Below are 100,358 nucleotides of genomic sequence, written 5' to 3'. Positions count from 1 at the left end.
GCCCAAGTTTTAAATGCCTTACAAGAGAGCCGCCTCAGCAAACCTCTAACCTATTAGGGAGATAAAAAATAACATCCCCTTTTTGTTATTACTGTTTGCGCTAAATTTGGTAGAGTTACTATTTACTAAATGAATATAAAATTAAATATAAAGGTTTCTATCTGTCAAAGGACCAATCAAGCCTCACTTTATGCGGCCCTTTCACCTTCAATATTGTTTTCTATTTTGATAGGTTTCAAGAAACCAACTATGAGCGCAGTTACAATTGATCCAATTAAAATGGCCAATGCATAAAGAAATGGATTTCCTATGACGATTGGAATGACAAACACCCCACCGTGCGGTGCTGGCAAGCCAATTTTAAACAACATGGATAAGGCACCTGCTATTGCTGAGCCGATTACACATGCTGGAATGACACGGGCTGGGTCTGCTGCTGCAAATGGAATCGCACCTTCAGTAATAAAGGATAATCCCATGAAATAGCTTGTTTTACCTGTTTCACGTTCTTGTTCTGTAAATTTGTTACGGAAAAATGTGGTTGCGAGCGCAAGTCCTAACGGTGAAACCATCCCACCTGCCATAATCGCTGCATGGGGCGCATAGTTGCCTGCATCTATCATCGCAATCCCGAATGTGAGTGCTGCTTTATTAATTGGTCCTCCCATATCGACCGCCATCATCCCACCAAGAATTAAACCTAAAAACAGCAAATTTGTTGTCCCTAATCCAAGTAACCATGTTGTTAATCCATCATTAACCGCTTTTACAGGATTAATAATGATGTACATCATGATAAGACTTGTTAGTAATACACCAAATAACGGATATAATAAAACTGGCTTAATTCCATCTAATGATTGTGGGAGACGATCAAACGCTTTCTTTAAACCAACGACAATATAACCTCCAAGAAAACCAGCAATTAAACCGCCTAAAAACCCTGCCCCGCCTAATGATGCCATTAAACCGCCTACCATACCTGCAACAAAACCAGGGCGATCGGCAATACTCATTGCAATAAAACCAGCTAATACAGGAATCATTAACGAAAATACATATTTACTTCCAATAGTCTTTAAGGTCGCGGCAATTGGATTATAAGATGGGGAGTTTGGATCTGACGCATGGACCCCAAAAATAAATGAAATGGCAATTAAAATCCCACCAGCAACAACGAATGGCAACATGTTGGATACACCGTTCATTAAATGTTTATAAAAGCCGCGGCGTTCTGTTGAGTCTGTTTTTACTTCCTCTCTCGATGCGGAACCACCGCCAACTTTATAAACAGGTGCATCTTGTTTCAATGCCTGTTCAATTAGTTCTTGAGGGCGGCGAATCCCATGTGCTACCGGTACTTGAATGACATGTTTACCCTTGAAACGGTCTATTTCTACTTGTTTATCTGCTGCAACGATAATCGCAACTGCGCTTTCAATTTCTTCTGCTGTTAACTTTCCCTTTATTCCGCTGGAACCATTTGTTTCAACCTTCAAGTTGACATTCATTTCTTTTGCTTTTGCTTTTAAACTATCAGCTGCCATGTATGTATGGGCGATTCCTGTAGGACAAGCAGTAACAGCAAGGATGAGATTCTCGTTGCTATCTTCCACAACTTCATCCTCTTCTTCCCCTTCACGCTCCTTTGCATCAATTGCCTTAAGGACAAAATCAATGGAATCTGCTTTAAGCAACACTTGACGGAAATCTGCATCCATCAATAACATTGATAAACGAGAAAGTGTCTCTAAGTGTGTATTATTTGCCCCGTCACTAGCAGCAATCATAAAGAATAAACGTGCTGGCTGACCGTCAAGTGATTCATAATCAATTCCGTTAACTGCACGCCCAAATGCAATTGCTGGTGTTTTGACTGCACTTGTTTTCGCATGTGGTATTGCAATTCCTTCACCAATTCCAGTTGTACTTTGAGATTCCCGTTTTAAAATCGCTTCCTTATAATTTTCACGGCTTTCTAAACGACCTGCGGCTTCTAGCTTTCCTACAAGTTCTTCAATTACATCAACTTTTGAGGTACTCTGCAAATCAAGGATAATCGTATCTTTTTTTAATAAGTCTGTAATTTTCATGCTAGAACTACTCCCAATCTAATTTTTTTGATTTCAACCTTCGGAATAAGACGCTCCACATCTTCCTGCGTACATAGCTCTAATGAGAACGCAGTCGCACTTCCAGTAGCAACACCCGTTCGAAACGCTTCCACAACATCCCCTTTTTGTAAATAATCCGCTAGATAACCAGCCACAAGAGAGTCCCCCGCACCAACTGAATTTTTTACGGTTCCTTTTGGAACAGATGCTTGATAGATCGCTTCCTTCGTAATCAGGAGCGCCCCTTTTCCAGCCATCGAAATGGCCACATTTTCAGCACCTAATTCAAGCAATCTTTGACCGTAAGGAATCGCCTCTTCTGGTGTCTTAATCGTAACGTCAAACAACTCACCGAGTTCATGATGATTCGGTTTAATGAAAAAAGGCCCTTGTTCAACGATATCAAGAAGTACTTTGCCGCTCGCATCTACCACCACTTTTGCCCCTTGCTTTTTTGCGATTTTTGTAAGCTTTGAATAAAAATCACTAGGCAGCGAGCTTGGAATGCTTCCAGCCAGTACAAGAACATCGTCATTTTGTAAGCTTTCTACTTGTTTGATAAGCTGCCTGACTTGGTCATTGCTAACCTCAGGGCCTTGCCCGTTAATCTCTGATTCTGTTTCATCTGTTTTCAATTTGATATTAATACGGGAATCACCATTTACATGAATAAAATTTGTGGAAATGCCCTCTTCATTTAAAAATTCTTCGACATATGAACCTGTAAATCCACCAATAAACCCAAGGGCTTTACTTTCAACTCCCGCACGTTTTAAAACCCGGGAAACGTTAATGCCTTTCCCACCTGGATATTTTACATCAAATGACATTCGATTTAATTCACCTAATTGAAAATCTTGTACATGTACGACGTAATCGACAGATGGATTTAATGTGCACGTATAAATCATCATTTCACAACCTTCATTTTTGTTTTTCTTATTGTCTCATTTTAGAAAATTTCAGTAGCTAAGAAATGACCTTAAAAGTGACGATTTTTGAAATCAATCTCATACCTTTAAAATTTGTTATATATAGGTATTGACCTTTTTCGTTGAATGTTTTTGATTGTTTTTAAAGTATTTTTCTAGATATTAACTATCCTAATTTCACATATGTATTCATAAACAAATGTCTTCAACGCCTAAATCTTGATAACAATATGATCCATCAAGTATCTGTTTTTTTAAAAATTCCCTATGTTTGCACAGTTTTTAGATCCTAAAAACAGCATCTCCCTTTTAAAGCTATCCATTAAACTTATTCTTCCAGAGAAATCAATTAAATTTCTATAATTAAATTCTATCTAAGAGATTAACAAAAATCAATCACTTTCATTCAAAATCTTTCAAAAACATCCAAAACCTTTCAAAGTCCTATACTTTAAAAAGTTAAACTATTTATTCTTCAGTTTTTTACATTTAGTGACATTCTAGTTGTTTTGATTCAACATATCTTTGAAATTGGACATACAAAACTCATGTTCATTATTTAACATATCTAAAGTTGTGCCAGCTCTCCAACATGCTTTTTACTGCTGCAGAATAATAAGGATTTCCATATCCTCCTGTCCTAACTTATAGAAATTAAGAATATCGGAAAATAATAGGATCGCTGCCAACCCAAGATAATGTCAGTTGAACTTGATTATTACTTGGTTCATAGAATCTCTCAATACCTATCTTTTATTGACTCACCCTTAACCATACTAAAGGAATATGAAATAAATATTACTGTACCAAAAAGTTCTGTTGATGTTTACAGAGCAAATTCATATCAAGGCCGTGCTTGGCTGGTCGCGGTACACGGGATTGTCGCTGCTCTCTATGATCAGAGAACATACAATTATTATTTAAAGCCATTCGCCTCTATTAAAGAAACGAATGGCTTTTTTCTTTGGTTTTTTAATAATTTTGAACAAAACTTGGTGAGTTGGCCTCCAAATAAAACCCAAGATATGTCTTTATAGCTAATCAGTATATGAAAGATAAACATGTTTAAGAAAAAAAATAATGTTAACTTTTTCCAACAGTAAATATCTATAAAAGTATATTTTAATAATAATGATGGAATAGTCAACAGAGTTAAAGATAATTTATATATTAACATATAATATATAATGACATATATGTTGATATATGTTTTGAAAATATTATTAAAATATTGGTAGAGAAAAGAAATTCGGAGGTGTACACAAAAGCCGTATCCTAAGAATACTTGTAGTGAACAACTTCCATTCGATATAACCAGAACAACGTCCTGAGATCTGGAGCCGCCTGTAGTTCCATTACGTTTTTACCGTTTAACCAGGAAGCAGGAAGGAAAAATTCCACTCGACGGGGGTTAAAGCCAGCTCCAGCTATAGTCACCAATTGTTTGTTTATTCTCAGACTGATGGGAGGGTATCCTTCCTGATTTCCGTTTCGTGATACAAGACCAGTGAATGCAGCGATAGTATGGCCGTTTCTCATCTGGTCATCGTTCAAAGGAAAGCGGAAGGCAACTGAACGTCCGTTGCTCACGATGACATGATCAGATCTGAAAGAACTCTCATTTTTAGTCGGATGTAGTCCGGGAGACGTTTCCGGCGGATTCAACTCAACGGATGAATACAGCTTGGAGATCGCTTCGTTGATACCGTCTTCCGGCAAATTTGCGGCTTTCAACGCAGGACGCATGAACTAATGTTGGGAAGACCGTAGGGGAATAGAGTACTTCCGCTACGTCCAAAGCTGTTCTCATTTTTGGAAAGACACCGGAAACGTAAAGTGCCTGGGCTACTTGCTCTGGCTGCGTGTATCCCACGTCGGCGGATAAATATGTTACAGCCAATTGCTCAGGGGATAACTCCGTAAACACAGGGGTCGGATCGCTGTGTTTTAGGACTTGCCCCAATTGCGCAGGGGATAAACCGGAGTAAAATCTCAAAATTTCATGCGCCAAGGAAGCGGGTAATGCTTGTGGAAACGCAAGGCGTAGCAACCACGCCTGATAGGCAGCGTCCTCCACTACATAGCTTGATAGATTCATAGCTCTCCTCTTTTCTCTTTTCTGCTTTAGTTTCCGTACGTCTCCTGAATGGCTGCCATACGGTCGTCAGCGCTGGATCCAGGGAAAACTGTTGCTAACGCGGAAAGTACCTCTTCCTTGTCCGAATATCCCCCAATTTGCAGTGTTTGGACCATCTTCAAAGGAGTATCTGTGGTATCGCTAAAATACAGCCGCACAAGTATCGCCATCTGCAATGGTTACGCTGCGTACGGCGGATTGTCGTCCTTAATTTTCCAGGGCCGCTTCAGATGCGATTTTTCCTTGCTCCTGCAGAGCGAAGATGGATTGCTCTACGCTAAAAACGGGAAAAGCGCCCAAAGTTAGAACCATAAAATCATGCATGTTAATTTTTCCTTGGTAATATGTGCCCAGCGCTTTACTCGCCTGGACAGCAGAGATACCTGCTATACTGAGCGACCAGGCCATTTGTGCCGGAACACTAGTGGAACCTGTAAATTCATTTCCCAGCAAGGTTACTAGCAGCAACGGGTTGTTACGAATTTCCGGATACAGACCGGCCAACACATTGTTTCTCCATACTCATGAATTGATTCGTAACCAAATATGTAGATAAAAGTATGTTTCATTTTGTTTCTCTCTCAAATTACCAATTTTAAATGTTTGAATAGTCAGAAAATTATTAGTATAATAGAAAAAAGATCAAGGAGTTGATTTCTTATGGAAAAGAATTTGCTTAATTCACCACAACCTGAAGTTAATGTCATGGATTCTCTATTTGCTGAAATGGTGTTAGACAAAGCCCTGCGTGATTTCCGAAAAGAGAAAATTCAAAAGAAAATCGACCTGTCCTTAAGAGATAAAAATAAAGCAGAATTCATACGATTAACAGAGGAATTAAGGAAAGTTTCTTAAAATGGTTTATGTAAATAGGTCTTATATAGTATAAAGGTTCTTCCAGTCGAAGATCCTTTATACTGCTTGTTGAACTAATCGTATCCGTTAGCCACCCATGCATCGCACGCTACACCACAGAAAATGAAATTGGGTACCCTCGGACTATTCTTTTATAAAGATTGGCAAACCAGGTCGTTACATTTTGGTGCCTTAGAGCTCATGTAGATGATAATTAAATATCATTTCTCGATACATTCTAACCTTTTCATTTTTTGTTTTTGAAATCAAAAACCTCCTACATTTTTTAATAATAGAAGGCTACAGACTAACTATATTCACACGGTCTTGTTAAAAGGTCTCAACGGACTCGTCAAAAAAGTATAAATAAATCGTTGTGAAACTTATCCGACCAATATGTAAGAAACATTGAGTTGGCGGGACCGTCTGGGAATCGAGCTCAGCTAACCTGGCACTTAGGTCACAAGCGGTAATATTAACTGATGTTGTATAGAGTATGTAGAATGAGAAGCGGATAAAAAACGGTCGTAATCGAAAAATTCGAATATATATTTTTCTTTAAATATTCATAATTTTCGTATAAAATAACTTTTATGGCAAAAACTCTGACAAAACCCTTGCCAAATTTAGTTTGAAAGCCAGAGGAAAAAAGTTTGGAGAAAAGTTGGAGTAATCAACTAATTATAGGTTTAACAGCATATTTAAAGAAAATGAAGGGCGAAGTTACAAAAGAAGACAGAATTGATTATATTGATTCTCTTATTTCAGCTACAGGTGGACTCATTGCTATAATCATCATTGGTTTAGTAGCGGTTAATTTAGGATATCCCATGGCCTTGGGTCCTCTTGGTGCAAGTTGTCTGCTTGTATTTTGTGCTCATAAAGGTCAACTGTCTCAACCTCGCCACGTTTTTGGAGGACATTTATTTTCTACCACTATAGCACTTATCACTTGGAGTATATTAGGTAAGAGTCTATTCACTATTGGCCTAGTATTAGCTATCGTACTAATTTTAATGATCCTTACCAAAACGCTTCACCCTCCTGCAGCTGCTAGTGCTTTTGTTGCTGTTAACTCCCAAGCAGGATGGGGATTCCTTATTTCCGTTGTAATGGGTCCTTTCCTATTAAAGATTATATCAATCATCTATAATAACTTGTTTCAAACAAGACAATACCCACAGCGCTGGTTGTAAAACTAAGAAACTATAGAAGCTAACAAAACTAATCAAACGCCCTATATCGCTTATAAGGCGTTTTTATATGTTCATAAACCCAACCCTTATCCTCGTGTGAAAATACTTAAATTCAGGAATCTAAGAGGGGCATTCGACCCGATCCAGAGACAAATCCAGCTATTGTGCAGCGATATAAATCTGAAAGCCCGATTGAACAGCGTTTATTGGATACCCTGAGATTTCAGGGTATCCGGATACTAGCAAGTGCCTTGTGGTAAATATCGGATTGATATTGCATTTGTAGGGCCGCGGATTGCTATTGAGTGCGACGGAAAGGATTTTCATTCTTCTCCAAAACAGAAAGCTCATGATTATAAAAAGAACGCTCATTTAAGGAAGAACGGCTGACGGTGCTACGGTTTACTGGCCGGCTAATATGAATGCCAGGTTTCAAAAAACCTCATTTTAGCTTATCAGATTTCTGCCACCATCACCTGAACTATTCAAAAATTGAATCTATAATAATAGAAAAAGCCTTGATAACTTAACGTTACCAGGGCTTTGTTTGATGACCTGTGAGGGATTCGAACCCACGACCCCTTCCCTGTCAAGGAAGTAAAACGAATCTGATTATAACAGTTTTGTTATGAAATGCCTGATTTAATAGGCTACAGTTTCCGTTTAATTAGGTTAAGGCAGATTAAATTGGTGGCAGGATGTTGGATTTTGCCACCACCATGCCACCAACTTACCACTAGAATGTTCCTGCATTCGATATGTCTGGTGTGTTGAATGTAGAAAACGAATTTATAGATGGATGTAGCCTTGTTCACCTATTATGTAAAAAACTCCGTCCATGCCGCCAGGTTTGACGCTTCTTGGGGGATGATATTACATCATGCCGCCCATTCATTTTCATATATAATAGAAACGAATAGTGTTTAAAAAAAGGCTTTAAATCAACATTTTAAATAGTTTGGCTTAAATGTTTTAAATGCGATATAAAACATTGGAGGACAAATTGGAGGACAAGTAACAATACTATTAAACCATATTGTAAATTCATACTAACTATCTGACAGCCAATAAGAAAGAAACGCTTCTCCGCAGTTTAACAAACCGCTGAGAGACCTTCTCGTTCATATTAATTTTGTTTTTGGCTTTACAGTATCTAACCAGCCAATTTCATTAAATATGTTCAACATCTTTTCTTACGTCTTTTATGTTTCCATGTTCCCTGGTGCTAGTGCATAGTCGATGATAGAAAACAAAACACCAGCGCCTAGTTTGTCACTAGGCGCTGGCGCTGGGATCAATCTAGCCGAGCTAATGATCGTTTGATTCTTTGTACATCAAGCAATGCCCGTAAGCGTATACAATCCAATGACGAAGAACACCGCAAGAGTTTTAATAACCGTTACAGCAAAAATATCACGGTAAGATTGTTTATGAGTCAATCCGCATACTGCAAGAAGTGTGATGACCGCACCGTTATGCGGCAGAGAATCCATCCCACCGGAAGCCATTGCCGTAATCCTGTGCATAACTTCAAGTGGAATCCCATGAGCCTGAGCAGCTTGAACATACTTTTCACCCATAGCACTTAGTGCAATACCCATACCACCGGATGCGGAACCGGTAACACCGGCTAAAACATTCGTTGTCACGGCACTGTTAACGAGCGGGTTTGTAAATGTGTGGGAAATACCATCACGAACGACACCAAATCCAGGAAGTGAGGAAATAACTCCCCCGAAACCATATTCAGAACCGGTGTTCATGGCTGCCAGCAATGCACCGCCAATACTGGCGTTGAGACCCGTCTTCATATCAACCTTAACAGCTTTCCAGTTATATGCCAATGTAGCAACAATTCCAATAACAAGTGCGAGTTCTACAGACCAAATCCCAAGGACAGCCGCTATATCAACTTTCCCAAAGGCTTCAAGTCCAATTTTTGAAAAATCAAACCCATTCGGATACCATTTTGGAATCGTGACCGTAAAAAACTTATTCATTACACCAACCAAGATAAGTGGGACAAATGCAAGAACTTGGCGAAGAATGCTTGTTTTTTCGGAAGATACAATGGAGGCTGGCACCGCTTGAAGAGCTTCAGCCGCAGCTGCCATTTCTGCCTGTGCGCCGTCAAAACCAAAATAGCCTTCCCCAGCTTTTGCGGCTTTTCTACGGCGTGATTCTAAATAAAGCATTCCGAGAGCAAAAACAAAAATACCTCCAATAATCCCCAATACAGGAGCAGCATAAATATCGGTTTTAAAGAAGGTTGTTGGAATAACGTTTTGGATTTGCGGTGTTCCAGGAATGGCATCCATTGTAAAGGAAAGCGCCCCCAATGCCATCGTACCCGGGATTAATCGTTTTGGAATATTGGACTCCTGGAACAATTTTGCAGCAAATGGATAAGCAGCAAACGCTACTACAAATAGGCTGACACCACTATACGTTAAAATGGCGCATAAAAGCACGATAGCCAGCATGGAACGTTTTGGTCCGACCAATCGTACGATGGTCTTTGCGATCGAAGAGGCTAATCCTGACATCTCCACCACTTTTCCAAAAATTGCACCTAATAAAAAGACAGGAAAGTAGTTTTTAATGAAGCCAACCATTTTTTCCATGAAAATATTGGAAAAGAACGGCAATACATGCCCTGGATCCGTCAACAGGACGGCAAACAGCGCACAAATAGGAGCAAACAAAATGACTGAAAACCCACGATAAGCGATAAACATTAGAAATCCTAATGCCAGTAAAATAACAATAAGTTCCATAAAAAGCCTCCCCTTTATTCGTATTAGCTGGGCAGCGGCAGAACCGCTGCCCCTTAAAATCTTGAAAACTTTCAGTTATTTCCCCACATCTAAACAACTAATTTGCTAGATTGATTAATTCTAATTCCCCTGATTATCTCTATTAAAATTAGAATTAATAGCGAGCGGTCAGCATTTTTTTACGTGTGTAGAACTCAACGCCATCTTTGCCGTTTGCGTGTAAATCACCGTAGAACGATTTTTTGTACCCTGAGAATGGGAAGAACGCCATTGGAGCAGGAACCCCCATGTTTACCCCCAGCATACCGGCATCAATCGTATCGCGGAACTGACGGACTGCTTTTGCACTGTCGGTAAATAAGCATGCGCCGTTGGCAAATTCAGATTGGTTTGCAATCTCAATCGCTTCTGTTAAATTATCAGCACGAATAACGGAAAGAACAGGTGCGAAAATTTCTTCCTTCCAGATTTTCATGTCCGTTGTTACCCCATCAAAAATCGTTGGGCCTACAAAGTACCCCTGGCCGGAAGCAGCATCGTCTTTACGTCCGTCACGGATGAGAAGAGCTCCCTCTTTTTCTCCGATTTCAATATATTTTAATGTCCGTTCTTTATGGGAATCACGAATAACCGGTCCAAGGAATACCCCTTTGTCCAAGCCATTCCCAATTTGTAATTCTTCTGCAGCATTTCCAAGACGAGAAATAAGCTCGTCAGCCACATCCCCAACTGCAACAACCACCGCACAGGCCATGCAGCGCTCGCCGGCTGAACCAAATGCAGCACCAATAATGTTCGTAACAGTAAGGTCAAGATTGGCATCCGGAAGAACAATAGTATGATTTTTTGCCCCCGCCAATGCCTGAACTCGTTTCCCGTTCGCAGCAGCCGTTTTGTAAATATATTCTGCAACCGGCTGTGAGCCGACAAATGAAACAGCTTTAACATCTTTGTTTTCAAGGATGCCATTTACAACATCATGTGCGCCATGGACAATATTCAACACCCCATCAGGAAGACCCGCTTCTTTAAACAGTTCAGCCAGGCGGTTAGCCAACAGCGGAGTCCGTTCAGAAGGTTTTAAAACAAATGTATTACCGCAGGCAATCGCAAGCGGGAACATCCAGCACGGCACCATCATTGGGAAGTTAAAAGGCGTAATTCCTCCTACAACCCCGATTGGGTAGCGGTACATTCCGGATTCAATTCCTGTCGCAATATCAGGAAGCTGGCTGCCCATCATGAGGGTTGGGGCACCTGCAGCAAATTCTACACATTCAATACCACGCAGGACTTCTCCATATGCTTCATCATAATTTTTACCATTTTCTAATACAACGAGACGTGCAAGCTCATCCCAATGCTCAACAAGAAGCTGCTGGTATCGGAATAAGATGCGGGAACGTTTTGGAACGGCTACATCCTTCCACGTTTGAAATGCTTTATTCGCAACCTCTACAGCCTTGTCCAAGTCTTCTCTGTTAGAAAGAGGTACATATGCCAAAACTTCCTCTGTTGCCGGGTTAGGAACAGCTTCTGTTTTTTCAGACACAGCGTCAACCCATTGTCCACCAATAAAGTTTTTTAATGTTTTCACTTCAGTTGTAGTTGTCATTTTTCTTCTCGTCCCTTTCTTATGCATGAATAGTTGTTTTATTTACAGTAAAGTCATAGTTATAGCAAGTATGATAAAGTTCCACAATCTCTTCCTGACTTGGAACCCTTGGATTGTTGCTAGGGCTGCCGCTCGCGACGGCATCTGCAGCCATTTTCGAAACAACCTGATTGAACATTTCCTCATCCATCCCGTAGGCTTTCATGTTCGGAATATTTAAGTCGTTGCATAGCTTCTTCACTTCATTGACGGTAACATCGGCAAGCTGGTGATCCGTAAACGCTTCCAAGTCAGGACGAAGAATTCGACCAATGACTGCAAGGCGCTCGACGGCACTCTCTTTTGTGAATTCCAGAACGGCCGGAAGGAGCATGGCATTTGAGATCCCGTGTGGTACATGGAACAAAGCACCGATTGGTCGGGACATTCCGTGTACAAGCGTCACCGACGCATTGGAAAAAGCAATACCAGCCTGCATGGAAGCAAGCGCCATCTTTTCTCTGGCTTTAACATCATTTCCGTTTTGGTAAGCCGCACGTAAATTGTTTACAATCATTTCGATTGACGATAGTGCAAGCTGATCCGTAATAGGCTGAGATACACGTGAGATGTAGGCTTCCATTGCATGACATAATGCATCAATTCCAGTTGCAGCCGTGACTTGAGGCGGTGTGGAATACGTCAACACTGGATCAACAATGGCAACCTCCGGAATGAACGCAGGATCTTTAATCATCATCTTGACGTCATCTTTTGTATTGTTGATAACTGTAACAGCCGTAACTTCTGAACCTGTTCCGGAAGTTGTTGGGATCGCAATCAGTGGAAGCGGCTTATTCTCAATTTTCTTCTTACCGCCCATGTAATCACCAATGTAACCTCCATTTGCAGCAACGACCGCAACCGCCTTCGCAGCATCGATACAGCTGCCGCCTCCGACTGCTACGACCACATCACATTGTTGCTCTTTACAAATTGTTAATGCTTCTGAAACATATATATCGGTTGGTTCAGAATTCACTTCCAAATAACATGCATAAGCAATGCCTGCATCTTCAAGGTATTTCTGGCACTTTGCCACCACACCTATTTGAGTCATGATTTTGTCGCTGACAATCAAGACTTTTTTCCCTAAAAGAGCAGCCTGCTCTCCAAGTTTTGTCAATGAATCATTTCCATAAAAAACGGTTTTGGGTATCCGAAACTCTGCAAACCCTTTCAAAACTTTTTCCCTCCTTTGTCTTATACACTCTTTTTATATGCAAGAAGCGTGCCAACTTTAAAAAGAGGAAATAACAACGTTTTTCTACACCGTGTGTCCGATATTACCTACACATATGTAGGATAAGTGTAGGGTCATTTGTTCATTTTGCCGGACAATTCATACTTTTTCAATTTTTCGTATAAAGTAGAACGTTGAATCCCTAATTTTCTTGCTGCTTGCGCCTTATTCCCATTGGTTTCGATAAGCGTTTGCACAATTAACTCTTTTTCCCGCTCAAAGGCTATTTCTTTTACGCTGGTTATGAGATTATTTGGATCACGTGATGCCACTGAATCAGACATGGTTAGCAGGCAATCATTTTTTTCAAAAAACTTTGGCGCCAGCTCATGAACCTGGATACAATTTGATTCCGACAAACTAACGAGCATTTCGACCGTGTTAACCAGCTCGCGGATATTGCCAGGCCATGAATATTCAAGCAAAGGTGCGATTACTTCCTTTGAGAAAGTCTTTTGTTCCAGGCCAAAGCGCTTACATAAATGGTGAAGATGGTGGATGAGCAGGCTTGGTATATCTTCCCGGCGTTCCCTGAGCGGCGGAATCTCAAGCCTGATAATATTCAAGCGGTAGTAAAGATCTTCCCTAAAAGTCCCGTCCTTGACCATCTGTTCGAGATGACAATTGGTTGCAGCAATGATTCGAACATCCACATGATGCTTTACAACACCGCCCACCCGTTCGACTTCCCGTTCCTGAAGAACACGAAGAATTTTCGATTGCATTAACGGCGGCATATCGCCGATTTCATCAAGAAACAATGTCCCTTTATGTGCAAGTTCAAACTTGCCGGGCTTTCCGCCTTTTTTCGCTCCAGTAAATGCACCGTCCTCAAAACCAAATAATTCTGCTTCAAGCAGATGCTCCGGTATCGCTGCACAATTGACACTGATAAACGGTCCTTCTGCAAACGGACTGGAGACATGGATTGCTTTTGCAAAAATTTCCTTTCCCGTCCCGCTTTCTCCTGTTATTAACACCGTTGAAGGAGTATTCGCGGCTTTACGGGCTGTTTTTTTAACGGATTGAATTTTTGAACAATGCCCGATTATATCATCAAACGGACTGTTCATTTTAAAGTTGGGTTTAGCATGAACAGGGGTTTCGGTTATTTGTCTTGACATCTCCTGCATTCGCTCAAGAATATTGTAAAGCTCCGTTACACCATGAAAAATAATCATTCCAATCGCTCCAATGACTTTGCCATCCTTCCAAATTGGAATCCGGTGAACGACCATATCCTGGCCTTGAATCCGTTGGATATAGCCCCTTTCTTCTGATCCTGTTTGTATTACAACAGGGAGACGGGTATTCTCAATGATCTCAACTACGGATTTGCCAATGACCTCCTCTCGTTTTCTCCCAAGAAAGCGGCTGTATGCCTCATTAAATTCACGAATGATTCCGCCTTCATCCACCACGACAACCCCTTCGTAGGCACTTTCTAAAATTGTACTTAATGTTTCGTTTACGTGAAGGGTTTCTTGAAGTTTTCCAAGGTAAGAGGCATAAGAATGCAAGATATCTTTACCGGTCAGGATTCCAACAAGCCTCCCAGCATCATCGACAACCGAAAGACGGCCAACCTGATGAAACTCATAAGCCTTTTTAATCGTTTCATTCTTATGGATTGTCACAACCTCACTGGTCATTACTTGTGAAACGGGGCAATCAGGTGAAAACCCTTCCAAAAAACAATTCAAGATCTCCGATTTGTTAATTAACCCTATGACCCTTAATTGGTTATCAACCACCGGCAGGCCATTAATTCGATGGGCCTGAAGGATCAATACAGCTTCTCTTAAGGTTTGCTGTGGACTTACGGTAAGCGGATTAGGTGTCATCCATTCCCATACAAGCTCATTCGTTTTTATTGCTTTTAATCGTTTACTTTTATTCTCATAATCTATTAGCATTTCTTTCAACCACCTATGTAAAATAATCGTACAATAATTGTACAATAATTATTCACAAAATGGTAGAATTTCCGACACTTTCCAGACACTTATCAGACACTGTACGATCGCATTTTTAATTTCAGCCTATACAATTCCTGGAATCTACAACTTTTCAACTTTCAATCGTGTTTCCTCTGTTTACCAAGATGCTGGAGCAATCATCTAGATGGTGGATTTCATGCCATACAATAAAAAAGGCACAATTGGTAGTGTACCTTTTTCATTGTTTTACTTTGTTGCAAGTAAATCCGGACTAACGTTAAAAACAGCTTCCGTTTTTTCCTTTACTTCTTCAACAGAAACGCCCTCTTGTGTCTCAACCAGGACCATGCCTTGTGAAGTAAAATCAAAGACTGCCAGATCCGTGATTAAACGGTGAACGACCCGCTGCCCTGTTAATGGCAGCGAACATTCCTTTTTCACTTTGGATTCCCCATGTTTATTTACATGTTCCATAATAACGATAACACGTTTAGCACCATGAACAAGGTCCATTGCCCCGCCCATTCCTTTTACCATTTTCCCCGGAATCATCCAGTTAGCTAAGTCACCTGTTTCCGAAACTTCCATACCGCCAAGAATTGCGAGGTCGATATGCCCGCCCCGAATCATGGCAAAGGATTCTGCACTATCAAAAAAGGAAGCGCCTGGCACGATTGTGACCGTTTCTTTCCCTGCATTAATGAGATCTGGATCTTCCTCTCCGGCAACCGGATAGGGTCCAATTCCTAATAATCCGTTTTCCGATTGAAGTAAGACATTAAAATCTTCCGGTATTTCATTTGCCAAAAGCGTTGGCATTCCAATCCCGAGGTTGACGTTCATCCCATCTTGTATCTCTTGTGCTGCCCGTTTTACAATTCTTAGTCGACTATCACTCATATCAATTCTCCTCACAAATAGTTTCTATAATCTCTAAACATGAATTACAGTTCGTTTTTCGATTCTTTTCTCATAGTTTGTTCCAAGTAAGACCCTTTGCACAAAAACACTAGGTGTATGGATTTGGTCAGCATCTAATTGACCAAGAGGAACGATTCCCTCTACTTCTGCAATCGTAACCTTTCCGGCCATGGCTGCCAGCGGGTTAAAATTGCGGGCTGTTTTTCGGTAGATTAAATTTCCAAGCGGGTCTGCCTTCCATGCTTTCACTAAAGCAAAATCCGCTACAATTCCTCGTTCTAGAATATAGGCCCGACCGTCAAAAACCTTATGTTCTTTTCCTTCTGCAATCGCTGTACCTACGCCAGTGGCTGTATAGAATCCAGGAATTCCAGCACCGCCGGCACGAATTCTCTCAGCCAGCGTTCCTTGAGGCACTAATTCTACTTCAATCTCCCCACTCAAAAATTGGCGTTCAAAAAGCTTGTTTTCACCAACATATGATGAGATCATTTTTTTAATTTGTCGATTTTCTAATAAAAGACCAAGGCCCCAATCGTCTACTCCACAGTTATTGCTGACAATTGTCAAATCCTTCGTTCCTTTATCGCGTAATGCAAGAATCGCCTTTTCTGGAATACCACTCAATCCGAATCCGCCAACAATAATCGTTGCACCATCTTGAATATCCTCAATTGCCTTTTCAAATGAATCTACGATTTTATCCTTTTTCATAGAATTCCTCACCCTTTTGATATAATGTTTTCCTTACAAAATTCCTTTTTATGCAAAACCCCACTCCACTAGCCTTAAATTCAACCTTTAGCCAGTTGTGGTTTTACCCCTGCTTTGATTTTGCCTAGTTTTATAAAATTACGATCCCGTTCATCAAGCTTTTGAGAAATGATTTTATCGTCATATTCATAAATGCCTTCACCGGACTTTGTTCCAAGCTTGCCCTGTTCAGCCAGCTGTCGAATAATCGCAGGAGCTTCCGTACTTTGATCCAAATCAGGAGCTACATTATCAAATACGCGCTGCCATGTATCAAGTCCGCCAAAATCAGCAATTTCAATTGGTCCCGTAAACGCCCACCGGAATCCCGGTCCTGCCGTTATCGCTGTATCGATATCCCGCGCACTGGCTACACCTTCATTTAGTAAATAAAATGCTTCACGCATTAAGGCTGTTTGCAAACGGTTTGCAATAAAACCGGATATTTCTTTCTTAAGGAGAATCGGTGATTTTCCAATCCGGCGGATAAGGTCAATTGTCTCCTCAACGACCACTGCTTTTGTTTGTTCATGCTTCACGAGTTCAACTAAAGGGACCAAATGACCTGGATTAAAGAAATGGGTTATCATCATCCGGTCTGCAAAAGACGCTTTTTCCATCAAACGCGAGATAGGAAAAGTCGATGTATTGGAGGCGACAATGGCATCTGCCTTCATCATTCGTTCTAAGTTTTGATAAAGCTCCCATTTCCACTCAATGACTTCCGGAATAGCCTCAATAATGAAATCAGCCTCGCGGACAGCTTCTTCTAAATCAGCCTTATAGTTAATATTTGTTTGAGCCACTTGCTTTTGTTGCTCATCAAGTCCTGCTTCCTCGACAATTAGGGATAAATTTTCTAAAATCCGCTTTTTTGCTTTTTGCAGCAATTCTTCATTTACATCATTCAAGGTAACAGCATAACCGCTAACTGCAAAAGATTGGGCAATGCTGCTCCCCATTACACCTGAACCAATAATTGCAATATTTTTTATCATTTAATGACTTCCCTCTTTAATCTTTTAATCTTATATGGGTCATAAGTGCCCCTATACATTTGCATGAGACAAATCGGCCGCTCTTACGCGGGATGAGTGACCCAAAATCGGCCTATAGAAATATTTCCACACATCAGTAGACCACTTTGTCCGGTTTGCTTAGTTATTTGATATCGTATAACTTGCACTTCTCATAAAAACTAGTTCTACCAATTTCAAGAAGTTTTGCTGCTTCTAATTTATTACCTTTCGTAAGAGCCAGCGCATTTTGGATAGCTTGTTTTTCAGAAAGGGCTATCGTCTCTTTTAATGGTTTAACCGATAATGGAGTAGGTATTGAAGTTGAGCTTGCTACATCGTTGTCATTTGGATTTGCCTGGTTTTGCTTAATCGGCTGCAGGCTGCTAACTCTTTTCCCCTGTTTTTGCAACCATGTGCATTCGTGAGTTTTCACACATGACAGCCCAGAGCTTTTTCGACCGTTGTTCCGATAAAATCACAATAGGCCTCGTTGATATATAGAATAATGCCATCCCGGTCGAAGATGACGACTCGTTCGGCTTGTAAATTAATTATTTGCTCATGCCAACGATAGGGTACTCTTTCAAATCCTCGATTCACTGCCCTTCCCACCCTTGATACTTTTTTTACTGTTATTATAGCCAAAAAGCAATCTTGGTTTGGACCGTTTTCAAGGAAGCCGATTTTCTGATTACTGGGCTGTGTATCCTCCATCTAAAATCACAGCTTGCCCTGTTACTCCTCTTCCTTTATCACTTGCCAAAAAGACGGCATAGTCAGCAATTTCCGCTACGGATAATAGTCTTTTTTGCGGAACTAGCGGCAAGAGTACTTCTCCAATGACACTTTCCAAGCTCACATTTCTTGTTTTTGCTAAATCAGCTAATTGGTTTCTGACAAGTGGCGTATCTACATAGCCTGGGCATAAGGCATTAACCGTAATTCCATGCTCTGCACCTTCCAATGCGGCTACCTTTGTCAAACCAATAACCCCATGCTTGGCGCTATTGTAGGCAGCTTTACCGGCAAAGCCAACGACTCCATTAATGGACGCCATATTGATGATTCGGCCAAACTTTTGCTCCTTCATAAGAGGGAATACATTTTTAATTCCAATAAACGGAGCAGTCAGCATCACTTTTATTAGCAGCTCAAACTTTTCCGTTGGAAACTCTTCAATCGGTGCGACATACTGGAGGCCGGCATTATTAACCAGAATATCAATCTTCCCAAACACATCTCGTGCTAAATGAATACTGCTCTTAAAGGCTTCCTCATCTGTCACATCACAAGGGGCAGCCAATGCTGCAAATCCCTGTTCTTTTAATTCCAAAGCAGCTTGTTCGCTTTTTTCCGCATTTAAGTCGGAGATCACGACATTCGCTCCCTCTTTTGCAAATGTTTTCGCAATTTCCAGACCGATTCCGCTGGCTGATCCCGTAATAAATGCTGTTTTTCCTTCTAATGCCTTTGCCATGCTTAACTCCTCCTTTTTGGTATTTTCATGATCTCTAAAAATGAACCTTTGTCTATCTTCAAAATAAGGTATAAAAAAGTCTGTTTTCGTATGAAAAAGTTCATTTAAGACTAAAATGATCTTTTTCATATGCCTTAAGCCGCGCCAATAATTTCTAAGCTCCTTCCCAATATGTTATTTAATTTTTCTCCCCTTTTGTTTAGTATGCAAACATCGTGCCAACATGAAAAACTGATTTTAAAGGACTTTACCTATTGTTATCATTCCGTAAATACGGAATGTTTATCTAAACAATGGGGGTGTTCTTACACTAAAAAATTGTTGTAAAAGTCTCCCTTAGGCCAGGAAGATAAGTTAAATTACTAGCTTTATAGTAGATTAAAAGAGGATCGCAATGTGCGTTTCCTCTTTTAATCTGTTCTTTCAATTTAAGTGGTCTCGTCAGTTTCTTTTGACTTCCCCTTACTTTGCTTCTACTTTCCCATAACGGCGAACACGCAACTTTGCCTGCTCTGCATGAGCAGCAAAGTTCTCAAGTTCACAAAGGCGTGCACAGTATTCGCCAATCATGGCTGTTGCTTCAGGTGATACTTTTTGGTAAGTACAAGTTTTGATGAACTTTCCTACCCAAAGTCCGCCAGTATAACGCGCTGCACCTTTCGTTGGAAGTGTATGGTTGGTACCGATTACTTTATCCCCATATGCTACGTTTGTTTCTTTTCCAAGGAACAATGCACCGAAGTTGGTCATGTTCTGACGGAAATATTCTGGATCTTCCGTTAAGATTTGAACATGCTCATATGCCAGTTTGTCGCCTTCTACTACAGCTTCTTCCAAGCTATCAACTAAAATAATAATACCGTTGTCTTCCCATGCGATGCGTGCGATTTCTCCGGTAGGTAGAAGCTTCAATTGACGCTCAATTTCCACTAATGTTTCTTGAGCTAATTTTTCAGATGTTGTAATTAACGCACATGGAGATGTAGGGCCGTGTTCAGCTTGTCCAAGTAAATCAGTTGCCACCATTTCTGCATCTGCAGTTTCATCTGCAATCACAAGTGTTTCAGTTGGGCCGGCTAAAAGGTCAATACCCACTTTACCGAACAATTGGCGTTTTGCTTCTGCAACAAAGGCATTTCCTGGTCCTACCAACATGTCAACAGGTTCAATGGTCTCCGTTCCAAGTGCCATTGCAGCCATGGCTTGGACGCCGCCTAGAAGATAAATTTCATCCGCACCTGCCAATGCCATTGCAGTGATCGTATGGGCTGGAATTTCTCCGTTGATTGGCGGTGTGCATGCGATAACGCGTTTGACGCCAGCTACTTTTGCAGTCAACACACTCATATGTGCGGAAGCAAGCATTGGATAACGTCCCCCTGGGATATAGCAGCCAACGCTGTTTACTGGAATGTTGCGATGTCCTAAAATAACTCCAGGCAATGTTTCAACTTCAAGATCCTGCAACGCTGATTTTTGTGCTTCAGCAAAACGGCGAATGTTGGCTTGTGCAAATTTAATATCTTCAATGTCCTGTTCAGGAATACTCTTGATAATTTCGTCAATTTGTTCTTGTGTCAGGCGGAAACTTTCCGGAGACCATTTATCAAATTTCGCGGATAGTTCACGTACAGCCTCATCCCCGCGTTTTTCCACATCTTCTAAAATCTTTTGTACAGTTTCTCTGACTTGTGCGTCTGCTTGTGCAATATCTGCTTTGCTTTTACCAGTTTTTAAAAATTTAGCCATGATGGCGCCTCCTTATATATGTTGAATACGAATGCAAATACCTAAATAATAATATATAACTCATTTGATAATATGATTTTGCATACGTATTCATAACAATCACATGTTTAGATTAAAACTCTTATTCTATTTTGTCAAGCGCTTTCATATAAAAATTTTCAAATTAATTTAATAGGTTTGTACTTAAACAACGGACAGTAAAAAACCAGCTCTCTTTCAGAGAACTGGTTTAACGTTGTGCGACTGAATTCCTTTCCACAAGGTGCCCTTTAATCGACTTGTTAACGGACAAGCTTTCCGATTCACTTTTTTCACCTAACAGTATCTCAATTGTTGCTTCAATCATTTCATTTACAGGCTGTTTCCACGTTGTTAACGAATAGGCGGACCATGCCGCCATGCTAATATCATCAAAGCCGACAATGGATACATCCTCAGGAATGCGGACTCCCATTTCTTTTGCAGCATCTATCGCTCCGAGTGCCATAATGTCATTGGCACAAAAAATAGCATCCGGAGGATTTTTACTGTTGAAAAGACGGAGGGCAGCCTGATAGGCTTCCTCATAAGTGTACTCGCCATTGTCTGTGATCAAATTATATCCACTTTCCACGAGGGCATTCCGAAATCCTTTTTCCCGATCATGACTGGTTGATGTATTATGAGTTCCAGATATAAAAGCAAAATTGTGATGCCCATTTTCAATTAAATACTTTCCAATCTGATAGCCGCCATCCACGTTATCACAGGCGACCGCATGAAAAAGGGGATCCTGGCTGTATCTATTAAACAAAACAATCGGGATATTATTATCTTTAAAATAGTTGGCCACAGATGAGGTAAAAAGGGCATCTGTGACGACAACCCCTTCCACGTTATATTCTAAAAATTGATTCACTTCATCGCCGCTAAGTTGGTCATTTTCTGCATTAACAAATAAAACGTGATAGCCCCTTCTGCCCAGCTCTCTCGAAAATTTGCTTAGAACTTCAGGATAAAAGGGATTTTTAATATCACCCATGACGATACCGATCATATTGCTTTTTTTGGTGATTAAACTTCTGGCCATTGCATTTGGACGATAGCCCAATTCCCTTGCCGCTTCAAGTACTTTTTTTCGCGTTTCTTCCGATACACTTGCCCCAGGTGTGAACACGCGGGACACAGTGGACTGGGACATCCCTAAATATTTAGCCACGTCAGAGGCCGTAACATTTCTTTGCACAGCCTTTTTCCTCCACGCATATTTTTCCATGATTATATCACAGGTGAGTTCTTATGGTCCAGAAGGTCCTGTTTTAACCATCTGATCAATTCTTTTTCACGCTGTTTGTTCATTTTATTTGAGAATTCAGGAGTCCACTCATAAAAACCTCTCCCATTTTTCTGCCCGTACTTCCCTTCATCGACTAACATTCGCATCGAACCAAGGGAGGCCGGTGCAACGGACAAATCTTGAAAAAGGTAGCTTGATATATTATCAAATACATCCAGTCCGCCCATATCGGCAGTCATAAACGGACCTGTAACCGGGAGGCGCCGGCCGATGCTGTAGCGGACTGCTGCATCAATATCCTCAACCGTTGCGGCACCCATTTCCAATATATTTTGCGCTTCTCTAAACAGAGCATATTGCAATCGATTCACAATTGAACCGAGAATATCTTTTTTTACCTCAATTGGTTTTTTCCCCATTGCCGTTAACAATGCCAATGCCCGCTTGACCGTTGTGTCGGATGTCTTCTCACCGCGAACCACTTCAACCAACGGAATCAAATGGCCAGGATTCCAGAAATGCGTCACGACCATTCGTTCCGGATGAACCATAGATGCTGCAATCGCCGTTGGGCTGAGTCCAGACGTATTGCTTGCCAAAATGACACCTGTTCCACATTGTTCATCAAGTTGCTTATACAAGTCTTGTTTAAGTTCCAAATTCTCAGGAACGGCTTCAATGATAAAGGTGGCATTGCTGATACACTCCTTCATCGAGGCCATGAATACGATCCTGTCTTGAATTTCCTTTTTCCCCGATTCAGTTATTACTTTTTCTGCTGCTAAAACTTCAAGCTTTCCTTGAAGATCCTGTTGTCCACGTTTGATATCCTCTTCACTGATTCCCCAAACCTTAACGAAAAATCCAGCCATAGAGGCGGAAAGCGCAATTGAATGGCCCATTGTCCCTGAACCTAAAATTGATAGTTTTTCCATTACCCAGCTCATTCTCCCTTTTTTGCTAGTTTCATAATTTACCGTTCTAAATAGCGGTCCAGCCCCCATCAACACGGATCGTCTCGCCTGTTATAAAATTAGCCAAATCCGATGCTAAGAATAACACGGCCCCAGTTACATCTGATGGTTGAGCCAATTTTCCAAGCGGAATCCTCGATAACACATCCTGATAAAAAGCTTGGTCGGTAAACATCTTTTGAGTAAACTCTGTTTCGATAAATGTAGGGGCAACGGCATTTACTTTGACATTAAAAGGAGCCCACTCAACCGCCAGTGCTTTTGTTAATTGCACGGCCCCGCCTTTACTGGAACAGTAGGCTGCACGCTTGATATAACCGACAAACGCCATTTGTGATACAATATTGATAATTTTCCCTTTCCCTTGCGGAATCATATATTTTCCTGCCTGCTGCGCACAGAAAAACGTCCCCTTAAGATTGGTATCAATAACGCAGTCCCAATCTTCTTCGGTTACTTCCATCGCAGGCTTCGGAATATTGATGCCAGCATTGTTTACGACCACATCCAGCCCACCAAGATGCTCATTCGCAAAATCTACCATGCTGCGAATACTTTTTACCTGCTGCATATCCGCCTTTACAAAAGAAGATTTTGGATTATAGGTTTGCAGAAGTCCAGCAGTGGAAATAAGGGTCGTTTCATCCCTGCCCGCAATCACTACATCAGCTCCAAGTTTAGCAAAAGCGATGGCTATATCTTTGCCAATTCCTTTGTTTCCACCCGTCACCAGTACCTTTTGACCAACTAACTCACTAAAATATGACATTTTTGACTCTCCTCTTTCGGATGAAAATTAATGCTCCCCTAAAAACTAATTTTCCAAGCTTCCAAACTATGATCCTTTCTATCTTGCAAGAAAAACACCGGAAAAATTCCGGTGTTTTATTTGGCTGAATAATTTATAAAGATGCTTACTTGCTTGCTTCTACTTTCCCGTAACGGCGAACACGCAATTTTGTTTGTTCCGCGTGGGCAGTGAAGTTCTCAAGCTCGCAAAGGCGTGCACAGTATTCACCAATCATGGCTGTTGCTTCCGTATACTTTTTGATAGGTACAAATTTTGTGCATCTGCTTTTGCAATATCTGCTTTACTTTTACCGGTTTTTAAAAATTTTGCCATGATGCCCCCTCCTTTTTTGCATACGTATGCAACCTTTGTTAAAAAAATATTTTATATAACCATCAAACACTGAATAAATTAATGTTTTTCAATATTGTGAGCGTATTCATAACTATATAATCCATGAACCTTTTTAAATTGTCAAGCATTTATTTTTATCTGCTTTTTGCTTAATCTGCATGAACAACCTTTTGGCCAACATTCGTTTCGTTGCACTTTTAGCAACAGCTGCCGCAACCTGCGCTGCTACCCTTGGATCTGGCATTAAGCTCCTCGGTTGTAACCAAATCCGCAATAGCATGAACGGCTGCAATCTTCATTTCCTCGTTAATTTCTTTGGTCCTAACATCTAGTCACCGCGAAAAATTCCGGGAAATACCAGTACATTATTAATTTGATTAGGCAGGTTAGAACGCCCGGTCCCCACTACAAGGGCCCCCGCTTGTTTCGCCTCTTCCGGCATAATTTCCGGTACAGGGTTTGCTAAAGCAAAAATAATCGGATCATGACTCATTAAACATTTCACAATATTACTTGTGGAAAAAGAAAAAAGGCGACCTTCTTCTTGATACAGATAGGTAAGGCTTTGAATTTATCGCCACCTTTTCCCCCTATCCACACCGTACGTGCGACATTCACCGCATACGGCGTTCCAACGTGGGCATTCTTCTTGGCAGGAGTTTTCTGTTTATTAGCAAGATTATTTGTCATTATTATTAAAAAACAACATTCAAGTCAATTAACTAAAAAAGAAATAATGACTATATAGCAATGCACAGAGAGCTAAAACAACTTTACTCTTATCGCATAGGATAAATTATATACCTGGCAAAGTTTTCATAGATTCTAGCGAGCACCTTGTATTCAAGAGAATCTATTTTTTAATTACTAAAGACCTTTTTAATTTTTCTGGTTATCGAACTCATATACAATCTATCCTTTCATAAATAACATCCAGTGTTTTTATTCTTTGCGGGAAGCGCATTACTGATTCTTCTCATTCTATTTACTATGATTGAACCAAAGGCTGAGGAAGCATAATGAAAGGGATTTAATTAAATGGAAGCGTTTCTACAATAGTAGAGGCGCTTTCTTTATGCTAATGGGATCAGGTTGAAGAAAGATTACTTCCATATGACCAAGGGTATCATTAATAAGCATTTAAGCTAAGTCAAAAATACATTTTGGTTGAATAATATAACACGTCGTGTCATATAGAAGAAAAGGCCTCCCAACAGTTTAGAAAACTGATGGAAGGCCTTCTTTTATAGTTGGGTATTCTTTTGTCACCGTTCATCGTGTTTTGTGAAACGAGGACAAGCGAACTATTATATCGGTGCGAACGTTGATATAACAGGGTTATCCCCTTATTACATCATGCCGCCCATTCATTTTGAGATATAATAGAAAGAAATAGTGTATAAAAAAAGGCTCTAAATCAACATTTATAAAAAGTTCGACTTAAATGAATTAAATGAAATATAAAACATCGGAGGACAAACCGGAGGACAAATTCAGGAGTAAAATGTATAAACAACCAACGGTATTTCAAACATAACCCCTTGGCATTAATCCCAAGGGGTATATCAATTATTTCAAACTAATATCGATGTGTTTTTTTAAATGCTTAACAATGTATTTTGCATCTGCTCCGACACCCCGAATGGTTGCTGAGGAAAGAGTTCGTTGTCCTGAAAGACCCACGTAATATAGCCCATCAATCTTATTGCTAATCCCTTTATGTTGCATTGGGTTACCTGAATGATGTATCGCATCTTTTAGTGATGTTAAATGATTAATATTTGGCTTATAACCAGTAGCATAAATAACCGAATCTACTTTTTCCTCTCCGCCATCACTCCACATTACACCTTCTTCTGTATAGTTAGTGAACATCGGCTTACTATCGGGGATTATTTAATATAGCTTCTTTATAGACCCCTGTATCCATAACTGACGTATTCATGGAGAATTTTCTACCATAAGGTAGCGTATCAACACCAGTTACTTTCAACCAGAAATGAATGTCTTTTCCTAAAATTCGCTGTGGTGTATAAGAAATCGGGTTTCTGGTTGCAAGGGACACTCTTGAAACCTGGGCTAATTCATAGGCAATTTGAATCGCAGGATGGGAGTGATGAATATCTTGCTGGAGAAAATAAGGTTAAGCCATCATAATACTTTTGCCAGGAGCCTGCTACCTGTTCGGTTGCCTCAAGAATCAAATACTTTAGTCCCCACTTTTTCAGGTAATACGATGATGCTAATCCTGCTTGACCTCCTCCAATAACTATACAATCGAATGTATTTTCCATATCATCTTCTCCTTACATATCGTTATTTAACGATATGTTTTATTAAAAATAATGAACATATAGTTTTTTCTACACGTCCATTTAGCAACAGGCAATCAATAACTTATTTAGATCTTGCAGTAATTCCATGATTTTGTTTTTGTTTGTGGAATAAAAAACTCCCTTGCCTTCCTTACGGGAAAATAATAATCCTGCTTTTTTTAATATTGTTAATTGCTCAGAAGCTGTTGATTGGCTAATTCCAACCAACTCTGCAACTGGTTTACAGTTACCTCTTTTCTATCCAAAAATAGAAACATTATTTCCTGTCTCTTTTCACTAGCCAAAGCTTTCAAAAAGCTTTGTATTTCATCATTAATCAACGTCAGTTCACCTAAATTCATATCTATTAATTTTGAATTTGTTATGCGGAATAAAAAGGGAAGGAGAGCATGATGCTATCCAATCTTATGAGCAACAAGATGAAGAGTTTTTGATTTCTACTTTTATTGGTTGAGTTGCGCAACATGTTGATTCAGTTTTCATAGTCTCTACATCACCTTTTGTATAAAAGAACTCCCACTCGTTTCCGTCTGGGTCTGTTACCCAAAATTTATCTTGAGTAGCATAGCAACAGGTAACATCCATTTCCTCACGTGCAAAAAAACCTAATTTTTCTAAACGGTCTATATGCTGAAGAACTTCTTCTTGATTTTCCACTTGAAAGCCAAAATGCCCTACCTGGTTTCCTGAAACAGCGTCTTTTAAGTTTAAAGTGAAGTTGAGTCCAGGATCATCAAGTAAAAACTTGGCATAGTCTGGTTTAACCTTTACAGGCTCCGTATTAAATACTTTAGTATAAAACTCAATTGACTATTCTAAATCCGTTACATTGACTCCAATATGCATTTTCATTATTAACAACTCCCTCATGATTTTTTATAAATCAAATATTTTTGATTTATAATCAATAAATCAACTTTTCTTGATTTACAGTTTCAGTATATTAGCACTTTTTTCTAATTACTACCCCTTTATCAAAAAAAATTGATTTTTTATTTGTATCATTTTAGCTTCTCTGAAATATAATAAAATATAAGTTTAAATCAACTTTTTTTGATTTAATCAATTGACACATGAAAATTTTGGATATATCATGAACGTATCAAGTTTATTTGATTAATGAAGTGGGTGATAAAGGTGAAAGAAGAAATTCAATTACAAGATATATCCTTAGATAAAGTGTTTGAAAAATATGAATTAAAATTTAAAGCTATTGCTGATAAAAAAAGACTTCAAATAATGAATATCCTAACTCAGAATGGTTCTATGTGCGTGTGCGATCTCGCTCCCATGATGGATATGGCTCAATCGAAATTGTCTTATCATTTAAAGATATTATTAGATGCCAACCTTATCAAGAAAGAAACAAAGGGCACCTGGAGTTATTATGAATTGAATCAAGAGGAACTTAATCATTTATTGTCCCATGAACTTTGCTGTATCTTTAAACCAACCTGTTGCTAATTTTTTTAGAAATTAAATCAATTTTTTTTGATTAATACATCAATATAATTTGATTAATAGGGGGGAATTAACATGTTTAATGAGTATGAGGTATATCAAATGATGAAATTACGCCAAGAGGAAGTTGAAAGAAAAGCACAAAATGCCTGGAAAATGGAAGATTTTCAAAAGGACACGTTATTTCAAAACCTAGTTAAGAAATTTAAATCGAAACAACAATTAACTATCTTAAAAACAAATTGCGATTGCGTATGCTGTTGTTAGGCACTCGTCCTATAGGAGGTTGCTATTTTGACTGTTAATCATGCCAGTACATTAAAAAAAGAGTATTTTCTTTCCTATATAAACTTAGTTATGATTTCACGAAATTGTTCATTGCAACAAGCAAAGGAATTAACCATTGAATTGTTCTTCAATAACAACATCGAGCAATATGGTAAACAAACTTATGAGAGATTTTTAGATGCTTTTAAACATTTAAGTAAGGGTGAAAATTAACTATTTCATGGGCCTTGTATTTGGCAATAAAATTGCTGTTTATTGCAGTATGTTATTTGAATGTAAAGGCTGAAAATATCCAAGAAATGAATAAAAACTTGCATATTTTCGGCTTTTTTATAATTTGTATACTGAAAAAAGCACTCTTTAGTTTAATTACAATTCTTCACAATCTTTATTTATTCCTTAAATAAGACTATAGTTCCTCTAATTTCTCCAATAATAAATTGGAATTGACATCTAATAATCCCGAAAAAAAAATAAAAGTGCCGCTGTAATAACTCAAAGCGTCACTTTAACAGATTATATCAGTCCCCAAGCAAATAAATAGTAGATATCGAAAATTAGGAAGATAAGCAACAATACAAGTGATAAAAAGATAACTAAAATCACTCGCATGTTGAAGTTTACTGTACACTCCAGCACTTTCTAAAAGGGATTTAGTAGGCATACAACCTTCACATAAACATGTGCCTCCAAGCAGCCCTTAGTCAATAATTGTCACATTATGTCCCTGCTGGGCTGCAGTATAGGCTCCGAGATATCATTCCGATTCCTTTTCTTAATAGGCTGAAAGCGAATTCTAGAGATTCGCTTTTTTGTTATTAACATTTATACAGGTTTCCTGCCTAATTATAGATCTGTTTTATCACAGTAAGAATTAATTGAAAACTATGCCACCATCAGTTAAAATATTTTGCCCCGTAATGTAATTAGAATCGGATGATGCCAAGAAGGAAACTAGATTCGCCACATCTTCAGGAGTTTGAGTACGCCCAAGTGCAATTCCCTCTGCGAATTTTTGGAATGCCTCTCCTTTTTTTGTACCCATATGCTCCATCATTTTCTCATCGAGACGTTCCCACATAGATGTCCCTACAATTCCAGGACAATAAGAATTAACTGTGATTTTATCTTTTGCGAGTTCCTTAGCAGCAACCTGTGTTAAGCCTTTAACAGCAAATTTCGATGCAGAGTATACACCTAACATTTCGAATCCTTCCTGACCAGCTATGCTACAAGCATTAATAATTTTGCCACCAGTTTCTTGCTTTTTCATTTGATTCGCGGCTGCTTGAATGCCGTATATTACACCTTTAACATTTATATCAAAAACACGGTCTACAGCATTTGGGTCTGCTTGAGAAAGTGGGGCTACTTGTCCTTCAATACCAGCATTATTAATAAACACATCAACACTACCAAATGTATCAACTGCTTTTTGAACTAGCGCTACTTGGTCTTCTAATTTAGAAACGTTTCCTATAAATGAAGTTACATTAACAGCTTTTTCTTCAAATTCTTTAACTGCTTCACTTAATGTTGCTTCATTAATATCACTAAGTACAATTGAAAAACCATCTTTTGCTAGACGTTCTGCTAATCCTTTACCAATTCCTTGACCTGAACCAGTGATTACTGCAACTTTTTGTTTAGTCATTATGATTTCCTCCAAAAATGTATTTATTGAATAAAAATTTTACACTCATATTGAAACCCTCTAAATCTTAGGGTTGGGGCCCCGTCCCGAAAGTGCGGATTTACTACGCTAAGCAGCTTGTGACGTTAAAAACGGAATATTTAACAACGATAAGATTTTTGAGACAAGTCATACGAGACATCTAAATGCCTGATTTCATAAAAAAATCTATTAAATCTCAATAGATTAAACCCTATTGATATAAGGTTTTTCTCATACCATTGTAATTTGTCAAAATCCTGACGCTCCCCCCCTGTTTAGTTCAAAATAATCCTATGCAAAAAGAGATTAACAATAGATGGCTATTCATTAACTGTTAATCTCTTTTAATACTTTTATTAGAGAACTAGTAAATAAGGTGTCTCAATATATTTGACTAAGACATTTAGGAATTCTGCTGCTTGAGCACCATCTGCTATTTGATGATCGAAGGTGAGACTAAATGGAATTTTCTTAACGGATTTAACTTTGCCCTCTTCATCTAAGATTAATTCATCCTGGAACGCCCCTACTCCTAAAATACCTGTTTCTGGTGTATTCAAAATAGGTGTAAAGTATTCAATACCACTGGCTCCAAGGTTTGTAATGGTGAATGTTGAGCCAGTTAGTAAATCTCCGCCTGCCTGACCGTTTCTTGCTTTCGTTGATATTTCTTTTATTTCTTTTGCCAGAGTACCGATTGTTTTTTGATGGGCATTCTTAACGACAGGGACTAACAAGCCATCGTCCAAAGAAGTTGCAATGCCTAGATGAACCTCATCAAACTCTGTCAATTTGCCATCCTGGTAGTGAGAATTCATTTTCTTCAAATCTTGTAATGCTAAAACCGTTGCTCTAGCAACCAATACAGTCAAAGTAAGTTTGACATCTAAATCAGCAGACTCAATTTCTTTCCTTAGCACTTGTTGGAAATCAATTAAACGATCAGCATTTGCCTTTCGATGTAACGTTAATTGAGCGGTTTGTCCCAAACTTCTACGCATATTGCGAGCAATCGCTTTTCGCATCGGACGTAGACCTTCACCTACGGATTCATAATTGGCGGCAGGTGTAGCTAGGGCTGCTGCAACTTGTGACTCTGCTTGATAATCGTAACCACCCGCTAAAACACGTTGGATATCTCGTTTTGTAATTCTAGCGTTTCCACCGGTACCCTTAATTAAATCAATATCCAGATTATTTTCGTTAACCATTTTTCTCGCTAATGGAGTAATGAATATCCGGTTACCTTTTACTATCTTTCCTTCGAATTTTTTCATTTTAGCAGGTTGATCAATAGCTTCCGCTTCTACAGGGGCTGTTACTGTTTGCTCAACTCGTAATTCATTCTTTACAACCACTTCGTCTTCTTCTCCAATCACAGCTATTGGAGCACCGACTTCTAGTTGTTCTTCAACCTCCGCATTTTTAATGAGTAAAGTACCCGATATCGGAGCTTCAACTTCTTGGTTTAATTTTTCTGAACTAATCATTAAAACCGCTTCGCCTTCGTTAACAGGATCTCCCACTTCTTTATACCATTCAACAATGGTACCTTCAGTCATCGTCATTCCTAATTTAGGCATTACGATTGTTTCACTCATTTCGCTTCACCTCCTATTTCATTACAAGTTGTTTTTTCAAGTCAGCAATTAACTCTTCTGCAACAGTCAATACTTTTTTTGCATCCGGAATATAGGCCTGTTCCAAATTAAACGCAAATGGTACCGGTGTATTTGGTGCACATACCGTTTTAATCGGACCATCTAAATAATCAAAGGCTTTATCCGCCACTACTGATGCAATATCAGTAGCTGTGTTGTTATGTGGATTTGACTCATCAATAACGATTAGTCTTCCCGTTTTCTTCACCGATTCCAACACAGTTTCTTGATCCCAAGGGGCAACCGTCCTTAAATCAATGACTTCCACTGAGATTCCATCTTTATCTAATGTTTCTGCCACTTCATGGGCTACTCGAACCATTTTACCAATCGCCACAATCGTAAGGTCCGTTCCTTCTCTTGTCACATTGGCTTTACCAATTTCAATTGTATAATATTCTTCAGGCACATCGCCTTTAATGCCATAGAGGGTTTTATCTTCCGAAAAAATGACTACGTTATCGTCTTCAATCGCTGCTAGCATCAACCCTTTTGCGTCATATGGATTGGAGGGAACGACTACTTTAACTCCCGGAATAGAACCGAACATCCCATATAAAGTTTGGGAGTGTTGGGCAGCTGCTCCTGCTCCTGCACCATGTACTGTCCGAACAGTAAGTGGGATTTTTGCTTTTCCGCCAAACATATATCGCATCTTTGCACCTTGATTTAAGATTGGATCTAAAGCAAATCCGATGAAGTCGTTAAACATCAATTCAGAAATGGGACGTAAGCCTGTAGCAGCCGCACCGACTGCTGCACCAAAATATCCGTGTTCTGCGATCGGTGTGTCAATGACACGTCCGCGACCGAACTCTGTAACCATTCCTTTGGATAATCCGAAAACCCCACCAAATGCATCATCATAACGTCCATCGTCTTTGATTAAATGGTCGACTTCAGCACCGCCAGCAACATCCGTACCAATTAAGATAACGGTTTCATCTTTTCTCATTGCTTGTGTCATCGCTTCAGTAATAGCAGTCATAAAAGTTACTTGTCTTTTTGTCATTTTTCATTCCCCCTATTCTTATGCAAATATATCCGTATATAAAGTTTCTAAATCTGGTAGTGGGCTTGCTTCAGCAAAAGCAACTGCTTCTTTGATCGTTTCTTTAGCTTGTGCTTCAATACCATCCGCCTCTTCTGCTGTCATCCAACCATTTTGAAGCGCTTTTTCTCTGAATTCGATAATTGGATCGCGGTCTTTATTTGGATCGTTATCCGTTTTGTATTTTTGTTCGTCCCCTTCAAAGTGACCATATTTCCGGTATGTATCACATTCAATTAGGGTAGGACCGTTACCTGACTTTGCCCTTTCGATGGCTTCTTTTGTAGCATTGTAAACAGCCTCAACATCCATACCATCCACACGTACACCAGGCATATTATAAGATGATGCTCTTTCAGAAACGGTTTCAGATGCACTTGCATATCTAAAAGGTGTACCCTCACCAAATTGGTTATTTTCACAAACAAAAATGACCGGTAAGTCTAAAATAGAAGCTAGATTTAGACCTTCATGGAATGTTCCTTCGTTTGACGCTCCATCACCAAAGAAGCAAACCGCGACATTGTCTTTTCCTAGAGTCTTAATGCTAAGAGCTGCACCAGCTGCTAAGCCGAAACCACCCCCAACAATTCCATTGGCGCCTAGCATTCCTTTACCAACATCGGCAACATGCATGGATCCACCTTTTCCTCCGCCTAAGCCATCTTTTTTACCCATAATCTCTGCCATCATGCCTTTGATATCACAACCTTTTGCAATCGCATGTCCATGTCCACGGTGGGTACTGGTAATATAATCTTCATCATCTAATAATGCCATTACTCCTGTTGCAACAGCCTCTTCTCCTGCATACAAATGGACAAATCCTGGAATTAAACCTTTTCCGAAAGTACGATGCACATCTTCTTCAAAAAACCTAATCTCATTCATCTTTTGATAAATCCAAAGGACTTCTTTCTTTTCCATTTATTATTCCTCCCTTTTGTTGTTTACATATGAATTGCTTGTTTAAGTAGAGCGTTTGCATTTTCCCCAATCGCTTCAGAAATGGCAGGATGGGCATGCACCATGCTTGCTAGTTCATTCATCGTGCCTTCTGAGTGCTTAATGGCCAAAATTTCTCCAATTAACTCTGTTGCATTCGCCCCAACAATAACGGCACCTAGTATTTCGTCATATTGATGATCCGAGATAATTTTGATAAATCCTTCCGTTTCCCCCATCGCAATGGCTTTCGCGTTTCCTGCAAGGTTAGATGTGGTTATTTTTACATCATAACCGGCATTCTTGGCTTGTTCTTCATTGAGCCCGAACGAAGCGATTTCAGGATGTGTATAGACACATCTAGGAATTTCCGTTTGATCTAGAGGTTGAGGATGATCGCCATTCATGGCATGAACCGCAATGAGACCTTCGGCACTTGCTGCATGTGCCAATTGATAGCCTCCTACCAAATCTCCAACTGCATAAACGTGTTTTTTGCTAGTTTCATAATCATCATTAACTGCCACAAACTTGTTCGATACATCCATTTTTAGGTTAAGTTCTTGTGCCAATTCAATATTTGGTTTTCTTCCAGTTGCCACCAAAAGAGTGTCAAATGAGATTTCTTGATCCGCTAAAATGACCTTCCCTTTTTGTACTTCCTGGATTTTGGCTTTTATAATGGTTTGTATATTTTTCTTTTGTAACTGCTTTTTAATGATTTTTCGTGCGTCAAGGTCTTCAGTTAATAGAATGTCAGGAGCTACTTCGATAATGGTCACCTTTGTTCCTAGTGGGGCCATTGCGAAAGCTAACTCTATTGAAATGACCCCTCCCCCAATGATCGTCATGGACTTTGGTAGTTCCTTCAAGTCAAAGAATGAATCGGTAGTGTGGTAGTTTATTTTATCCAAACCTTTAATAGGAGGGATAAAAGGTGTGCTTCCTGTTGCTAATAAAATATCTTTACCTTTGATTTTGACGTCTCCAATGGAAACAACTAAAGCATCCGAAATTGACGCTTCTCCTTGAAAAAGGGTAATGTCGTTTTTCTTTAACAGATGCTGAACACCACCAGTCAAAGTCTGTACGACTTGATCTTTACGTTTCATTAATTTTGGAAAATCAATCGATAATTCACCGGTTTTAATTCCCCAGCTATTTGCCCTTTGAATTTCTTCAACCATTTCACTATGCCTCAATAATGCCTTTGAAGGAATGCAACCGACATTCAGACATGTTCCGCCTATTTTCTTTCTTTCGACGATCGCTACCTTCTTGCCCAATTGTGCAGCCCGAATGGCGGGAACATATCCCCCGGGTCCTGCACCAATGATAACTACATCAAATTCTTTCATTTCTTTTCATCACCTTGCTTTCGTCTTAAAGTGAAAGTTAATTACACTCATATATAATGCAAGTGGCGTGCCAACTTTTATAAAATAGATAAAAACGCTGTCATAACAATGTGGTTCCTCTTCCTTTGTATTTTCACTCATCTTTAAATTTTGTATCAATGAGACGGATTGTGTCTCACTTGTCTCACTGTCTCTAGACAAAAAATCCTCCAATTTATCCTTCTCAACTGAGAGTGGTATAAATTGGAGGATTTTTCTAAATTTTGCTCTTTACTTTTTTGCTATTCCAATCTTCAGCAGTCAGCTGATACTGTTTGATTTTTCGATACATGGTAGCGCGAGAAATATCAAGGATTTTTGCGGCGTTTGTGACATTTCCATCCTCCTTAATAATCGCTTCAATGAGTCTTACCTTTTCGTCTTCTACTACCGGGCCTTTAATCAATTCTGGAGGTAGGTCGAATGGGGATAGGTTATTTCCTTCCATATTAAAAAGAGATTGTTGAACGACATTTTTTAATTCCCTAATATTCCCTGGCCAATGATATTGTGTCAGGTACTGCATGGTATCTGCTTGTACTACAATGTCACGTTTTCCAAATTCTCCACTCATTTTTTTTATGAAGTGATGGACCAATGCAGGGACATCGCCGATTCTTTCACGTAAAGCAGGAATTCTCAATTGGATCACACGAAGACGATACAATAGATCCTCGCGAAATTCACCTTTTTGTACAGCTTCCTTTAAATTTTTATGAGTAGCCGCAATGACACGTACATCAAGCGGTATCAGTTTGTCCCCGCCCAGTCTGGTGACCACCCTTTCTTCCAATAACCGAAGCAGGTGGACTTGCAAATCCAACGGCATATCTCCAATTTCATCAAGGAAAATCGTACCTCCCTGAGCCAATTCAAACTTTCCGGGGCTTCCTTTCGATTTAGCTCCGGTGAATGCACCTGGTTCATAACCGAATAATTCACTTTCAAGCAATCCATGTGGAACTGCTCCACAGTTAATCGCTACAAAAGGTTTATTACTACGATTGCTCGCTTGATGGATCGACTGTGCAAAAAGCTCCTTACCCGTCCCTGTTTCACCTGAGAGAAAAAGAGTGGAATCAATTAACGATGCTTTTCGTGCTTTTTTTACGACATCTGTAAATTCCTTTGAGGAACCTATCATATCGTCAAAACTATAGCGTGTTCTATTCGAATGGGTTGAACGAGTTATTGTAGGTTTTTGCGATATTAATGTTGGAGATTCCGTATTTTTTCTAAAAAATATAACAGCCCCCAAATTTTCAGTCTGGAAAGTGACAGGATAAATGGAGCAAATGAATTTTTGCTTATTTTTATCCATACTTACTTCTTCTCTCAGAATTTGCTGTCCATTTTGCAAAACAAAATCTATGAGACTATCTAATTTAGGGATATTTTTAAGGGTTTGAATTTTGCTTAGAATGGAATGTGATCTAGCAGCAACATTTTTATCCACAATACTTTTATCGCCATTTACAATAAATACAGCATCTTCTACACCTTCCAAAGCAGTGTTTAAAAATAAATGATTACTCATTGCATATTTAAAAAAATAATGATTAATAGACTTAGAAATATTTTTCGCTTCTGAAACGATGTACTCAATCTTTTGTGAATTCATCCGATTTTCGTATCCTGCAATATTCATAATTCCAAGCAGATCATTTGTAAATGGATATAAAATAGGGAAAGCTACACAAAACCAATCATGATTTTTTTCACAATAATGTTCCGAAAACAAAACTTGGGAGAACTGTTTCTTTTTTAGCACAAGCCCAACCGCATTTGTTCCTGCCGATTGCTCACTCCAAGTTCCACCATTAAAAATATTTATCTTCTCCGCCTTTTTCAAAACATTCCTTTCACCGCTTGAAAGTAAAACAGTACCGTGATTATCTGCAATGGAAAACATTGTTTTAGATTCAATTAAAATATCGGATAAGTTATTTATTTTTGGTGTAGCATAAGTAAGTAATTCTTCATTTTTCACGAGTCGATCTTTCAATTCGTTCTCGTTAATAATATCTTGAATTCTGTTTTGAAAAGGACTGATGCCTAGTTTCTTTGAATTCTCCCAGGAATCAATGATGTCATCACTTACGCCATCACCAGTATATTGTCCCAACTCCTGGAATCGTTTCCAAAGTTGATTAATAGAAGGATTATAATCTATGGGTCTAACTAACTCTCTTGTAAGTTTATGTTTCATTTAAATGCCCTCCATAACATAACTTTGCTAATTCTTCACATAAATTTTTTTTCTTCTTCTATTTGGTCCAAGATATTATTATTCACTTTTCTCAAATTATCATATAAAGCAAAAATACCGCAAATGAAAGGCCTAGTATCTGTTAATTCTTTCTCTCTTTCTGCAGATGTCTGTGTCTCATTTTCTCCCGAAATTTCTTCTTTCGGCTCGATACCTATATTCAAATCAATTTGTTTAGGCTCATCTAATATATCGAAGCTGCTAGTTTCTTTGATTTCACTTCAAGTCTAAATTCTTTCATCCGATGAAAGCATATTCCTCCTCCGTTCAGTTATTTAATTACCTTGAATCCTACAAGCCAGTTTTCCATTAATCTTTTGTACTCTGAGTAACCCCATTAATAATTTATCAATAAATACTACAAATACCTCTAGCCTTTCTTTGAAAATATCAATAACACTTATGGTGAAAAATCCATCACAGTATCCTTTTTACTGTTGTGTTTAAGAATTTCTACAATATCCTCTTGATTCCCTGCTTATAAATATCATCGTATTCCTCCTACACTTTAACTTTTTCTTTTCTCAATTCTTTTGATTAATAGAGAATACGGTGTTTCCAATGGAATTTTACACCCTCCAATCTTTTCCGGTTTAGTGAGCAAGGCATGATAGGATCGTTGTTCCAGGATTTCTTGAAGAGCAGCCAATTAATTGGGCCGGATATTAAATCCTCTGAAACTTTGCTCTTGATCATCAGTATATAAGACGAGAGATAATTTTTGATTCTCATCATAAGTTCTCCTCCTTTTCAACCTACATCAGAGGCCAAGCTTTACATTCAAAATGGAGTTCCTAACTCCATTAAAATTAAGAATTAGTTAAGTTTGATAATTTAAGATAATAAACATGAAGTGAAAAACTTTTTCACTGACCCCCTTTTATATATTGTTTGAAGCCCTTAAGAACTGTTCTTAAGGGCTATTTTTTCTCCATGTTGTATGCACCTCTCTCACACCAACAACTGTTTTGTGACACAAAAAAAGGGACGTTCTCACTTAGGCATGGAACGTTCTTTTACATTACAGGAAAGATGAAGACTCATCTTCGTCACCACAACAATTTGCTACATCTTGCTATAGACGATCAACGTCTCTTGTAGGCGTTCAACGTCTCTTGAAAAGGTTGAAAAAAATCATCTGTAGCTATAATAATCATATGGAACAATATTCAATTTTGGTATCTTAACCCGAATAAGGTGGGCAAAATATTTACTATATTTAAGCCCAACTGGCTTTCATACTCTGAATTTGGTTTTTCGTTATTAATCTCTTGGCAAAAGTTAGACCTGGAGGTGCTACATAAAAGTCTCCTGTTTAAAAGCTTAAGATGGGTTTAAATTAAATATAAGAAGATCCCTATTTTATTTAGGATGTTGGAGATTTGCATTCTAGCGCATTTATCTTTTCTTTTATGTACAACCATACATGTAAATTCGTTGTAGGTTAATTGTTTGATTATTCAAGAAAAAAGATTATATATACAAATATTTGTCTATTCTTTTAAAAAGATCATTTATTGTTAAAGATTCACTATCGGCTTACCTTTTATCTCTGAGTTTTAATATTCATATTAAATAATGTTATATTTAATAATAATAATGTCATATTCTATAACATTAATAATAACAACAATTATATAATTTATGAGATTAATAACATATATGTCAAAATATATATTATTAATCTTTTGAAGAAAATTAATATTCAATCGTTCCCTAGCTTGAATAGATCAAAGTCAATCCATTGCAAGGAATAAAATTTCTTCATAAATACAAAAAGTCTCGAAAATAATTTTCGAAACTTTTTTGATCTATTATGAATGAGTAAAATTTTATAGAAACACACAGTTTTGAAGACTCCATGCCCTAATTGCAAATGAATGGCTGTTTAAAAAATCAGAAGAATGCCCGCCAAATCAACATCAAATGAATTTTTAATGAGAAGTATCACTAGTATTTATCTAATTACATCACTTGTATTGATATCAAATCCACTAGTTTTAGTATATCTGATTCTCTCATTTCTTTATATAGTATCCTTAAAAATTGCTCCCAAGTTTTATCCATGTCTCACAGACTTTTTATTTCTCAATTCGGTGTTATATACTTTCTATTTTAATATAAAAATTGGATAAGTTCATTTCCTACTAGTTCCTTTTCATTATTATCACAATAATCTATTCCTTTTCCGTATAAGAAGCAGAAGCAGATTCTTCTTTTCAACTAACTTCCAAATATTGTTTTTATTTAATTTATTAACTTACAAGTCAATTTAATTCGCATTTCAGTTATGGTTTGGGAAAAATTCTCCATAAAGATTATTCTGACTTGCATCCTGAAATAGCACCTATGCTAGGAAACCACTAAAAAAAGCCTTGATAAACGTTACCAAGGCTATGTTATGATGCTATATGTGGGACTCTACCCCTATCCCGTCAAGGTTGTAAAGTCAAGCGATTACAAATTGTAGGTTTGAAAATGTTGATATAATAAACTGGTTAAAATGGTAACGGACTTCTTCTATCTGTATGGGAACAATAATAGCTTTGAAATACTTATCTTGCAGGTCTTCTTGGAGTATCCAAATATTTTTGTCACCTTTTGATAAACCTCTATTGTTTTTCCATCAACAGATAATATAAATACAGGGTTAACTTATCCCGTTCATTTTCTTTTAAACTATAAAGTTCTTTTTAATAATTCATCCGAAGAATCAGGAATTGGAAACAGTTCTGATAACCTTTTTATTTTTCCATCGACATCTTTAAATACAATGTGATCACGAGTGAATTCACGGGGGCTATCAATGCCACAAGCCGCAGCTAAGGCAAACAAACCTTGACGTACATTAATGATGTAGTTCATGACTCGCCATTTCTTTTCCTCTAGCACAAGTGCTTCTTGATATTTTGGATCGGTGGTCGTTACGCCCGTAGGGCATTTACCTGTATGGCATTGAAGAGCCATTATACAGCCGTTAGCAATCATAAATCCTCGCGCAGAGTTCACGGCATCTGCACCGATCGCAAGGGCAATAGCAATTTTATCGGCTGAAATTAACTTTCCTGAAGCAAAAATTTTCAGCTTATTTCGTAGACCAAACTGATAGGCCTTATCAACAACCGCAATTAAAGCAGGATATAAAGGAAGCCCCATTGTATCTGCCATTGATTTGTAAGTGGCGCCTGTTCCACCTTCTCCGCCATCAACCGTAATAAAGTCCGGATAAATCCTAAGATTATTCATGGCCTCGAAAAATTTATCCAAGCTGGATGGATATCCAACGACAATTTTGATTCCGACAGGTTTTCCACCTTCATCTTGCAGCATTTTGATAAACTGCAACGTTTCGAGCACATTATGCAAAAATGGAAAGCGATTTGGTGAATTAATGGTTTTCCCCACTGGAACTTTACGAATGTTTGCTACCTTCGTTGTAACCTTTGACCCCTCCAGATGTCCGCCACGGATTTTTGCTCCTTGGCCGAATTTAAGCTCAAATGCTTTTATATTCGGCTCCTGGGCTTTAAACTTAAATTCATCAATAGAAAAATTCCCCTCATCATCGCGAAAACCAAATAAACCAGGGCCAATTTGAGCGACCACATCTACACCACTTTCTAAATGCTCTGGTGCAACTCCGCCCTCCCCCGTATTAATCCATGAACCGCCTGCCAAACGGCTGCCATGACCTGTTGAAAGTATATAGTTTTCGCCGACTGCTCCGTAAGATGTGGCAGAGGCACCAAATGGACCGCGAAGTCTCCATGGAAATTTCCGATCACCGCCAACGATTATGGCATCTTCCTCATGGTAAAGCCAACGTGTTGTTTGGTCCTTTTCAAGCTGTTCGTGACGAGTAAACAATCCTTCATGATCGATTTTATATTTCATGGAATGGACTTTTTCTTGATTGCCAACCCTTAATTCTTCATTTAATAGGGGAAACAAACCATTCGCAATATAATAACCAGGCTTATCAAAGTCACGTTTGGAACCGAAGCTTAAAAGGTCACTTCGATATTTGGCAGAAAAAACAATCCCTAAAAAATCTGTTCGTGAAAATGGTTTGCCACTATTGTCATCATCAAACCAATATTGCCTGAATTCCGGGCCAATCTTTTCTAACAAGTAGCGCATCCATCCCAAATAAGGGTGTGCTCTGATAATCGAATGCTGTGGTTTCTTTGCTAAAAAATTTAACCACAAAAGCAAGGCAATCGGTCCTACAATAAACACAATCAATAGAAAGATAAAAATAGTCCATACCATCAAACAATCCCTCCTTTTCTAACTAATATTGAGACAAGATCCGCAATTCTGATGCTGGGCGGTTATTTTTTCATTACTAATATGTTTATTTAAAACTATCCTTTATGTTGCCTGATATTTATCTCAGATTGTATTTTCTCAAGCTAGAGATAATTAGCAAGATATTTTACTCGAAGATTTCTTTTTACTGTCCTACTGGCATTTCTTGGACTTAAAGTTCCATTAATACTGAGTGATGAGCATTCTTCTGCACCACAAATATCGTATGCATCAAGAAAAATAGTCACTTTTAATTCTTTTACTTCTGCTCAAGTTTATTTCCACTCTCTTTTAGCCCTTTTTAATAGTTAATAATTTGTTCCACTCATACGAAAAACGACCGCAAGCTCTTAATCAAGCTCGAGGTCGTTTTTCGGTTGTCCTTTATTTGATCGATGCTTCATAAATTTTGTATTTGGACAGCATCGATCGACTTTCAGAAAAGGCACAATGCCTTTCTTCTCCCATAGATAATCAGAGGGCGTCGAGTTAGGAAGCCTATGTTCAAGTCAATGCGACCTGCCTTTTGTTTGTCTTCATAATATCAGTGTCATTATTAATACGAAAAAAAAGACCAGGTATTGCTTGATCTTTATTTATAAGGAATCCACTATGTTATTCAGCTTGGCAGGATTGTCTAGGAATCGAACCTACCAGAGACGACACGCGCCTCTCAATCAGTTTTGAAGTTTGCTGACACCTGTTTTTCTGGTACTTTGATGTACCCTCAAGTCTTGATAAAGTATCCTCTTTAAACGAGATGTTTTTCGATTAATGAATACGTTTGCAAAGAAACGGTTGCTTTGTTCAGGTTCGTTAATTCCGAGAGTTTTGCCCTGGAAATCGGGTAGTGATTAATAATGGTACTCAGAATAACTTGTTGGCTATGCAATTTTATATAGTTTTGATCTGCTAATTTCACGAGTCTCCTCCTCTCTTTATTTGTTTATCGATTCAATGTATTTATTCCTTTACTTAATTATTTTTTATTATATCGTAAAAATTTATAAACTTGTATATTGTTCATTTAAAAAACATGTGGTAGTATAAACTCACAGTTTGGTTTATCCGATAAACAAACAAAGTTTAAAGTAGTTTTATTTTTTTAAATGATAAAGTGTAGACGGTTTCAAAATGAAATTACTAGTTAAAGAGGTGGAAAACGGATTTAAAGCAAAATAAACGCAATATTTTTACCAGCTGCATGATTTGAAGTTTTGTATAGGATGATTAAAATTTAGGATATAAAACATCTTCTTAGTTTATCTACGTAAACAAACTATGCAGGAAAATGATTGTTTTTTAACAATAAATAAGACTTTACTTATAATGAAATATTTCTAGATAGGTAGTGAATGCAGCAATTCACTTTATAAAGTGTTTACCTATTTTTATGGGGTTTGTTAAAAGGGTTTCCAATTTTCTAACCATCTCTGAAAGCGGTTAACGCTAATTCCTTGTCTAAAAAAGATTTGAGAGGCTCATTTTTTCAAAGAGACTATATTACCAATATCTATTAATGTAAGCGGATAAGTGATTTATAATTTAACTGAAAAGGAGATTGTGACATGGCTTTAATGGAATCAACAGTTAAACAAATGAACAAAAACACACAAAACATACAACAAAACGAGTACCATAAGCTCAGCCTTTCTGAACGGATCGGTTACGGTCTTGGGGACTTTGCCCAAAACCTCGTATTTGGTACAGTCGGAGGATTCCTGGCTCTCTATCTGACTACTGTTAATGCCATTGGTACGGCAGCAGCTGGGTTCATCTTCTTGTTTGTCCGTATCGTCAACGTATTCTGGGATCCGATGGTTGGTACCTACGTCGATAAACATACATTCAAGAACGGAAAATATCGTCCTTGGCTTCTGATTGCAGGTATTCCACTTATTATCTTAGCAGCGATGCTCTTTGTTCCAATTCCAGCAATTCGTGGTTCAGTGCCAATAGCCTTTATCACTTACTTCCTGCTCGACTTGGTTTATTCAGTGGTTAACATTCCTTACGGTTCACTGAATGCTTCACTCACACGTGACCCTGAATCCGTAGATAAAATCACAACTACTCGTATGATGCTGGCTAACATTGCTAACCTCTTGGTTTACACACTGTTTCCAATGTTTGTCCAAATGGCAGCCCCATTAGACCGTTCACCCAAAGACACAGGTTTCTTTGGTCTCAAGCTCAACATGGGTACTTATACGGATGTATCTGCAAGTCAAGCTTGGTTTGGGGTTTACATGGTTTACATGGTACTTGGAGCTGTGGCGCTGTTCTTCTGCTACCGTCTCACAAAAGAACGCGTTGTCGCAACTGCGGAACAATCTGCAGAAGTGAAAACTAACGACCTGTTCGTTGAATTGAAGAACAACAAACCACTCGTTATTCTAGGTCTATTCTTTATGCTTGCTTTCACCTTCATGTTCTTCATGAATACAGTGAATGGCTTCTTTAACCAATACACGGTCAACCACTCAGACTGGATGGGTGCAGTAGGTCTCATCGCCTCCATCCCTGGTATCGCTTTCCCAGTTTTCTGGCCAAAATTGAAGAAAATCTTTGGTAAAAAGGGATTCTTCCATTTCTTCCTTGGTATGTTTGTTGTTGGGGAAATCCTTACTTGGGTATGGTCGTTAGATGGCATGCATGATTCACTCTTCCTTGCTTATGTTTCAACCTTCATCAAACAATGGGGTCTTACTTCAGCAACTGGTTTCATGTGGGCACTCGTTCCTGAAGTTGTCTCTTATGGTGAAATGAAGTCTGGCAAACGTAACGCTGCTATCATCAACGCGATCATGGGTCTCTTCTTCAAGATAGGCTTCACTCTTGGTGGTGCCATTCCGCTCTGGTTCCTTGCGGCTTACGGTTTTGATGGAAATGCGGCGAAGCAAACAGCAAGTGCTCTTTCCGGTATCAATATCACAGCTATCTGGATTCCAGCAGCGCTTGCTATCGTTTCAATGATTGTTATGGCTTTTTACCCGCTTTCAGATAAAGACGTCGTAGATATCAATAAGCAACTCGATGCTTCTCGTGCCAAAGCAAAAACCATCTGAACTGTGAGTCATAAATAGATTCTATAAAAAATACAAACCCACTCAGATGAAAAAGAGTGGGTTTGTACAAATGATATGAATTGGCCTGCCTTAAGCCATGCTAGGCTGCGTTTACCGACCCTCAAAGCGAGAATCCTTCCGCATTAGAACTATCCTTTCAAGACCTTACTGCTTTGACCAAAACAAAGTTTGCAGAACCATGACCCTCTATCTATTAAACCTTGGCAACTAAACTCAAATCCTCTGTAATATTTCATCTAGCAGCAGTTTTTCTATTCATTAAAGGAAGCCTGGTGACAATGTTCCATCTTATCAAATTATGGTAATACGAAAGTACTAATATTTTCCAAACTTATAGACTATGAGAATTCCAAAGAAAATGATTCGGACTTCCCATTGATAAAAAGATCCAGAATTATTAAAATTATATAGTACTTTAATTAGTTTGTTCGGTATACAAACTATCTAAAATGAAAGCGTTTTTGTCGGGGGTATGAACCACAGCAACACTCACCGGGCCTCGTGTCAATGAATGCAACGTCTGCCATTTCAGCTACTAAAGCCAACAAGCTGAGCTGGAATTCGTAAATCAACTTTGGAATACTGATATTCCATCCGGTCACGCACGCTATTATGATGGACTTTTATACATGTTGGGATTGCTTTACGATAGTGGGAAATTCCAAATTTGGTGGTCCCCTGTTGATCACCGGGATTTATCCGAATAGTAATTTATTTTCAACAATCAAAAATACTGTGTTTTTTCATTGAATAGGGACACTACTAATCATGTTTTAAAGAAAAAATCGTGTGGAAGTTTTTTCATTTCCACACGACTTTTAACTATATACTTCCCCACTTTTACCTTAATCTATTTCTATGCTCTATTTTGGCTGACATAAAAAATTGAATTTAAAACAAAAATACTCACTTTTTGGGGATACCAAAAAGTGAGTTCCGTATGTTGATTTCGTGACCATCAGGATAAAAAATGGCTCTCATAGCAACTAAAATCAGAATCTTAATTTATTAGTGCTTGGTAAAATGCATCAATCACACGCATATTTTTTATTATACTTTCTCCGGTATACATGATAGGCGAATCTTCCAAAATGGCATTGGAAAAATGTTCAATTTCCATCAAATATAAATATCCATGAATTCTTTCCATTGTTTCAACTGAATCGTTTTGAACAATAATGATACCTTCTCCGCCATTAATATCCGGACGGAAAGCTCTCGGGACAATGATTCTACCTTTTGTTCCGATAATTTCATATTCATTTCTAAAAGCCATCTCAAAGCTGCAATCAAAAATCGCTTTAACCCCATTTTCAAGCTTTAATACACATACCGCTGACAGATCAACTCCGGTTTTAGAATCTATTTCTCCATGGACTTCTACTGCTACCGGTTCTGAATCTAAAATAAAACGAATCGCGTGAATACAGTAGCTTCCAATATCGTATAGGCTTCCGCCGCCTTTTTCCTTATCCATTCGAATATTTCCGTCTTTTTGTTCCAGAAGAAAGGAAAAGGATGATCTCATGAGTTTAACTTCTCCGATTTTCCCCGAAGCAATAATTTCCTTAACCCGTTGATGCTGTGGATGAAACTGATACATAAACGCTTCCATGAATTTAACATTGTTTTCACGGCAAACATTGACCATTTCGGTTGCATCTTCAGCATTTAAAGCTGCCGGTTTTTCACAAAGGACATGTTTTCCTTTCTTTGCTGCTTCAATTACCCAATGTTTATGCAAGTGATTGGGAAGGGGGATATAAACAGCATCAATTTCCGGGTCGTTTAACAGTTCTTCATAGCTATTATATAATTTGGGAATACCGAATTCTAATGCTGTTTCACTTCCGCGGCCACTGGAACTTGAGATTGCTGCCACTTCGGCATTTTTAGCTTGAATGATAGCTGGAATTACCTGCGTTCTTGCAATTTCAGCAGTACTTAAAATCCCCCAACGAACTTTTCGCAAGTCCAACCCTCCTAAAAATATTTGTTACGAAATGAATTATCTTTTTTGGTTGGATACATCCATCCATACCGCAAAAATTAAGATTAGCCCTTTCACTATATATTGCCAAAACGCCTCGATGTTCATCATACTCATACCATTATCAATACTTGTCATGATCAGCGCACCAATAATGGCACCAACGATTTTTCCTTTACCACCCATCAAGCTTGTACCACCAATAACACAAGCTGCGATGGCATCTAATTCATATGATGTTCCTGCACTAACAGTTGCTGCATTCAATCGGCTTGTTAATAATACTCCTGCTACACCGGCCAAAGCTCCCATTAAAATAAAGACAAATAAAAGAGTTCGTTTGATATTTATTCCTGATAGTGCGGCAGCTTCCACATTGCCACCAATTGCATATGTGAATCTACCAAATGATGTCTTATGTGATACAAACAGAAATATTCCGGCTAAGATAACAACAATTAACATTGGCACAGGAATTCCAAGGTAGCGGTTAAGCATATAAGTTACGAATAAAATACATACTGAATAAACCGTGACTTTTCCATAATCAAGAAAGGCAGGAGAAAGATTTAAACCTAAGGATTGCCGTTTTGCTCTTGAGCGTATTTTTGAAATGAACAGAAGAACAACTCCGATTATGGCTAAGATATAACCAACAACATATGGAATAAAGCTGTTCCCAATTTGACCAAAACTGTTGCTTAATGGTGCAATTGTTTGTCCTTCACTGATTCCAATCAAAATCCCCCGGAAAACCAACATGCCACCCAATGTAACAATAAACGCAGGTACATTGCGAAAAGCAACCCACCAGCCCTGCCATAAACCGATGACAGCACCCACAATAATTGCTGCCAGAACAGCAGTTACCGTATTATAACCGTGCCATACTTGTAACATTGCTGCAATACCACCGGTTAAACCTACGATTGAACCAACGGACAAATCAATATGACCGGCAACAATAACCAATGTCATTCCAACGGCCAGAACGGACATAACAGCCATTTGGGTAAATAAGTTTGAAAGATTTCGTGATGATAAGAATTCACCACCGGTAAAAGCCCCAAAGATAATCGCTATCACAACAAGCGCAATGATTAATGTGTAGGATTGAATATCAAATTTCATTTTAATTCCAGCTGCTTTTTTTACTTGTGATTGATTATTTATAGATACTTGACTGTTCACAGCTTTATCCCTCCAGTAGCACAAGCCATTATTTTTTCTTGTGTAGCTTCATCACGGCTGAATTCTCCCGTGATCTCTCCCTCAGACATGACAAGAATTCGATCAGACATTCCAAGTACTTCCGGCAATTCAGAAGAAATGATGACAATTCCTACTCCTTGCTCGGCAAGTTCATTGATAATCTTGTAGATTTCGTATTTGGCGCCAACATCAATCCCTCTAGTAGGTTCATCCAAAATAAGAATTTTAGGATCATTTAGAATCCACTTACTTAAAACTACTTTTTGCTGGTTTCCTCCACTTAATTGACTTACTTTCGCCTCAAGGTTTGGTGCTTTCAGCTTCATTTTTCTAGTAATTTCATCTGCTTTCTTAACCTCGAGCGCGCTATCAATAACATTAAGTTTTATAACTTTATTAAGGGCGACTAATGTAGAGTTCTTCGCAATATCCATTCCCAGAACAAGTCCATATCTTTTTCGATCCTCTGAAACATAGGCCAAACCGGCTTTAATCGCATCGGCAGGTTTTTGGATATTGGTTTCCTTCCCATTGATCACTACCCGGCCCTGCCTTTTACCTGGAAGACCTCCAAATAAACTTGTAAATAGCTCCGTCCGTCCGGCACCCATCAATCCTGAAATACCCAGTATTTCACCTTTTTTCAATTTAAATGAAGCATTTTTTATAATCGTTCTGTTTGTATGTTTATCAAAAACTGAATAATTGTTCACCTCTAACACTGTTTCGCCAATCTTGCGTGGCTCATAAGGAAACAATTCAGTGAGTTCTCTTCCAACCATTTTCGCGATAATTTTATCTTCGTTCATCTCTGAAATTGGGTATGTACCTATTGTCTGACCATCGCGAAGGATTGTTACACTATCTGCTAAAGCCATTACCTCCCCAAGCTTATGTGAGATATAAATACATGTAACACCTTTAGATCTTAAGTCCATCAAGATTACTTTTAATATTTCAACATCGCTTTCTGTCAGCGCAGCAGTCGGCTCATCCAAGATCAAAATATCAGTATTGTGAGTTAATGCTTTAGTAATCTCGATTAGTTGCTGTTTTCCAACCGTTAATTGATTTACCTTGGTTTCAGGATCGATATCCAATCCAATATATTGCAGCCATTTTTGGGCTTCGGTATTAATCTTGTTCCAATCAATTACTTTCCTTCTCATTAAGTCGTGACCAAGGAAAATATTTTCCGCTATAGACATTTCGCCTACCAGCGCCAGTTCCTGATAAATAATGGAAACACCAGCCAATTGTGATTCTTTAATCGATTTAAATGAAACTTCTTTTCCATTTATCAAAATCTTGCCGCTATATGTTCCGTTGGGATATACACCGCTTAATATTTTCATTAATGTTGATTTCCCAGCGCCATTTTCACCACATAAAGCATGTATCTCTCCTTTACCCACTGAAAATGTTACATTGTTTAACGCTTTAACACCTGGAAACTCTTTCGTAATGCCTTGCATTTGGAGCCCAAAAGCTTCCATACCAAGTAACCTCCTAAGAAAAGCACAAACGCCTTATTCAAAACCTCTTTTCAAAAACCTGTGTCAACTGATTAAAAAGAGAAAAGACGCTCTCAGCTAGATAGTTTCTTCCAAAACTTTAAATCTATTATTCTTTAATAAGAAGAAGGGGATTATAGCTCCCCCTATCTTCTTTTTTTACAGGATTATTTTTTTGCCGGACGCTCATTTTCTGGAACGTTTTTGTAAACATCATCATAAGGATGGAAAACATCTTTAATAATTGTGTCCATCACGTTATCTTTATTTACCATAATTGGATCAAGCTTGATAAATGGAACATCAACTTTCCCATTATTTACTGTACTGTCTGTACTAACTTTTTCACCTTTGGCAAGTTGAACAGCAACATCAGCACTCTCTGTTGCGATGGTTTTGATTGGCTTGTAAACAGTCATTGTTTGTTTGCCTTCTACAATACGTTGTACTGCCGCCAAGTCGGCATCTTGTCCTGAAATAGCAACTTTTCCATCTAAATGTTGAGCTGCTAAAGCCTGGATTGAACCGCCGGCTGTGCTATCATTTGAAGCGACAATTGCATCAATTTTATTGTTGTTTGCAGTTAAACTATTTTCAATGATTTTCATTGCTTCATTGGCATCCCAATCTTTTGCCCATTGGTCGCCGATAACTTTAATATCACCTTTATCAACAAGTGGCTTAATGACGTTCATTTGACCGTCTCTGAACATTTTTGCGTTGTTATCTGTTGGAGATCCTCCAAGTAGGAAGTAGTTGCCTTTAGGTACTTGCTTAACCAACGCTTCAGCTTGCATTTCCCCTACGCGAACATTATCGAAGGAAACATATGCATCAACATCAGCGTTATTGATTAAACGGTCATATGCTAAAACAGGAATACCCTCTTTTTTAGCTTGGTCAACAACCGGAGATAATGAATCCGAGTTGATCGCAATGATAACAAGAGCATCAATGCCTTGTGAAAGCATATTTTGAATTTGCGATAATTGTTTAGACTCATCACCGTTTGCGGATTGTACTACAACATCTGCACCAAGTTTGTTTGCCTCATCAACAAAGATGTCTCTATCATGCTGCCATCTTTCCAGCGTTAAGTCTGAAACAGATAAACCAATTTTAATTTTACTGCTTTGTTTGCCCCCATCCTTGTTGCCGCTTACATTTTTGCTCCCAAGATCCTGACCACCGCAAGCAGCCAGCATTCCGACTAGCAATACTACCAATAAGCTAGTGATAATACCTTTCAACTTCTTCATTTTGTTACCTCCTTAATTTTCCTTTTGTTATTTACAAGAATAATATATCATCACTTAGTTAGTTTGTCTATTATATAAACTAAGTTGTTAGAATTTTTTTTATTTTTCTTTCCTTTCTGGTTTTCTATTAATTCAGCTCATTTCTCATTTGCCGCCTTATCCACCATATTTAATAAATCATCCATTGTCTTTGCCAACTTACCATTTACGAAAATGGTAGGAGTACCGGTTACATTCAGTGTTTTTACAAGATCCATATCCTTTTGCCAAGCAGCATCCGCTTTTTTCGCATCAAAATATTGAACAACCTTATTTACATCCTCATCACTGACAATTTCTTTTAATGTCTCCGTAAGAAATTTTCCATCATATATATCCATTTTTTCATATTTGCTGTCCTCAGGTTGTTTTTGATAAAGGAGATCATGAAATTTCCAAAATGTCTTATTTCCCAGTACAGCATAAACGGATTCCGCAAATTTTGCCGCTCGAGTCGAATCAGGATAAATGAAGGAATAATTTATAAAGTATAATTTCGCTCCACCCTTATCTACTTTTTGTTTAATGATTGGTACTACCTTTTCATTAAACATTTTACAGTATGGGCATTTATAATCTCCAAACTCAATAATAGAAACGGGTGCTGAACTTTTTCCTAAGTAAGGCTGATTTGTATAATCAATCTGTGCTGAACTTTTTCCTTTGTAGGCCTCAACTTTTGGACTTGTCGAATTTTGGCTTTTATGAGGGGCTAAAAAAATAAACCCCATAATGATGACTGCCACTAAACCGACCATCCAGAATATAACCTTCGCAGAAGTATTGTTAGAACCTTTTTTTTGATTAGCCATTTTAGAACACCTCAACTGCCTGGGCTTCTATTCTAATAAAATACATTAAATGAATCAGCTATTGGAAGAGAATCTACCAATAGCTGATTCATCGACGTTAATGCTAGATTAGCTGTGAATTAATAGTTTTTAAGATATGAGAATACTGCATTTATAGGACCAGCTGCGTTTGATGATCCGTTGGTAGCGATTAAGCCGACCCTTGGATTGGCCAATGACATTGGGGCGGTACCCAGCAATGTAAATGTAGCTCCATTATTAGTTGAATAATACGAAGTATATTGGCTTCCTACCTTAGCAAGACGGAAAATTATATTTGTTGCGTTTACATTTCTTGTTCTAAACAGCATCTGGCCTCCATCGATAGACCGGATGAGGTTTACAGCTGGCCTTCCTGCATATGTTCCGTAGGTTAGCTTGATATGATTATTCTTATCATCATATACAGTAAGTCCAACCTCTTGTGTGGCTGTAGGTGTGGCTGATAGTTTGACATTCGTCTCATACTGCCAATCGCCTGCAGCCTGCTGAAGGAACAAATTCTTAACCGATCCATCTTCAATATTGCCTGGCTGTGTAGATATCTGTAATCCGTCAGTTGTCAATCTGTAATTATTTTTATCTTCATTTAGGATTGACCATTGGTTACCTAGTGTACCGGACTTAAAATCAGCGGAAATCGGCGCACGTCCGAAGCCAATTTTATACGTTTGTGAAAAATCGCCCTGCTGAGTAACGATAGTAGCCGTACCCGGAATGGAAGTTGCCTGAGTTACTTTTACTTTCACATTCGGATCATGACTGATTGCTGAAATTTGCGGAACAGTATTAGTGCCATCTGGTACTTTTACTGAGTAGTTGTAAAGATCACCGGAGAATCCAGTTAACTGTTTACCGTCAACATTGATTCCGTCTAACTCTCCTTGTTCCTTAACAAACACAACAAAATGAGTAGACTTTTTAACGCCATGATAGCTTGCAGTAGCAGTAATGGTAGCTGCACCGCCATTAACAGTTCTTATTACCCCATTACCATCAACGGAAACAACATCAGGACGGTTACTGCTGTATTTTAATGTCATTCCTTCAGGTAATGACTTGCCATTATTCTTGTAAATATATCCATATAGACTATCGTCGTTCATTGCTGCAGTAACTTGAGGAAAGACTACTTTACCTTTTTCATACATTACACGGCTAGGGATATCAGCCTCTTTGTCACCTTCCTGAATAGGCTTTACGGTAACAACACTGAGTTCAGGCTTCAAGTTTCCATGTACATTTATGAACTCTTGTTGCTGGATATCAGCATCAGCACTTGATGTACTAATCTGAATACCATAACGGCCCTGGTCTACTGTATATTTATTCTGTGCTTCATCAAAGAAAGCAAGATCAGGAACTTTAACAGTCATGGTAACCGTCTTGGTTTCTCCAGGATTCAATGAGACCTTCTGGAAGCCTTCCAGACGCTTGATTGGACGTTGTAATTCCGCTTTTGCGTCAGGTGTGTTCACATAAAGCTGAACAACCTCATCACCTTTTGTCTTTCCAGTATTAGTAACATCAACACTTACATCAAATGTGTCATTAGCCCGAAGATTTTTCTTGCTAATATCTATATTTGAATACTTAAATGTTGAATAGCTGAGACCATGTCCAAATGGATAGGAAACAGGACCGTTAAAATACATATATGTTCGACCAGGATTATCTCCTGTAGGTCTTAATGTATAATCAGTGATTGCCGGAAGTTGTGAACTGCTTTGATACCAAGTGAATGGTATATGTCCACTTGGATTATGTTTGCCTAAAAGAACATCCGCCAGAGCTTCACCTTTGCGCTCACCATTATAAGAGCTCCAAATCATGGCAGAAACATCCGATTCAAATGAATTAACTTCTACTTGTCCAATCGTTTCCATAACTGCAATTGTATTTGGATTGGCTTTAGCAACTTGATCAATTAATGAAGCCTGTGCTCCAGGAAGAGTCAGGTCGTGACGGTCCCCAGCTTCGTCTGCAGTAGTGTTGTCAGTTCCACCATATACAATAACAACATCAGCATTTTTTGCAGCCTCTACAGCAGCTGTATCTACTGTTTTGAGGTCTTTTGCTGTGGTCCCTTGATCAGTAAAGCCCTTGTAGTAAGTGACTTCAGCATTAGGGTTTATAGCTGTTATAGCATTTTTGATACCATTATAAGCATTTACCATTTTGGCGATACCTGCACTGCCCTGATCACTTGAATACCCACCAAGAAACATTTTGTCAGGATTAGCAAAATAGCCTACTACAGCAACCTTGAAGCTGCCGGAAGCTGGAACCTTAAGAGGAAGAAGCTTTCCTTTACTTCCGTCTTTCTGTGTGGTTTCACTATTTTTCAACAGAACTAATGAGTTATCAGCTACCTTACGGGCCATGTCTAATCTTTCTTTAGTCTTTGTAATGGCGTTATTGTCATTACTATTAGTCCATGTACCTTCTGGAACACGGTCACGTGCTTCCTTAACCCATGGAACACTATTTGGATCATCAAATTCTCCAAGCTGCATACGAGCTGTAAAGAGACGGATTAAAGCTGTATCAACATCATTTTCTGAGAATGTACCAGTCGGAGTTACAATTTTCTGTGAAACCGCATCTGGTACAGTGTTAGCAAAGCTGTATGCATCACTGTAGCCTGCGTTACAGTTAAGATCTTCACCGGTTGCAATCGAAAAAGCGGTTCTTTCTACCGGATTTACAGGGCGCGTCCATCCTGGTGGAGTCCAATTATGGCCGCCATTTGGATTTGAAATTTCAAAAACGGCGTCACAGTCAGATGTCTCATAACCAGAGAATCCAAACGTTTGACGAAGGAGTGTATCCATTGTGTGAACATTGGCTGATGCTGGTATTCCGTTAACGCGATTATAAGCTGTCATTACTGAACTAACATTGGATTTCTGTACAACTCCTTTAAAAGGTGCAGAATAGTACTCTCTTAGTGAACGTTCATCCACATTTGATGAACCGTTTAAACGGTTGACTTCACTATTGTTAGCTACATAATGCTTAATTGTAGTTACCGTTTTGAGGTATCCTTTGCTCTCAGGCAGCAGCTTTCCATCCATGTCTTTACCTTCCATACCGTTAACAAACTGTGAAGCTATTTGGGTGGTTAAGTATGGATCTTCTGCGTAAGATTCATCATTTCTTCCCCAGCGCGGGTCACGAGCTAGATTGATCGTTGGTGACCAGTAATCAAGCATAAGAGTGTTTTCTGGCGCCACTTCACGGGCCTCATCGGAAACCATTGTAGCTTCCTTATACATTAGCTGCGGATCCCATGTAGAACCCAGGGCAAGGTCCATAGGATAGGATGTTGTGTTATTCAATACCGTGGCGTTACCGGTTGGATTGTATTGAGTACGGGCTACGCCATGAAGTGCCTCATTCCACCATCCATAGGCTTTAACACCAAGTCGCGGAATAGCAGGTGCTGAGCTGCTTACCATCTGGGAAGCCTTCTCTTCCAGCGTCATGCGGGAAACTAAATCCGCAGCTCTCTCTTGGAAAGAGTAAGATTTGTCCAGATAAATCGGCAGTTTTGATACAACCTTAGAAGCCTGAACTGAAAAATTCAGTTTTGTCCCTGCTGATCCATCATTAGATGCCTGAACTGGTAAACTACTAAATAAGCTTAGACCAAGGCCAGCAGTGAGTAGCAAGGATAAGGTTTTTTTTCGCTTACGCATTTTTTTTAGCTTACTCATACATTCATTCTCCTTTTAAAATTTATATCAACCTGGTTAACGGAGTATCCTCCATTTAACCGGGAGATTCCTAATGTAGGTCTTTCACCTGGATTTCTTGACTCTTTGTCCTACTCTAATTATCAATACCACCAAGTTGAATACATCTTCATAGCCTTCAGATCACGCATTCCTGTGGAATAGTAGAAAATGATTTTTGAAGACGTTTTCAATAATATCAAATTAAAAATTGTTTCCTACTAAGACTTACACGTCAATCAACTAAAAACTTAGTATATTTATTAAATAAACTAAGTATAAAATAGAAAGGAAGGACCAATTCTAAGTTTTTCATATGAATTATTGAACTGTCATCGCTTTCATTTTTACTTGAAGCATCATGTTCACATGCAAGTAATGCTAATACTACTAATAAAAGGGTAGTAATCCCTTGCGTTTTTCATATTTTTAAAGACCTTCTAAATATTCAGAATTTATATTTTTATTCTATCACTCGAAAGTTAGTATGTCTACTGGATGAACAAAGTTTAGGAAAAAATACCTAATAATACAAGTTTAAGTAAAAGGGCTAACTCATCCTTAACCTTTTACAGAACCTGCTGCAATCTTTTCGACAATTCGATCTCCACTACTTGTGGATTCATATTGGAATCTCCCATTTTTTAGTCCTCTTCAACCCCAAACTTATATACTGTGGTCTTTGAATACAGATTATCCTTATCCAAAATCACTGATGGAAAATGAGGATGATGAATCGCATCAGGCAATGCCTGTGTCTCAAGACAGATTCCCAGATATTTGATGGATTGAACTCCCCGGAATTCCCCTTCTGATTTTAAAGAATTTCCCGAGTAGACCACAACCCCGGCCTCATTTGTTTCAATTGTTAACGTCCGCCCGCCTTCGGGGTCCTTTAAAACAATTTCCGAATCATGATGTGTATGTAAAAGAAACGGGTGATCGTATCCTTCCCCTACCAGTATGTTTTGTGGATGGCATGATCTTGTTCCGGTGTTTATGACCCTTTCATTTCTAAAATCAAATGGCGTTTTTTCCACTTCAATAAAATTGCCGGTTGGCATGAATTCATGATCTAGTTCAAGAAATTTATCGCTTTTTATTGTTAATGTGTGGTGCAAGATATCTCTCTTAAGATTGCCACTTAGATTAAAATAAGAATGATTCGTTAATGTGACCAATGTTTTCTTATCTGTCCCTGCTTTATAATGCACCGATAATTCATTCTTATTGTTAAGAATATAAGTGACTTCGATAATAAGATTCCCTGGATAGCCTTCTTCTCCATCGGAACTCGTATACGAAAATCGAACCCCGCTTCCGATTATTTCCGCATTCCATACGACCTTGGAAAATCCTTTTATGCCTCCATGCAGATGATTGTTATTTTCATTTCTTGCAAGCGTATAGGATTCTCCATCCAGTTCAAAAGAGCCGCCTTTAATTCTTCCGGCCACACGGCCAGCAACGGCTCCAAGAAAATAGGGGTCATTTACATATTCATTGAGCGTATCATGCCCAAGAACGACATTTACGAAATCTCCGTTTTTATCCGGAACAACAATTTTAGTGATTATACAGCCATAATTAATGGCTGTCACTTCAACACCATAATCGTTTTGAATCGCAAACGAAAAGATCGTCTGTTCCCCTGCAGCTGGAATACCAATTTTTAATATTTTTCTAATTTGCACAGTATCAATTGTTGAATAATCTTTCCATTGTAGTTTGATAGGAATTCGATCATACATTAATTTAATAATAATCACTAAGGCTATCGCTCTGCTAACGGCCGTTGAAATCGACACTCCCATCACACCCATCTCCGGGAATCCCAATAAACCGTATATTAAGATCCCATTTCCGGCTAAATGAATGACATTCATGAAGATGGAAACCATCATCGCATCCTGGGTGTATCCATTTGCTCTTAAAATTGAGGATATGTGATTAACACTGCTTAAATAAATAATGTTCCTCCTACAATCAAAAGATACTGTTCCCCTAATACGGCAATTTGTTCCGGCAGGTGAAAAAACAGTAAGAGTTCAGTTTTAAAAATGACCATTAATAAACTAATAAGCAAGCCAATTAAAAAGTTTAGGGTAATGGAAATGGCTGTCACAGTTCGGACATCTTGGTTTAAACCCGCACCTAAGTATTGCGAGAGAACAACAGCTGTACCCGACGAGACAAAGTTAAAAATGAGAATACATAATAAGATTAACTGATTTGCCACCCCCACAGCCGCGACAGCATCATCAGAAATATGCGACAGCATAATCGTATCGGTACTGCCCATAATCACTTGGAGAAATAATTCGACAAAAATGGGCCAAGTAATGGTTAGAAGACTGAACTGAGGAGAGACGTTATTTTTGGATTTATTCATCTGTAATCTTTCCTTACATTTCGTATGGAAATAAATGGAAATCACTAAGCAGCGGCTTCATTTTGCCATTAGCCTTTATTAGGAATTATTTACTTTCTAAATTCTCTTAATTGCTCATTAAGGTCTTTTGTTTGCGTATAAACCTGTTGGTAGATTGTAAACAGTTTCTTGTAGGCTTCCACATTTTCTGGAATCGGTTCATAAGTTTTATCGGTTTGGATAAAGACTTCCGCACATTCTTGAAGGGATGAATACCAGCCGCAGCTGTATGCCGCCAGCATCGCGGCACCCATTCCAGGGCCTTGCTCGCTTGTAAGCTTTTCAATTTTTGCATTGAATATATCTGCCTGCATTTGCAGCCATGTTTCGTTTTTCGCTCCTCCGCCGATCGAGATAATCGAATCGATTGTCTTGCCGCTGCTTCTAAAAATCTCAATGGATTCGTTTAAGGAGAAGGTGATTCCCTCGAGAACCGCGCGGGCAAAGTGCTTGCGTTCATGGGAAGCATCAACCCCAATAAAGCTTCCGCGGATAGTAGAATCAGCATACGGCGTTCTTTCCCCCACGATATACGGGGTAAATAATAATCCGTTGCTGCCTGCCGGTACTTCCTCCACACCGGCTAAAAAATCATCAAACGCTTCTTCCTTCGCAAACGTGTCTTTAAACCAGCTTAAACTATAACCTGCAGCCAAGGTCACACCCATTGTATAGTACGTATTTTCTTCACTATGATTAAAGTAGTGAACCTTTCCTTCAAAATCGAGGTCATTTCTTTCTTCATATGAAAGTACGACGCCAGAGGTGCCGATACTGCATAAGCTTTTCCCTTCCGATAAAATCCCTGAACCAATCGCGCCGCAGGCATTGTCCGCACCGCCTGCAAATACTTTTACAGCTTCGGATAATCCCGTTTCTTGGGAAAATTCGGCCGATACAGAACCAACAAATGCATGAGATTCTACTAATGGCGGGCAGAAATCAACGGAAAGACCAGCAGCTTCTAATACTTCATTGCTCCATTCCCGCTTTGCTACATTTAATAGTAAAGTTCCTGCCGCATCAGAGTACTCTATGTGGATATTCCCAGTAATCCGATAGCGTAAATAATCCTTTGGCAGTAAAAAAACGCTGGCACGTTCAAAAACTTCAGGTTCATTTTCTTTTACCCAGAGAATTTTCGGTAACGTAAAGCCTTCTAATGCAGGGTTTTTGGTTACCTCTAATAAACGTTCATGACCGACAACGTCATAGATTTGCTGACATTGTTTTGTGGTTCTTGTATCATTCCACAAAATTGCGTTTCTTAATACTTGATTGTTTTGATCTAATAATACCAAACCGTGCATCTGCCCAGAGAAGCTGATGCCCTCGATATCGTTAACATCTCCATCAAATTGCTGAATGAGTTCAGCTAAGCCTGCTGTGGTTTTTTCCACCCACTCTTCCGGATTTTGTTCACTATAACCAGACTTCTCTATTATAAGAGGATATGATTTGGATACTTCCTGACAAACTTCACCATTCTGGTTAACGAGTAAGATTTTTACTGCGCTCGTTCCGAGGTCAACACCAATTACGTATTTCATCCCTGATCACCCTTTTCTAAAAAAAGTGCTGGAGTAATAGGCCGCCAGCACTTTTTTTTCATTATTTTAATTAAACTGTTACAGTTGAAAGTGTTTCTAATAAGTATTGGTTAACGATTGCTTTAAGTCGTTCCGTTCTGCCTGATGTATTCTTAATTTCATTTAATTGGAAGGCATATTCTTCAAGCTCGCGGAAGTTGGTTCTTCCTTCTACGATATCCAAGCCAATGCCATCAGTATAGCTGATGTAGCGTTCTTCGATGAAGCTATCTAAAACTTTGTCTTCAATTAATTTATTGGCAACCTTTAAGCCGATGGCAAATGCATCCATACCAGCGATGTGTGCATGGAAAAGATCTTCTGCTTCAAATGATCCACGTCTTACCTTTGCATCGAAGTTCAAGCCGCCTTTTCCTAAGCCGCCATTTTTTAGAATTTCATACATTGCTAATGTGTTAGTGTAAAGGTCAGTTGGGAACTCATCTGTATCCCATCCAAGCAATGTATCACCTTGGTTAGCATCGACTGAACCAAGCATTCCATTGATACGAGCCGTTCTTAACTCATGCTCAAATGTGTGGCCGGCCAAAGTTGCGTGGTTTGCTTCGATGTTGAACTTGAAATAATCTGTTAGGTCATATTTTTGCAAGAATGCCAAACCAGTTGCCACATCGAAATCATATTGATGTTTGGTAGGCTCTTTTGGTTTTGGCTCAATTAAGAACGGAACGGCCAAGCCGATTTCTTTCGCATAATCTACTGCCATATGGAAGAAGCGTGCTAAGTTGTCTTGTTCAAGCTTCATATCTGTATTTAGAAGTGTTTCATAACCCTCACGGCCGCCCCAGAATACATAGTTTTCAGCGCCAAGTTCTTTAGCTACTTCCAACGCTTTTTTCACTTTCGCTGCAGAGTACGCAAATACGTCAGCATTTGGAGAAGTTGCAGCACCATGAACATATCGTGGGTTCGTGAACATATTCGCCGTGTTCCAAAGTAATTTCGTCTTGCTTGTTTTCATGTATTCTTTGATCATGGCAACTAAAACATCTTGGTTTTCATTTGTTTCCTTTAATGTGCTTCCTTCTGGAGCGATATCAACGTCATGGAATGCAAAGAAAGGAACATTTAATTTTTCAAAAAATTCGAATGCTGCTTCGACACGAGCTTTTGCTAAATCTAAGCCTTGAAAACGGTCCCAAGGACGAATTGCAGTTCCTACTCCAAACGGATCTGTTCCGTCAGCTGTGAATGTGTGCCAATATGCAATAGAAAAACGAAGAATTTCTTCCACTTTTTTGCCATTGATTTTTTCCTCAGGATTATAATACTTAAATGCGAAAGGATTTTTTGATGCAGCCCCTTCAAATTGGATTTTATTAACTGTTTCAAAATAAGCCATTCATGATTCCTCCTAGTGGGTATATTGTTAAAATAACTATAAGTGTAAATGCTTACAAAAGGGTTATTGGAATCTCTTAACCTTAGATAATCAAATCATAGCATGATAATCTTAGTTTGTCCACTAGATAAACTAAGTTTTTTGAAAAGGCTGACCGTTTTTTACAAACAACCTTTGATCTGCCTTATGCCTGCTGTACAGACGTGAGAAAGCCTGCTGGCTTTTTCGCTTCTTCAATCCATAAAATCTAGTTACTCCACGTGGATAGGACTTGCAGATAAGGTTCACAATAATCAACTATAAACGTGTGATTGAATTAATTATACCATGCGCCAGTAAGTTTGTATAGGCGATAAACAAAGTTTTTTGTGTTAAAATAGATTTACTACAAAATAAGGAGTTTTTTATAAATTGGAAACGATTACATGGAATCATCAAACTGTTAAAAAAAATAACAAAGCCCTTGTATTACAAATGATTATTGAAAAAGATCCGATATCAAGGGCAGATATTGCCCAAATAACAGGGTTGAATAAGGGAACAGTGTCTGCTTTAGTAAATGAGTTATTGAAAGAGGAACTTATTTACGAATCCGGCACCGGGGAATCCAGCGGTGGTCGGCGACCTGTTATCCTTCATTTCAACAAAGCGGCCGGATATGCAATTGGCATTGATATCGGTGTTAATTACGTTCTATGCGTGATGACGGATTTAAAAGGTACCATTTTGTTAGAGAAACATGAAAGCGTAAACCGAACCCCTTACCCTACGATTATGAGCAAAATCCAAAATATGATTGGGTCGATATTGGATGAGATACCTAACAGCAGGTATGGAATAGTTGGGATTGGTGTAGCTGTGCCTGGTATCGTAAACAAAAATGGAACTGTCCTGCTAGCTCCAAACTTAGGCTGGACCAACATTGGATTAAAAAAGGACCTTGAGGACTTATACCATGTTCCCGTTATAATTGAAAATGAGGCGAATGCTGGGGCTATTGGTGAACAAAAATTCGGTGCGGGTCAAGATTATCAGAACATCATTTATATAAGTGCTGGAATCGGAATTGGTGTTGGGATTATTTTAAACAAAGAATTATATCAAGGAAAAAATGGATTTGCCGGTGAAATGGGTCACATAATTATTGACATCAACGGAAAGCCTTGCAGCTGTGGCAGCAGAGGCTGTTGGGAAGCATACGCCTCTGAAAATGCACTGCTGGAAATGGCTGACTTTGATTCACTTGAGTCATTGATTAAGTTGGCTGAGGGTCGTAATGAAATTGCCAAGAGTCACTTTGAAGAAATCGGCCAGTACCTTGGTTATGGGATTAATAATATTATTAACACCTTTAACCCCGACCAGGTCATAATCGGAAATCGATTAGCGTTGGCAAAAGAATGGATTGAGTCGCCAATACGGACTACGATTGAAAAACATACTCTTGCGCTCCATCAAAATGGGTTGCAATTAGATTTTTCACGGCTTGGAAAATATTCGAGCGCATTAGGTGTTTCTGCTTTTGTTGTTGAGAACTTTATCAAGGCCGAAGCAAGAAGTTTATAGGTGTGCATTACAAAACGCATCTCATTATAATTTATCACGTATTATTTATTTTTCCCAGCAAGAGATAATGATGGTATTTTCAGAATCGGCGTCGCGACAAGCTCGAATCCTGCAAGACCTTTTACACCAGAGGTCTGACCTCTGAATTTCAGCCTAAGGTTTGAACAAATATGCGTTAAGTAACAATAAGGCCCATTTCAGTTAATGTCTGGAATGGGCCTTATTGTTTTTTGTTATAATAGTTAATAAATACTAATCTATTATATTCCAATCCCATTTTCATGGAAACTATTTCTACTATATACCAGACACTTTATCGCACTAGCCCACTAGGGACAGGCACCGACAAACTAAGTCCATTTGACATCTGATCCTTTAAATGGAGAATAATCCTCTCGAGTTTCACCCTTAGGATCAAAATAAACAGACACCAGATAAAACTTTTCATCTTTATTGGTTTTCGATATTTCCTTTGGTATCCGATCTCTTACACCTATAATTTTAATATTATATCCTTTTAGATTAAGAGTCGATTGCTCGAAGTCAGATGTAAAGTCATCTAAAGTAACACCCGCATCGTTATATACGTGAGATACCATATCATACGCCTTTTGATACTCTTTACTTTGTAATGCTTTCACATAGGAAACCGCTTGTTTGGCTACTTCTTTTAAAGCTGGCAAGGATTACCCTAAGAAAAACAGCGACTACTGTATACAACACACTGTTGAAAAAATAAACATCAATGTGACCTGCTGTCCAAGCCTTCGCATAGTTTCCTTTAGTTGTGCTTCCTCTTTTTTTACTCTAATGATAACTTTAATATCTCGCTTACCGTTACAAGTTGATAGCCTTGTGAAGTTAATTCAGAAACAAGCGTGCGAACCGCTTCGATTGTTTCTGAGCGGTCCCCGTAGCCATCATGGAAAATTAAAATACAGCCATTTTTCACACAGTCTCTTGAGTTTGCAAGGATATGTTCCACTCCGGGCATGTCCCAGTCCTGAGCCTCCATGTTAAGAGCTCCGATCATTGGATATCCCTTTTGCTGCATGACTAAAACAGTGTCATGATTATAATCAAGGTAAGGAGGACGAAAGACAACGGGCTTTTGTCCAGCCAAATCCTGTATTAATTTCTCCGTACGTTCGATTTCCTCTAAACACTCTGCCGGGCTTAACTCGGATAACTTAGGGTGAGTGTATGTGTGATTTCCTATTTCATGTCCTTGTTCGACAACTTTTTTTACCATCTCAGGATGCTTATCCATTTGCTCACCAATCATGAAGAATGTTGCTTTTCCTTCCACCTCCCCAAAAATATCTAGAACTTGTGATGTGTTGATAGGATTAGGCCCATCATCAAATGTAATCGCAACTATTTTTTGAGAAGTAGGTACCTCATTAATAAAATTTTTTCCACCCAATAGGATTCACTCCATTTGAATATTCATTTTAAAGACTTAATAAGGACCTCTAATATATTCCTTTACTGTTTCTTGATAAAAGCGTTGAATCTCTTGCATTTCTTCTTCTGAGAATGGTTTTGTTTCCAAGGCTGAAAGATTATCCTCCACCTGTTTGACATTTTTAAAACCAGGAATAATACAAGTAATTTCTTTTTGGTCTAAAATCCAGCGCAGTGCTGCACTAGCCATAGATTCCCGGCCTTCTGCAATCCACTTTAACTGGTCAGCTAACTCTACACCCTTTCGGAATCCAAGACCTGCAAATGTTTCCCCTACATTGAAAGCCTCCCCATTTTCATTAAACCGGCGGTGGTCATCGGATTCAAAAATATGATTGGCGGTAAATTTACCTGTAAGCAGTCCGCTGGCAAGCGGTAATCTGACCAGAAGTCCTACACCTTTTTGATAAGCCTCAGGTAGTAGTTTTTCTAGTGGCTTTTGGCGGAACATATTAAATATGATCTGCAGGCTCTTAACATTTGGATGTTCCAAACAAAGAAGGCCTTCTTCGACGGTTTCGACACTGACACCGTAGTGACGGATTTTTCCGTCTTTCTGGAGACGATCTAATACTTCAAAAACACTGCCATCTTGCAAAATCTCTGTTGCCGGGCAATGAATTTGATACAAATCAATCTCTTCCCTGTTTAACCGGCGAAGGCTGTCTTCACAATAAGAACTGACTTTTTCATAGCTGTAATTCTTTGGATCAAAGATGTCACCTTGACGGCAGAACTTTGTTGCGATATAAATCTGGTCTTCCTTGCCTTTTGTGGCCTTAGCTAATAACTCTTCGCTATGGCCGTCTCCATATACATCCGCTGTATCAAAAAAGTTAACACCTTGCTCCATCGCATATTCCAAGGATTTCAATGCTTCTGTGTCACTTGTCTTGCCCCAGGAGCCGCCAATTGCCCATGTTCCAAAACTGACCTCACTGATCATTAAACCGGTATTACCGAGTTCGCGATAATTCATGATAATCACTCCCTATTCTTTAATTCTTTTCAATTCCAAACTTATATATGGTTACGGAGGAATACTGCTGATCGATATCTAAAATTGTTGATGGAAAATGGGGATGATGGTTGGCATCAGGCAAAGCCTGCGTCTCCAAGCAAATACCGAGGTATTTTTCAGATGGAGTACCTCTGAATTCACCTTCTGATTTTAATGAATTCCCTGAATAGACCACTACCCCAGCCTCATCCGTTTCAACTGTTAGGATACGTCCGCTTTCAGGATCCCTTAAAACAATTTCCTTATCATGGTTTGTATTTAATAAAAATGGATGATCGTAACCATTCCCAACTAATACGTTTTGTGGATGATCCGATGCGGTTCCAGTCTCTATAACACTTTCACTAGTAAAATCAAAGGTCGTATTTTTCACATCAAGAAAATTACCTGTTGGAATAAACTCATCATCAAGCTCTAAAAATTGATCACTCTTAATAATTAGTTTGTGATTCAATATATCCCTTTTTAGGTTGCCGCTCAAGTTAAAATAAGAGTGGTTCGTGACCGTTACCAACGTTTTCTTATCTGATTGGGCCCCATATTGAATTTTCAATTGGTTATCGTTATCCAGGGTATAAGTTACTTGTATATGTAAATTCCCTGGGTATCCTTCGTCACCATCGGGACTGAGATACGAAAAACGAACACCAGCTTCTAGTATTTCTGCATCCCAAACGACCTTATCGAATCCTCTTAATCCGCCATGCAGATGGTTGTTACCGTCGTTTTTGGCAAGAGTGTACGTATTTCCATCAAGTTCAAAAGAACCGCCTTTAATTCGTCCTCCCACCCGTCCTACCACGGCACCGAGGAAATATGGATCATGGACATAATCGTTTAGCGAATCATGTCCAAGGACAATATTTTCGTAGTTTCCGTATTTATCTTGAACCACTATTTTCGTTATAATACAGCCATAATTAATTGCGGTAACTTCCACGCCATGATCATTGACCAATGTAAATGAGGAGACCGTCTGATTATCAATTTGACCAAAAGTATCATGAATGACTTTCACTTTGATCCTTCCTTCCGTTTCGAATTAAGTTAACAATGGTTCCAAGTAAAGCCTATTTCCTTTAGGAAGGCTCGAGCAAGTACCATGTGTCCCGCAGTTGAAGGGTGAACACGATCCCAAGCTAATGTTGCAGAATAAAGGTCTTTTAAGACAACATTAAAGGCTGCTTGGGTATCAATAAATAAACAATTTATTTCTTCAGCGATTTTCTTAACCACCTGACCGTACTGATCCATTGACTGGCGCATTGGATCCTGCTCATTGCTCTCCAAATAAAAGGGAGTCATCAGGACAATCTCCTTCACAAATGGCTTTGTTTCCGTAACGAGCTTCCTAAGCGTATCCTCATATTCATCAAGGTATACATGCCAATCTTTAATGAACGGAGTATCATATTGACGCCATACATCGTTGATCCCAATCATAATGGATAACCAGTCAGGCTTTTGACCAATAACATCCTCCTGCCACCTATTTTTCAAATCACGAACGGTGTGCCCATTGATGCCCTTATTCACCACTCGGATTCCCAACTCAGGATATACGGCTTGCAAAAGCCCATCAACATAGGAAACATATCCTTTACCAAGGGCGGCAAACAATCCTTCTCCTTCTGGTTTGGTTCTTTCACAATCTGTTATGGAATCACCAATAAACAATAGTTTTTGACCTTGTTCTAGTATCATTTCCTTCTACACACCCTTTTTTTGTTTATTAAGAGAGCTGATCTTGGTCAGCTCTCAGACTTCCTCAAAGGGATAAATTAATTTAATCTTTCCTTGATTTGATTCACAACTCCTTCTACTGTAAACCCATATTCCTTGGCAATTAGATCTCCAGGAGCGGAAGCACCGAATGTAGAAATCCCTACAATAAGGCCATCTCTTCCTGTAAATTGAGCCCATCCCTGTGGCGACCCTAATTCAATCGCTACATTTAGCTTAATGTCCCCATGAAGAATCGTATTCTGATAATCTCTTGATGGTTAACTGCTTTCTGTTCAACTGCTACTTTATCAATTGTTGGATTCATTGGTATAACCTCCAGTATTTATTACATTCCAGATATATATTTCTTTATATTAGGCAGAAGTTGTAACCTGGTTTTGAACCAATACTTTCTTCTCCCAGGCCCTGCTTTTCCATCTAAAGTACATGGTAATTCCTCTAAACCATTCATCAACGATAAACGCAAACCAAATCCCCGGTAATCCCAACCCAAGGTGTATTCCCAAAAAATAGGCTAATGGCACACTTATTCCCCACATTGAGATAAACGCCATGACGAGTGAAATGCTAGCATCCCCAGTAGCTCGCAAGGCATTGATGACAACTAAATTAAAGGTTCTTCCCGGCTCAAGGACAAGACAAAGCAATAACAATTTACTTCCCAACACCACAATGTCTTGATCTTTTGTGAAAAAACCTATCAGTGGTTCTCTGAAGAAGGCTATTAGTATAGCGATTGCCACGGTCATAATAAGACTGTACCTTAAGCTCTTCATTAATTGACGATAGGCCCCATCAAAATCCCTTGCCCCTGCTTTGTAGCCAATGAGAATTTGCGTCCCCTGTCCCATTGCCAGACCAAACACAAGAATAAAGGACATTATATTTTGCGTATAAACGCGGGTCGTTAATGCAACAGCCCCCAAAATCGCAATGATTGCCGTAATTGCCAACTGGCTGAGATTGTAGCAAACTTGTTCCCCTGCTGCCGGAATACCAATTTTCATTATCTTTCTTATTTGAATAGAATCAATCATTAGATAATCTTTTAATTTAAGTTTAATCGGGATTCGATCATACATTAACTTCGTGATAATGACTAAGGCAATCGCCCTGCTGATCGCCGTTGAAATGGAAACTCCAATCACGCCCATTTCCGGGAATCCCAGCAATCCATAAATGAAGATCGCATTTCCAACTAAATGAATAACATTCATTAAGATAGAAACCATCATCGCATCCCTAGTGTAGCCATTCGCTCTTAAGGTCGTAGAAACGGTAATCAATACCGCTTGGATAAATACAGTACCTCCTACAATCGTAAGATACTGTTCTCCTAGTTCAGCTATATGTTCAGGCAGGTGAAATAACATTAATAATTCTGTTTTAAAAATAACCATTAGTAAGCTAATCACTAGGCCAAGAACAAGGTTTAGGGTAATGGAGATAGCGGTAACGGTTCTGGCATCCTTTTTTAAACCTGCACCTAAGTACTGTGAGAGAACAACAGCGGTACCACTCGAGACAAAATTAAAGATTAAAATACATAAAAATATTTGCTGATTTGCCACACCCACTGCTGCGACAGCATCATCAGAAATATACGACAGCATTATGGTATCAGTACTGCCCATTATCACTTGGAGAAATAATTCTACGAAAATCGGCCAAGTAATCGTAAGTAAATTTAACTGTGGGGAGACATAATTTTTGGATAGGCTCATCTGTAATCCTCTTCTTACCCATATCATAGTTTGGTTGGTAAATCTAAATAAATTGAAGCCCTCAATTTGGAAAAACTCGGGTGGCTCCATATTGTTTATTAGCCTTTTTTTACTTTATAAAGACCGCTTAAGGCTTACTTTCTAAATTCTCTTAATTGCTCATTCAATTCCTTTGTTTGTTTGTAAACTTGTTTATAGATTGTAAATAGCTTCTTGTATGCTTCAACATTTTCCTGAATAGGATAATAAGTTTTTGAAGTTTGAATAAATACTTGTGCACATTCTTTAAGCGTTGGATACCAGTCGCAGCCGTATGCTGCTAACATAGCTGCACCCATTCCAGGGCCTTGTTCACTTGTAAGCTTTTCAATTTTTGCGTTGAAAATATCGGCCTGCATTTGCAGCCATGTTTCATTTTTGGCTCCGCCGCCGATGGAGATAATCGTATCAATGGTTTTACCACTGTTTCTAAAAATCTCAATGGATTCGTTTAAGGAAAAAGTAATTCCTTCAAGAACTGCACGGGCAAAGTGCTTCCGCTCATGGGCCGCATCCACGCCAACAAAGCTGCCGCGAATATTCGAATCTGCATACGGTGTTCTTTCTCCCACTATGTATGGCGTGAATAATAAACCGTTACTGCCTGCAGGTACTTCATCAACACCTGCTAGAAACTGGTCAAAGGCTTCTTCCCTAGCAAATGTATCTTTAAACCAACTTAAACTATAGCCAGCAGCGAGGGTTACACCCATTGTATAGTAAGCATTTTCTTCACTGTGATTAAAATAGTGAACCTTTCCTTCAAAATCGAGATCATTTCTCTCTTCATAAGAAAGAACAACACCGGATGTGCCGATACTGCATAAGGTTTTGCCTTCAGATAAAATTCCTGAACCGATCGCGCCGCATGCATTATCCGCACCGCCCGCGAACACTTTTGTTGCTTCCGATAATCCAGTTGCTTGGGCAAATTCAGCGGTAACCGATCCGACAAATGCATGAGATTCCACTAATGGCGGACAGAATTCTGGAGTAAGACCAAAAAGTTCTAATATTTTACTGCTCCATTCACGCTTAGCCACGTTTAACAATAATGTTCCTGCTGCGTCAGAGTACTCCATATGCAAATTTCCGGTAATACGGTAACGCAGATAATCCTTTGGAAGCATAAAAACGCTGGCCTGTTCAAAAATTTGCGGCTCATCTTCCTTTACCCAAAGAATTTTTGGCAAGGTAAAGCCCTCTAACGCAGGGTTTTTTGTTACCTCTAATAAACGCTGTTTGCCAACAACGTTATATATTTCCTGACATTGTTTCGTTGTTCTCGTGTCATTCCACAAAATAGCATTTCTCAATACTTGATTGTCTTCATCTAACAATACAAGGCCATGCATCTGCCCGGAGAAACTGATGCCCTCGATATCGTTTATGTCCCCATCGAATTGCTCGATTAGTTCAGCTAATCCAGCTGTGGTTTTTTCTACCCATTCTTCCGGGTTTTGTTCACTGTAACCTGATTTTTCGATAATGAGGGGATATGATTTAGACACTTCTTTACAAACTTCACCATTTTGATTAACAAGCAAAATTTTTACTGCACTCGTTCCGAGGTCAACACCAATTACGTATTTCATATGAATCATCCTTTTCTAAAAAATGTGCTGGAGTAATATACTGCCAGCACATTTTTCATGATTATATTAAGTAGTAATTAAACAGTTACACTTGAAAGTGTTTCTAGTAAATATTGATTAACTATAGCTTTAAGGCGTTCTGTTCTGCCTGATGTATTTTTAATTTCTGTTAATTGAAGGGCATAAGCTTCAAGCTCACGGAAGTTTGTTCTTCCTCCGACGATTTCTAAGCCAATACCTTTTGTAAAGCTGCTATAGCGCTCTTCGATAAAGCTATCAAGAACTTTATCTTCAATCAGCTTATTGGCAACTTTTAGGCCGATAGCATATGCATCCATACCAGCGATATGTGCATGGAAAAGATCTTCTGGTTCGAAAGATCCTCTTCGAACTTTAGCATCAAAGTTCAAGCCGCCTTTACCTAAGCCGCCATTTTTGAGAACTTCATACATAGCTAACGTGTTAGTATACAAGTCAGTTGGGAATTCATCTGTATCCCATCCAAGAAGCGTATCACCTTGGTTAGCATCAACAGAACCAAGCATTCCGTTAATACGTGCCGTTCTTAACTCATGCTCAAATGTATGACCAGCAAGAGTAGCGTGGTTTGCTTCGATATTAAACTTGAAGTAATCTGTTAAATCATATTTTTGTAAGAATGCAAGACCAGTAGCCACATCAAAGTCATATTGGTGTTTAGTAGGCTCCTTTGGTTTTGGCTCAATTAAGAATGGAACATTCAAACCAATTTCTTTTGCATAGTCTACTGCCATATGGAAGAAGCGTGCTAAGTTGTCCTGTTCTAATTTCATGTCAGTGTTAAGAAGCGTTTCATAGCCTTCACGACCGCCCCAGAATACATAGTTTTCTGCACTAAGTTCTTTCGCCACTTCTAATCCCTTTTTAACTTTCGCAGCAGAGTAAGCAAATACATCTGCATTAGGAGAAGTTGCTGCACCATGAACATATCTTGGGTTAGTAAACATATTAGCAGTATTCCAAAGTAATTTTGTCTTACTTGTTTTCATGTATTCTTTGATCATCGCAACAATTAAGTCTTGATTCTCGTTGGTTTCCTTTAATGTGCTTCCTTCTGGTGCAATGTCAACATCGTGGAAAGCGAAGAAAGGAACATTTAATTTTTCAAAAAGTTCAAATGCCGCTTCAACACGTGCTTTTGCTAAATCTAATCCTTTCAGATGATTCCAAGGACGGATAGCTGTACCTACACCAAATGGATCCGTTCCATCAGCCGTAAATGTATGCCAGTAAGCAACTGAGAAACGAAGAATTTCTTCCATTGTTTTTCCATTTATTCTTTCTTCTGAATTATAATACTTAAATGCTAAAGGATTTTTAGATGAAGCACCTTCAAATTGGATTTTGTTAACTGTTTCGAAATAAGCCATGTGGTTATTCCTCCTAATTGGTTTTATGGTTTCAAATCAACATTGCAAATGCTTACAAAAAGTTTTGTTTTAATCTCTTAATCTGTAACATTTATTTAATCAAATTATAGCATCGTAAACATTGTTTGTCTATTCGATAAACTAAGATAATATAAAAAATTTTTGAATTACCAAAGACTGTCCGATTTGACAAAAACAGCCTTTGATCCTTCATTAAACCTGTTGTACAGAAGTACCTACCGGCGCCAATTTTTTACTCCAGGAGTTGGCAACTTCTTCCCCTACTCTCCTAATATATTAATTATTAAACTAAAGTTACTGCCTGCTTGCTTGCAATGGATTTGTAACAGGCATCAATCACACGCATATTCTGAATTGTATTTTCACCTGAATAAGAAGGTTGAAAGTCTTCTATAATAGCTTTTGAAAAATGGTCAATTTGATTTTTATACTGGTCGCCGCCAACACTTTCGGTTCGATTCCCCTGCTCAGAATGAATGATAATAGGGCCATCATTATCGATCACATCAGGCCGATAGGCAGCTGGGACTGTAATCTTGCCTTTTGTGCCAATAATTTCGTATTCTTGTCTAAAATACATATCGAAACTGCAATCAAAAACACAGCTCATTCCATTTTCCAGTTTCATATAAACAATCGATGATAAATCTATTCCAGATTGCGGGTCAAGTTCCGCAAATGCCTCCACCATGACCGGTTCAGACCCTAAGATGTTTCGAATAGCGTGGATGCAGTAGCAGCCGACATCGTAAATACTGCCGCCGCCCATTTCCTTGTTCATCCTGATATTTGCTTCTCTATCTTCTAACAAGAAAGAAAAACTTGCTCGCATAAATTTTATTTCACCAATCTCACCCGAATTCATAATCTCTTGAACTCGCTCATGCTGCGGATGAAATTGATACATAAATGCTTCCATAAATTTCACGTTGTTCTCATGGCAAAATTCAACCATTGCCTGCGTTTCTTCAGCTGTTAAGGCTGCAGGTTTCTCAACAAGGACATGTTTCCCATACTTGGCTGCTTCCATCACCCATTTCTTATGTAAATGATTCGGAAGCGGCATGTAAACGGCTTCAATTTCTGGGTTCATAAGCAGGTTCTCATAGGAATCATAATAATTTGGGATGGAAAATACTTCAGCAACATCCTTTGCTTTATCACCCCGACTGGCAATTCCAACTATTTCAGCATTGTCTGATCGTAAAATTGCAGGGATGACTTGTGTTTTGGCTATATCTGCGGTACTAATAACTCCCCAACGAATTTTTCTCATTAAGATTGTTCCTCTCTCCATGAATTCAAACCTTAATACAAGTTAGATGTCCATAATTCTTAAAAGGGCTAACTAAAATTCAGTATAACATCTGCTCGAATGTTTGTATATCCAACAAACAAAGTTTATGTTAAAATAATATTACTACCAACTAAGGAGTTTTTAATTGTGGAAACCATGATATGGAATCAACAAGTTGTCAAAAAGAATAATAAAGCACTGGTTTTACAATTAATTATGGAGAAAGAGCCCATTTCAAGAGCAGACATTGCTCAAGTATCAGGGTTAAATAAGGCAACTGTTTCTTCTTTAGTAAATGAGTTATTAGTAGAGGAACTTATTTATGAATCCGGACCAGGGGAATCAAGCGGCGGTCGGCGTCCCGTTATCCTTCATTTCAATAAAGTTGCCGGATACGCTATTGGAATTGATATCGGGGTAAACTATGTAGTATGTGTCTTGACGGATTTAAAAGGCAATATTCTGATTGAAAAAAATCAATTTGTTAAACGAACACCTTATCCTTCCATCATGAGCATCGTTCAGAATATGATTCAATCGAACATGGATGAGATGCCTAGCAGCAGGTACGGAATTGTGGGTATAGGAGTAGGTGTGCCAGGAATTGTAAACAAAGAGGGTTCTGTACTTCTTGCTCCGAACTTAGGATGGACAAACATTCACTTAAAAATGGACCTTGAGGAGTTATTCAATGTCCCCGTCATTATTGAAAACGAGGCAAATGCCGGAGCTTTTGGTGAACAACAATTTGGTGCTGGCCAAGACTATCAAAACATCATTTATATAAGTGCTGGAATTGGAATCGGTGTAGGGATTATTCTAAACAAAGAATTGTATCAAGGTAAAAATGGATTTTCTGGTGAAATGGGACATATGATTATTGATTTTAACGGGAAGCCATGCAGCTGTGGCAGCAGAGGTTGCTGGGAAACATACGCTTCTGAAAATGCTTTGCTGGAGCTGGCAGACAATAACACAGAATCACTAGAGTCATTGATAGAGCAAGCAGATAATAGTGATGGAACCGCTCAGGATCTCTTTTATCAAATTGGTAATTACCTTGGATACGGTATTAATAACATTATTAATACCTTTAACCCAGACCAGGTAATAATTGGCAATCGGCTAGCATTAGCAAAACAATGGATTGAACAGCCAATCAGGACAACTATTAAAAACCATACACTCACGAACCACCAAAAAGAGATGCATTTAGATTTCTCAAAACTAGGAAAATACTCAACCGCATTAGGTGTATCTGCTTTTGTTGTTGAGAACTTTATCAATGGAGAAGTACAAACTTCATAGATGTTCTGCTGAAAATTGTTAGTAATCCCTTGTCCAATGTAGACTTGTTAGGAAATTCCAATCATATTCCCTGAACGATATACTAATAAAGTTAGTTGTTCCAATATACAAAGTTAACTAACTTCGGATATAATATATTTGTAAGTATCTAAACTATTTCAAGGAGAGATATGATGATGAAAAACTCAAAACCTAATGAACCTTTAGTTACGCATATTTTTACAGCAGACCCTTCTGCACATGTCTTTGAAGGGAAGCTTTATATTTATCCTTCACATGACCTTGATCATGATGAACCTTCAAATGATAACGGAGACCAATATAAGATGGAAGATTACCATGTTTTATCCATGGATGATGAAAACACACCATGTGTAGACCACGGAGAAGCACTTCACTTAAAAGATATTCCTTGGGCAAGTAAGCAGCTTTGGGCACCTGACGCAGCTTACAAAAATAACACGTATTATTTATTTTTCCCAGCAAGAGATAAAGATGGTATTTTCAGAATTGGCGTTGCGACAAGCCCTAATCCTGCAGGACCTTTTACACCAGAGGAAAATTACATTCCAGGCAGCTTCAGCATTGATCCAGCTGTTTTAGTGGATGATGATGACCAAGCCTATGTTTATTTTGGCGGGCTTTGGGGAGGACAGTTGGAGAAGTGGCAAACAGGAACATTTAAGCCAGATGCCGCAGGGCCAGCTCCTACAGAACCTGCGTTAGGACCAAGAGTAGCTGTATTATCCGACGATATGTTGACTTTTAAGAGCGAACCGCAGGAAATCTCAATTGTTGATGAAAATGGCAATCCGGTTCTTGCAAGTGACGAAGACCGAAGATACTTTGAAGGCCCATGGGTTCATAAATACAATGGTCTTTATTATCTATCCTATTCTACTGGTACAACTCATAAAATTGTTTATGCTGTAAGTGAAAATCCACAGGGTCCATTTGTGTACAAAGGTACGATTCTGACTCCTGTAATCGGCTGGACCACACATCATTCGATTGTCCAGTTTCAGGATAAGTGGTATCTGTTCTATCATGACTGCTCGTTATCAGATGGCGTGGATCATAAACGCTCTGTGAAATACACTGAACTTAAATTTAACGAAGATGGAACTATTCAAACTATTAACCCTTATGGGGATAAATAATTAGGTTGACGACTGGCTCACATTTATTGGGGCCAGTTTTTTTTCAATATATAGTACGATGTCTTCTTTCCTATTTACAACATCGGCCTCATAGGACCCGACTACTCTATACAAGCATTAGTATCCTTCGTTATCCTACTTCCCCCTTTAAAATGTATTCTACTTGATGTCAATTTCAAATAAAATCTCCTTTATCATTCCAAAATGAGGTCTACTTTCTGCGAAGAATGAGAGCATGAAGTTAACATAAACAGTAGGGTCAATGCCCCCATCCATTTGTTCCATCTACCCACGGAAAATCCCCCTATGTTTGTAAAAGTTTGTCAGTATACCATCCATCTTTATTTTTTCGGAAAAAACTTCTATTTGTTTAGGATCCTAGCAGGATTGTTCTCTTAATCTATTAACCTTTATAAACACAATAAGACAGAAAGGTCCTTCTCCTCTCTATCACACTTTAACGCATTAAACTTTAGCTGAGTAAGGGTCTGTCACCGAAATTGGAAAGTTTTCCTCATCTAATAACCTTTATAAACACAATAAGATAGAAAGGTCCTTCACCTCTCCATCGCATTTTAACGCGTTAAACTTTAGCTTAGTGGGGGTCTGACCCCGAAATCCACTTTTCATCTCCAATAATATATGCAGGAGCCAAAACAGGCTCCTGCTTCTTTTAAAACTATTAGTGCAGCATCACATATAGTGTGAATAGCGTTACAGACTATTTTAAAACTAGCTACGAAACACATTCCACATGTGTAGAGTGTGGAAACAAATACTCAAATCTAACTAACCAATAGAATCGACCAGAAACATATATTTACTTATGGTACGGTTCACCGTAACGGCTCTAACAGCAAATATGTGAACAGAGGAAGATAGAAGCATATTTGAAAATGAATGCATTTTTTCGGAACCAAATGCCTCGGAAAAAGTCAAGGAATCTTAAACGGAAGGATTAAGATCAATCATCTTTCGAGTGGCGTGCCTAATTTATCATTCAACAATGACCATTATGCTGAATGGTAATCTCCGAATAATTCACCTAGCCTATATAAATATTGTTATAATCTACAAATTGATTGAGAGGCTTGGCCCAGAAGTCGTTGTTTTATTAGCCGTAAGGCCGCCAGCCAAACATTTCTATTTCTGAGGCATTAACCCAAGAAACTTTCACACCTTCGACATAATATAAATCAAACAAAAAATTTGTACTTCGACCAGTTATTTTAAAAGGCATTTATAAACTGCTTTTATTAAGTCAGTTTAGATAATAGGTGTGGTGTAATTTAGTCCTACTCCCTCTTTTTAGCAGCAATAAAAGAAGCTAAAATAAAAAGGCGTTATTTTCTTGCTCTCCAAATAAGATTACTACATGCTGTGGACTCCCAATAACGGGAGTCCAATGTATTTTAGTAAATAAATTGTTTGGGCCTCTTCTCCAAAAATATACCTCCCAAAGCGATTGGCACAAAATCAAGGAATATACAATTTTTATTTAAAAAGCCATTTGCTTCTAAAACGAATGGCCTTTTTCTTTGGGTTCATTGAATAATTTGAACAAAACTGATGGTTCTTATATATCACTAATATCTTTAATGTCTTGTACACAAATTGAAAATGTACTCTTTATGTAACTTTTTATAAAAATCTTCGAGTTACTAGTTTGCTGCCTCCCATAGCACCTAAAGTTACTCTGTCATACTACGGTGAATGACTTACGCTCTATGAAACGTCATGATGAAAAATGATTTGGTAACAAACCAGTGTTACATTTTAAATAAATAAAAGGTAAAGAGACCCTTTTCAAAGGACTTCTTTCCCAGTAAAAGTGCATATCGCATATCCTGTTACTAAAAGAAAACGTTTTTCAAAAAATCATATATTATTATCAATGAAATAAAAGACAACTTATATTATTTTTTATAAGTTAAAATTGACATATATGTTGAATTATATTTTAAATAATTGTTTAATTTTAGGAATCGGAAAACATGTACGAGTACTAGGTCAGGACCGATGTTTATAACAACCAATGTTCGTTCATTACAAATGTCCAGAGTGTTATAGAATTAAAAAAGAGCGATAATTTTTGTCACTCCTCATTCATCCCCTATCTAACTATTTTTACTTGCTTTTCCGATAACTTGACTTCAAAGAGTAGTATTTGAGGGATAAAAAGAAGAGCGACCATCACATCCACTCTTAACTCACGATCTCTCTCTAACTTCCCTGCAGATGAACAGGAAAAACAATCGTTAAATACATTTTTTACTCGTAAAATTAGCATTCATCATAGTACTTGGAGTATATTAACTAAATATAATAGGTTGTTTTTTGGTGTTTATGATTAAAAGGAGTGTATAATTCGGATGTTAAAAATTGAAGTGCCAAGAATTGAAAAGGTTATGATTAGCGAGGATGCCAAGTATGGAAAGTTTGTCGTTGAACCCCTCATGCGAGGATTTGGAACGACACTTGGCAACTCATTACGTCGCATCCTTTTATCTTCACTCCCCGGTGCCGCTGTCACTACCATACAAATAGATGGGGTGCAGAATGAATTTTCAACTATTGATGGGATAGAAGAAGATGTAACAACTATCATTTTGAACATAAAAAAATTATCTATGATTATTCTCTCTGACGATGAGAAAGAATTGATGATCGATGTACATAGAACCGGTACAATATCAGCTGCTGATATTTCTCATGATAGTGATGTAGAGATCTTAAATCCCGACTTACATCTTGCTACCCTTAAAGAAGATGTACATTTTAGAATGCGCCTAACTGCAAAACGTGGACGTGGTTATGTTCCTGCAGAGCAAAACAAACGTGGTGGCCTTCAAGTAGGAGTCATACCAATAGATTCAATCTATACACCGGTTTCACGCGCCAGTTATATAGTTGAGAACACTCGTGTAGGTCAATTGGATAGTTTTGAAAGGTTATATTTTGAACTTTGGACAGATGGGAGTTTAGGGCCCAGCGAAGCCATTTGTGAAAGTGCAAAAATGTTTAATGAACATCTTTCTATTTTAGTAGGACTTAATCCTGAATCACAAGATATCCCAATTATGGAAGAACAAGAAGAAGTTTCAAATGAAAAAGAAATACTTAAACTGACTATTGAGGATTTAGACTTTTCTGTTCGTTCTTTCAACAGTCTAAAACGCAGTGGGATTAATACTATTCAAGACTTAGCTAATAAATCCGAAGAAGATATAAGAAAATTACGTAACTTGGGACAAAAATCTTTAAAAGAGATCTTAGATAAATTAGAAAGTTTGGGTATTATCGTAGGCAAAGATGATTAAAATCCATTCTTACAATAATATATAGAAATTAGATTGATGTTTAAGTGGACTGATTTCAGCCCTTTCCGAAACACCTGTATGAATATTGTAAAAAAACGAAGACAATTAATTAAACATTTTGGGCATTAACCCAAGAAACTTTCACGCATCTGACATAATATAGAACAAAAAATTTGTACTTCAACCAGTTATTTTAAAAGGCATTTAGATAAAAGGTTTGGTGTAATTTAGTCATATTTCCCTTTTTCACCAGTAATAAAAGAAGCAAAATAAAAAGGCGTTAATTCCTTGACCCCAAGGAAAATTACTACATGCTTTGGACTCCCAAAAACGGGGGTCCATTGTATTTTAGTAAGTAAATTACTCGGCCGCTTATCATTAAATAACCTCCGAAGAGATTGTCACTATAAACAACCCTTCCACATGTACTCACCTCGTAATATATTACTCTACGACAGCAACTCTGAAAACATCTACGATCTCAATCCGCTCATACTCGCCAGGCTTTACTTCAACACAATATATAACTATGACATAGTTAACTTAAATAAAGATATAACATACATTTTACGAATACAACCTAAGATAATATAACTTATGTGTTGTCATATATGTTATTTATATTATTAAAATATTTAAGAGATTAACAAATCCCATCCTATCGACTGTTTACGGAATATACTAATTTGCAATGATTTATCCAATTAGCTGATTGTTTTGTTGAGTTATGTTGATGGTGTCTCTTTTGTTCAGCGGAAAAAAAGGAAATACTAACTCAGCGAATTGATATGTTTCCTCTAAATGAGGATATCCAGATAGCACAAATGTATCGATACCAAGGCCGAATATTCCTTCATCTTCTCTGCCACTTGTGTAGGATTGCAAACAAGTACTGCTTTAGCTCTACCACGAACGAGACCAACCACTGCCCAAAGGTTCGACTGATTTCTTCTAGCGTCTCTCTTTCTCCTTTAGGACGTCCTCCATAACTATGTTAACGTTGTCTCATTTTTCCTACGCCATGGACACAATTCTCTCTTTTTGTTACTAGGTGTAGGCACCGGTATTACTATCTATCATTGTACAAACTATTGGTTTCTTTTAGGAACTCACATAGCTGAAAAGATATTTAGGCTATAATGCACCAGCCATGGCCCAACCGTACAAATGGAGTGCAAATAGTTCCACCATACTCATGATTTGATTCGTAACCAAAATATGTAGATAAGGTATGTATCATTTTATTGCTCTCTCAAATTACCAATTTTAAATGTTTGAATAGTCCGAAAATAGTTAGTATAATAGAAAAAAGGTCAAGGAGTTGATTTCTTATGGAAAAGAATTTGCTTAATTCATCACAACCTGAAGTAAATGTCATGGATTCTCTAATTGCTGAAATGGTGTTAGACAAATCCCTACGTGATTTCCGAAAAGAGAAAATTCAAAAGAAAATCGACCTGTCCTTACGAGACAAAAATAAAGCAGAATTCCTACGATTAACAGAGGAATTAAAGAAAGTTTCTTAAAATTGTTTTATGTAATCCTCTCAAAAGGATCTTCCAGTGGAAGATCCTTTTATACTGCTTGTTGAGCTAAACCAGCACCCGTTTGTTGGATTCGGAGTCACCTTCGTTTATCTTTTTAATAGAAATCTTCTTGCTACCAGCTTGGATGTTCCTCCCATTGCCCCCATCATTCCTCTTCCAGAACCCGATGAATACCACATATTACGAAGTACCGACGGACTCTTAATAAGGAGAATACAACATCCCATAAGTAAAAGAAAATTGAGAAAGGTTATATTTTCATTGATTAAAATACTTAGTGCTACAACAAATAAGAAGATTTTCGCAATAATTGTTACAATCTGACTTAATAATTCGCGCCACCAAACACCCAAGTATTCATTATCATCAGCAATGACTGATACACAAGCCAAGGGAGATAGTAAATATAGGAACATGATGTCTGCATGGAATACTGCAACTGAGAACAAGAATGCTATAAATGCTACTGCAAATACGGCTAGTAAGATAAGGAGTGCAGCACCCTGAAAATGGAGCGTGTCAAAGTTATTTGGATCAAACATATCATTGATTTTTTCCTTGCTAACCTTACTTCCTTCTCCAATCATCCAGTTCCCCATGTTATAGGCGACCTGTTCTAACAAAATCTTCTGAATGAAGGGCATTGCAGGGATCAACAAGGCACTTTTTAACGTATTAACAATAACGGGTCCGTATGAAATGGCATCTCCTGCAGCGTTCCTTGACATGACTTCGATGATCTTATATAAAACAATGGTTACTGCTATTGTTGAGGTTAGGGCAAGCAAGAAATTATTGACTGTAGTAAAGAACTGAATTTCAGGATTTTGTTTTAGTAACAAATCATTACACATTAGAAGTGCCCATTCAATGAAGTCTTCTAACATCCCTTGAATAGCCTCAACAATTTTCTCCTTAAAATTAAACAAGTTTACTCACCTCTTATTTAGGGTCTTCAACTTTTACAATTTTCCAAACACCTTCCTGCTTCTCTAGGGTGATTAATTTATGATCAATCTCGTAACGTTCCATATCAAAAGTGAACTTTTTTTCAGTTTCATTTAAACTGACACTTTTTACTTTCGCACCTTGACTAAATAATAAGTTTGATTTTGTTTCACCGTTTGGTAGGTCTTCCGCTTTGTTTACAGTTAATATATATAATAGTAGTTTTTGACCTTTTTCGCTTAGATCCTTAGAGATTGCCTTAGCATTTTTCCCCTTAATTTTCTCCCATGCAATTTGATTTGCTTCATCACGTGTTTTTGCTTCAGCTAACTTTTCTTCATCATTAAAGGAAGTTAAAACGCTATTCATTACCTTTGTTGCTTTTTCTTGTTCAATCTTTGGATCAAATTGATTTCCACTGCCATTACATGCTGCAAGAAATGTACTTACCATTAATACAAGTATAAGCATTGCTATTTTTTTCAATTTAAAGGGCTCCCCTCTTTTGATGGATTAACGCTTGGAGTTGAATTCATTTGAGAAAAAAAGCTCATGGCAAGCTCTTCTTGCTTTTCTGCCTCTTTCTCAGCTTTTTTTATTTGTTTTTCATGCAATTCAATCTCCGCTTTTTGTAACGCTACTTTCCACTCATCCGATTCAATGTATTCTTCGTATTCCTCTTTTTTCTCTTCAAACCAGTGTAACACCTCTTGTGAAGGGCTATTTTGATAGTCTAATTGACTAACATAAAATGAGTTTGTAATATTTGGAAACAAGAGATATTGGTACGCCTTTTTCGCCTTTATTGGGTGTTTTCCAGTAATGATAATAATGCAATCATCTTTATGCATGGTTAGAATTTCATCTTCATTCATTAGGTTCCGTGCTGCATATGAGTAACTAGATGAAGAAGAAGTACTTGATGATTTCCCTTTTGATTCTGTGGATGATCCCGTTTCTACTTTGGCGGTTGTTTTTCCCATTAACTGTGAAAAGTATTTTGCGGTTGTTTCGTTTACATTTCCTAAGCAAATTTTTGTTCCACAGTTACCTAAAATGGATTCAGCTTGTTCCCGCCCATATTTTTCTTGCAATTGAGTTATGTTTTGAACAATCGTAAGAACACCAATTCCGTACCCACGACAGGTTGCTAAGAACCTTTCATAGTCCGGAAACTTCCCTAAATTCGGGAATTCGTCTAAGATAAAAACCACAGGATGAGGGAGTTTTGCCCTGTTTTGGGCACCTACTTTATACAACTCCTGAAACATTTGATTAAAAAACAAATTGATTAGGCCTTCCCATGTAGAATCCATTACAGGAATAATGACATATAAAGTCATTTTCCTTTTTCCTACATCCCCTAAGAAAAAATCTGAGAAACTCGTAAAACGTGAAACTGAACTGGAAGTAAAGTCTCCTATTGTCGTCAGCAAAGAAATGATAATGTTTGCTCTAGTTTTTTCTTGGGACTTTTTAAATCCTAACTCATATGCTCTTCTTGCTGGATGCGATTTATCTAGTCTTAAAAATTGCTCATCTAATTCACTGGCACCATCATTACTTTCCTCTGGATCAAACTCTTGTAAAAAATCCAAAACACCTTTCATGTTGCGTTGATTAGGCGGCAACTCGTGAACAGCATACAGGATTAATGCTTTTAACAAGCTAAACTGAGCATTATACCAAAAATCTTTTCGTTTAGGGTCATTTTTAGAAGCAACAATCGCATTAGCTACCGTGGATGCTTGGATTTCCTCCCTAACATAATCAAAAGGATTATAGCGATCTGAGTACTCCATTTCTGAAAAATTCACCACGTGTACTTCATAGCCTTGCCTTCGTTTAACCTCAGACGTCATTTCATAGACCTCACCTTTGGGATCTGTAACGACTAAGGAACACTCTTTTTCGTGTAACACATTCGTTACCACATACCCTTGTGTTTTGGAGGATCCTGGACCACCTGCTACAAAGTGATTTCTGTTAGGAAGGTTTGAATTTGTAGGCTGGACAATAACCGCATGATTCAAAATACCAGCTATGATTCCGTTATTGTCCATGTAATTTACAGCCATTTTACTTCTCCCCTTTCGTATCTAGCATACTTGCTTCAAGATCTTTCATAAGTTGTTTTATTGGAACCCTAACTGTCTCGCCATGTTTAAATATTTCATGCTTGTGAGCGAATCTACTTGATCCATGAACACCGTATTTGTCTGCTAACTGATATTTACCTTTAGCACCTTTCATAAAAAAAACAGCATAGAAGTATAATAGGATAACTGCCCCACTACCTAAGAAGAAAAGAGGATTTTTCTCTTCAATCATGTGAGTTGAATTCTCAATCGGATGCAGTAGGTTATCCGTTATAAATTCGAAATATGGAGCATCAGATAGATTATCCTGGTGCGCTGCAATAAACGGAAGAATTCCGGATATATTAATTACGATTAGTTCAAGAAGGATTAGTAAAAAGACCGTTAACAATAGGCGTAGTCCAAACATTTTCATGGGTTTCTCTCCTTTTGGATTACCTTTTAATCACTGCATAACTAGTTCTCTTCAAAGGGTTCGAAAGATCCCATTAACTCTAATTTATCAACTAACCATCTATCTCCGCTTTGAGCAAGCGTTACTTCATACATTTGGTTTTTTCTTGGGAATTGGCTTCCGCCCACTGAGTATTGTGTTTCCATGTTTACAAGAGCTTTTGCTTGGTTCTTTTCAACCGCACTTAGATAGACATTTAAAGCCTGCACTTCATTTTTGAATTCAATTTGTGTACTTCCCATTTCTCCAGAAGCTTTTAGTTTTGAAATGACGGACTCTGCTAGTTTATCGCGGACCTGATCAAAACGGGCAGCATAATTTTTGTTATCGTAATTAAATAATTCTCTAAAAGTTCCATCTACAAAACTTTTAATCTCTTCACTATGTTCAATTTCATAAAAGGCTTCATTCTGTTGAAAGGTAGTAAGTGCTTTTTCCTTTTTATGCGATTCGTTTTTTAACTGAACCATCTGTTTTTTGGTTTCTTTGTTTATTTCCTCTGCTTGGGTGACCATTGTTCTTTGACCAATGTACATAAATCCCAAGATCACATTTGCTAAAATAGATATTCCAAGCAGAACAGCCAATACTTTAATCAAGGTGTTTTCCTCCTAATGGATCACTCTACCAAAACCAACCAGATGGGATTGCCAGTAAGGAGAATTAATGTCATGGTTTCCTATACCTGAACCATTTGAATCAAACATTATTCCGTTTCCCATGTATATGCCTATATGTGTGATGTATTTGTCGGTCTCATATGTACCAGTATAAAAGACAAAGTCGCCGGGCTTAGCTTCAGCAGGTGAGATTTTTGAAGATACATCGTACTGTTCCTGAGCTGTTCGAGGTAGCTTTATGCCAGCCTGAGCAAATGTCCATTGTGTAAAGCCTGAGCAATCAAATCCTGTATTAGGGTGTGCACCTCCCCATACATAAGGCCAACCTACATATTTTTGTGCTTCAGAAATAATCACATTAAATGCTTGTTCCCCCAATGGAGAAACATCTCCACCACCTACAACCATACTGGTAGGCATTAGATTTTCCATCACTTTTTGTACATATGTAAAGTCGCCGTAACAGTAAGGCGCTCTCCAATCCGAACAGCTCCATCCTAGTTTGCTAGATTGATTCAAGGAGAACGATTGAGCTAATTCAACTGAATGTTTCCCTCCATTTGAGGCAACAAAATTAAGGTAACCAGAACCAAAATTATAAGATTGAACGATAGCAGCAAAATCAACTCCAGTTTTTTGCCCTTGTTGTAAAACTGATTTAAAATGTTTAACACCAAAATTGACGGACATCACAGGATCTTGTATAGAGTTCGGTGGCAGCCCAGCAGATTCAGAACTTTGCATAATATCTAACGTTTGAGAATTCCCTAATTCTTGATACATAAGAGCTAGAAGGAAATCTGTGTATTCTGCTATTCCATATTTGCTCGTATATTCACTAACTAATCCTCTCCATTGTGCAATATTTGGCGGGACATCAGCTGCGCCAAATGGTGAATTAATGTTATCAATCGGCTGTTGTTCAGAGGTATTCATTCCCAGCAGCAAACCGGCCATGAGTATGAAAGCGAAAACGACTCCTACTGTGATTTCCTTCCAGTTCCTAACAACAAAAACAATCCCCTTAACAGCGGCTAATGCTGCCACTTATTTCACCACAATTCTTTATTAATTTTCTCTATCTCGGCTATCGCGTTTTCAAGTTCCCTGTTTTTGAAATCAAGCTCTTTTTGTTTGACTTCTGGTTTTACGTTTTCGTTAATCTCTTTTATTTGTTGTTCTAACGTAGCAACTTGATTTTCCAATTCTTTTTTTCTAATAGCGATCTCTAACTCTTTGCTTTTCAGCTTTTCATTTAAACTTTTAGCATCTTCAAGATCTCCATGTTCTGTAAAGGCTTTGCCCATACGAAGCTGTTGGTCTTTATCTTTTGCAAATGCTTGCATCGATAACAAAGTGCTATAATCATATGTTAGTATTTTCTTTTCAATCTCCAAATAATCACTTTCAGCTTTTAACCCTAGTATTTCATCCTTTTTATTCGCTTTATATAAGGCCTCCACAGTGGGTTTAATTAAACGTTTATCGGTATCAATTGTCTTTTGATACTCACCCTTTTCAAGGTACACATTCGCAATCTCCTTATTACTGCCATTATTTTTTTTCAAAAAGGAAATGGCTTCATCGAGTTTTTCTTCACTGAGCATTTTATAAAACGTTGATTCTTGTTCTGCTTTTTTAAGTTCAACCGCATGGACCGATTTAATTCTATTTACTGCTGATTGGTTAATAAATAGAGCTACTGCAACGGCAGCAGTACAAATCCCAATCGATATACCCGCTATGATCCTCTTATGCTTCTTGGTTTTTTGTTGTTCCGTTTCCAATCCGATGAAATGATTGGTTTCTTCCTTCTGCAGTCTCTTGGAAATCAATTCTTTCAAATCCTCAACAGATTCAGCATTGTCAATTCTAAATAGAAATTCATCTTTTTCCTTTTTTAAGAGATTACTTTTTTCTCGTTTATATTTTTCAAAGGTGAAACGTGAAAACATAGAGATAATTAAAATTTTGTACTGTTCCAGCTTTTCTATATGGTCATCATAGGGTAACCATTGATTGCTTCTATATAGGAACTTTAGTGTTTTCATATCTTTAAAGAAAATGTTTCTGGGATGAATCAATACTATCTCTTTTACTTTATTTAACGGATCCATCTCCAACAACTCGTTTACTAAGGCCAGACGCAGTACACGTGAATATTCTTTTGCTGTAATGAGTGATTGGTAATCTTCCTCCATCACATAGTCGAGAATAAATCGATCGTTTTCTTTTTTTATATCACGTAGAGTAAAGAAATAAGGTGAATCTTCTTGAAGATCTTTTAAATCTTCTGATCTTTCGGCCAACACCTTATTTGCAGGTATTTCCAAACGATAGTGGTTATTTTGATGAATAAATAACGTTCCGAATTCGAATAATTGGATTTTCACCATTATGTCCTTCCTTTACAGTACAAAATTTTGTACTTCCTCTTTTTCAATCGGAGTCATTTCGTTCCTAGCTTCATAGTCTGGGATTTCGTCAGGATCCAACCCATACTTTTCAAAATATCGTTTTTTATTCCAAAGACGAAGTTCTTCTTGTGTAAGCTCCACCCTGATAAAAGCACGTTGAGATCCATATGTAATTAACGCTTCTCCTTGTCGTTTTGCACGTAATAAGGAAATCTCTTCATCAGAAAAGGATAGATTAATCTTTTTCACTACATCGTCTACCCCTTTATTGTCTAGACCAAAAAATACTTTTGTATGGCTGTTTTCAATCATCGCTGCCCCCAGGTTATCAGTGGTATCTAGAACATCAATAATTTGTTGTGTACCTGCAATCGCTCCAGCATTGTATTTCCTAAATCGTTTATACGCTTGATAGAAAAATCTCATAGAATCAGGATTTTTTGATAAGAAGTGAAATTCATCAATAAACAGATAAATTAACTCATCCTTTGTTTTTGTTACTTCGTCCCAGAGAAAGCCGAAAATGTTAAAGTAACAGGCTGCCTGTACATCTACTTCATTTTGAAGTGATTTTAAATTAAAGGAGAATAAGGAATTATTGATATTCACATTCGTGTGACCATTAAATAATGAGTTTGAACCATGAACATAACTTTCTAATATAAAATAAAAATCTTGGATTTTTTCATACCGTTCGATATCATTTTCCTTTAGTTCCCCTAGATCATTGTAAAAATCTTGAAGAGTAGGATAATCAGTGGCTTTCAGATTTTTAAAATCAATCTCTTCATTGATTGAAAAGCGATTATAAAGATGGGTTAGTGTCTTGTCTAAAATACTAGATTCAACCTGTGTTAAATCGGCTTTTAAAACTTTAAAAAACGCCTTAAGACGTTGGACCTTCTGTTTCACAAGGTCTCTGACGAATTCTGCATCCGTATTAAAATCTTCGGTGTCTGTAATTTCTGTTGAAAATATCTCCAAAGGATTGATCTTTGTTGCACTATTACTGCTAAGGTGTACCACTTCTCCACCGAGACTTTTCACGATATGGGAGTATTCACTTTCTGGATCAATGATATACACTTTGATTCCCATTGCGAAGCAGCGAAGAATCTTCTGAACCATAAATGTTGATTTACCAACGCCGGATGTTCCGATAACGACCATGTTTTGGTTTAATGTACGATGCGTATCTAAATAATCAATCGCTACTAATGAATTGGTTGTCTTATTAATCCCTTCCACTTGAGCCCTTGGGGATAGGTAACAAATTTCCGAATCATCAAATGGAAAAAAAGAAGAGGCTGTTTCACTGTTGCACATCTGATAGGTATAATCTTTTAATTGATTATCGCCTAATGGTAAAGCTGACCAGAAAGCCATTGGTGCAGCATAATGAGGGTTTAAAGCTTTCATTCTTAATTTTGTGCAAATCCTCTGGACATTGTCCTCTAAGGTCTTTAAATCTTCTAGGGATATCGCTTGAATGAAAATGTACGTGTAGAGATACATAAAGTTAGAACGGTTGGTTAAAACCTGATTAAGTTGGTATCTGGCACTATCAAGTTCTGATTGTAATCTGATACGCGTAGCTGGATCTCTTGTTTTTAATAGTTCAGCATCCTTATTTTTAATAGAGTCATTGTAATAACTAATCATTCCCTCAGAGTTAGCAGGCTCTAAATATTGGACAAAAGAAATGTTTCCCTTCAAGCGTTTCAAGTCAGAAAGCCAGTTTCCTTTTTGCTCTTTAGGATAAGAAACAATGGCCAGCACTTTAATGAAGTTTCCTCCACTTTCTATGAAACTCTTATTTTCCTTCCAAACAAAGGGATAGATAGAATTAAGCTCTTCTGTCTCTAAAACCCCATATAGCAAGTCTTGATGGCTTTGTTGCATCTGTTCTTCTTGTTTATTTTCACGTTTTTTCAATGGAAAAAGTGTTGCTAAAGAAAAGGGCATGATTTTCTCCTTCCCGGGTGGTTAAACGTAAAGTTTCGACATTTCAAAATCAAAGTATCGGTAAAGCAGAGTTAACGTATCTTTTTCAGATAATTTTCTTATCGCTATATCGTAGGCCTCGAAAGTAGATTGTAAAGAGTTTGATATTTCCTCCACCTTTTTTGTTAAAATACTTTCCGCACGTTCTAAATCCTGAAAAGTACGTTTGTTCATTTTCTCCCTTATAACAATAAAGTGTTGTTTGGTGGACATTTCATCTTTAACCCTGATACCTTGGAAGTGATCTATATATGAGGCGATTAATTTTCTCTTATAATCATTTCCGGCATTCTCTTTATTTTCAAGTTCTTGAAGATATCGTTTTTTCCAACCTAAGTTGTACGATCTCAAATCCACGGGAACAGTCATTGAGATGGTTTGTATTTGATCGTGGACTTGGCTCATTAAAAGTGATCCATAGTCTTCAAATAAGCGATTCTGTTCATACTCAGCTAATAAATCCATATTGATACCACTTACTTGCAAAATGGAAGTTAAGTACCCATTTTTCAAAAGTACATAATCCTTATATATACCTTCTATCACGCTTAGATCTTGAATCGTTCTTTGACCCTTTTTTACAAGGGTGTCCACTTCATAGTCAAACTCGGTTTTATCCATTTTCTTTTTATTGTTAGCCATGGAAATCATCCCTTTTATTCGGTTTCATAAAGAACAACTTCTGTCTACTGTTGTAATTAAAAATTAGTTTCAAATAGCTACTGTAGGTTATATTTGGACGAGATGTAATGGGACGTAAAACAGCAAAAGTAAAAGAGCTTAATAGCAACAATGCTACAAAGAACATTTTGACCATCATAAACCCTAATGAGTAGGGTGGAATAAGAAGGATTCCTGCTGCAATGACAACTGCCGGCAAAATAAATTTAAAAAAGTTTCCAATCGATAAACCTTTCACTATGTTATAAGATCGGTTTACATTGTCAGGGAAAACAAACGTTTTCCCCTTCCGTTTATCTTCTTGTCCTAATAATTCTTTAAGTATTTCTTTCACATCATCTTTAGTAGTCATCCTTACCACCTCGATTAAGCGAATAACCCATATACCCAAGGAACAATCCATACAAGAGCCGATGCTAACCCGACCCCTGCAAGTGCCATTCCTACCCCTCGGAACATTTCATTTTTCGTATGCGGATCGTCTACGCCAGGTAATTTTTTAATGATAATCCAGACACCCACGCAGATACCAACGATCACCACAATGCCAGTTAAAAATGCTTGTATTTGTTTTAGCCCTTCCTTCACCTTCGCCTCAACCTCCCCAGCAGCAAAAGCATGCTCCGGTATGAGATAGAGTCCTACCATAAGAGCTGCAAACAAAAGTATTGGTTGTAATTTTTTTAGTGTTTTCACTATTCCTCTTCCCCCTTTATTATTACTCACATCTACCCATGAATTCGATGGTCGGACCAGATTCTTTACCTATGTATCTTTCATTCTGTTTTTCTAATTGAATATAATTAGTCAATTTTTCTAATTGTTTCTTTGCTTCCTCTTCAGAAAAGTAAGGTGATAGTTTCTTTACCCTACCATTCCCACTTAACTTCCCAATGTACGAACCTTCTGTATTTGAAATCACTTCAAAATCATGCTGTCTTGTTTGAAGCTCTTTATTTATCTCAATTCCATAAAAAGCAAGAAAACCTTCTCCAATCGAACGACTATCCATGATAAGTTCATCAAACGCTACTTGGCTTCTTTGATTGTTTCTTACTCTTTCCATCCATTTTTCAGCAAGGTCAGGTAACCTGATGTACCTTTCTTTTTCATCCTCTTCAAAGGAGATTCTAACGTCTTCATGATCTTTGGATATACTGTTTAACGTGACAGTCTTCCCTATAAGATCAGAGGGAATATGATGTTCCTCTAATGTTCTACGAAGAGATTGTATCCTTAATTTCGGATCGATTTTCAGTTCTTCTTTAACAACAAAGGTTCGAGCTTGTTCAATACTTTCATAAAATAATAGGGTTTTATAAGGTTTTACTAAATTGAGTCGAAATTGCTTATTATCTTGAAGAGAAAAAACCTTCCCGTCTTTCGAAAGAAAGAACGATTGCCCTCGGAACTTTTCGAATTCGTAGGTTCCCAACGTGCTCCTAAGCACTTCCTCTTTGGATTGAAAAACATGAGTGACTTTGTGAGCTTCTTTGGACTCATGTTTATAAACACCATAAAATTGACCATTTTTATGAAAAATCTGAAGAAAACTTTTATCTTTTTCGACCGGAAAGGATTCTACCAAGTCTCCGTTTACTTGAAATAGATCTGGCTGCCGTTCTTTTATTAAAGCGTAATACAGTTCGTACTCAGCTTCTTCCCTCTCTTCCTTCAATAATGAAAGGTCATTGCCAACCACGAGCCTTTTTATATCTAATTCTTGTTGCCTTTTAGTCTGTTCGATCATTTGCAAAATGTAATCGGCGATAGTGAGCATGGAATCATTAACGGATCTTTCGATAGAATCGTTTCTCAAAAGATAATCCCCTTTCTGGTCAAAACTGATGCTATAAAGGGTCTATAAAAATTGGTCATGTTTGAAAAAGGATAACTTCATAAAGTTATGATTCAATACTGTTCTTATTGAAGTTTAACCCCGACTTATATTGGATTCTTCCTTATTAAGAAAGGCTTTTTTCATCCTTGTAGTCCTGTACCAAGTTATCTAGCAGCCGATTGTCAGTTGAGATAAAATATCTTTGATCCCACAGACTACCACCCTTTTTTATTTTTGTTTCCGGAAACTCCTTATATAAAAACCTTGCTGTTCCACCTTTTAGAGCTTTCATGAGATTGGGTATGTAATGAGTCGTTTTGCAATTGATAACTAGTCTAACGCTGTACCCATGGATCTCCATTCCCACGATTTTAAATTCATGACGAGTGGAGGCGTTTCTAAAATAGGACTTTATAAAGTCTATTTCCTCTTTCTCTAGCACTATGTAATTATTTGTAAAAAATGCAATATGATATTGCAAACAACTCACGTGGTATTTGTTTGAATCAATCTCATACATATGTATTTTTTCTCTCAACTCCCTTATATGATATTGTTACATAGTGCGAATATTTGTTCTATTTATATTTTAACAAAAATTTACTATTTTCGATATATTCAGATAGTACTATCTTAAAACTATATTAAAAATGAGTCATTAGCATTGAATATGGTAAAAACGCCCAACAATAGTTGTTAGCTTTAGCAGACTTAAGTCTTATGGTTTCGGTATTACTTTTTAACAACCTTTTTTCTTACTTCTGTCTATTTCTATTCGTTTTACTTTTAATAGCTACCAACCTTTATTAGCTCTCGTCACCTTCAGGTGACTTATTTCTGGACCTTCAGGTTGGCGAATTTTGGAATAATTACAGTATTTGAAATCGGCAAAAATCCTGGCTGAATGCTATATAGACAAAAACTCTAACCGCGATTTGGTTAGAGTTTTTCTATTTACCTATTCTTCTTTCATTATGATTCGTAATCATCTTGTTAAGTTATTAAAGGGCCAGTACTTTTTTACATAACAATCGGAATTTATGTTTTTTTAAGATCCCTTCTCAAGAAAGAACTATAAATTGTATTAACCACTTATCTGTTGTAGTAAACAATAAAATTAGAGATGATTTTAATAATAAATTATATATTAATGTATATGATGATATATGTTTTGATTTTATTACAAATTATGTTTTTATATTATATTTTTACTCAGTAGTTGAAACCCTGGCATCCCCCTTTTTCATTTGTCATTTGCCCTTTTATATAAAAATTACTAGAATATTATCCCGAGTTTTGAGGCATTTAATTGAGACACTATAAATATATTTCTGCCGTGAGCTGCCGGAGGTCTCATTCGGGTGTACCTAAATGAAACAGTTTTTTCAAAAGGGCTCTGTTAATTTATTGTTGATTATTCATCAAAGAAAAAAGACCAATTTTAGATTGGCCTTGAGTAATGTCTTGTTCAACTAAAGCACCCGTTAGTTTGAGTACAACCCTTCACAATCAAGTTGATGGTTAAACGTAATACGCATCTTCCCAATAGAAGAATGATTAAAAAAGAAGAGGTAAGACAATCAGTATGCTTTCTCTAATAAATAAATTAATCTTTCTTTTACTGACCCCCATTCATCATCAATAATACTGTAAAATATATTGTCGTGAATGGTACCGTCTGCCTTTACTCTATGTTTACGAAAAGTTCCCTCTTTTGTGGCTCCAATTCGTTCAACTGCTTTTTGTGAACGTAAGTTTTCTCCACTAACTGCTAATTGGACACGAATGACCTTTAGTTCTTCGAAGCAATACTTAAGTAATAATAATTTACATTCTGTGTTTACCTTTGTTCTCCAAACTTTTGGTGAAAGCCAAGTCCAACCTATTTCCACATTACGATTTACTTTATCAATACCACAAATTTGAGTTGTCCCTATTACTTGACCTTTCAGATTATCCTTAACAATAAAAGGTATATGTTTCCCGTTTTTTTTATTGTTAACAGCTATCATTAATATTTTCTCTATATCCTCCACTGTGGTAACTTTTCGCCAGGAATATTTCCATACTTCAGGGCTTTTTAATGCTTCAAATAATTGTTCCTTATGCTTCACCTCGAGAGGAATAAGTGAAATTGAATTTCCTTCTAGAGATACATCTGTTTCAATTATCATAGAAATACTGTCTCCTTTTTAAATCGAATTTTCTTTCGTACATTTTGAGTTAGGTATGGCACCACAACACATTCCTTTACAGCCTTTGCAAGGTCAGCTTCATTCCATCACCTCCAATAATTTAATGATTTTTTTCTTTACTAAAGTTAGCGTTCAAACTTGCAGGAACAACAAAAAAGCCTTTAGAACGGCTCAAAGAATAGCTCTTTAAGCACTGTCTAAAGACTCGAATCTGCGTATGTCTTATATGTTAAAAATGAAAAAGATTTAAAAAATTCGTACTATAAGTATACCATTTTTTTAAATCTATATCAATATTTTCAATATTCGAAACTAATTTCCTCTATTCACAGCAGTTCTTCAACTAACCGTTAGCAATAGGTAAGCGTTTGAGGTTATCTCCGGCTTTTCCCCTGCTCCGCACGGAACGTGCCAGTTTCCAAGCATTCCGCGGTCCATCTAACGATGGTCTTGTTAATTATAAGTTTCAAGTTACTCTTGTTGACCTGGGTTATTTAATTCGTTCTAATTCACATTTTTCCCGATATTTATTAATTTTCTGTAGCATCGGTTCTGTGATCCCCAAGTTTTTCATGAGTATATTCATCTTAACTGTATCTGTCATATGGATAAGTTTATGTACATCTTTATGTAGGATGCGTAGGTTATGAAACTTGTCACTTCCACCGGATTGTATAGGAATATAGTGATGACAGTGCACATCGTGTGCTTGGAGGAATAATCCTGTGATTTCACAGTTTCCTTTCTTCATACTGTATCGACTAATTCGATTATCCATATATTCGACACTGCGTGTCGGGATGTTCGATTCCATCAATAAAGCTATTTCTTGCTTGATATTCTTATGCAAATTCTTATGAATATGCGCACGACCTTTCACCGTGAATGGTGTTAGACTTTGTGTGAAGCTAATAACGTTTTTTGTCTGAACGCTCGCGAGAGGAAAAAGGTGAATACCAGCAATTTCATAGGTCTTGAATCCCACGCTATAAAATTTCTTATAGGTTGGAGGTGGATTCGTTGGATGTGCATATTTCCCGATAGGCTTAAGACGATTGTACATCATTGCACGTATTTCATAGGCAAGACGTGAGAACGCTAAGTTGACGTGTGTCGCTCTGTTAAAGTAATTATGTAGCCCTAAGACAAAACTATTAAAGAGTAAAGCATTTTGGGCTGTTGGTGAGGAACGTAGTATATCGATTCGTTTCTTCGCTTCAGCTTTTATTTTCTGTATTTTCTCAGTTCGAACGAAAGTGTGAGCTACTCGTTTTTTACCTTTACGGTTTGCGCGTATGGCGAATCCAAGAAAAACAGATTCATGTTTACGTAGATTAATAATCTTCGATTTTTCTGGTGAAATATCAAGTTTTAGACGTTCCTTTAAAAATAGCTTTACTGCGTGATACCATTTCTCTGCTGTTTTCCAATCTCTACACAGTATTTTGAAGTCATCTGCGTAACGTACTAAATAACCTTCTTTTAAGTGAGTACGCTTTTTTGCTAGAAGTTCACCTTCCCTAGTCTTGAATGATTTGTGAAGGGGGAATAGTTCCCATTGATTCGCCACCCATTGGTCCAATTCATTTAGCGCAATGTTCGAAAGCAGCGGTGAGAGTAAGCCGCCTTGCGGCGATCCTTTTGTCGGAATGCCCTCTCCATCTACCTCGGCTTTCAACATTTTAGATAAACAAGCAATAACTTGTCTGTCTCGAACGCCTAGATTCCACAGTTGTTTAACCAGCAACGTATGATTAATATTGTCAAAAAAACCGCGTTTAGCGATATAAGATAGAACTATAAATAAATTGTCCATAAGGTCGAAAGATCTTGTAATATATTTTAGAGGAGAAATTATTATGGATTCTATTATTGAAACATATCGTGAATATCAGACTGTAATCCAGGGATATACCCCTAAGGTTGTTTTAAGTTCTTGGAGGGGATTGAAGAAGCTAATTAAACATCTAGAAGATCGATCTCTTAACTTCGATACTGTTACACTTGGCGATCTTGAAAACTATTGTATCGAACGAACAGATGGTAAATCCCTCGGTTACCGAAATCTTATAATTAGTCAGATTCGTACTTTTTTTACCTACTACCAACAACAGGAGTATCGAATGGACAATCCTAGCTCCCATTTGTCTTATACTAATCTAGATGCTCATCAGGAACTACCTGAAATAGCTTCTTTAGAGGAAATTCAAGATTGCATTAAAGAGTTAAGAAGACAAATTAATTCCAGTTTAAATAGGCGTCAGTTTGATCCCATACGAAAACGAAATTTAGCCTTGTTCTCCCTTATTTATGCCACCGGCATTCGAGCTGGGGAAGCTGCTAATCTTCTTCTCCGTGATGTCATTTGGGAAGAACGGGTGCTTTGTATCCGAGCCGGTAAAGGACGTAAGGATCGACGAGTACCTCTTATTGGGGAGGTTCTAGAATTGCTTCAAGAATATCTAGCCACGCGTAAGGACTTGGATGTAGATGCCCCACTGTTTCTTACCTGGAGAAAAGAAGCAATGAACAATAATTTAATTGGGGTTACCTTTAAATCTTACTCTGAAATGTGGATCAAACCATTACGACCACATCAGTTACGGCATACCTGTGCCACACACCTCTTTCAACAAGGGGGAAACATTGTACAAATAAAAGATTGGCTCGGTCATAAGAAAATTACTACAACACTACATTATGCAAGAATACAAAACCCTGAGATTGCAACTACGATTGAATCTCATCCCATTAATGAATTGGCAATTTCGAAGCAGCCGAAGCTCAAATCAATGGATAAAAATTCAAAGAAACCGATGAATACGTTACGGCGGCAATACACTGTCACTTTGCCTTTAGTTGAACCCCTTATCGGAAAGTTAGAGGAACAGATTGAGGAGTTTCTACGAACGGCAAATGGGATGAATAAATACACAAAAGGCACAATAAAGGAATTCCGTTATAGCCTAACTCGATTTGCTATTGGTTGTCCTAACTGTATTGAAAATGGCATTGAATCATTGCGAGGTGTGGACGTAATTCGCTGGTTGAGCTCTCGTAGACAGGCTGGGATTTCTCAATGTACCATAGATAAAAACTTGTCCCACCTTCGGTCTTTTATTTCCTATGCCATGGATCGTGGTTGGAGATCGGACAACCCAATGGAGGCGTTGAAAATAGTTCCAAAACAATCAAAAGAACAATCTTATTTAACAGAAGATGAAATGCTGTCTTTACTATCCGCACCTGACCGTTCTACTCAAGAAGGTTTTACTGACTATATGACTCTTCTTGTTCTATACACTACTGGTCTTCGTGTAGGTGAACTTAGTAACCTTAATATTGAAGACGTTGATGTGAAAAAGGGATGGGTTCATGTTCGTGAGGGTAAAGAGCGTGACAGACAAGTTGCCATTCCAAAAGCTGCTTTGAATGACTTCAAGCAATATCTTGGATTATATCGCAAGGAAAAATCTGGTCCATTCTTATTAAATCTTCAGGGCTCGCGGATAAAACCTTGGACTGTAACTAGACGTATTCGTCACTATTCAGAAATCGCAAAAATACAAAAACCTGTGAGCCCACATACAATTCGTCACACTTTTACAACTCACCTCATTCAACGTGGTGGGAGAATTGAAGTTATCGCAAAGGCTTTAGGACACAAGACATTAGCTGAAACAAGTACCTATGCTCATTCAGATTTTGAAGATCTTAGAAAAGCAGTGAGCTTGTTACGTAAAAATATCCCACCATTGTCAGGAGATCATACAAATGATGAATGAATCTACGATTCAAGACTTTCTAGAATATTCACAAATGGTTCGAGGTTGCCGTCCAAAAACAGCTGAAGCTTATGCCATTGACCTAAAAGTATTTCATACTTTTTGTGCTGTTCATTATCCACATGTGGATAATCCCTCAAAAGCTAAATTAGTTGTGGATTATATTCGTTATCTTCGCATTGAACGAAACAATGCCTCAGCTGCGGTCGGACGGAAGTTGGCTACTCTTTCTGCCTTTATTGACTTTCTTATCCTGATGGAATTGCTAGATTCAAAACAAGATCAACGTAAAAAGTGGCCGAAATTACTGGATACACCAAAGCGCCTTCCAGACGTCCTTGAAAACAAGGAAATGCAAGATATTCTCTCACAACCAGATACTACGACAATTCTTGGACGGCGTGATCGGGTTATTCTTACGTTGATGTATTCCGCTGGCTTGCGCGTTAGTGAAATCTGCTCTTTAAGATTAATAGATATCAGTTTCACTGAAAAACGGATTCTTATTTGTGGAAAAGGAGGTCGTGAACGGTACGTCCCACTTGATTCCATTGTTGAGGAAGCCCTTGAAGAGTACTTGGTTTCCAGAACTAGTAAGATTTCAGAACTCTTTGTAAGCAAAAAAGGAGGGGCACTTACTCCACGCGCAATTCAATACATGGTCAAAAAATATGCAGAAACAGCTAAAATCCAGAAAAAAGTGACTCCACATAAATTGCGGCATACCTGTGCTACCCATCTTCTTCAAGAGGGGGCTCATTTGGTGTCCATTCAAAAGTTACTTGGGCATAAAAGTTTATCCACAACTCAAATTTATTTACACATTACAATTACAGACTTAAAAGAACTTTCAAAGCAGCACCCAATGCGTAAAATGCGGACTATCATGGGATTAAAGGGAGATTCCATCAGTTCTTTTCAGACACCTTACGGTGCTCGAACAGGATCATAACGAAATAAACAGCAATACTGCGAATAAGCTAGAATATAGAAGGATTTTAGTTACTTACTTACCTAAACGGCTTTATTCCGTCCTAAATTAATGTCGCTAAAACCTTTAATATCAATATCTACAACGTAATGAAGTTTCGAATGGTTAACGAGAAATTGAACTCTTGCCATAGCATGGTGGGTAGACCGTAGAGGTCTAAATCCGTAACTATGATTGTAAAAATGAGCCTCCGCAATTGGCTCTAGCACTTGTTTAAAACACTGTTGAATTATTCTATCGAGTATACATGGAATGCCTAGCGGTCGCATTTTGCCATTATCTTTTTCTATTAGTTTCCGTCTTACTTTCTTAGGACGATAATTCTTGAGCTGCTTTTGTATTTCTTCAATTAATTCGTTCTCGGTCCATTTCTCAATATCTAAGATGGTTTTCCCATCTGAACCTGGGGTCTTCGACCCTTTATTTGACTTGATTGTGCGATATGCTAATAAAATGTTATTCCTCGACGTGATGATGTCGTAAAGGTAATGGAATTTTTCTTTATTTTTGGCTCGTTGATGTAAGTCTGTAAAGGTGTCGGTCATGTCGTAATAATCCCAAAATCGTAGAGCTTGCACTGTGGCATCATTCCTTTTTGAAGCGATGTTCCCACGTTCTTACCCGACCGGTGCAATGCACGTTTGAAAAATAATCATTAACTATCGCTAGACTTGGGGCTGTTCCTCCACCTCTATTACCGAGGCTTCGTTAGTCGTACCCCTACCCTCATAAGGACAAATGCATTTCGCCATAATACTTATAGCAACCGTTTCGGGTGACAGCCCTTCAATCAACGTTCCTTACTTTCCAAGTACCTTATAACCTAGCTATCTATTCTAAACTTAGGTGCTTCCTGTAAGCCTGTGAGCTGGATACCGCCATTGTTCGGTATAACGTGTTTCAGAGAGGCAATTTTTACTCCACATCACTCACCTCATCGTAAGATGAGACAATAGTTTCCTATTGTTTGTAACTTTAGACCCGTAATAACGATAGGTAACCTACTAAGTGTAAAACTCTTGCGAGTTCCATTCTCTTTTTAGTTTTCCCTCGTCCCACACCGTGCGTGAGACTTTCATCTCACACGGCGCTCCCTCGAAAAATTATGTTTTCTTTATCATTCAATCATGATTTTTCCTCTGGACCTTATGATTTTTCTATTTTGTATTTAGAACAACGTTAGTTGTTCATATCTAACTTCATTGTTGAAAATATCTAAATTATTTTCTTTTTCATTGATACAATTGTTCCCCACTAACACTCTTAATTTATCCAGCTTTTCAATGGCTATTTTATTCAGATTTAGTTTTTTCCGGAGAGCCCTTATTGTTGCTGTTTTTGTTGCGTGTATCAGCTTGTGAACGTCTGATTTGATTAACGTTAGGTTTTGGTAGCTGTCATCACGTGTTATATGCCACGGTATTTTATGATGACAACGCATGTCTAATAAATCTAACTGCTCGCCAGTTACCGAACATTTTCCGTTCTGAGCCACATAAAGCGACAAGCGATTGTCGTTGTATTCTACCGTCGCTCTACCTATTAGTATAGGGTGTTCTCGTAACCATTTAAGTTCTGTTTCGGATACGTTTGTTAGGTTCTTATGAATTAACTTTCGTCCTTCTTCAGTGTACTTGTTGATGGCATTACGTTTCATCATTGGATTTTTATTTCTAACATCGGCGAGATGAAGTATTGGACTTTTCATGAGGTATCGAATGTATCTGTTCTCTCGTTTAGTATACTTCACTATCCCTTTGTCTTTGCCCCTATATTCCCCATATCTAGTAAAACCATTTGTATACTTGTCGTTCGGCTTGCTTTTTGGAAATCGGTTGTACATTTGTTTCTGTAGTTCGTAACCTACTCTTTTCAAGTCTAGGTTCAAATGCGTAGCGATTTCATAATAATTATGTATCCCAATTATCATGCTGTTGTACTTTGCGATTTCCTTAATGCAGTTTGAGCTGTTGGGGGTTTTTTGTATCTTTTTAATTTGCTCAGCTAGTTTCGCTTTCGCTGTTTTTATTGCTTTTTGGGACATGTGTGTTTCCGCCACGTACTTTGTTGCACCTGTTTTTGTTTTGCCTTTTTTAGTTGCTTTAAGCGTGAACCCTAAGAATTCACTCTTTTGCTTCTTTAAGTTTGTTACCTTTGATTTCTCTTTTGAGATTGGCAACTTTAGGCGCTCTTCTAGCCACATTTGCACAGCTTTAAATATTTTCTCTGCGTTGCTTCGTGTGGCTGTGAAGATTTTGAAATCATCTACGTAACGTACAATGTACATTGGCTTCAACTTTGTTTTCTTCAAGGCTCTGTTGTCTCTACCTGTTCTACCTTCTTTGTTTTTATATTTGAAGCTATGTCGGGTTTTCGCTGTTTCCCATTGGTCACTTATCCACCAATCAAACTCATTTAGGTTGACGTTAGCTAATAAGGGACTGAGTATCCCCCCTTATGCAAAGAAAGTAATTA

The 100,358-nt window shown here is 38.0% G+C and carries 84 protein-coding genes and 4 pseudogenes; 15 read left to right on the top strand and 73 right to left on the bottom strand.

Going from position 1 to position 100,358, the window contains the following annotated elements; translation table 11 throughout:
• Positions 1-188 precede the first annotated feature (188 nt).
• Both J7E66_RS04770 and pfkB read right to left on the bottom strand, forming a co-directional pair.
• Positions 189-2,093, bottom strand: a complete 1,905-nt coding sequence (locus J7E66_RS04770; protein WP_214998263.1) for a PTS fructose transporter subunit IIABC — start codon at positions 2,091-2,093, stop codon at positions 189-191.
• On the bottom strand, positions 2,090-3,025 hold the full coding sequence (gene pfkB / locus J7E66_RS04765; protein ID WP_214998272.1) for a 1-phosphofructokinase: 936 nt from the start codon (positions 3,023-3,025) through the stop codon (positions 2,090-2,092). Before pfkB ends, J7E66_RS04770 begins: the two co-directional genes overlap by 4 nt.
• 719 nt (positions 3,026-3,744) lie before the next feature.
• Here pfkB and J7E66_RS04760 point away from each other — a divergent pair.
• Positions 3,745-4,083 (top strand): hypothetical protein, encoded by a 339-nt coding sequence (locus J7E66_RS04760; RefSeq protein WP_214998262.1) that lies wholly within the window; start codon positions 3,745-3,747, stop codon positions 4,081-4,083.
• A gap of 238 nt (positions 4,084-4,321) precedes the next feature.
• On the opposite strand, the gene J7E66_RS04755 is transcribed toward J7E66_RS04760, so the two are convergent.
• The 4 genes from J7E66_RS04755 to J7E66_RS04740 form a co-directional block, all read right to left on the bottom strand.
• On the bottom strand, positions 4,322-4,585 hold the full coding sequence (locus tag J7E66_RS04755; protein ID WP_214998261.1) for a hypothetical protein: 264 nt from the start codon (positions 4,583-4,585) through the stop codon (positions 4,322-4,324).
• Between the two features lie 127 nt (positions 4,586-4,712).
• Positions 4,713-5,144, bottom strand: coding sequence for a hypothetical protein (locus J7E66_RS04750; RefSeq protein ID WP_214998260.1), 432 nt, complete (start codon positions 5,142-5,144; stop codon positions 4,713-4,715).
• Between the two features lie 26 nt (positions 5,145-5,170).
• Positions 5,171-5,359, bottom strand: a complete 189-nt coding sequence (locus tag J7E66_RS04745) for a hypothetical protein (protein WP_214998259.1) — start codon at positions 5,357-5,359, stop codon at positions 5,171-5,173.
• Positions 5,360-5,390: 31 nt separating this feature from the next.
• Positions 5,391-5,690: a hypothetical protein gene (locus J7E66_RS04740; RefSeq protein WP_214998258.1), complete on the bottom strand. Its 300-nt coding sequence runs from the start codon at positions 5,688-5,690 to the stop codon at positions 5,391-5,393.
• 153 nt (positions 5,691-5,843) lie between these two features.
• Here J7E66_RS04740 and J7E66_RS04735 point away from each other — a divergent pair, with 153 nt between their 5' ends.
• From J7E66_RS04735 to J7E66_RS32565, 3 genes are all read left to right on the top strand, one after another.
• Complete coding sequence (locus tag J7E66_RS04735) at positions 5,844-6,038, top strand: IDEAL domain-containing protein (protein WP_214998257.1); 195 nt, start codon at positions 5,844-5,846, stop codon at positions 6,036-6,038.
• A 653-nt stretch (positions 6,039-6,691) separates the two neighbouring features.
• A complete protein-coding gene (locus J7E66_RS04730) occupies positions 6,692-7,234 on the top strand; it encodes an HPP family protein (RefSeq protein WP_251032765.1) in 543 nt (180 codons plus the stop codon).
• Positions 7,235-7,480: 246 nt separating this feature from the next.
• Complete coding sequence (locus tag J7E66_RS32565; RefSeq protein ID WP_308162466.1) at positions 7,481-7,624, top strand: hypothetical protein; 144 nt, start codon at positions 7,481-7,483, stop codon at positions 7,622-7,624.
• Between the two features lie 944 nt (positions 7,625-8,568).
• On the opposite strand, the gene J7E66_RS04720 is transcribed toward J7E66_RS32565, so the two are convergent.
• From J7E66_RS04720 to J7E66_RS04630, 20 genes and pseudogenes are all read right to left on the bottom strand, one after another.
• Entirely contained in the window at positions 8,569-10,011 is a 1,443-nt protein-coding gene (locus tag J7E66_RS04720) for a GntP family permease (protein WP_214998256.1), read from the bottom strand.
• A gap of 154 nt (positions 10,012-10,165) precedes the next feature.
• Positions 10,166-11,626, bottom strand: a complete 1,461-nt coding sequence (locus J7E66_RS04715) for a CoA-acylating methylmalonate-semialdehyde dehydrogenase (protein ID WP_214998255.1) — start codon at positions 11,624-11,626, stop codon at positions 10,166-10,168.
• A gap of 19 nt (positions 11,627-11,645) precedes the next feature.
• Positions 11,646-12,848 (bottom strand): iron-containing alcohol dehydrogenase, encoded by a 1,203-nt coding sequence (locus J7E66_RS04710; RefSeq protein WP_214998254.1) that lies wholly within the window; start codon positions 12,846-12,848, stop codon positions 11,646-11,648.
• Between the two features lie 134 nt (positions 12,849-12,982).
• Positions 12,983-14,824: a sigma 54-interacting transcriptional regulator gene (locus J7E66_RS04705; RefSeq protein WP_251032764.1), complete on the bottom strand. Its 1,842-nt coding sequence runs from the start codon at positions 14,822-14,824 to the stop codon at positions 12,983-12,985.
• Positions 14,825-15,094: 270 nt separating this feature from the next.
• Positions 15,095-15,748, bottom strand: a complete 654-nt coding sequence (locus J7E66_RS04700; RefSeq protein ID WP_214998253.1) for a CoA transferase subunit B — start codon at positions 15,746-15,748, stop codon at positions 15,095-15,097.
• Between the two features lie 33 nt (positions 15,749-15,781).
• Positions 15,782-16,483, bottom strand: a complete 702-nt coding sequence (locus J7E66_RS04695; protein ID WP_214998252.1) for a CoA transferase subunit A — start codon at positions 16,481-16,483, stop codon at positions 15,782-15,784.
• A gap of 80 nt (positions 16,484-16,563) precedes the next feature.
• Positions 16,564-17,520 (bottom strand): 3-hydroxyacyl-CoA dehydrogenase family protein, encoded by a 957-nt coding sequence (locus J7E66_RS04690; RefSeq protein ID WP_214998251.1) that lies wholly within the window; start codon positions 17,518-17,520, stop codon positions 16,564-16,566.
• Between the two features lie 163 nt (positions 17,521-17,683).
• Entirely contained in the window at positions 17,684-17,974 is a 291-nt protein-coding gene (locus J7E66_RS04685; RefSeq protein WP_214998250.1) for a helix-turn-helix domain-containing protein, read from the bottom strand.
• Complete coding sequence (locus J7E66_RS32560) at positions 17,971-18,141, bottom strand: PAS domain S-box protein (protein ID WP_214998249.1); 171 nt, start codon at positions 18,139-18,141, stop codon at positions 17,971-17,973. Before J7E66_RS32560 ends, J7E66_RS04685 begins: the two co-directional genes overlap by 4 nt.
• Before the next feature lie 91 nt (positions 18,142-18,232).
• A complete protein-coding gene (locus J7E66_RS04675) occupies positions 18,233-19,018 on the bottom strand; it encodes a 3-hydroxybutyrate dehydrogenase (protein WP_214998248.1) in 786 nt (261 codons plus the stop codon).
• Positions 19,019-19,480: 462 nt separating this feature from the next.
• The gene (gene hisD / locus J7E66_RS04670) at positions 19,481-20,767 is read right to left on the bottom strand and encodes a histidinol dehydrogenase (protein ID WP_214998247.1); all 1,287 of its coding nucleotides are present in this window, start codon (positions 20,765-20,767) and stop codon (positions 19,481-19,483) included.
• Between the two features lie 229 nt (positions 20,768-20,996).
• Complete coding sequence (locus J7E66_RS04665; protein ID WP_308162465.1) at positions 20,997-21,992, bottom strand: LacI family DNA-binding transcriptional regulator; 996 nt, start codon at positions 21,990-21,992, stop codon at positions 20,997-20,999.
• A 32-nt stretch (positions 21,993-22,024) separates the two neighbouring features.
• Positions 22,025-22,978: a 3-hydroxyacyl-CoA dehydrogenase family protein gene (locus tag J7E66_RS04660; protein WP_251032762.1), complete on the bottom strand. Its 954-nt coding sequence runs from the start codon at positions 22,976-22,978 to the stop codon at positions 22,025-22,027.
• A 46-nt stretch (positions 22,979-23,024) separates the two neighbouring features.
• Positions 23,025-23,786 (bottom strand): SDR family NAD(P)-dependent oxidoreductase, encoded by a 762-nt coding sequence (locus J7E66_RS04655; RefSeq protein WP_214998244.1) that lies wholly within the window; start codon positions 23,784-23,786, stop codon positions 23,025-23,027.
• A 487-nt stretch (positions 23,787-24,273) separates the two neighbouring features.
• A pseudogene (locus J7E66_RS04650) lies at positions 24,274-24,654 on the bottom strand (malic enzyme-like NAD(P)-binding protein); the annotation flags it as partial.
• 1,076 nt (positions 24,655-25,730) lie between these two features.
• On the bottom strand, positions 25,731-26,006 hold the full coding sequence (locus J7E66_RS32555; protein ID WP_308162464.1) for a hypothetical protein: 276 nt from the start codon (positions 26,004-26,006) through the stop codon (positions 25,731-25,733).
• Positions 26,007-26,245: 239 nt separating this feature from the next.
• The gene (locus tag J7E66_RS32550; RefSeq protein WP_308162463.1) at positions 26,246-26,455 is read right to left on the bottom strand and encodes an NAD(P)-binding domain-containing protein; all 210 of its coding nucleotides are present in this window, start codon (positions 26,453-26,455) and stop codon (positions 26,246-26,248) included.
• An 81-nt stretch (positions 26,456-26,536) separates the two neighbouring features.
• On the bottom strand, positions 26,537-26,704 hold the full coding sequence (locus tag J7E66_RS32765; protein WP_214998243.1) for an ArsR/SmtB family transcription factor: 168 nt from the start codon (positions 26,702-26,704) through the stop codon (positions 26,537-26,539).
• Complete coding sequence (locus tag J7E66_RS04635) at positions 26,665-26,817, bottom strand: hypothetical protein (protein WP_214998273.1); 153 nt, start codon at positions 26,815-26,817, stop codon at positions 26,665-26,667. The genes J7E66_RS32765 and J7E66_RS04635 overlap by 40 nt, the downstream gene beginning before the upstream one ends.
• Positions 26,818-26,902: 85 nt before the next feature.
• Positions 26,903-27,304, bottom strand: coding sequence for an ArsI/CadI family heavy metal resistance metalloenzyme (locus tag J7E66_RS04630; RefSeq protein ID WP_308162468.1), 402 nt, complete (start codon positions 27,302-27,304; stop codon positions 26,903-26,905).
• Between the two features lie 330 nt (positions 27,305-27,634).
• Here J7E66_RS04630 and J7E66_RS04625 point away from each other — a divergent pair, with 330 nt between their 5' ends.
• From J7E66_RS04625 to J7E66_RS04615, 3 genes are all read left to right on the top strand, one after another.
• Positions 27,635-27,961, top strand: coding sequence for an ArsR/SmtB family transcription factor (locus tag J7E66_RS04625; RefSeq protein WP_308162462.1), 327 nt, complete (start codon positions 27,635-27,637; stop codon positions 27,959-27,961).
• A gap of 72 nt (positions 27,962-28,033) precedes the next feature.
• The gene (locus J7E66_RS04620) at positions 28,034-28,225 is read left to right on the top strand and encodes a hypothetical protein (RefSeq protein WP_214998241.1); all 192 of its coding nucleotides are present in this window, start codon (positions 28,034-28,036) and stop codon (positions 28,223-28,225) included.
• A 27-nt stretch (positions 28,226-28,252) separates the two neighbouring features.
• Complete coding sequence (locus tag J7E66_RS04615; protein ID WP_214998240.1) at positions 28,253-28,459, top strand: hypothetical protein; 207 nt, start codon at positions 28,253-28,255, stop codon at positions 28,457-28,459.
• 385 nt (positions 28,460-28,844) lie between these two features.
• Here the strand turns inward: J7E66_RS04615 and J7E66_RS04610 are convergent.
• The 9 genes and pseudogenes from J7E66_RS04610 to J7E66_RS04570 all read right to left on the bottom strand — a co-directional run.
• Positions 28,845-28,964, bottom strand: a pseudogene (locus J7E66_RS04610) (hypothetical protein); the annotation flags it as partial.
• Positions 28,965-29,120: 156 nt separating this feature from the next.
• Positions 29,121-29,900, bottom strand: coding sequence for an acetoin reductase (locus J7E66_RS04605; RefSeq protein WP_214998239.1), 780 nt, complete (start codon positions 29,898-29,900; stop codon positions 29,121-29,123).
• A 377-nt stretch (positions 29,901-30,277) separates the two neighbouring features.
• Positions 30,278-31,522, bottom strand: a complete 1,245-nt coding sequence (locus J7E66_RS04600) for a dihydrolipoamide acetyltransferase family protein (protein ID WP_214998238.1) — start codon at positions 31,520-31,522, stop codon at positions 30,278-30,280.
• 13 nt (positions 31,523-31,535) lie between these two features.
• The gene (locus J7E66_RS04595; RefSeq protein WP_214998237.1) at positions 31,536-32,594 is read right to left on the bottom strand and encodes an alpha-ketoacid dehydrogenase subunit beta; all 1,059 of its coding nucleotides are present in this window, start codon (positions 32,592-32,594) and stop codon (positions 31,536-31,538) included.
• An 18-nt stretch (positions 32,595-32,612) separates the two neighbouring features.
• Positions 32,613-33,560: a thiamine pyrophosphate-dependent dehydrogenase E1 component subunit alpha gene (locus tag J7E66_RS04590; protein ID WP_214998236.1), complete on the bottom strand. Its 948-nt coding sequence runs from the start codon at positions 33,558-33,560 to the stop codon at positions 32,613-32,615.
• 23 nt (positions 33,561-33,583) lie between these two features.
• Positions 33,584-34,936 (bottom strand): dihydrolipoyl dehydrogenase, encoded by a 1,353-nt coding sequence (gene lpdA / locus J7E66_RS04585; RefSeq protein ID WP_214998235.1) that lies wholly within the window; start codon positions 34,934-34,936, stop codon positions 33,584-33,586.
• A 256-nt stretch (positions 34,937-35,192) separates the two neighbouring features.
• Complete coding sequence (locus J7E66_RS04580; protein WP_214998234.1) at positions 35,193-37,184, bottom strand: sigma-54-dependent Fis family transcriptional regulator; 1,992 nt, start codon at positions 37,182-37,184, stop codon at positions 35,193-35,195.
• A 2,739-nt stretch (positions 37,185-39,923) separates the two neighbouring features.
• Positions 39,924-41,516, bottom strand: a complete 1,593-nt coding sequence (locus tag J7E66_RS04575; protein WP_214998233.1) for an FMN-binding glutamate synthase family protein — start codon at positions 41,514-41,516, stop codon at positions 39,924-39,926.
• A gap of 790 nt (positions 41,517-42,306) precedes the next feature.
• On the bottom strand, positions 42,307-42,477 hold the full coding sequence (locus tag J7E66_RS04570) for a hypothetical protein (protein WP_214998232.1): 171 nt from the start codon (positions 42,475-42,477) through the stop codon (positions 42,307-42,309).
• A gap of 646 nt (positions 42,478-43,123) precedes the next feature.
• On the opposite strand from J7E66_RS04570, the gene J7E66_RS04565 reads away from it, so the two are divergent.
• A complete protein-coding gene (locus J7E66_RS04565) occupies positions 43,124-44,623 on the top strand; it encodes an MFS transporter (protein WP_214998231.1) in 1,500 nt (499 codons plus the stop codon).
• 1,021 nt (positions 44,624-45,644) lie between these two features.
• Here J7E66_RS04565 and J7E66_RS04560 read toward each other — a convergent pair.
• The 10 genes from J7E66_RS04560 to xylA (J7E66_RS04515) form a co-directional block, all read right to left on the bottom strand.
• A complete protein-coding gene (locus tag J7E66_RS04560) occupies positions 45,645-46,616 on the bottom strand; it encodes a Gfo/Idh/MocA family protein (protein ID WP_214998230.1) in 972 nt (323 codons plus the stop codon).
• A gap of 36 nt (positions 46,617-46,652) precedes the next feature.
• On the bottom strand, positions 46,653-47,825 hold the full coding sequence (locus J7E66_RS04555; protein WP_374103826.1) for a sugar ABC transporter permease: 1,173 nt from the start codon (positions 47,823-47,825) through the stop codon (positions 46,653-46,655).
• A complete protein-coding gene (locus J7E66_RS04550) occupies positions 47,822-49,342 on the bottom strand; it encodes a xylose ABC transporter ATP-binding protein (RefSeq protein ID WP_214998229.1) in 1,521 nt (506 codons plus the stop codon). Before J7E66_RS04550 ends, J7E66_RS04555 begins: the two co-directional genes overlap by 4 nt.
• 185 nt (positions 49,343-49,527) lie before the next feature.
• Entirely contained in the window at positions 49,528-50,619 is a 1,092-nt protein-coding gene (gene xylF / locus J7E66_RS04545; RefSeq protein ID WP_214998228.1) for a D-xylose ABC transporter substrate-binding protein, read from the bottom strand.
• A gap of 137 nt (positions 50,620-50,756) precedes the next feature.
• Positions 50,757-51,470 (bottom strand): DsbA family protein, encoded by a 714-nt coding sequence (locus J7E66_RS04540; protein WP_214998227.1) that lies wholly within the window; start codon positions 51,468-51,470, stop codon positions 50,757-50,759.
• Positions 51,471-51,589: 119 nt separating this feature from the next.
• The gene (locus J7E66_RS04535) at positions 51,590-55,228 is read right to left on the bottom strand and encodes a glycoside hydrolase family 3 C-terminal domain-containing protein (RefSeq protein WP_214998226.1); all 3,639 of its coding nucleotides are present in this window, start codon (positions 55,226-55,228) and stop codon (positions 51,590-51,592) included.
• 662 nt (positions 55,229-55,890) lie between these two features.
• The gene (locus J7E66_RS04530) at positions 55,891-57,147 is read right to left on the bottom strand and encodes an aldose epimerase family protein (protein WP_251032761.1); all 1,257 of its coding nucleotides are present in this window, start codon (positions 57,145-57,147) and stop codon (positions 55,891-55,893) included.
• A gap of 59 nt (positions 57,148-57,206) precedes the next feature.
• Positions 57,207-57,638, bottom strand: coding sequence for an MATE family efflux transporter (locus J7E66_RS04525; RefSeq protein ID WP_214998225.1), 432 nt, complete (start codon positions 57,636-57,638; stop codon positions 57,207-57,209).
• 89 nt (positions 57,639-57,727) lie between these two features.
• Entirely contained in the window at positions 57,728-59,227 is a 1,500-nt protein-coding gene (gene xylB / locus J7E66_RS04520) for a xylulokinase (RefSeq protein ID WP_214998224.1), read from the bottom strand.
• A 70-nt stretch (positions 59,228-59,297) separates the two neighbouring features.
• On the bottom strand, positions 59,298-60,629 hold the full coding sequence (xylA, locus tag J7E66_RS04515; protein WP_214998223.1) for a xylose isomerase: 1,332 nt from the start codon (positions 60,627-60,629) through the stop codon (positions 59,298-59,300).
• A gap of 411 nt (positions 60,630-61,040) precedes the next feature.
• On the opposite strand from xylA (J7E66_RS04515), the gene J7E66_RS04510 reads away from it, so the two are divergent.
• Positions 61,041-62,195 (top strand): ROK family transcriptional regulator, encoded by a 1,155-nt coding sequence (locus J7E66_RS04510; RefSeq protein ID WP_251032760.1) that lies wholly within the window; start codon positions 61,041-61,043, stop codon positions 62,193-62,195.
• A gap of 350 nt (positions 62,196-62,545) precedes the next feature.
• Here the strand turns inward: J7E66_RS04510 and J7E66_RS04505 are convergent, their stop codons facing one another.
• The 10 genes from J7E66_RS04505 to J7E66_RS04465 form a co-directional block, all read right to left on the bottom strand.
• The gene (locus J7E66_RS04505) at positions 62,546-62,878 is read right to left on the bottom strand and encodes a hypothetical protein (RefSeq protein WP_214998222.1); all 333 of its coding nucleotides are present in this window, start codon (positions 62,876-62,878) and stop codon (positions 62,546-62,548) included.
• 119 nt (positions 62,879-62,997) lie between these two features.
• Complete coding sequence (locus J7E66_RS04500; RefSeq protein ID WP_251032759.1) at positions 62,998-63,621, bottom strand: polysaccharide deacetylase family protein; 624 nt, start codon at positions 63,619-63,621, stop codon at positions 62,998-63,000.
• A gap of 36 nt (positions 63,622-63,657) precedes the next feature.
• Positions 63,658-64,641: an aldo/keto reductase gene (locus J7E66_RS04495; protein WP_214998221.1), complete on the bottom strand. Its 984-nt coding sequence runs from the start codon at positions 64,639-64,641 to the stop codon at positions 63,658-63,660.
• A gap of 19 nt (positions 64,642-64,660) precedes the next feature.
• A complete protein-coding gene (locus J7E66_RS04490; RefSeq protein WP_214998220.1) occupies positions 64,661-65,701 on the bottom strand; it encodes an aldose epimerase family protein in 1,041 nt (346 codons plus the stop codon).
• 29 nt (positions 65,702-65,730) lie between these two features.
• Positions 65,731-66,387 (bottom strand): SGNH/GDSL hydrolase family protein, encoded by a 657-nt coding sequence (locus J7E66_RS04485; RefSeq protein ID WP_214998219.1) that lies wholly within the window; start codon positions 66,385-66,387, stop codon positions 65,731-65,733.
• Positions 66,388-66,464: 77 nt separating this feature from the next.
• Positions 66,465-66,629 carry a transketolase-like TK C-terminal-containing protein gene (locus J7E66_RS32760; RefSeq protein WP_374103827.1) on the bottom strand — a complete coding sequence of 55 codons (165 nt, stop codon included), beginning with the start codon at positions 66,627-66,629 and terminating at the stop codon, positions 66,465-66,467.
• A 153-nt stretch (positions 66,630-66,782) separates the two neighbouring features.
• Positions 66,783-68,153 (bottom strand): MATE family efflux transporter, encoded by a 1,371-nt coding sequence (locus J7E66_RS04480; protein WP_214998218.1) that lies wholly within the window; start codon positions 68,151-68,153, stop codon positions 66,783-66,785.
• A gap of 134 nt (positions 68,154-68,287) precedes the next feature.
• Complete coding sequence (gene xylB / locus J7E66_RS04475) at positions 68,288-69,787, bottom strand: xylulokinase (RefSeq protein ID WP_214998217.1); 1,500 nt, start codon at positions 69,785-69,787, stop codon at positions 68,288-68,290.
• Between the two features lie 77 nt (positions 69,788-69,864).
• Positions 69,865-71,196 carry a xylose isomerase gene (xylA, locus tag J7E66_RS04470; RefSeq protein WP_214998216.1) on the bottom strand — a complete coding sequence of 444 codons (1,332 nt, stop codon included), beginning with the start codon at positions 71,194-71,196 and terminating at the stop codon, positions 69,865-69,867.
• A 304-nt stretch (positions 71,197-71,500) separates the two neighbouring features.
• Entirely contained in the window at positions 71,501-72,493 is a 993-nt protein-coding gene (locus J7E66_RS04465; RefSeq protein WP_214998215.1) for a Gfo/Idh/MocA family protein, read from the bottom strand.
• A 177-nt stretch (positions 72,494-72,670) separates the two neighbouring features.
• Between J7E66_RS04465 and J7E66_RS04460 the strand changes: the two genes are divergently transcribed.
• The 3 genes from J7E66_RS04460 (at position 72,671) to J7E66_RS04450 (ending at position 78,302) form a co-directional block, all read left to right on the top strand.
• A complete protein-coding gene (locus J7E66_RS04460) occupies positions 72,671-73,822 on the top strand; it encodes an ROK family transcriptional regulator (RefSeq protein WP_214998265.1) in 1,152 nt (383 codons plus the stop codon).
• Between the two features lie 173 nt (positions 73,823-73,995).
• Complete coding sequence (locus tag J7E66_RS04455; protein WP_214998214.1) at positions 73,996-74,982, top strand: glycoside hydrolase family 43 protein; 987 nt, start codon at positions 73,996-73,998, stop codon at positions 74,980-74,982.
• 2,372 nt (positions 74,983-77,354) lie between these two features.
• Positions 77,355-78,302, top strand: a complete 948-nt coding sequence (locus tag J7E66_RS04450) for a DNA-directed RNA polymerase subunit alpha (protein WP_214998213.1) — start codon at positions 77,355-77,357, stop codon at positions 78,300-78,302.
• Between the two features lie 696 nt (positions 78,303-78,998).
• Here the strand turns inward: J7E66_RS04450 and J7E66_RS31590 are convergent.
• Positions 78,999-79,275, bottom strand: a pseudogene (locus J7E66_RS31590) (alkanesulfonate monooxygenase); the annotation flags it as partial.
• Positions 79,276-79,633: 358 nt separating this feature from the next.
• On the opposite strand from J7E66_RS31590, the gene J7E66_RS04445 reads away from it, so the two are divergent.
• Complete coding sequence (locus J7E66_RS04445) at positions 79,634-79,828, top strand: IDEAL domain-containing protein (RefSeq protein WP_214998212.1); 195 nt, start codon at positions 79,634-79,636, stop codon at positions 79,826-79,828.
• 107 nt (positions 79,829-79,935) lie between these two features.
• Here the strand turns inward: J7E66_RS04445 and J7E66_RS04440 are convergent, their stop codons facing one another.
• The 15 genes from J7E66_RS04440 to J7E66_RS04370 form a co-directional block, all read right to left on the bottom strand.
• A complete protein-coding gene (locus J7E66_RS04440; RefSeq protein ID WP_214998211.1) occupies positions 79,936-80,778 on the bottom strand; it encodes a conjugal transfer protein TrbL family protein in 843 nt (280 codons plus the stop codon).
• Between the two features lie 13 nt (positions 80,779-80,791).
• Complete coding sequence (locus tag J7E66_RS04435; protein ID WP_214714024.1) at positions 80,792-81,283, bottom strand: hypothetical protein; 492 nt, start codon at positions 81,281-81,283, stop codon at positions 80,792-80,794.
• Positions 81,280-82,875 carry a VirD4-like conjugal transfer protein, CD1115 family gene (locus tag J7E66_RS04430; protein ID WP_214998210.1) on the bottom strand — a complete coding sequence of 532 codons (1,596 nt, stop codon included), beginning with the start codon at positions 82,873-82,875 and terminating at the stop codon, positions 81,280-81,282. Before J7E66_RS04430 ends, J7E66_RS04435 begins: the two co-directional genes overlap by 4 nt.
• A gap of 1 nt (position 82,876) precedes the next feature.
• A complete protein-coding gene (locus tag J7E66_RS04425; RefSeq protein WP_214998209.1) occupies positions 82,877-83,311 on the bottom strand; it encodes a hypothetical protein in 435 nt (144 codons plus the stop codon).
• 41 nt (positions 83,312-83,352) lie between these two features.
• Complete coding sequence (locus J7E66_RS04420) at positions 83,353-83,949, bottom strand: hypothetical protein (RefSeq protein ID WP_214998208.1); 597 nt, start codon at positions 83,947-83,949, stop codon at positions 83,353-83,355.
• A 12-nt stretch (positions 83,950-83,961) separates the two neighbouring features.
• Entirely contained in the window at positions 83,962-85,017 is a 1,056-nt protein-coding gene (locus J7E66_RS04415; protein ID WP_214998207.1) for a bifunctional lytic transglycosylase/C40 family peptidase, read from the bottom strand.
• 5 nt (positions 85,018-85,022) lie between these two features.
• Positions 85,023-86,366, bottom strand: coding sequence for a type VII secretion protein EssB/YukC (locus J7E66_RS04410; RefSeq protein ID WP_214998206.1), 1,344 nt, complete (start codon positions 86,364-86,366; stop codon positions 85,023-85,025).
• A gap of 12 nt (positions 86,367-86,378) precedes the next feature.
• Entirely contained in the window at positions 86,379-88,352 is a 1,974-nt protein-coding gene (locus J7E66_RS04405; protein WP_214998205.1) for a VirB4 family type IV secretion system protein, read from the bottom strand.
• 21 nt (positions 88,353-88,373) lie between these two features.
• Positions 88,374-89,033, bottom strand: coding sequence for a TrsD/TraD family conjugative transfer protein (gene trsD, locus J7E66_RS04400; protein WP_214998204.1), 660 nt, complete (start codon positions 89,031-89,033; stop codon positions 88,374-88,376).
• Positions 89,026-89,424 carry a hypothetical protein gene (locus tag J7E66_RS04395; RefSeq protein ID WP_214998203.1) on the bottom strand — a complete coding sequence of 133 codons (399 nt, stop codon included), beginning with the start codon at positions 89,422-89,424 and terminating at the stop codon, positions 89,026-89,028. The genes trsD and J7E66_RS04395 overlap by 8 nt, the downstream gene beginning before the upstream one ends.
• Positions 89,425-89,438: 14 nt before the next feature.
• Entirely contained in the window at positions 89,439-89,768 is a 330-nt protein-coding gene (locus J7E66_RS04390) for a CagC family type IV secretion system protein (protein ID WP_308162460.1), read from the bottom strand.
• Positions 89,769-89,790: 22 nt separating this feature from the next.
• Positions 89,791-90,891: a hypothetical protein gene (locus J7E66_RS04385; RefSeq protein WP_214998202.1), complete on the bottom strand. Its 1,101-nt coding sequence runs from the start codon at positions 90,889-90,891 to the stop codon at positions 89,791-89,793.
• 145 nt (positions 90,892-91,036) lie between these two features.
• Positions 91,037-91,432: an IS200/IS605 family transposase gene (gene tnpA / locus J7E66_RS32755; RefSeq protein WP_214998201.1), complete on the bottom strand. Its 396-nt coding sequence runs from the start codon at positions 91,430-91,432 to the stop codon at positions 91,037-91,039.
• A gap of 1,060 nt (positions 91,433-92,492) precedes the next feature.
• Positions 92,493-93,086: a GNAT family N-acetyltransferase gene (locus tag J7E66_RS04375; RefSeq protein ID WP_214998200.1), complete on the bottom strand. Its 594-nt coding sequence runs from the start codon at positions 93,084-93,086 to the stop codon at positions 92,493-92,495.
• 511 nt (positions 93,087-93,597) lie between these two features.
• Complete coding sequence (locus J7E66_RS04370) at positions 93,598-94,923, bottom strand: reverse transcriptase domain-containing protein (protein ID WP_214998199.1); 1,326 nt, start codon at positions 94,921-94,923, stop codon at positions 93,598-93,600.
• Positions 94,924-94,966: 43 nt separating this feature from the next.
• Here J7E66_RS04370 and J7E66_RS04365 point away from each other — a divergent pair, with 43 nt between their 5' ends.
• Both J7E66_RS04365 and xerA read left to right on the top strand, forming a co-directional pair.
• Complete coding sequence (locus J7E66_RS04365; protein WP_214998198.1) at positions 94,967-96,892, top strand: tyrosine-type recombinase/integrase; 1,926 nt, start codon at positions 94,967-94,969, stop codon at positions 96,890-96,892.
• On the top strand, positions 96,882-97,844 hold the full coding sequence (gene xerA, locus J7E66_RS04360) for a site-specific tyrosine recombinase/integron integrase (RefSeq protein ID WP_214998197.1): 963 nt from the start codon (positions 96,882-96,884) through the stop codon (positions 97,842-97,844). Before J7E66_RS04365 ends, xerA begins: the two co-directional genes overlap by 11 nt.
• A 62-nt stretch (positions 97,845-97,906) precedes the next feature.
• Here the strand turns inward: xerA and J7E66_RS04355 are convergent, their stop codons facing one another.
• Together J7E66_RS04355 and J7E66_RS04350 are read right to left on the bottom strand one after the other, a co-directional pair.
• Positions 97,907-98,461 (bottom strand): reverse transcriptase domain-containing protein, encoded by a 555-nt coding sequence (locus J7E66_RS04355; RefSeq protein ID WP_374103825.1) that lies wholly within the window; start codon positions 98,459-98,461, stop codon positions 97,907-97,909.
• Positions 98,462-99,051: 590 nt separating this feature from the next.
• Positions 99,052-100,338 (bottom strand): annotated as a pseudogene (locus tag J7E66_RS04350) (reverse transcriptase domain-containing protein); the annotation flags it as partial.
• Positions 100,339-100,358 lie beyond the last annotated feature (20 nt).

The sequence above is a fragment of the Bacillus sp. ISL-7 genome (assembly GCF_018613065.1).
The sequence above is the reverse complement of the archived record's forward strand: the minus strand, read 5'-3'. Positions and strand labels throughout refer to the sequence as shown.

Excerpts from the sequence above, each read along its gene's own strand:
- J7E66_RS04550 (WP_214998229.1), bottom strand. The coding sequence starts at position 49,342 with ATGGAAGCTTTTGGGCTCCAAATGCAAGGCATTACGAAAGAGTTTCCA.
- xerA (WP_214998197.1), top strand. The coding sequence starts at position 96,882 with ATGATGAATGAATCTACGATTCAAGACTTTCTAGAATATTCACAAATG.
- J7E66_RS04370 (WP_214998199.1), bottom strand. The coding sequence starts at position 94,923 with ATGGACAATTTATTTATAGTTCTATCTTATATCGCTAAACGCGGTTTT.
- J7E66_RS04590 (WP_214998236.1), bottom strand. The coding sequence starts at position 33,560 with ATGGAAAAGAAAGAAGTCCTTTGGATTTATCAAAAGATGAATGAGATT.
- J7E66_RS04750 (WP_214998260.1), bottom strand. The coding sequence starts at position 5,144 with ATGAATCTATCAAGCTATGTAGTGGAGGACGCTGCCTATCAGGCGTGG.
- xylA (WP_214998223.1), bottom strand. The coding sequence starts at position 60,629 with ATGGCTTATTTTGAAACAGTTAATAAAATCCAATTTGAAGGGGCTGCA.
- J7E66_RS04770 (WP_214998263.1), bottom strand. The coding sequence starts at position 2,093 with ATGAAAATTACAGACTTATTAAAAAAAGATACGATTATCCTTGATTTG.
- J7E66_RS04760 (WP_214998262.1), top strand. The coding sequence starts at position 3,745 with ATGTCAGTTGAACTTGATTATTACTTGGTTCATAGAATCTCTCAATAC.
- J7E66_RS04395 (WP_214998203.1), bottom strand. The coding sequence starts at position 89,424 with ATGACTACTAAAGATGATGTGAAAGAAATACTTAAAGAATTATTAGGA.
- J7E66_RS04460 (WP_214998265.1), top strand. The coding sequence starts at position 72,671 with ATGATATGGAATCAACAAGTTGTCAAAAAGAATAATAAAGCACTGGTT.
- J7E66_RS04655 (WP_214998244.1), bottom strand. The coding sequence starts at position 23,786 with ATGTCATATTTTAGTGAGTTAGTTGGTCAAAAGGTACTGGTGACGGGT.
- J7E66_RS04430 (WP_214998210.1), bottom strand. The coding sequence starts at position 82,875 with ATGGCTGTAAATTACATGGACAATAACGGAATCATAGCTGGTATTTTG.
- J7E66_RS04575 (WP_214998233.1), bottom strand. The coding sequence starts at position 41,516 with ATGGTATGGACTATTTTTATCTTTCTATTGATTGTGTTTATTGTAGGA.
- J7E66_RS04375 (WP_214998200.1), bottom strand. The coding sequence starts at position 93,086 with ATGATAATTGAAACAGATGTATCTCTAGAAGGAAATTCAATTTCACTT.
- J7E66_RS04705 (WP_251032764.1), bottom strand. The coding sequence starts at position 14,824 with ATGCTAATAGATTATGAGAATAAAAGTAAACGATTAAAAGCAATAAAA.
- J7E66_RS04450 (WP_214998213.1), top strand. The coding sequence starts at position 77,355 with ATGTTAAAAATTGAAGTGCCAAGAATTGAAAAGGTTATGATTAGCGAG.
- xylF (WP_214998228.1), bottom strand. The coding sequence starts at position 50,619 with ATGAAGAAGTTGAAAGGTATTATCACTAGCTTATTGGTAGTATTGCTA.
- J7E66_RS04675 (WP_214998248.1), bottom strand. The coding sequence starts at position 19,018 with ATGGCAAAGGCATTAGAAGGAAAAACAGCATTTATTACGGGATCAGCC.
- J7E66_RS04600 (WP_214998238.1), bottom strand. The coding sequence starts at position 31,522 with ATGAGTGAAACAATCGTAATGCCTAAATTAGGAATGACGATGACTGAA.
- J7E66_RS04720 (WP_214998256.1), bottom strand. The coding sequence starts at position 10,011 with ATGGAACTTATTGTTATTTTACTGGCATTAGGATTTCTAATGTTTATC.
- J7E66_RS04530 (WP_251032761.1), bottom strand. The coding sequence starts at position 57,147 with ATGGTTTCCATCTTCATGAATGTCATTCATTTAGCCGGAAATGGGATC.
- J7E66_RS04525 (WP_214998225.1), bottom strand. The coding sequence starts at position 57,638 with ATGAATAAATCCAAAAATAACGTCTCTCCTCAGTTCAGTCTTCTAACC.
- xylB (WP_214998217.1), bottom strand. The coding sequence starts at position 69,787 with ATGAAATACGTAATTGGTGTTGACCTCGGAACGAGTGCAGTAAAAATT.
- J7E66_RS04595 (WP_214998237.1), bottom strand. The coding sequence starts at position 32,594 with ATGACAAAAAGACAAGTAACTTTTATGACTGCTATTACTGAAGCGATG.
- J7E66_RS04455 (WP_214998214.1), top strand. The coding sequence starts at position 73,996 with ATGATGAAAAACTCAAAACCTAATGAACCTTTAGTTACGCATATTTTT.
- J7E66_RS04695 (WP_214998252.1), bottom strand. The coding sequence starts at position 16,483 with ATGAAAAAGGATAAAATCGTAGATTCATTTGAAAAGGCAATTGAGGAT.
- xylB (WP_214998224.1), bottom strand. The coding sequence starts at position 59,227 with ATGAAATACGTAATTGGTGTTGACCTCGGAACGAGCGCAGTAAAAATC.
- J7E66_RS04540 (WP_214998227.1), bottom strand. The coding sequence starts at position 51,470 with ATGGCTAATCAAAAAAAAGGTTCTAACAATACTTCTGCGAAGGTTATA.
- J7E66_RS04715 (WP_214998255.1), bottom strand. The coding sequence starts at position 11,626 with ATGACAACTACAACTGAAGTGAAAACATTAAAAAACTTTATTGGTGGA.
- J7E66_RS04620 (WP_214998241.1), top strand. The coding sequence starts at position 28,034 with ATGTTTAATGAGTATGAGGTATATCAAATGATGAAATTACGCCAAGAG.
- J7E66_RS04445 (WP_214998212.1), top strand. The coding sequence starts at position 79,634 with ATGGAAAAGAATTTGCTTAATTCATCACAACCTGAAGTAAATGTCATG.
- J7E66_RS04755 (WP_214998261.1), bottom strand. The coding sequence starts at position 4,585 with ATGAGAAACGGCCATACTATCGCTGCATTCACTGGTCTTGTATCACGA.
- J7E66_RS04605 (WP_214998239.1), bottom strand. The coding sequence starts at position 29,900 with ATGACTAAACAAAAAGTTGCAGTAATCACTGGTTCAGGTCAAGGAATT.
- J7E66_RS04700 (WP_214998253.1), bottom strand. The coding sequence starts at position 15,748 with ATGAGTGATAGTCGACTAAGAATTGTAAAACGGGCAGCACAAGAGATA.
- J7E66_RS04495 (WP_214998221.1), bottom strand. The coding sequence starts at position 64,641 with ATGAATTATCGCGAACTCGGTAATACCGGTTTAATGATCAGTGAGGTC.
- J7E66_RS32555 (WP_308162464.1), bottom strand. The coding sequence starts at position 26,006 with ATGTGGAGTGATGGCGGAGAGGAAAAAGTAGATTCGGTTATTTATGCT.
- J7E66_RS04425 (WP_214998209.1), bottom strand. The coding sequence starts at position 83,311 with ATGAAAATGTTTGGACTACGCCTATTGTTAACGGTCTTTTTACTAATC.
- J7E66_RS04485 (WP_214998219.1), bottom strand. The coding sequence starts at position 66,387 with ATGATACTAGAACAAGGTCAAAAACTATTGTTTATTGGTGATTCCATA.
- lpdA (WP_214998235.1), bottom strand. The coding sequence starts at position 34,936 with ATGAAAGAATTTGATGTAGTTATCATTGGTGCAGGACCCGGGGGATAT.
- pfkB (WP_214998272.1), bottom strand. The coding sequence starts at position 3,025 with ATGATTTATACGTGCACATTAAATCCATCTGTCGATTACGTCGTACAT.
- xylA (WP_214998216.1), bottom strand. The coding sequence starts at position 71,196 with ATGGCTTATTTCGAAACAGTTAACAAAATCCAATTTGAAGGTGCTTCA.
- J7E66_RS04410 (WP_214998206.1), bottom strand. The coding sequence starts at position 86,366 with ATGGTGAAAATCCAATTATTCGAATTCGGAACGTTATTTATTCATCAA.
- J7E66_RS04465 (WP_214998215.1), bottom strand. The coding sequence starts at position 72,493 with ATGAGAAAAATTCGTTGGGGAGTTATTAGTACCGCAGATATAGCCAAA.
- J7E66_RS04405 (WP_214998205.1), bottom strand. The coding sequence starts at position 88,352 with ATGCCCTTTTCTTTAGCAACACTTTTTCCATTGAAAAAACGTGAAAAT.
- tnpA (WP_214998201.1), bottom strand. The coding sequence starts at position 91,432 with ATGTATGAGATTGATTCAAACAAATACCACGTGAGTTGTTTGCAATAT.
- J7E66_RS04660 (WP_251032762.1), bottom strand. The coding sequence starts at position 22,978 with ATGGAAAAACTATCAATTTTAGGTTCAGGGACAATGGGCCATTCAATT.
- J7E66_RS04480 (WP_214998218.1), bottom strand. The coding sequence starts at position 68,153 with ATGAGCCTATCCAAAAATTATGTCTCCCCACAGTTAAATTTACTTACG.
- J7E66_RS04565 (WP_214998231.1), top strand. The coding sequence starts at position 43,124 with ATGGCTTTAATGGAATCAACAGTTAAACAAATGAACAAAAACACACAA.
- J7E66_RS04735 (WP_214998257.1), top strand. The coding sequence starts at position 5,844 with ATGGAAAAGAATTTGCTTAATTCACCACAACCTGAAGTTAATGTCATG.
- J7E66_RS04580 (WP_214998234.1), bottom strand. The coding sequence starts at position 37,184 with ATGAAACATAAACTTACAAGAGAGTTAGTTAGACCCATAGATTATAAT.
- hisD (WP_214998247.1), bottom strand. The coding sequence starts at position 20,767 with ATGGCTAAATTTTTAAAAACTGGTAAAAGCAAAGCAGATATTGCACAA.
- J7E66_RS04690 (WP_214998251.1), bottom strand. The coding sequence starts at position 17,520 with ATGATAAAAAATATTGCAATTATTGGTTCAGGTGTAATGGGGAGCAGC.
- J7E66_RS04365 (WP_214998198.1), top strand. The coding sequence starts at position 94,967 with ATGGATTCTATTATTGAAACATATCGTGAATATCAGACTGTAATCCAG.
- trsD (WP_214998204.1), bottom strand. The coding sequence starts at position 89,033 with ATGGCTAACAATAAAAAGAAAATGGATAAAACCGAGTTTGACTATGAA.
- J7E66_RS04535 (WP_214998226.1), bottom strand. The coding sequence starts at position 55,228 with ATGAGTAAGCTAAAAAAAATGCGTAAGCGAAAAAAAACCTTATCCTTG.
- J7E66_RS32550 (WP_308162463.1), bottom strand. The coding sequence starts at position 26,455 with ATGGAAAATACATTCGATTGTATAGTTATTGGAGGAGGTCAAGCAGGA.